We start from the raw sequence: 115,343 nt of genomic DNA, 5'->3' as shown, positions 1-115,343 counted from the left end.
ATAAGGGTTTAGATTGTATATTAAAAACGCAAATAAACGATACCGGCAAACTAACAGCCTGGTGCCAGCAGTATAACGAGGTAAAACTTACACCGGCCTGGGCCCGCAAGTTTGAGCCACCCAGCATTTGCAATGGCGAGAGCTGCGGGATAGTACTTTTTTTAATGCAACTGGATCATCCATCTAAAGCAATTATCAATGCCGTGCAAAGCGCGGTGGCCTGGTTTGAGGAATCGAAAATTTACAATACACGCGTTAAAACCATTGCCGCCCCGCGCGAGGTTACACCGTTCCGCGTTTCAACAACGGATAAGATAGTGGTAACTGATTCTGCTGCGCCGCCCATCTGGACGCGCTATTATGAGTTAAAAACACATGTGCCCCTATTTTGCAATCGCACCAGCGCACTGGTTTATAAATTAGCTGACGTTACCCGCGAACACCGCGACGGTTATGGCTGGTACACTTACAACCCGCAAAAGGTACTTAACAGTTACCACCAGTGGCAACAAAAATGGGCTCCCGATAATGATGTATTAAAGAAATAGGGCTCCGCGCTATCGCAGCCAATATTATATTTGCTGTGATGATAATACGCACAGCTACCCTGGCCGATGTGGCCGGCATTATGCAACTTGTTAATAACGTTGTGCCGGCCATGCTTGCGGCAGGCAATTTTCAGTGGGACAGCACTTACCCAAACCCTGCCGTTTTTGAAACCGACATTGAGCTTAACCAATTATGGGTTGCCCAAATTGATAATGCTATTGCAGGCGTAGCTGCCATTACCACCCAGCAAGATGCCGAATATGCACAAGTTGGGTGGGATATTAGCGAAACCGCCGTGGTAATACATCGCCTGGCGGTACACCCGCAATACCGTGGCAAAGGCATAGCCGCCGCCCTGCTTAAACAAGCCGAGCAAGTGGCCCTTAGTATTGGCACAACTATTTTACGAGTTGATACCAACAGCAACAACGCAGCTACGCAAAAACTTTTCCCTAAACTTGGCTATGTGTTTGCAGGCCACATAAGTTTAGCCTTTAGGCCCGGTTTAAATTTTTATTGTTATGAAAAAAGGCTTGTGTAATACCTGCTTGGTTACTTAATCTTTTCAGCTATCTTTAAATTACAAATGCAAACACACATGCGCAACAAAACTATCGCTATAACATTCATTGCTTTTACATTATTAACCGCTTCGTTAAAGGCGCAAAAGGCCCCGCGGCCATCAAACTTTATTGCCGACGGCAAATTGTGGAGCAGCCTTTGGCAGCAAAAAGCCGCCGAGTACAGGGCACTTTGTTTCCAGGCCTATAATATTGCCCATTTTAGGGTTGAGCAAACCCAGTTGCAAAGGTTTGATAAACCGCTGGCCATAGTAACCGATATTGACGAAACACTTTTAGATAACAGCCCCAACTCGGTACACCAGGCCCTTTTGGGGAAAGATTATGAGGCTGCCGCCTGGAAAGTATGGACAGCAATGGCCAAAGCCGATACCGTGCCCGGAGCCCCTTCATTTTTAAAATACGCGGCAACAATGGGTATTACCGTATACTATATTACCAACCGCGAAGAAAGCGAACGCGCAGCTACGCTTAAAAATTTGCAAAAGTATAACTTCCCCAATGCAGATAGCGCGCATTTGCAGATGCGACAAAACACATCAAGCAAAGAGGCACGCCGCCTTGAGGTAGCCCAAACGCATCACATTTTATTATTGCTTGGCGATAACCTGGCCGATTTTTCGAGCCTGTTTGATAAAAAAACGGTTGACGAGCGCCTTCAAAATACCAATCAACAAGCGGCTATGTTTGGCAAGCAATTTATTATTATACCTAACGCCAATTACGGCGACTGGGAAACCGCGCTATACAACTACAATTACAAACTAACGCCTGCCGAAAAAGAGGCTATCTATAAAAAGAATTTAACAAACCAGGATTAAGCTTTGCAAAGGCTTAGTTACTATAATCCATTAATTGATTATTTGCTGACAAATAATTGCCAATTCAACTGTTATTTTGTTAAAAATAAATAACACACTGTATGGAAAATAAAGTATGGTTAATAACCGGTTGTTCAACAGGTTTTGGGCGCGAATTGGCCAGTCATGTTTTACAATTAGGTTACAAAGCCGCTGTTGCTGCCCGTAATATTGCCGATGTTAAAGATATTGTTGAAGCCTATCCGGATACGGCTATTGCTGTAAAGCTGGACGTTACCAAGCCCGATGAGATTAAAGCATCGGTTGAGCAAACCGTTGCCAAATTTGGGCAAATTGACGTACTGGTTAACAATGCCGGTATTGGATATTTTGGTGCGGTTGAAGAAAGCGAAGAAGACGAAGTACGCCGCATGTTTGAGATTAACTTTTGGGGATTGGCCCACATGACTACTGCTGTATTACCCTTAATGCGCGCCAAACGCAGCGGCCACATTGTAAACATAGCATCAATAGGCGGCCTGGTTGGCTTTCCGGCTGTTGGGTTTTACAATGCTACCAAATTTGCTGTTGACGGATTATCAGAATCGTTAGCTAAAGAAACAGCGCATTTGGGTATCAAGGTAACGGTAATTGCGCCAAGTGGTTTCCGCACAGACTGGGCGGGCCGGTCGGCAAACAACAGCAAAATTATAATTGACGATTACAGCGATAGTGCCCATAAAAATAAAGCCGCCATTCGTGGTTACAGCGGCGCCCAACCCGGCGACCCGGTACGTGCCGCAAAGGCCATAGTTGCCGCCGTTGAAAGCGAAACTCCGCCACTGCGCTTGTTACTTGGTGCAGCCGCCTTAAAAGGCGCCCGCAATAAACTAACAGAGTTAAAAAGAGATTTTGATACATGGGAAGCCACAACTATTGGTGCTGATTTCCCGGCGGGAGAGTAACACCAAGCTAACGCATCTAAATGCGTAGTGTTTAAATACATTGGGCATTACAAGTGAGATAGTCACAATTTAATCTGACAGTTACAATAATTTAAAACACGTAACAGAGATTAGTATTATGACAACCCAAGCAAAGATCATTAAAAACAAGATGGGCATATTGGAGCTTGCCCAGCATTTAGGAAACGTATCGCAGGCCTGTAAAGTGATGGGCTATTCGCGAGATAGCTTTTACAGATTCAAGGAACTTTACGATCAGGGCGGCGAACTGGCCCTTCAGGAAATCAGTCGACGGAAGCCGATCTTCAAGAACCGTGTAGAAGAGCATGTAGAAAAAGCTGTTGTTGAGATGGCGATAGATCAGCCGGCCTTAGGTCAGTTGAGAGTATCTAACGAGCTTAAAAAGCAAGGTATATTGATATCTCCCGGAGGTGTAAGAAGTATTTGGTTAAGACACGATCTGCAAACTTTTAAGCTTCGTTTAAAGGCATTGGAGGCCAAGTCGGCACAGGAAGGATTGGTCTTAACCGAAGCACAGGTAGTTGCGCTGGAGAAGGCTAAGGAAGAAAAGAAAGCGCATGGCGAAATAGAAACACACCATCCCGGCTATCTGGGTGCGCAGGACACTTACTATGTCGGTAACATTAAAGGTGTTGGCCATATTTATCAGCAAACATTTATCGATACTTACGCTAAAGTGGCCTTTACTAAGCTATATGACCGAAAGAATGCATTGGTTGCAGCAGAGATGCTTAATGACAAAGTGGTGCCGTTTTATGAGCAGCATGATCTGCGCCTGCTTCGGATATTGACCGATAGAGGAACCGAATATTGCGGGTCAAGAGAGCAGCATGAGTTCCAGTTATACCTGGCCATTGAAGACATAGACCATACCAAAACAAAGGCTAAAAGTCCACAAACCAATGGAATCTGCGAGCGCTTTCACCGCACTATCCAAGATGAGTTCTATGCTATTGCTTTCCGAAAAAAGATATACCGTAGCATAGCTGAATTGCAGGCGGATCTGGACAGGTGGATGTACAATTACAACAATGAACGGACGCATAGCGGAAAATACTGCTTCGGTAAAACACCTATGCAAACACTGATCGACAGCATCCCATTGGCACAGGAAAAGTTATTGGAGAGGCTCGCCGAAGACCAGATTCTTCAGAGCCCTCACAAAAAGGGCTCAGAAGAATCTGAGTCAGTGCATTTGGAAGAGAAATGGTTACATTCACAAATCACATCTGACAACTTATAAAACAACACAACTGTCAGATCAAATTGTGGCTATTTACACGGATGTTGTTTGGCTATTTAACCTTACAACAGGGTGCTTAATTGTTTTTACCAGCACCTAAGCATCAAAGATGCCGGAGTTAACATCATCTTCGGCATCTTTAATGATGTCTCTAATCACTGTATCTAATTCTATTGCCGAAATATCCATATAACCCAATATTTCTGAAGTGCGAATAGCGTCTTCGGGCGTGGTAATAAGCAAGTTAACCAAACCCATAATACGCGTTAGCGGTGCCCTTACAATGTGCGATTGCGTCCACGATATTTTTTTGAGTTTTTTGTTTTGATTTTCTATCGCGTGTATGTAGTTGCGGCGCGCAGTAACATCCCTTTCAATGGAGATAAAATAAATAATTTTACCCTCATCGTCTTTAATAGGCGAAATAGTTTTGTCGTTCCAAAAAAGTGTTCCGTCCTTTTTATAGTTGAGGTGTTCACCTTTATAAATATCGCCCTTTCGCAAAGTTTCCATCAATTTAGCAGCCTCTTCCATATCTGATTCGGCCCCATAAAATGTTCTGACATCCATTCCAAACAGTTCATTTTTACTATAGCCAGTCATCTTAGAGAAAGCTTCATTTGCGTAAATTATCTCCGGAGTGCGGTCAACATCCAAATTAGGAATAACTATAAGCACCGCGTCGGTAGCGTTTGTAATAATCAATTCCATTAATTTCAGCCAGGCTTCGCGTTCCTTGTGCACAGTCATATCCTGCATAGACGAGATTATTCTTATTGCCTTTTTATTACTATCCCGTTGTATAAACGATCTGTATAAGATATACTTATAATTGCCATCATAACATCTCAAACGAAATTCAATTTTCATTTGCATCGTTTCACCGGCAATACTTTCACATATCGTTTTTTTAACCTGTTGCACATCGTCGGGATGTATTTTATCAAACCACCAATTTTCATCAGTCCCTACCTCTGCATTTTTATACCCAAACACCTGGTAAATGCCATCGTTATATACTCTTGTATCCTTTTCTATATCCCAATCGCAAACGGTGTCGCATGTGGCTCTGGCAACCATCTCAAACCTATCGTTACTTAATTGCATACCATTAAAAATAAGTGGCAAAAGCACCGCTATTATCGTACTTACAACAATTAGGTTTATTGAAACCGCAACCCAAGCGCCAACTGTATATTGTTGAAAAATGGAGTTTGGCACAAGATTAAAATAAATGGCAAGGCCAAAGGCAACACAAATAATTGTATTGATAACAACGCTTACGTAGGCTTTATGGTTAGAGAAGATGAGCAGGCAAAACACAGTAATAACCAGCAGATATAACAACCCCGGACCGAACGACCCCAGGTAGTATATTAAGATAGCTGCCATAACGTACAACAATGCGATGAAGAAAATTTTTCGGACATGCACCTTTAGTTTACTATTAACAGAAATAAAGAATGCCAGAAAAAGCGCGGCTATATCAATAAAACCTAAGCCCGGTATATCCATTTTAAACGACATGAAGATACCCGGCACTACCGAAACTACACTTAGCGGAGCAAAGTAAAACATGATATTGCAAAACAACTTGCTGCGCCAATAGGCCAAACCGTTAATGTTTGCATCAACAACAAGGCAGTTACTGGTAATAAGGCGTTTATACTGGTTCCAAAATCTCATAGTTTAATCAGGATTATAACTATAAGTAAGGTATACGTATGATAAAACAATTAGTTGTATTACAATATGCACTAAAACCAAAAAAGCCCCGAAAAACGGGGCCTGTATAATTAGGTTTAAAGCTGGAAAGGCTTTTTTAGTTGCCGGATAATGCTGCGGCACCGCTCACAATTTCGGTAAGCTCGGTAGTAATGGCGGCCTGGCGTGCCTGGTTGTATGATAACTTTAGGTTACGCAACAGTTCGCCGGCGTTATCGGTAGCTTTATCCATAGCCGTCATCCGGGCACCATGCTCAGATGCATGAGAGTCAAGCACGGCTTTGTATAGCTGTATTTTGATATTTTTAGGAATAAGTTGTTCTACAATCTCCTCTTTTGAGGGCTCCAATATATAATCAACATTGGCCACAGGCACAGCCGATTTTATAGATTCGGATTTTACGGGCTCCTTTTTTTCGGCCTTGGGTACCGGTAGTAACTGCTCAGATTTTAAAATTTGCATTGCTGCGTTTTTAAACTGATTGTACACCACTTCAACGCGGTCGTAATCGCCGTTTACAAAGCCCGTCATGATGGCTTCGGTAACCTTAGATACGTTTTCGAAATTTAAGGCATTAAACAATTCGTTATGGTTACCAATAACATTGTATTTACGCCTGGTATAAAATTCTTGCGCCTTTTTACCAATACCTACTATAGAAACATTGCCTGCTTTGAATTGCGCGCTATATTTTTCGGCAATTAAAATGTTAGCCGTTTTTATAGCGTTGGCATTAAAAGCACCGGCCAAACCACGGTTTGATGCAACAACAACAATTAGCACACGCACGGGCTCCCTATCTTTTAAATACGGCGACGAGCCTTCTTCAATACTTGCCGATAGGTTGGCCAGTATATCGTTAAGCTTGTTAGCATATGGGCGCAATTGTACAATAGCATCGGTTGCACGCTTTAGCTTTGCCGCCGAAACCATTTTCATGGCCTTGGTGATTTGCTGCGTTGATTTTACGGAGGCTATCCTGTTTCTTACTTCTTTTAAGTTTGCCATTCTTTTTTTGGTATCAAGTAGTTAGTATCAAGTATCAAGTACTTTGATTTTCATCTTGATACTTGATACTCGATACTCGATACTAAATAATTAATATTTTCCAGTCAAATCTTTAGCTACCGCTTCAAGTACGCTGGTTAAACTATCATCAAATTTACCGGCCTTTAGGCTTACCAATACTTCTGGGTGACGTAGTTCTAACTGGCTTAAAAAGTCGGCTTCAAATTCTCTAACTTTATTGATAGGCACGTTACGCATCAGGTTTTTAGTACCGATGTATATAATGGCTACTTGTTTTTCTACAGCTAAAGGCGAAAACTGGCCTTGTTTTAACACTTCAACGTTACGGGCACCTTTATCTAAAACGGTTTTGGTTGATGCATCCAAATCTGAACCAAATTTAGAGAAAGCCTCTAACTCGCGGTACTGAGCCTGATCTAACTTTAATGTACCGGCAACCTTTTTCATTGATTTGATTTGCGCATTACCACCCACACGTGATACCGAAATACCTACGTTAATAGCCGGGCGAACACCTGCGTTAAACAAGTTAGACTCCAGGAATATCTGCCCATCGGTAATTGAAATTACGTTGGTTGGGATGTATGCCGATACGTCGCCGGCCTGAGTTTCGATGATAGGCAATGCTGTTAAGCTGCCACCACCTTTAACAATATGTTTGATTGACTCTGGCAAATCGTTCATGTCTTGCGCAATGCTATCAACCGAAACGATTTTAGCGGCACGCTCTAACAAACGGCTGTGCAGGTAAAACACGTCGCCAGGGTAAGCCTCACGGCCCGGTGGACGGCGCAACAATAACGACACTTCGCGGTAAGCTACGGCTTGTTTTGATAAATCATCATAAACAATTAAAGCAGGCCTTCCTGTATCGCGGAAAAATTCGCCTATTGCAGCACCTGCAAACGGAGCAAAAAACTGCATCGGGGCAGGGTCTGCCGCCGAAGCTGCTACAATGATAGAGTAAGGCATGGCGCCGTTTTCTTCCAAAGTACGCAGTATGTTTGCTACTGTTGAGTTTTTTTGGCCAATGGCCACATATATACAATAAACCGGCTTGCCGGCCTCGTAAAATTCTTTTTGGTTAATAATGGTATCAATACAAACGGCGGTTTTACCGGTTTGCCTATCGCCAATAACCAACTCACGCTGGCCACGGCCAATAGGTATCATGGCATCAATAGCTTTAATACCTGTTTGTAAAGGCTCGGTAACCGGCTGGCGGTAAATTACACCGGGGGCTTTACGCTCTAAAGGCATTTCGTAAGTGGTGCCGGTAATTGGGCCCTTACCATCAATAGGCTGGCCAAGCGTGTTAACAACGCGGCCAAGCATACCTTCACCTACTTTAATAGATGCAATTTTGCTGGTACGTTTAACAGTATCGCCTTCCTTAACACCATCGCTTGCGCCAAGTAATACAACACCAACATTGTCTTCTTCCAAATTCAATACTATACCTTGCAAAGCGCCGTCAAATTCAACAAGCTCGCCAGATTGTACTTTGGTTAATCCATAAACACGGGCAATACCATCACCCACCTGGAGTACGGTACCTACTTCTTCTAATTCAGATGCTGACTTGAAGCCCGACAATTGCTGACGCAATATTGCTGAAACTTCGTCTGGTCTTACCTCTACCATTTTTTTTATTTTAGAGTTTTGTTTTTACTATATATTAAACTGCTTTCTGGGCAAATTCTGTTTTCAATTTCTTTAAGCTGCTGGCTATGCTGGTATCAACCTGCCTATCGCCAACGGTTAAAACAAAGCCGCCTATTAAATTAGGGTCAACCTTGGTTTGCAGTACAATGTTACCACCAATTTCGGCCTGTACCAAAGCCGCAATTTGTTGTTGGTTTGCTGCCGATAAAGGCGTAGCCGATGTAACTAATGCCTTAACAATGTTATTTTTGGTATTGTATTGGTTGATAAACTCTTGTGCGGTGTAATATAAAACTTCGCCGCGGCTTTTGGTTATCATTATTTTAAAAAACGCTATAGTAGCTTTGCTAACCTTAGCACCAAAAATAGCTTCAAGTATTTTTACTTTTTTATCGTGCGATATAATAGGGTTGCGCAAAACCGTGTATAACTCGTGGTTTTGTTTTACAACATCTATAAAAAGCTCCATATCGTTTTTCACCTGCTCGAGGATGTTCTCCTCCAGCGAAAGGTCGATAAGCGATTTGGCGTACCTGGCTCCTACTGTTAATTCTGACATTTTTTTCAGTCTATAGTCTTTAGTCCGCAGTCCAGAGTCTTCAAATCAAAAGTCATCGTCTACAGACTTCTGACTCCCGGCTCATGACTCATGGCCTGGTACTTAATTTAATTTCACATCCTTTAGCAAATCAGCAACTAGCTCGTCCTGTTTATCTGCTTTTTCAAATTGCTTGCGCAAAACCTTCTCGGCAATCTCGATAGATAGTTCGGCAACCAGCCCTTTAACTTCGGCCATAGCTATTGCTTTTTGGCTGTCAATTTCCATGCGTGCCTTTTCAATCATCTTGTTACCTTCTCTCAGTGCCGATTCTTTTGCTTCGCTCACTATCTGGTCTTTCAAGTGTTTGGCTTCGCGCAAAATCAAATCGCGTTCGGCGCGGGCTTGCTTCAGTAAAGTATCGTTCTCGGCGGTTAAGCGGGTCATCTCTTCTTTGGCAGCCTCTGCTTTAAGTAAAGCATCTTCTATCGAACGCTCACGTTCGTCGATGGCAGCCATAATAGGTTTCCACGCAAACTTTGCCAGGATGAAGAACAGGATAAGGAAAGCTACGCTTGTCCAAACAACAAGTCCAAGATCGGGGGTAACTAATGGATTCATATTTGTTTATTAATTATGCTCGTAATTCAATTTTTAAAAACTGTACCTGTCGCCAATCGCTTCAAGTACAGTTTTTGTTTTTTTAAGGGTTGATTATTTCAATCCCAGGAAAGACACAACCACACCGAATAATGCAGCACCCTCAATAAGAGCGGCAGCAATAATCATGGCAGTTTGAATTTTACCGGCAGCTTCTGGCTGACGAGAAATACCTTCCATGGCTTTTCCACCAACCTGACCGATACCGATACCGGCACCGATAACTGCTAAACCTGCACCTAACGCAGCAATACTTCCAAACATGTTTTTAAATTTAAAGTGAATATAGTATATATAATTAATTACAAACTTTTAGTGGTGATGCTCTTCAACAGCGGTGCCAATAAACAATGCTGTTAACAAAGTGAAGATAAAGGCCTGCAACAAGGCAACCAATAACTCCAAAACATCCATAAATACAACAAACGGAACCGATACTATTGATACAGCCGCTGCCTTGAACACAAATATCAGGGATATTAAGCTCAACACAATAATGTGGCCCGCTGTAATGTTAGCGAATAAACGTATCATTAAAGCAAACGGCCTTGAAAATATACCCAACAACTCAACAACCCACCACAAAGGCCATAACCAAATTGGTACATCGCCAGGGAAAAATATGTGTTTCCAGTAGTGTTTGTTGCCGTTAAAGTTTACTACCAATAAAGTAACAACAGATAGTACCAAAGTTACCGCAATGTTACCTGTTAAGTTAGCACCTCCGGGAAAGAAAGGAACCAAACCGATAAGATTATTGATCCAGATAAAAAAGAACACGGTTAAAAGCAATGGCATAAACCGTTGATATTTGTAGCCGATGTTAGGGATGGCAATATCGTCGCGAACGAACATGATAACCGGCTCTATGAACGATTGAAAACCACGGGGTGCCTTACCAACTGTTTTTTTGTATGCCGATGCCACGCTGAGGAAAGCGATAAGCAATACAATAATAGATAACCATAACGATACAATATTTTTAGTTATGGATAGATCGGTAAAATGGCCTTTGAAATTAAAGATTGTTTTACCCGGCGTTTTATTACCGCTATCGTCAACAACGTTAACTTTATCGTCAACTAAAGCGTAGGTATAGTACTTCCCTTTAAAGGTTTGTTTACCATGATCGAGCTTGCCTGACGAAAAACATTCTAAACCTTTATCGGTAAACAAAATAACCGGCAAAGCCATGTACGAGTCTCCACCAAAGTGAATGTAGTGCGAGTCGGCAATGTGTTCAAGGATGGTTTCGCTAGGGTTAAACTCCTTTTCGTTTTTGGTTTTTTCGGCCTCCAACCGTACTGTACTATCCTGTACTGCGGAAGCTTTTGCAGTTGAAAATGCCAAAAAAACGGCGTAAATCAGCGTTACGATGATTTTTTTTGAGTTCAAAAAGTGGCTAAAATTCATTTATAGCGAGTTTCTTACTTAAAATTTGAGTTGCGCAAGTTACTCAACAAACTATAAACTTCAAAGACAGTATTTAATAAATATAAATAAAAAAAACAGCCCAAAAAATAAACGTGGTTTACGTGGTTTTTATGCAGGTAAGCGAGGGCAAAACCAAGGCATAAAAGTATTTTAACCGTGGTACCTATTAAAAACACCTGGGCCGCCATTGCCTGGCTTTTTTGGTTGGTTATAATAACGGCAATGCAAACCATAAAAGTAAGCGCCGAGAAAAAGAAAAACATTACACCAAATTTATTAACCAGCACATTGCCGTGCCCGGTGTAGTAAACCAGGGCCGGAGCCACCGCAACCACCAACGTAAATACCAAAAACGAAATAACAAAACGGTTTACGGCACTCATTGCTTTAACGATTTTATTACTATATATAATGATACAAACACGCCTGTTAATGATAATAAAGCCGTTACCCATTGTGTTTTATGGCCGGCATACTGGTCTATTTTATAGCCTGCAAAACAAAATACTCCAATTATTACAATCATTTGTATGCCAATACCGCTATATTTAGCATAATTACTAGCGGGCCTGTTATTGTTATCCGGAGGGTTTGTTGGTGACATCCGTCAAAATTATCTAAATCAATTTGAATAATGTAAAAAATTGAGGCTAAACAATTAATATATCAAATATATTTGCTAAACATTTTGTTACTCTAACTAAACTGATATTGAGACTACCAATATATAAACCTGTAAAAAACCTTTATTTTGGACTATTGGCATTGCTGTTGGCCGGTTGCACGCTGGAGAAAGAGAGCAGGTTTAACCGTGCTATGCAAAACCTTACGGCGCATTACAACATCCTGTTTAATGCTAACGAGATACTGGCGCAAAAACAAGCCGCCTATGCGGTATCATACGTTGATGCTTACGACAGGTTTTTAAGCGTTTACCCGGATACTACGGCTAAAAGCGCAACCGCCGATAAAATGCTGGAGCAGGCCATAACCAAAGCTAACACCATTATTGCCAATAAAGAGCAAAGCCATTACATTGCCGATGCCTACATGGTTTTGGGCAAGGCCAATTACATGGAGGCCAACTTTTTTAACTCGATAGAGTTTTTAAACTATGTGATACAAACCTACCCGCGCCAAAAAAGCATGGTGCAGGATGCCCGTGTATGGAAGGCCCGCGCTTTAATGCGCATCAATCAGTTAAGCCTTGCCGATACTACTTTAGATACGGCACTGGTTAACATTTTCCCTAAGCAACAAAACATTGCCGATGTTTATGCTACCAAACTACAGTACGACCTTTATACCGAGCATTACAAAGATGCCGAGCTTATGGCAAAACAAGCCATCCGCTACAGCCATGATATTACCCACAAGCTGCGCTGGACGTTTATTTTGGCCCAATTACAGGAGCATAACCACAAGCCCGATGACGCTGTTTTAAATTATACCCGCATAGCAAACAGCAACGCGCCCTTTGAGATGGCCTTTAATGCCAGCCTTAACCGCATACGCATACAGGAAAAACAAAACGGACAAAAAATTAACCGCCTTGATGCTTTACGCCGATTATTGAAGGATGACAAGAATGTTGATTTTATAGACCAGATTTATTACCAGATAGGCGAATTGTATTTAGCACAGGGTAATATTAAGGAGGCCATTAAAAACTTTAAATTATCTATCCGCAAAAGCACAAAAAATCTCAATCAAAAAGGGTTGTCGTACCTGCGCATTGCCGATATTGATTTTAACAACCTGGCCGATTATCAGGGTTCAAAAAAGTATTATGATAGTACGCTGGTTAGCCTTTCGCCAAATTACCCCGGTTACCAGGCCATTTACAAAAAGGCCGCCAACCTGCAATTACTAACCGACAGGCTGCAAATTATTGCCCGCGAAGATACCCTGCAAATGTTGGCCAAAATGGACGAAGCTGCTCGAGGAGCTAAAATTACGGCCATGGTAAACGCGTTAATTTTGCAGCAACAAACCATAAGCAACAATACCAACAATGCCTTGAGTAACAGCGGGGCGTACACAAACCCTAACCAACTTAACGAGCCCGGAGGTTCTAAAGGTGGAGGCCCGGGTGGTTTGCCAAGTAGCAGTACCGGAGGCGGCGGCGCAGGTGGTGGCACTGTTAGCGGCAACTTTTATTTTTACAACACCAGCGCCGTTAGCCAGGGTTTTACCGATTTTAAAAGGGTTTGGGGAAACAGGCAACTGGCCGATAACTGGCGCCGGAGTGTAAAATCGGGCAGTGAAACTAATAATGTACAGTTGGCTGCAACCCTGCAAGATTTGAATTCTATGGCCTATTCAAATCAATCGCAAAAAACAAATGATAACGTTTTATCAACCCGGCTTCAGCAAGATATATTGCAAAGCGTGCCGCTTACCCCGGCTTTAATGCAGCAATCAAACACCCGCATTTTAAATGCTTATACCGATATTGCCAATTTTTACCGCGACATACTGGACGATAAAAAAGAAGCTATAGTTACTTACGAGAAGATATTGGCCCGTTTTCCGGATAACATTAATATCGCATCGGTATATTACAACTTGTACCGGCTTTACAGCGATATTGACGCGGCTAAATCCGATTATTACAAAAATTTGATCCTCACCAAATATCCCGAATCAAACTTTGCGAAGGTTATTCTGGACCCGGATTTCAATCAAAAGCTGAATGATAAAAACGCCGAATACACAGCCTTCTACAACCAGTTGTTTGACCAGGTTTACAACCGCAAATATACCGAAGCTGCCGCACGCGCCGATGAACTGCTGCAACAATACCCTGGTAACAGTTTAAGTCCACAGGTTTATTACCTGCGCATGGTTGCTTTGGGTCACTCGCAAACTATCGAACCCTTCCGTAAAGAGCTGCAGGAGATTGCCGATAAATTTCCGGACGACCGGCTAATAACGCCACTGGTAAAATTGCACCTTTTATTTATTGATGCCAACCAGGCCGATATGCAGCAACGCAACCCGGTATTAACCGATAGCGACCCTAACGAGATAGCCTTTTTGCTGAGGCCAATTCATGTTGATAATACCTATATACCAAGGCAGCAGCCTATAGCCAAAACGCAGCCTGCCGTGGCTAAACCCGTTACACCAATCGTTAAAAAACCAGTAACCCCAATAGCCGTCAAACCCGTTGCACCAACGGTAGCAACTGTTGTTACGCCGCCAGTGGTAAATGCCGCCAAACCAGCCGAGGTTGTAAAAGAGGCACCTTCTATATTTAACATGAAGGATAGTACCGAGTACTTTTTTGTTATCAACGTAAATACGGCTACTACCAGTATGGCATCGTCGCGGTTTGGTATAGGGCAGTTTAACAGGGCCAACCTGCCGCCTAATACCACCATTAAACACCAGTTAAAACCCGTTGCCGATCATCAGCTTATATACGTTGGCCGCTTTGGTAGCCTGGCTACCGCTAAAGATTACGCACGTGCCATTGCGCCCCTACTGCCCGATATTATGAAGGTAACGGCAGATAAATACAACTTTTTTATTATTACCCAGGAAAATCTGGATAAATTAGCTGACAAGAAAACTTTAGATAGCTATTTTGACTTCTACCAAAAACATTATTAACCCATGTGGATTAAAACCGAAAATAATAAATTAACACCCCAGGATATTAGGCGATACAATTGGTTTGTATGGAAATTTATAGGTGCGTGTTTTGCATTTGTTGTTATCATTATATTGCTTACCGCGTTTGAGATATTTGGCAAACTGCCGTCGTTCCGCGATCTGGAAAACCCTAAAAGTAACCAGGCTACAATTGTTTTATCGTCGGACAAGCAAGAGCTGGGCACTTACTACGTAGAAAACCGGTCGAACGTAAATTATAAGGATATATCGCCCAACGTTATTAACGCTTTGGTTGCGACTGAAGACAAGCGTTTTTACGACCATTCGGGTATAGATTTTAGCCGCATATTTACCATTTTTATTCATAACCTATTTGGAAGCAAACAAGGTGGCAGTACCATAACGCAGCAATTGGCACTTAATTTATTTTCGGAAAAAGGGCGCGAGCATAGCTTTATTAAGCGTTTACCTCAAAAATTAAAAGAATTAATAACTGCAGTTAGAATTGAGCGCCGCTACACCAAAGAAGAAATTATCACCATGTATTTAAACACGGTTGATTTTGGCGCCTACAGTACCTTCGGCATTAAATCGGCAGCACGTACTTATTTTAATACCACTCCCGATAAGCTGTCGCCAGACCAAGCTGCACTGCTTGTTGGCATACTTAACGGCACAGGCAAATATTCGCCAATACGGCATCCCGATAAAGCCCTTGCACGCCGTAACCTGGTTTTAACCCGTATGGCCGAAGCCGGGTATTTGAGCAGCGGACAGGCCGACGAATTTAAATTAAAACCCCTTAACCTTGATTTTAGACCGGTTGACCATAATGAGGGCCTCGCCACTTATTTTAGGGATTACTTAAAAAGAGACGTACAAAAGATATTTGAAGAAAAATCAATAGACAATAATGGCAAACCTTATGACCTTGACCGCGATGGACTGAAAATATATACCACCATTAACGCCACCATGCAGGAGTATGCCGAAGAAGCGCAGAAAGAGTACATGCGCATTTTGCAAAACCAGTTTAACCAACACTGGAAAGGCATAAGCCTTTGGAAAAGCATACCTACCTTTAAGGCCCTACTTGATGCCGGAATGCGCCGCAGCGACCGCTACCGGGAGTTAAGAGCGGAGGGAAAATCGGACGAGGAAATTAAGGCGGATTTTAATACACCCACCAAAATGAATATTTTTACCTGGAAGGGCGATATTGATACCACCATGAAACCCATCGACTCGATTGTGTATTGCAAAATGCTTTTGCGCAATTCGTTAATGAGCATGGACCCTACCACAGGCTACGTTAAAGCTTGGGTGGGCGGCATTAACTTTGAACATTTTAAGTACGACCAGGTAAAGCAAGGTATGCGCCAGGTTGGCTCCACAGCCAAGCCGTTTACTTATGCTGTAGCTATCGAAAACGGTTACTCGCCTTGTATGGTTATCCCTAACGTGCCCGTAACTTTCCCTGATGGTTATACTCCCGCATCCGGCGATACCCGCGCCGGCGACTTAACTTTGCGCCAGGCACTGGGATGGTCGCAAAACTGGATAACTGCTGCTTTGCTTAAAGAGGTTGGCGTACCTGCTGTTGTTGAACTCACCAAAAAAATGGGAATTACCAGCCAGATAGAGCCTTACCCATCGGTATTTTTGGGTCCGTTTGATGCTTCGGTGTTTGACATGACGGGCGCCTACTCGGCATTTGTTAACCACGGATTATGGACTGAGCCTACTTACCTTTTACGCATTGAAGACCATAACGGCAACGTACTTTACGAAAATAAACCCAAAGTGGCCCAGGTATTAAACGAGCAAACCGCCTACGTAATGACCTACATGCTTAAAGGTGTTATTGAAGACGGAACGGGCACACGTTTAAAATATCGCTACGGCTTAAACAACCCTATTGGCGGCAAAACCGGCACAACGCAAAACAACTCCGACGGCTGGTTTATTGGCATTACCCCGCAACTGGTTACCGGTGTGTGGACAGGCTGCGAAGACCGCGATATACATTTCCGCTCAACATCGTTAGGCGAAGGCGCTAACTCGGCACTGCCCATTTTTGCCATGTACATGAAACGTGTATACGCCAATACCGACCTGGGTATTAAAAAGAATGTTGATTTTGACCAGCCAAAAACGCCGTTAACTATTACTTTAGATTGCAATGCCTACCAACCTGGAACAACGGAGGCTGATAAGAAGTTGAATTTTTAGAGGGGAAGTATTCTCACCTTCTCATTGCAAGCGATAGCGTGGCAACCGCACATAAGCCAAGCCCATATTGAGGGTGAATATTATTGCCTCCGTGCGGTTGCTTCGTTCCTCGCAATGACAAGATTTTTGTAATTTCAATTACACATATCCTGCGGGATAACCTTGGTTATTTTAACTATCTTTTTTATTACGATAATGCTGTCATACTGGGCATCAAGGGCATCGGCTTTGGTGGCTTTTATTTTGTCGCCTTCAACCTCTACATACACGGGTTCGTAAGGTTTTTGGAAATTTAGTTTAGCATATTCCTGCTCAAGTCCTGCTTTATCGGTGGCCCAAAAGTCGGTTCCGGTTTCGCAGTCATTAAACGATTTTTCCTGCGGGCCAAATTTATAAACCCCTTTGTAAACAACACCGGAAGTACTTTTTTTATCGGAACTACCACAGCCTACAGCCAGCGACAGGAGTAGTAAACAAGCGGCAGATAATTTTAATTTTGATTTCATAGGCGCACAAATTTACAAATCCTGTTTGATTTCGTCTAATCCTTGTACGCTAACCCTTGCGCTAATTGCTGCCGCTATTACCGATATAACCGTTACGGTAAAAAAAACAAGCAATACGTTGCTAAATTGCAAATCTACCGGGTAAGCATCAAGCACGCTGGTTGCACTGCCCATTTTTATCAAGCCAAACTGCAATTGCGCCAGGCAAAACAGCAAGCCAACCGCAATGCCACCAAAACAACCTATCCACGAGATTAACATACCTTCGAAAAAAAAGATGCCCTGTATCAGCATCCGGCCTGCACCCAGGCTGCTTAAAATGGCAATATCTTTACGTTTATCCATCACCAGCATGGTTAGCGAGCCTACTATATTAAAAATAGCAATGATGAGTATAAACGTGAGGATGCAAAAAGTTGCCCCTTTTTCGAGGTTTAAAATACGGTATAAAGCTTCGTTTTGCTCGCGCCGGTTTTTAATGGTGAACGCGGGCCCGGCCTTTTGCCGTATTTCCTGCTGCATTTTATCAACATCGGTGCCGGGTTTAAAATTAAGTTCGAGCGACGATACTTCTACCGGTTGCTCCAGCAAAGCGCGGGTGAAGGATAGCGGCGTGATTACGATGTTATCAAAATCTTGCTGAATGGAAAATACGCCCGCCGGGTAAATGCTCTGTTGCACAAACTCATCGGCTGGATTAATTGAGTTTACTACGTTGCGCTTTGGCGAATAAACCTGCAAAGCGGTAAACTGATCGTTAATGTTTACCGACAGGGTTGATTGTATAATACTGCCTATTACTGCCGAGGGCTGGTTGTGGGCGTTGAGTTTAAACTTACCGGCTACGATTATCTTTTGCAGATCGGTGTTGTTTAAAAATTCGGTGCTAACACCTTTAACAATACAAATGGTTTTGCGGTCGCCGTAGGCTATCAGGGCCTTCTCTTCAAGCACCTCTGAAAACGAAAACAAGGCGGCATTTTTATGAAGCTCGTTAAAATAGGGTTGGTTGGGGTTAAAGGTTTTGCCCTTTACAGGCTCAATTTTTATTTGCGGACTAAAATTATTGAACAGCTCGATAATAACTTTCTCGAACCCGTTAAAGCCCGATAGTATAATAATGAGCGCCGCGCTGCCAATAAAAACACCCAGCATAGATATGCCCGATATAATATTAATGGCATGGGTACTTTTTTTTGAGAAAAGGTATCGCCGGGCTATATAAATAGATGTATTCAATTGCGGGCGGGGTTAATCAATTAAAAAAGGGTTGTTTGCCTTTTCAAAACCAATGGTGGTATCCTCGCCGTGGCCTGGATATACAATACAGTTATCGGGAAGGGGCAACAGCTTTTGCTCTATGTTAGTTATCAGTGTTTTAAAATCGCCACCGGGTAAATCTGTACGGCCTATACTGCCGCGAAAAAGCACATCTCCGGCTATTAAAAAGTTTTCGGCAGGGGCATAAAAACACAAGTGAGCAGGCGAATGGCCCGGTGCAAATATTAACTCCAGGGTGCTATTGGCTAATTTAATGGTTCCGGTTTCTTGTAAAAAGGTATCGGGCATTGGACCAAGTTCATAACGCATACCAAACTGGGCGCCGCGTGTGGGGGCATCGTTAAGTAAAGGTAACTCGCCTTTATGAAACTGTGGCTTTAGGCCGTATTGATCGAAAACAAATTTATTACCCAAAACATGGTCGATGTGGCAATGGGTTGCCAGCAGCATAACGGGCGTTAATTTGTGTTGCTTTATAAAGTTAACCACCGCGTTTTGCTCGGCAGCGGTGTACATGCCGGGGTCAATAATGGCGCAATCGCCACCATCCTCAAAAACAATATAAGTATTCTCCTGGAAAGGATTGTTAGGAAATGCCTGTACTTGTAACATGCATCAAAAGTAAACATTTACACAGGTTTGTGATGTAATGTTATTTCTGTTTAATTAATTTATATCTAAGATCGCCAAAGTTTAATAAAGTTGAATCGGCATTATAATCGATTTTAAATAGTTTTAAAGTGTCGGCATCAAACCGGTATGCAAAATCGGCAGACACATTGGTGTATAAATCAAAAATAATGTCGTCGATGTTATTTCCCGGACCGGCAACAAAATCGGTATTCACATCATATTTTGCAAAACTTAAAAAACCGGATATTTTACCATCGTCAGTAAAATTGACTGTGGATTTGTGCCCGTTAATATCAATCAACTCGTATTTGCCGGTAAATAGCTTTTTATTGGTAATATAGTCTATTCCGTAACCTGCATCAGTGCTAGATGTTGATCTAACCACCCGGGTATAAATAACACTATCTATTATTTTGTTGCGTTTATTGCAATGATACAGTATCAAACTTGTATCTGCGCCTTTCGTACTATATCCCAATTCGTAAAAATTTATTTGATTTTCGTAGTCGGGCAAATTTGTTTTGAGGGACGTTGGTTTTAGTCCCAGTTTAAAAAATACGGTAAAATCACCCCCCTCATGGTTGTTCAAACTATATCCGGCCATAATACTATCTTTTTTTAAGTTATTCAATTTAACGATTATGCTCGCAACGTCATTCAATTTTGCCTGTGATTGATACGGCGATCGCGTTTTTACAATTGAATTAATGTAAACCTTTTTAACCCAGACCCCTTCAATCATCGGCATAAACCTCTTGCGTAGATCTTCTGTCTCTTTTACTAAAGTTGCTTTACTTGCGGCAGAATCGGATTGAGTTACGGTTGAAGCGGTTCTACTTTTGCACGAAAAAAGCAAGAGCATAGCCATTGGCAAAAGGTAAATATTTTTCATTGATAAGGAATAAGGTTTGCTAAAATAGCAATTAGGGATTACACTAATGTTACTTCCACTTTAAAGTTTTTATCAAAACATCCATGTCCTTTTTGATAAAGGTGAGTACGGGTTGGATAGAATCAAGCCGTGGTTCGGTGCGGAAGTATAGTGCGCCCCGCAGGTAGTGGTGGGTACTGTCGGTTAAAAAAAATTGGGCGTTTGATGCCGTGTTACCGTCTATGGTGTAATACAAGCCATAAACCTTTCGCTCGGGGTGGGCAATATAGGCTTCATCTATAGAAGATGCTTTGGCGGTATGTTTTGATGCAAACAGGTAGGCATCTTCAACCAACTCATTAAACATTTTTTTGGAGGTAATTTCCTCGTAACTTAAATGCAGGGTGCCTTTAAATTGCGGAAACTGTACGTTTAACCAACAAGGTTTTGAGCCGCGCATACTATCAAGCTCAACAACGGCATATTTTGGATAATCGAAAGTAAAGGGGCAGCCGCCATTGTATTGCTGGTAAGCCTTAGCCGGAAACTCGATACGGAAAAAGCCGCGCGGCTTTGGCGAATAATCGCGGTTGCCGCCGCAAGCCGATAACAGCATGGCCAGTACAATTACCCAAGCAGTAAACCTCACGGATGTATGGTTTTTGAGTTCCATATTTCCCATGATTTTTCGGCCTGTAGTACCAGCATTTCGTAGCCGTTTTTTATAGTGGCGTTATGCTCAAGGCCCTTTTGCAGAAACAACGATACTTCGGGATTATAAACCACATCGTACAATAAATGCTCGTTACCTATAAATTGATAGGGTATTGGTGCGCATTCGTTTACGTTGGGCGATGTACCCAAGGGCGTTGTGTTGATGATGAGTTTATGCTCCATCATCATCTCTTCGGTTACATCGGTAAACAAAATGGTGTTTGGGGTGTGGCTGCGCACTACCGAAGTGTACTCGATATTTAACTGGTTCAATACAAATTTTACGGCCTTTGCGCCGCCGCCGTTACCCAGTATTAACGCTTTTTGATGCGCGTTGGTGAGCAATGGTTTTAACGACATTTCGAAACCATAAATATCGGTATTAAACCCTTCTAACCTAAAATCGTGACCTTTTATACCTACCTCACCGTTAAAGGCCGCCATAACCGGGCTTTCGCTGGATATGCGGATGCAGTTAACTGCGCCAACCTCTTTAGCGTCGGGATTAACCCAGTCCAGGTATTTCATCACGCTTATTTTATGCGGAATGGTTACGTTCAATCCGCACAAGTCGGGGTATTCGTGTATTAAGGGCAGCAGGCCGGATATATGTTCGAGCGGAAACAGATCGTATTGGTGGTCGGTAATTTTGCCTGCCGTAAATTTATCCTCAAAATACTTTTTTGAAAAGGAGTGTGTGAGCGGATAACCTATTAGCCCGAAGTGTTTCATATTGTTTTTTTTGATTACACCGATTGCATTTGATTCCACCGATTATTAGAATTGATTGCGCCGATGGATTGATTTAAACCAGCTTGTATATAACAACCAAAACTACACGGTTTGTTTGATTTTAAAAATCAGCAATTCGCAATAAAATTAAAATCGGTGAAATCAATCCTAATAATCGGTGAAATCAAAAACAAAAATCGGTGAAATCAATCCTAAATCGCTAAAATCACAAATTAATAAAATGATCGAAGGTATCGCTGCGGAGGCCTAAACGCAGGGTTTCTAAGGGTATCATATCAAACGGTGCAATGTTGCCCAGGTTTACATTGGCACCCAGTAGCTTAATAAACCAAACCTGCTGTGCTTTTTGCGGAGCTTCCCATATAATGGTTTCTTGCGGTATTTGGGTTAATATCTCATCAACCAAACCCTGGCGCACCTCGCCCGAATCGCGGTAGATGCCTACATTGCCACTTTCGCGAGCTTCGGCAATTACTTTCCACGAGCCGGCTTCAATTTCGGCGTTCATTAATTTAATCCATTTGTAGGGCGCAAATATTTTTTGCACATCCTTTGAGCCCACTTCGGATATTACGGTTATCTGCTCGCTTAACTTGCGGATGTATTCGCATTTTATATCGTGTTCTATGGTGATAGAACCATCAGACACTTCGCAGTACTCCATTTTATATTTTTCGAGTATGCGGCGGTAATCGTCAAACTGGTTACGAATAATAAAAGCCTCAAACAAGGTACCCCCAAAGTATACCGGCAATTTGGCATCGCGGTATATCTGTAATTTTTCTTCGAGTTTGGGCGTAACAAACGACGTAGCCCAACCTAATTTTACAATATCCGAATGCGGACCGGCTACTTCAATAAAATCTTCTACCTGGCGGCAGCTTAAGCCTTTATCCATCACCATAGTTAAACCATGCTGACGGGGTTTAACCTGGCGCTCGGGGAGGTTGTTTAAATGATAGTTCATTGTGTGTTTTTATTATTACTTATGGTTATAGACTATAACCATAAGTTTTCCAGGCAAATATCCGAAAAAAAAAAGAGCTTCTCAAAAAAAAATATGATTTGAGATTTTTACAGCAGTTTTGCGCTTATCTTAATGCTAGCCTTTAAGGCTTCCACATCAGCACCATTCAAAAATAAGCGCAATAGCAAATCGCCATTCAATCCTTCAAAATTAATCTGGGGGGGGGGATATTGTAAGATTTTATTTTGTGCTTTTCTTAATTCCAAGCTTTGTCGCTTCCATTCAATCCCTCAATCATTCAATCCTTCAAAATTAATCTGGGGGGGGATATTGTAAGAATTAAATTTGTGCTTTTCCAATTCCCAAGCTTTGCAGTTTCCACATCAGCACCATTCAAAAATAACCAATGATGCTAAATCCCTATTCAATACTTCAATCATTCAATCCTTCAAAATTGATCTGGGGGGGGGATATTGTAAGAATTAAATTTGTGCTTTTCATGTTTCCAAGCTTTGTAGCTTCCATTCAATCCCTCAATCATTCAATCCTTCAATCCTTCAAAATTAATCTGGGGGGGGGTATTGTAAGAATTAAATCTGTGATTTTCCTGTTTCAAGCTTTGCGTTTTCCACATCAGCATCATTCAAAAATAAGCATAGCACCAAATCCCCATTCAATCCCTCAATCATTCAATCCTTCAAAATTGATCTGGGGGGATATTGTAAGAATTAAATTTGCGCTTTTCCTGTTTAGAGCAGATAGCCGCTCCTTACCCCAACACCCCAACCACAACAAACTTTTCAAACACCTTTTCGGTATGCGGGGCATCCTTCAGTTCGTCGGTTAAATCCTGCCCGGCCCAGTGTTCGTAGTGTTTGCCGTTTCGCCATAGGCGGCTGTCGGTAACGTCGTATATCATGCCCAGGTAGGCAACCCATATTTGGGGCTTGTCTTGCCCGTTACGCAGGGCCAGTTGGCTTTTGGTATAGGTTGGTAGTTGCGGAGTGCCTAACATGCTTTTTAATTCAAAACCTTAATAACTTAATAACTAATTAACCGCTTTGCCTTTACGGTAATATTCAAAAAAGGCAATATTCATCAGCAATAGCGCCATTAAGTAAAAATGGTCTTCCAGCGGTATGGTGCCTACCCTGGTGCCCAGGTTTTGGGCGTTGTTATAAAGCACAATGGGCACGCCCGTTAGTATGCCGTTAACAATATAAAAAGGTATCAAAGTAACTGCATAGGCCATAAAAAAACGGTTTAGCCACTTTGCGCGCAACACAAACTGTATGTAAATAAGCAAAGGCGCCAGTGTGCCAAAGGTAACCAGGGTATAAAGTTTATGGTAGTTAAAGCAGCAGTTTAGCAAGCTATATACCACAGTGGCACTGCACATTACGCCAACAATAAAATCGGCAGGTTTCCATTTAACGTAGTAGTTAAGGCACTGGTAAATAAAAATGCAGGCAAAGGGCACGGTTAAAAAAAACAATACCTCTTCAAGCGGTAGCCCTGCAATGCTTAGCCCCAAAATGTAATTAGGGTTAAAGCTCCAAACGCCATTAAGGGTAAAAAGTATGTCCCAGGCTAAAAATATAAAGCCGGTTATGGCCATGCCGGGCCAAATAAATTTCCAGCTTTTGTAAAAAGCTACGCGCTTATCAAACGATAGCACAATAGGGAAAAACACGGTAGCAATGTTAATAAACAGGTAAGCATAATGCGTCATAAAGCGGCCAATTGTTTATAAAGCTTATCGTTTTCTACCACGGTGCAGCGTTTGCAGTCTATCAAAAATTTAATAATGCTTATGGTAAGTTCTTTATCGGCGGTGCCATAATTTTTACGGTTTAGCTGGGTTAACATCTCCTGCATATCGGCATCAAGGTTTTTGCCAAAACCCAAAAAACCCGGTACATTATGCTGTATAGAAAACCGCATAAACAATATTTCAATATTATGCGGATCTTGGCTAACAGCCTGTTGCAGTTGCTTTTCCGATAAGTTTAAGTACTTTATCTTGTTATAAGGGTTCCAGGTGTGCTTTGCCTTCAGGGCATCAAGCGCGCCAATATAGGCGGTGGTAAGCGGTGTTTTCTTTGCCGACAGGTTAAGCGCGTTGTATAACGAATCGGTAACGCGGCCGTTATCAATAGCCAACAACAATTGTTTGCGCAGCACTTTAAGGTCGGGCTGGCCATCGGCGCGGCAAACGGCGCACGTAAAGCTTAAAATAATTGCTAAAAATAAACCCCTCATATCATATTAAACCTTTGCTTTAACAGGGCCTTAACGTATAGTGCCATTTTATAACCGTCGTTAATGCGTACTCGTTTTTGCAGTATAACCTGCGGCGAAATACCTTTTATTTTTTTAAAAAGCTGTAAATAATACACATACGCCACATAAACCCCCAACCTGGCAGCTTTGGGCAGGCCGCGTATCCCGGTAATGGCATTATCAAAATCTTGCTGAATATCGGCCTCTATTAGCTGCTTATCGCGAAGGGTAAAACCGGCAAAATCCACACCGGGGAAATAGGTGCGCCCCCGCTCCTCAAAGTCCGACCGCACGTCTCTCAAAAAATTCACTTTCTGAAAAGCCGCACCAAGGCTACGCGCCCCCGGCAGTAATTTTCTGTACAGTTCATCGTCGTTACTGCAAAAAACCCGCAGGCACATCAGCCCCACAACCTCCGCGCTACCGTAAATATATTCCTGATAGCCTGTTTCTGTGTAAGCCGTTTTTTCAAGGTCCATCTCCATCGATCGTAAAAAGGCCTCAATCAAATCCTTCTCAATACGGTATTTGTTAACCACGTATTGAAACGATTGTAAAACCGGGTTAAGGCTAATGCCCTGCTCAATGGCTATAAAGGTTTCCAGCCTAAAACCGGCAATCAGTTTTGCTTTATCGTGCCCGTGAAAAGTATCCACAATTTCGTCGGCATAGCGTACAAAACCATAAATAGCATAAATAGCATCCTGGCAACCCTTATCAAAGGCTTTTATGCCCATGCCGAACGAAGTACTGTATTGATGGGTAATTACTTTACTGCACTTAAAGCAGGTTTCGGTATACAAATCCATTTGGTTGGCCATACGCTTCACAAACTTATATATAATTTATCATTCAATCAGCAGTGATAAAAAACAAACTAAAAGCGTATCCTATTCATCATTAACAAAAAAACGCTTAAAAATTGCGCACATTGCATGCTTAGTAAAACTTTCAAAACAGCTCCTGCAATTTTAGCACATATGGCAAGCTTGCGTGCTAATAACTTAAAGCCAGCTTTTTCTTTTTTTTAACCCAAAAAACAACACTTTCGGTTCAAAAACATTCGTTGTCACACCACTATCACTATATATTATAGCTTCGCTAATATCTCTAACATTTGCTTAATTTGCAGGCAAATTAAACATGAACAACCCCCAAAACATTATCGTTATAGGTGCCGGTTTCGCCGGTTTATCCGCCGCATCCGTGTTGGCAAAAGAAGGCCATAAGGTTACCATTCTCGAAAAAAACGATCAGCCCGGTGGCCGGGCACGTGTTTGGGAGAAAGACGGCTTTAAGTTTGATATGGGCCCAAGCTGGTATTGGATGCCCGACGTTTTTGAAAATTACTTTGCCCTGTTTGACAAAAAAGTAACCGACTACTATCAGCTTACCCGGTTAGACCCCGGCTATCGCATTTATTATGGCGATAACGACGAGATGGACGTACCCGCCGGTATGCAGCAACTTGAACAATTGTTTGATAGTATTGAGCCCGGCAGCAGCGCAGGCTTAAAGCAGTTTTTAATACAGGCCAAATACAAATATGAGGTTGCCATGTGCGATTATGTTTTTCGCCCCTCGCACTCCATTACCGAATTTATTGATCTGCGCCTCATCCGCGAAAGCCTGCGCATTCAAATGCTCAGTAGTATGAGCAAGCACGTGCGCAAGTATTTTACTAATCCTAAACTAATTAAACTGCTGGAGTTCCCGGTGCTGTTTTTAGGTGCCACGCCCCAAAATACCCCGGCCATGTACAGCCTCATGAACTATGCCGATTTATCACTGGGCACCTGGTACCCTATGGGCGGCATGAACGAAATTGTAAAGGCTATGGTTAGCGTTGCTACCGGCTTAGGTGTACAAATTAAGTTAAACACCGCCGCAACAAAAATAAATGTAGTTAACGGCAAAGCACAATCTGTTGATACCAACCAGGGCACATTTAACGCCGATTTTATTATTGCCGGGGCCGACTATAAATTTGTTGACCAGCAACTACTTGATAAACAATACCGCAACTATACCGAAAAGCACTGGGATGGCCGCACCATGTCGCCCTCAAGCCTGGTGTATTTTATTGGCGTTAACAAAAAGTTACCGGGCATAAAACATCACAATTTATTTTTTGATGAAGATTTTGATCTCCATGCCCACCACATCTACACCGATCCGCAATGGCCGGATAAGCCATTGTTTTATGTATCGTGTACATCACAAACCGATGATAGCGTTGCACCTCCGGGTTGCGAAAATTTATTTTTCCTGATGCCCCTGGCTCCCGATTTGCACGACGATGAAGAAACCCGAGAAAAGTATTTCAACATTATGATGGATCGCTTTGAAGCCATTACCGGCCAAACCATCCGCAACAACATTGTTGTAAAACGCAGCTACGCCCTAACCGATTTTAAAAACGATTACAACTCGTACAAAGGCAACGCTTATGGCCTGGCCAACACCCTTGCCCAAACGGCATTTTTTAAACCGAGCATGAAAGCCAAAAAGGTAAAAAACATGCTCTACACCGGCCAGCTAACCGTGCCGGGCCCTGGAGTACCGCCGGCTTTAATATCGGGCCAGGTAGCAGCTAAAGAAGCGATGAAGTTGATGACAGGGGAGTAATGGTATTATAACCCAAAATAAAAATGGCCCGCTGTTTAAAACGGGCCATCTTCTATATATATGTTGAGTTTATGTGCTAATAATTAATCTTCTTCGGCATATACGGGTTTTTTAACGCCGTTGTCATAAGCTTTTAAGTTCTTTTTTAACAGTTTACGCGCTACGTGTATGCGTGTTTTAACTGTACCGATAGGGATTTCCAAATGATCGGCTATTTCGTGGTATTTGTGCCCGTCAAAATACATCGTGAAGGGTACAAAGTAATCTTGCGGTAATTTATCTAAAGCGCGTTTAATATCGTCCATCACAAATTTTGCTTCGCCCTGGTTTTTAGTTGAGCTAAAAACTAAGTTTGGTGATGATATTTCATCGCTCTTAGTAACAAAAGTGCTCATCTTAACAAAACGACGATAATTGTTGATGAAGGTATTTTTCATGATGGTATATAACCATCCTTTTAAATTAGTGCCTTCTTTAAACTTATTGTAATAAGTTATTGCCTTTAACATTGTATCTTGAACAAGGTCGTTAGCATCATCTGCGTCATGTGTAAAGTGAAGTGCATATGACCTCAACGAACTTGCCTGACGTAGTACCATTGTGTTAAACTCAATCTTTGTCATAGTGTTAAATGTTTGTGATTAATAACTAAACAAACATAGTACCGCTTTATCTGTATCATTAAATAACAATACCAGTTACCGGCATAACATTAGCGTGAACCAATTTTAACTTTGGTATAAAAACACGCTAAACACCTGTTAGACACTTTAATGACAAACCGAATTGCTTAACAAAAATAAATTAGAATGAGATATTGAGGCTAAAAAAGGACTGTAAATGACTGTATAGTTTTCAAAACAATTTTCAAAAATTATACAATATTTACTTCACGCTCCAGCATAACGCCAAATTTACTGTACACACTGTCTATGATTTGCGACGACAAATTGTATACCTCCAGGCCGGTAGCCCCGCCATGGTTTACCAGCACCAGTGCCTGGTTTTTCCAGGTGCCTGTATTGCCAAGCACTTTACCCTTCCAGCCGCATTGCTCAATGAGCCATCCGGCGGCCAGCTTTACCAAACCGTCTCCAGCCGGAAAGTTAACCACCTCCGGAAATGCAGCTTTAATGGGTTCAAATTCGGCAGCCGGTATTACAGGGTTTTTAAAAAAGCTGCCCGCGTTGCCTATGGTTGATGGATCTGGCAGTTTAGATACCCTGATGTACGATACCACCTGCGAAACATCTTTAATAGTAGGTTGGCCTATGCCACGGTTATTGAGCTCCTGCTCAATGGCGCCGTAGCGCGTATTGATATTTGCCACAAGCGATAGCCGGAACTTAACGCCAACGATAATATACTGCCCCTTATGCTGTTTAAATATGCTATCGCGATAGCCAAAGTTACAGGCTTCCTTATCAAAAAACTTAAATTGGCCGGTAGCAATTTCAAATGCGCGGCAACTTTCAAACACATCTTTAAGCTCCACGCCGTAGGCACCAATATTTTGTATGGGCGATGCTCCTACCGAACCTGGTATCAGGCTTAAATTTTCCATTCCGGCAAATTCCCATTTCACGGCATAGTTAACCAGGTCGTTCCAAACTTCGCCGGCACCGGCTTCAATAAAAACATCGGTATGGTTAATACGGTGCTCAATACCACGTATGTTAATGCGGATAACTAAGCCCTCAAAAATTTTTGTAAGTAGTAAATTACTTCCGCCGCCAATTACCAGCCGTTCGGTAGTTAGCCATTGCGGGTCCATAAACAGTTCAACCAAATCGTTCTCGTGGTTTATCTCCACAAAATACCGCGCCGAAGCATCAATACCAAAAGTGTTAAAGTTTTTTAAAGATACGTTTTGGTGAATTTGCAGCATAGCTTATAAAGTAATCAAAAAGTAATGGTTTAGTGTTTTATAACGTTGGGTTTCCATCAAAAAAGGCAGAGATAAATTCTCGTTGGGGTAATTATTAAACTTTTGCAATACCTTAAATGGAATGCGCTGTTTTATCAAATGCGCCACCAAAGTATCTTCAACCAAAACAACTGTATTTTTGTTTTTAGTTGCAATTGCGCTATCCAAATTAATAAAGGTAAGCCTGCGCTTTGCATAAAACTCAAAAGGGTCGGGCACCTCAAAAGCCGCTATAACTAGTTTATCGGCTTTCAGGTGTGTGTTCAAATATTTTGCGGCCTGCACCTCGCCTTTATATCTCAATAATTCGGGATAAACCACAGTTATAATAAATAGGTTAATAAGTACGGCTACGCAGCAGGTATTTAAAAACACAAATTTCACACCGCCCAAAGTTTTTTTTGCATAGGCACCCGCATACAAAACCACAAGCGCAGTAGCGGCAAAAAACATAATGTTGTGCCCGCCGTAAACAAAAACTAATGCAACAATTAAAAGCACCAGTGCAAGCCATATCACTTGCTGTATTATAGTAAAAAGCTTGCTTTTACCCTCATCAAAAACCTGCTTTATATACACCGCCGTTATCATAGCAAAAAACGGAAACAATATATTGGTGTAAAACGGCAACTGAAATTGCGAAACCGAAAAAATGAGCAACATAGGCAACGCTCCCGAAAGGGCAACATATTCGGGCAGTTGAGTACCTTTTACAATTTTCCGGATATTTAAAAACAGGGCAATATAAAATAGAAACGCCCAGGGTGCAAAGGCCCAAAGCAGGGTATGCACAAAAAAGAATTTATCGCCGTCAACACGGGTAATATAGCTGGTACTGTTAAAACGCCCAAACTGGCTGTCCCACAAAAACCAGTGAATGCCCGATACGCCGGTATGGTTAAACACCACCTTTTCGGGATGCAAATCAAACTGTACATATAGGGTATATATTTCGGGCAAAATAAATATGACGGTTAAAATTACAGCAAACAGCCAGCGCCATTGAAACAGGCCCTTAAAATCTTTTTTCAATAAATAATCGCCAATAATGGCCGTACCTATGGGGATGAGTACGTAAATGCCCTTAGTCATTACGGCGCAGCCTGCAAATAGCGTAGCCAGCAATAAATGGGCGATACTAAAATTTTGCTTCACCTTATAAAAGTGGTACACGCTGCCCATCAGCAAACCCATTATATAAGGTTCGGCGCGCACATCCGTGTTAGACATAACGGTATGCTGGGCCGTTAACAAAACCAGCGCTGCAATAAGCGCGGTATCAAACCCGTAAAACTTTTTGGTGAGTTTATAGGTGTAAACTACGGCCATAAAGTAAAACAACAAAGCCGGGAGTTTATAAGCGAAGGTGGTAAAACCAAAAACATTAAAACTTAAAGCCGCCATCCAGAATGGAAAATGCGGTTTATCCAGCCAATCCTTCCCACGGTAAATTAAATCGGTATAGTTATGGGTTTGCACCATGTTTTTGGCAAGCAAACCATATAGGCCGGGGTCGTTAGTAAAAAAATCGGTAGCAATGCCCGCTATATTAATGGCTATAGCCAACAGTAAAACAACCAGCCAGGGCCGCTTATCAGCATTAAAAATAGCTTTAAAAGCTGTGTCCGCTGGGGTTACAGGTTGTGCGCCGAGTGCAAAAAGGTTTGGGTTATCCACTATCCTAATCAATCAAAAACCAAAAATAGGCAAATAACTTTTAAACCCAGTTTACAACCGCAACACTATTTACCCGAAAGGTAGTTTTTTATCTTCTTAAAAAAGTCATCCTTCCGGGGTTTGCTCTGCCCGTCGTGCGTAAGCCCGTTTTTTAAATGATGATCCAGCTTTTGGGCATATTCGCGCGTGGCGGCATCTCCGGCCAGTTTCATCTCACTAATAAATGGGTTTGCATAAGCATTCAAAGCCGCGTTTTGCGATACCGTATAATACCGGCTCGCGCCCGATGCATTAATATTATCGTTTCCAGGCAACTGCTCATTCTCGCCAAACAAATCGATATGGTAAATCTTCGGGTCCAATTTTTCCAATCGCTTGGTTCCCTTACGCTCATTGCGCCAGGGGTGTTCCTTATATTTTAACTGCGCCATCAAAAACGTTTTTTTCCAAACAGATACCTGGTGCGACATCAGGTAACCACTCTTCTCATTATCCAAAACCGCAACCGCCAATCCATTAATAAACGCGCCTGTTGCCTTGGTATGGTACACGCTATTGCTTGACAATTTGAACAAGTTAATTTGATTACCTACGGCAAAGCTGATAATTTTACCGATTGTATCGGCATCAACCAGCCCGGTAAGCCACATATCCTCCTGGAAATAGATTACGTAATCTTCCGGTATCTGTTTCAAACCATTCAGCAACCTGTCGCTCCATTCACCCTTGCCGGTTTTGATATTGGTAAAGATGTTCGATTTATAGTCATCTTCCTCAGTCAAAAAATAATAGCTAATTTTCACATCGTGGTACGGCCAATATTTTTTAAAAAAATAGTCGAAGCCAGGGTACAGTAACTTGTACCTATCGCAAGTATGAACAATGAGGGCGATGGATTGCATGTATTGCAAAGGTAAATTATTTGAACCTACATTATAAATATAGTATATTTGAGTATACCCACATCAGTAGATGTTGTTATGCTTAAAATAGCTTGTTATGATACGTACAGAAATAATAGCAACCTCCGAAGAAGTTTCCTTCAACATCCCTGAAAACTATATCGGAAAAGTTTTAGAGATCATCGCCTTTACCAAAGACGAAGGTTTAACCGATGCACCTGTGATAAAAAAAACACCAAAATTTACGGTGCTGCATACAGATGTAAAAGATTATAAATTTAATCGCGACGAGGCAAATGAGCGATAAGGTTTTCTTGGATACCAATATAGTTGTCTACTCACATTCGGACTACGACCTTGTAAAACAGACCAAAGCTCAAGCAATAATTCTTCAACAACAAACGATAATTAGTACTCAGGTAATTCAGGAAACAGCTAATACATTAAATAAAAAGTTAAAAAACACCTGGCCTGAGGTTATTAGTGCTTTATCGAGCATAACTAATAATAGTGAGGTTCACACCAATACAGATAAAACAATATTACTTGCTTGCACCATAGCCGAAAAGTACCGGTTTTCCTTTTACGATTGTTTGATAATTGCCGCCGCTCTGGAAACAGAATCCCAAATTCTCTACTCCGAAGACATGCAGCATAATCAGCTTATTGAGAATAAGCTCCGGATAGTTAACCCGTTTAGATAAACAACTTTAGCAGGTGTGAGCGATAAGCACTTAGAGTTTAAAAAAACAAAAAACATGTCTTTGCGAGGAACGAAGCAATCGCACGGAGGTAAATCACTCACCATTCTACGAACAATTCCCCCCTATCGTTCTCAAAGACAAGTTATTAATCACAAATACTTCTTCTCCGTAACCAACAACCCAAACTCCTCAGCCGGTTCCTTCTCCATCGATTTATGGTGAATTTTATGTGCCCTACGGATGCGCAGCAAATATTTATTATTGGTTTTAAAAGCCTTGAAACGGTTGTGTATAAACCAATCGTGAAAAACGAAGTAGATAATGCCGTATGTGCTAATGCCTCCACCTATCCAAAAGCGACAATCTAAACCCAAATGCCCCAGCCACATCAGCCACAAAGCAAAAGCCGAAAAGCCCAAACTAAAAACATCATTCAACTCCAGCCAGCCGTGCCGTTGCTGATGGTGCGTTTTATGAATAAACCACAGCGGCCCATGAAACAAGTACTTATGAATTGCCCACGACATTGCCTCCATCCCGGCAATGGTTATAATGAGAATCCCGATATCAATCAAAACTTCCATAGGCTTATAAAAAAGCAGCTTTATATTAAATATAAAGCTGCAGTAATTGTTTTATCAATAAATCCGAAATCGAAATTCCGAAATCCTAATTAAATATGTATCGGCCTGTTATCCGTAGCTGCCAAACAAGCTTCGCGCATAGCTTCGGTATAGGTTGGGTGCGCATGGCTCATGCGGCTAATATCCTCGGCGCTGGCGCGGTATTCCATAGCAACAACGGCTTCGGCAATCATATCGGCGGCACGCGGGCCTATTATATGTACACCTAAAATCTCGTCGGTAGTGCTATCGGCCAAAACCTTTACAAAACCGTCCATATCACCACTGGCTACGGCCCTGCCGCTGGCTTTAAACGGGAACGATCCTGTTTTGTATTTTACGCCTTTTTCTTTCAACTGCTCTTCGGTTTGGCCAACGCTGGCAACTTCGGGCCAGGTATAAACTACGCCCGGTATCAGGTTGTAGTTAATATGCGGCTTTTGGCCAGCAATAGTTTCGGCAACAAAAGTACCTTCATCTTCGGCCTTGTGGGCAAGCATAGCACCGCGCACCACATCGCCAATAGCGTAAACACCTTTAACGCTGGTTTCCATATGGTCGTTAACGGTAATTTTACGGCCACGTTCTTCAACCTTTAAACCTATATTTTCTAAACCTAAACTATCGGTATAGGCCACACGGCCAACGGCAACCAGGCAGTAATCGCCTTTAAGTTCCATTTTATCGCCTTTAGGGCTATCAAAATTAACGGTAACTTCTTTGCCCTTTACGCTTGCGCCGGTTACTTTATGGCCCAGGTAAAACTCCATACCCAGTTTGGTTAAAACCTTTTGCAGCTCTTTACCCAAACCTTTATCCATAGTTGGTACAATGCCATCCATAAACTCAATTACCGATACCTTGGCGCCCAAACGCGCATAAACCGAACCTAATTCCAGGCCAATAACACCGCCGCCAATTAACACCAAATGCTTGGGCACTTCGGTTAAGGTTAAAGCTTCGGTACTGGTAATAATGCGTTTTTTATCGATAGGCAAAAACGGCAGTTGCGATGGTTTTGAACCCGTTGCAATAATTACGTTAGTGCCGGTAATGGTTTCTTCGGTACCATCGGCCTTGGTTATTTTGATGGTGTTTTTATCAACAAACGACCCCATGCCCTGGTAAGAGGTAATCTTATTTTTTTTGAACAGAAAAGATATACCCGCTGTGTTTTTTTGCACAACCTCGTTTTTCCGTTTAATCATTTGTGGCATGTCAACCTTTAAATCCTTTAGCTTAATACCGTGCGTTGCAAAAGTATGCGCAGCATTGTGGTAATGTTCGCTCGAATCTAACAAAGCTTTTGAGGGGATACAGCCCACATTAAGGCAGGTACCGCCAAAAGTGGCGTATTTTTCAATACAGGCAGTTTTTAAACCAAGCTGGGCACAACGTATAGCGGCTACATAACCACCCGGACCCGAGCCAATAACAACAACATCATATTGCATAATATATAATTTTAAGGCGCGGCAAAGTTAAACATTATCAAACCGCTAACGAAATATTAAGCCATTACTTTAACGCCAACCTATTCAAAATTGTATCATTTTCATATAAGTTACTTGGTATAACCTGCTTTACTTAAATTAGCTTTTTAAACTGACTGTTATTATCATGAAAAAACTTTTACTCGCTTTTTGCCTCGCAGCCTGCTTTACCACAGTTTGCGCCCAGCCGGTACCCGCAACGCAGGAAACCGAAGATGCAGCATACATTAAGGCAAACTACACCAAAATGCAGCAGTACATTACCATGCGCGATGGTAAAAAACTCTTCTGCTCCATTTACCTGCCTAAAGATCAAAGCAAAAAATACCCTATCATGATGACCCGTACACCCTATGCAGTAGGGCCTTACGGCGACGATAAGTTTAAAACCACGCTTGGCCAAAACATGCTTTTTGCACACGAAGGCTACATTTTTGTTTACGAAGATGTACGTGGCCGCTGGATGAGCGAAGGCGATTTTGTTGACGTTCGCCCACAAATTGATAACAAAACCAGCAACCAGCAAATTGACGAAAGCACTGATACTTATGACACCATTGACTGGCTGGTTAAAAACCTGCCCAATAACAATGGCAGGGTAGGCATTGAGGGTATCTCCTACCCGGGTTTTTACTCAACCGCATCGTTACCAAATGCGCACCCGGCGTTAAAAGCGGTATCGCCGCAGGCACCCGTTACCGAGTGGTTTATTGGCGACGATTTTCATCACAATGGTGCCTTTTTCCAAATGGATGCCTTTTCTTTTTTAACCAGCTTTGGCGTACCGCGGGCAAAGCCATTAACGCCCGATTTGTTTAAAAACGGCGTTAAATATACCCAGCACGATAATTATAAATTTTACCTGGAATTAGGCGCACTGCCCAACTTTAAAAAGAAATACCTTGGCGATTCGGTTAAGTTTTGGGATAACATGATGAACCACCCCAATTACGATGCCTTTTGGCAGGGTATGAACATTCGCCCGCATTTAACAAACATTAAGCCTGCCACTATGGTTGTAGGCGGTTTTTTTGATGCCGAAGACTGCTTTGGCGCTTTGCATACCTATCAGGCTTTAGAAAAGCAAAACCCGCAAACGCATACAAACATGCTGGTTATGGGCCCCTGGTTTCACGGCGGCTGGGAACGCGGCGACGGCGAAACATTTGGCGATCAAAATTTCGGACAAAAAACAAGCCTTTGGTTTCGCGAAAACGTGGAGCTACCCTTTTTTAATTATTATTTAAAAGATAAAGGCGATATGCAACTCCCCGAAGCTACCATATTTGTAACCGGCAGCAACGAGTGGCATAAGTTTAATACCTGGCCACCCCAAAACACGGTAGAAAAAACTTTATATCTTCAGGCTAACGGCAAACTTTCTTTCGCGCCGGCTAAAACCAAAACGGCCTCGTTCGATGAGTATGTGAGCGACCCTGCCGCACCCGTACCCTACCAGGATGGCATACAGGAACGCCGCACCCGCGAATACATGATAGACGACCAACGCTTTGCCTCCCGCCGCCCCGATGTTAAAACCTACCAAACTGAGGTTTTAGCTGATGACATCACCTTAACCGGCCCCGTTGTGGCCAACCTGTTTGCATCAACCACCGGCACCGATGCCGATTTTGTTGTGAAACTGATAGATGTTTTCCCCGACGATTTTCCAAACCCGGTTCCTAATCCCAAAAACATAACCCTGGCAGGCTACCAAATGCTGGTTCGCGGCGAAATATTTCGTGGCCGTTACCGCAAATCGTTCACCAACCCGCAGGCTATGGTTCCGGGCCAGGTAACCAACATTAACTACAACCTGCCCGATGTTGCCCACACCTTTAAAAAAGGGCACCGCATCATGATACAGGTACAAAGCTCATGGTTCCCGCTTGTTGATCGTAATCCGCAAAAATTTGTTGATATTTATAAGGCGAAGGATTCTGATTTCCAGAAGGCTACCATTAAAATATTTCATAATGATGCGGCAGCTTCGAGCGTAAAGGTAACGGTGTTGCAATAACCATAAAACAGTTCAGTTTCGAATTTTTAATAATAAGGGACAGAATATAAGTTTCAAGCATTGGGGTGGTGCGATTCCATCCCAACGGGAGGGTGCAGGGATGGGTTTATGCGAGAACAAGGCGAATAAACCCCTCCCTGCACCTTCACAGCCTAACGCACCCCTCCCCGAGGAGGGAATAAAAAAATCGTTTATCGTATGATGGACTTACGCTCAAGATTAGAATAAAAACATATTGGTAACAAATAACGAAAAGAGCATTTTTAAACAATACATAATGAAACTACACCGCCTTTTAACAACCGTATTTATTATAGGTACATGTGCCCTAAGTGCCCTGGCCCAACGCTCCCGCCCTGCATTTACCCATGCCGATAGCTTACGCGGCAGCACTACGTCGCCGCTGCGCACCTGTTACGATATTAATTATTACCACCTTGATGTTAAAGTTGATATCGACCAAAAAGCCATCAGCGGCAGCAATCTGTTCAAATTTACCGCCACTACCGATTTTAGTAAACTACAGTTCGACCTTTTTGCAAACCTCACCATCAACAACATTTTATACCAGGGCAAGCCATTGCCTTATACCCGCGAGTTTAATGCCGTGTTTGTAACCTTCCCAAAAACCATAGCCAAGGGAAGCAAAGAGCAGTTTACCGTTTACTACAGTGGCAAGCCAACCATAGCCAGCAATGCACCCTGGGATGGAGGCTTTGTTTTCGCTGCCGATTCGTTAGGTAAACCCTGGGTATCTACCGCCTGCGAGGGCATTGGCGCAAGCTGTTGGTGGCCAAATAAAGACCAGCTTTTTGACGAAGTAGACAGCATGATGATTAGCATTAGCGTGCCAAAAGGCTTAAAGGATGTTTCAAACGGCCGTTTACGCAAAACTACCGATTTAAAGGATGGATACACCCGTTTTGATTGGTTTGTTGCCAACCCCATTAACAACTACGATGTTTCGGTCAATATTGGCGATTACCAGCACATAGCCGATACCTACGATGGTGAAAAAGGCAAACTCACCCTGGATTATTGGGTATTGCCCGAGCATTTGGCAAAAGCAAAAAAGCAATTTGATGCTAACGTAAAACCTATGCTAAAAGCATTTGAGCATTGGTTTGGCCCATACCCCTGGTACCAGGATGGCTATAAACTTGTTGAAACGCATTATTTAGGTATGGAGCACCAAAGTGCCGTAACCTATGGTAATAAATTTCAAAACGGCTATTTAGGCCGCGACTTATCGGGAACGGGCTGGGGATTAAAATGGGACTTTATTATTGTTCACGAAAGCGGCCATGAGTGGTTTGGCAACAACATTACCGATAAAGATATTGCCGATATGTGGATACACGAAGGGTTCACCAACTACTCAGAGTCGTTATTTACCGAGTACTATTACGGCAAACAAGCCGGTCAGGAATATGTGCATGGCACACGCCGCGCCATCCGGAACGACGAACCCATTATTGGCACCTACAACGTAAACAAAGAAGGATCGGGCGATATGTATTATAAGGGCGGCAACCTGCTTAATATGGTACGTACCGTTATTAACGATGATGAAAAATGGCGACAAATACTGCGCGGATTAAACAAAACTTTTTATCACCAAACGGTAACCACCCCCGATATTATAAACTACATTAATCAGCAATCGGGTATGGATTTAACAACCATTTTCGATCAATACCTTCGCCACAAAAACATCCCTGTATTAGAGTTTAGGTTTGATAACGATAAAACCTACTGCCGCTGGATAGCCGATGTTAACGGCTTTACCATGCCGGTAAAAGTAAGGGCCAAAGGCGGCCAATACATTTATATATCGCCATCAACCTATTTGCGCCCCGTGAGCATGCCGGGCATCACTAAAGAAAATTTAGAGGTTGATACTTTTAACTATTACATAGGCGTATTGGTTGATTAACCCCCAGCTCCCTAAAGGGGGAGTAAAGTGTTTTCTGCGCCGTTAGGTGCAATATGCGGGTGTTTTTTTACCTGCATATTGCACCTAACGGCGCTTTTGCGCGGCGGTAATCAAAGAGTAGGCTAACATAGGCTCTCCCCAAGGGAGTTTTTTTTTAATAGCCCCTTTCAGCAAATTCAGGCAATAATCAAAACGGTTCGGCTTAATCTATTTTACTTTTCATGTAACCAAACCTATCTCGCGCGCGTCTTAAATAAAAAAACGGATACAATTATGAAATTACTGACCAAACTTTTATTTACAGCAGCCGCGCTGCTTTTTATAAATACAGCTTTTGCTGAAACCCAAAACAGGCACTTAACAGGTTTTAATGCCATACAGCTTTCCGGTTCGTACGATGTTTATATTACCCAGGGCGCAACCGAATCGGTAAATGTTGAGGCCCCGGCCAACGTGATTGATAAAATAATAACCGAGGTACAGGGCGGTGTTTTAAAAATATACAGCCGTAACGAGAATGGTTGGGGAAACTGGTTTGGCAGCAATAAAAAAATGGCAATTTACATTAACGCCAAAGATATTAACAGCATAGGCGTTTCAGGCTCGGGCGATGTTTTTTTTAAGGATGGCATCACCACCAATAGCCTAAAAATACGCATATCGGGCTCGGGAGATGTATTGGGCAAGGTGCATGTAAAAAACTTTGAAGCAGGCGTTTCCGGCTCCGGCGATTTAAAGGTTAGCGGCAGGGCCGATTACTCTAACATTACCGTATCTGGCTCGGGCGATGTTTCTGCACACGATTTAGCAACCGGCACCTCCATAGTTCACGTAAGCGGTTCGGGCGATGCTACGGTATACGCCAGCGAAAAAATCGACGCCTCGGTTTCCGGCTCCGGCGATATCCGCTATGCAGGTTCGCCTAAACAGGTTTCAACCTCAACACACGGTTCGGGCGATATACACCGCATGTAATAAATTTCAGCATTGATATAGTAAAAGCGGGCAATTAAAAGTTACCCGCTTTTTTTATGACTTCTGTTAAGTTAATAGTACTAAATCCTAAGTCAAAAGTTAGCTCATTCTTTTTTTGACTAAAGACTTGCGGCTAAACACTATCCGTCATTACTCTACCACCAAACTAATTACGGGGCTATTTCTCGATCCCGCGAAGGGTGTTGTACGGATAGAAAACAGCAGGTCGTACTTGCCTTTAACAAGCGGCGCCGTAAGGTGGAAAACATAATTGCGCTCATGCAGTTGCGAAATAGTGATGGTGTTAAAATCGGCACCAGCTAACTGCGTTCCCTTAATATTTCCCAACTGAAAAAAGCAGGCTTCCAAATATACCTGGTGAAGTTGCTTATCGTTACTAAAATCTAAATTGTGCGTGTACGGGTTGTTGATATTAATGCGGATATCTGTTTGCTGGCCGGGTTTTAATTTCATGGTTTTTACGGGCACATCAATATTTACCTTTTGATAGGTGCGCACATCGTTAACCCAAAGCGTGTACCATTTGAGGTTATACTCGTCAACTACCGAATCGGTAGTAAAGCCGGGTTCCCAGGCATCCTGCATATAATAGGCGCGCTTGTGCTGCATACTATCTTCAATGGGCCAGCTATCGTATTGTGTTTTACGGTAATAGCGCGAATCGTAAGATATGGCTTTAGCCGAATTACTGTAATAATTGTATTTAGATGGATCCTGAAAGCCGTCGCGAATAATGAGATAGTTATTGCCTATAATGCCGTGTACCTGCTGCGTCCAGTTACGGAACCCGAAATAACTTTTAAACTGCCCCACCTGCATCACAAACGGAAACTGAAATACCAGTGCCACCCGTATAAACAATATTAAAGCGATGTTAATGATAGATAGCCTGTAAAACCACTTTTGCGGCACTACCAATTGCTTAAAACTAATTAGCACCAGCATCATAAGGGGTACAAACGCAATAAGCGTCCAGTGCATTTGCACTTCGCCTTTTAAGGTTGTGGCCATAAAAAACAAAAAGGTGCCAATACAATTAACCACCAGCGTGCGCATAAAAACATCTTTAATTTTTACCTTAAAGGCGGCATAAAATAAAAACCAACCCACCAACGGCCCGGCCATTACCAACTGCCCAAGCGGATACAGGTAAGTAAATTCGGCACTGTATTGCTCGGCAGAACGGTCAACCAAATGGTATTTAAGCGATGGGTAGTTGTGGCTTATCTGCCATAAAACGTGTGGAATGTACAGCACCGCAGCCAGTACTGCAATAAGCCAAAAGGTTTTGCGGGTAAGTAGTTTTACATTGGCACACACGGTAAAACCAATAAGCAGCACACCATGATATTTACTGTATAGTAAACATGCTACTATTAACGCCAATATAAGAGCGAGCAACCAGGTGTCTTTTTCAATATATTTTTGATAGAAATAATAAAAAAGTACCGTAAAAAATAGCAGTGGCGAATCGGGCGTGGTAGTAAACCCATACATGTGGAAAATAAACAGGCTTGCTGCCACCAATATAAACCATTTGGCATCAACGGCATACCTTTTAAGTATGAGCCAGATAACGTACAACGAAGCCGAATTGGTTAGCACAGTTAACAGGCGCAAGCCTAATTCGTTGTGTATTAAACTATCGCCTATTTTAATAAAAACGGCCACCATTGGCGGGTGGTCAAAATATCCCCAGTCTAAAAACCGGGAATACATCCAGTAGTAAGCCTCGTCGCCGTGTACCTCAAGTGTGTACGATTGGATAAGGTTAAACGCCGTCCAAAATAACAGGAAATACCAGATGGGTTTGTTGGAAGGTGATATGGTTTTTGTTTCTTGCATTTGATATAGTAACTGCGAATTTATGCAACAGATCCGATAACTTTTAAAAAGTTGCCAAATCTAAATTCGCGGTAATTGTGTAATATTGCCTATCCAAATTACAAAGCAATGCTCAAATCTCTCGAAATTATATTAAAACCCCGCCTCAAGGTATTAGAAATTTTAGAACCATTAACCATTGAACAGTTAAACCATATTCCTACAGGTTTTAAAAACAACATAATATGGAACCTTGGCCATATGGTGGCCGCCCAACAAGGTATTTGCTACAAACGTGCAGGCCAGGATACAATTATAACCGATGAGTTTTTTAACAACTACAAGCCCGGTTCGAAACCCGAAAGGTTTTTTGATATGGCCGAATTTGATGAAATAAAACACCTTTTTACCTCAACACTAACACAACTGGAAGCACACCTGCAAACCGATATGTTTGCCAACTACCCAAGCTGGACAACCCGTTACGGTGTTACCCTAAACAACGTTACCGAAGCAGTGGCCTTTTTACCCTTTCACGAAGGTTTACATATTGGCACCGCTGTGGCTATGAGTAAGATTGTTTAATCAAAAACAGGTGATTCCGAAAGATACAGAGCTTTGCCAACTTTTAAAAAGTTGGCAAAGCTAAAAGCTCATTCCATAAAAAAACCCGGATAAACCGGGTCTTCATATTTTACTACCTTTTTAGGGGTCTGTGGGACTATACACCCAACAACAACCTTGCGGGATCTTCTAATAATTGCTTTACACGTACCAGGAAACTTACCGATTCGCGGCCATCAATAATGCGGTGATCGTATGATAGTGCGAGGTACATCATGGGGCGGATAACTACTTGGCCGTTTACTGCTACGGGGCGCTCAATAATATTGTGCATACCTAATATGGCAGATTGCGGCGAATTAATGATTGGGGTAGACATCATGGAACCAAATATACCACCATTGGTAATGGTAAATGTTCCGCCTGTCATATCCTCAATAGTTAATTTACCATCGCGGGCCTTACCGGCTAAAGCAACAACGGCCTTTTCAATTTCGGCAAGGCTCATATCGCCCGCATTGCGGATGATAGGAACTACCAAACCCTTAGGTGCCGAAACGGCTATTGATATATCTGCAAATTGGCTGTAAACAATTTCGTCGCCATCTATACGGGCACCTACTGCAGGCCAATCTTTAAGGGCCTCGCAAACAGCTTTGGTAAAAAACGACATAAAGCCTAAGCCTACGCCATGTTTTTCTTTAAACTTATCTTTGTATTTGCTGCGCAGTTCCATTATTGGGGCCATATCAACCTCGTTAAAGGTAGTTAACATGGCGGTTTCCTGTTTAACGGCAACCAGGCGCTTGGCTATAGTTTTACGCAACGAAGTCATTTTTTCGCGACGCTCAACTCTTGAGCCCACAGGTGCGGCAGGTTGTGCTGCTGGTGCGGGCTTAGCGCTAACGGCTTCCGGCTTAGGGCTTGCCTTCTGGGCGTTAAGCGCGTCTTCTTTGGTAATCCGGCCATCTACACCGGTACCGTTTACGCCTTTGGCATCAATGCCTTTTTCGGCTAATATTTTACCGGCTGCCGGTGATGGCGTGCCCGATGCATAAGTATTTTTATCGGCGGCTACCACTTGTGTAGCAGGCGTGCTTGCAGCGGCTGCTGCAACAGGTGCAGGTGCCGGGGCAGAAGCACCGCCACCGCTAATGCTGCAAACTACAGCACCAATTGGCAACACATCGCCTTCTTTGGCTATGGTTTTTAAGGTTCCGGCTTGCTCGGCGGTAAGCTCGAATGTGGCCTTGTCCGATTCTAATTCGGCAATAGCCTCATCCATCGCAACAGTGTCGCCATCCTTTTTTATCCAGCGCGATAAAGTTACTTCGGTGATAGATTCGCCAACAGGCGGAACTTTTACGTCAATCGCTTTTGCTTCAGATGCTGCCGGAGCTGGTGCTGCAACAGGTGCTGTTTTTTCTTCAACGGGTGCTGCTGGTGCTGCACTTGCTGCAACAGCTTGTGTTGCTGCTGCCGGTGCGCCTGCTTCTTCAATTGAGCATACTACACCACCTACGGGTATAACATCACCTTCTTTAGCAATAGTTTTTAAAATTCCGGCTTTTTCGGCAGTTAACTCAAATGTGGCTTTATCTGATTCTAATTCGGCAATCACTTCATCCATTTCAACCGTGTCGCCATCTTTTTTTAACCATTGCGACAAAGTAACTTCGGTAATTGATTCGCCTACCGGCGGAACCTTGATTTCTAAACTCATAATATTATTTAGTGTAACGTATTAATCGGCACTTGTTGTGGCCATTTTTTCGGCGGTCTTTTTAATCGATTCTTTTACCTCTTCTCCGGCAGGGGCACTAAAAGCCTTACTCACAATATACAACTGTTGCGATGTATGTTGTTTAGCATAACCGGTGGCAGTACTGCTGCTTTCCTTGCGCGAAATAACTTCAAGTTGTAACTCGCTTTTGCGGAACTTGCGGCACATATACGGCCATGCACCCATATTCTCGGGTTCTTCCTGCACCCAGAAAAATTCGGTGGCATTTACATATTTGGTTTTCACCTTTTGCATGGCAACCATTGGCGTAGGGTACAATTGCTCAATACGTACAATGGCTACATCTTTACGTTTGTCGGTTTGCTGTTTCTCTAACAAATCGTAATATATTTTGCCCGAGCAAAACAGAACGCGTTTAACGCTCTTTTCGGTCACAAAGCTATCCTCAATCAATTCGCGAAACTTGCCTTGGGTAAACTCTTCCATCGGCGATACACATTGCGGGTTACGCAGCAAACTCTTTGGTGTAAACACAATTAATGGCTTACGAAACTCGCGGTGCAACTGGCGGCGCAACACGTGGAAAAAGTTTGCAGGTGTGCTACAGTTTACAACCTGGATATTGCTATCGGCGCAAAGCTCCATAAAACGCTCAATACGGGCCGACGAATGCTCGGGACCCTGCCCCTCGTAACCGTGTGGTAATAACATTACCAAACCATTGCCACGTTGCCATTTGGTTTCGGCACTGGCTATGTATTGGTCAACTATAATTTGGGCGCCGTTATAAAAGTCGCCAAATTGCGCTTCCCAAATGGTTAATGCATTAGGGTCTGCCAAAGCGTAGCCATATTCAAAACCTAAAACACCATACTCTGATAGCAGCGAGTTGTAAACATCAAATTTAGCTTCGGTACCCAAAGTATTTAAGGGTGTATATTCCTCTTCCGAGTCTTCGAGCGTTAAAACAGCATGCCGGTGAGAAAACGTACCACGCTTAACATCCTCGCCGCTTAGGCGCACGCGGTGGTTTTCTTTCAGTAAACTTCCATAAGCAATTAACTCGCCCATGGCCCAATCAAAAACCTTGGTTTTTTTAACCATATTGCTACGGTCTTCAAAAAGTTTCTCTATTTTTTTAAAAAAATCTTTATCCTTTGGCAAAGTGGTTAACCCTTTTCCAATAGCCATAAATTCATCTTCGGATATCGAAGTATCAGGCGATGCATTCAATTCCTTTTCGTTGGCTATGTGTAAACCCTGCCACGCACCGCTATACATGGGCTTGCTTTCGGTAAACCGGTCTTCGGCCTTACTTTCGTCAAGCATGGTTTGCAGTTGCGCTTTAAAAGCCTTTTCTATTTCGGCAGCATAAGTTGCACCAACGCTTCCGTTTGCAATCAGTTTCTGGTTGTAAATATCACGCGGGTTAGCGTGCGATTCTATAGCTTTATACAGCAGCGGCTGGGTAAACTTAGGCTCATCGGCCTCGTTGTGCCCGTAGCGGCGGTAGCATAAAATATCAATAAATACATCTTCGTGAAAAGTTTGGCGGTATTCCATCGCCAAATTTATGGCGTAAGCCAAAGCTTCGGCATCATCTCCGTTTACGTGCAATACCGGCGATAACACAGTTTTGGCAACATCGGTACAATAGGTACTTGAGCGCGCATCTTTTGTGTTGGTTGTAAAACCTATTTGGTTGTTAATAACCAAATGGATTGTACCACCCGTGCGGTAGCCATCCAGTTTCGACATTTGCAAAACCTCGTAAACAATACCCTGGCCGGCAACTGCCGCATCGCCGTGTATTAATATAGGTGCAATTTTTTTATAATCGCCCTCGTATTTAAAATCAATTTTCGATCGTACCAAACCTTCAACAATAGGGTTTACAGTTTCCAGGTGCGATGGGTTGGGGCAAAGGCTCAGGTGAACTTTTTTGCCGTTAGTAGTTTCAATATCGTTTGAGTAACCAAGGTGGTATTTTACGTCGCCACCAAATGACGAATCGGCATCGTAGCTTTTACCCTGAAACTCCGAGAAAACCTCTTTGTACGATTTTTTCATGATGTTCACCAGCACGTTTAAACGTCCGCGGTGAGCCATACCAATCACAAATTCTTCGAGGCCCAAATCGGCACCTTTTTCAATAACCGAATCAAGAGCCGGTATCAAAGCCTCCGCGCCTTCTAACGAAAAACGCTTTTGGCCTAAAAACTTAGTACCTAAAAAGTTTTCGAATACAACGGCCTGGTTTAATTTATTGAGGATACGCTTTTTTTCGTCGGTAGAAAAAGTTGGCATATTGCGCACCTTTTCCATCCTATCCTCAAACCACTTCATTTTTATCGGGTTCCTAATGTAGCGGTACTCGGCACCAATAGCCTGGCAATAGGTTTGCTCAAGCATATCGTGTATATCACGCAGTTTGGCGGCTCCTAAACCAACTTCGGTTCCGGCGTTAAACACGGTATCAAGGTCGGCATCGCTCAGGCCAAAAGTTTCAAGCTCCTTACCTGGGAAATACTTGCGGCGCTCCCTAACCGGGTTGGTTTGGGTAAACAAATGACCACGGGCACGGTAGCCGTTAATCATATTGAGCACGTTAATTTCTTTTAAAATATGGTCGGGAGTGGCAGTGGTTGTAGCCTGGGTTGCGGCCCCGCTAACAGAAGCCCCTTGCGCGTTTTGACCAAAATCAAAGCCTTCAAAAAACTTTTGCCACCCGTAATCAACAGATTCAGGGTCTTGTTTGTAAGCTTCGTGAAGTGAGTCGATATAGGCTGCGTTGTCGATATTTAGATAACTGAGACGATCCATGAAAATATAAATCAGTAAAACACTGCAAAATTAAAACATAAAAGCCACAAAAAGGAAATATCTTTAATTAAAGTGAATTGTTTTTACGCAAACGATGCCGGGGGAAAAGAATCAAGATGCGAGATGCAGAAATCAAGATGAGAATTACCTGCTTTTTGGGTAGTACGTTAACACACAAACACCTACTCAGGCTTTACTCGTGATGGAAGGTTTTGTGCAGATACGCTTTAACATGCGAAACCCCTTCGATAGCCAGGGCTATCAAACCAATAATTAAGGTATATTCTTCAAAGGAGTTCACAAGTTGGTTTGGTTATACAAATATATAACTGTTTTGCTATTTAAATATTGTTTTAAATGCCTAATATTTATAGTGTACTATTCACCAAAGCATTTCTCATAAATTTAGTAGCCCTTTTGCATTGCTTTAATTTACTTTTTTACTTTTGGGTAGTTAACTACCTGTTTAAATGAAAACAAAAATACATTTGGTTGCTGTGTGCTTTGTAATGTGCTTGTTACCCTACTTTATAACCCAAGCTCAACCAAAAAACACAGAAGCGGCTACTTCAACCCTACCCGATAGGCAATATTGGCTTAACCAGTTAGATAAAATGGTTAAACCGGTTTTAATGAGCCTTGCCCACGACAGCTTAAAAATAGTAATGCCCCAAATAGTATCTAAACATACAGATAACCGCGAAACCCGTTTAAAAGTAATGTATGTTGAAGTATTGGGCCGCGTATTAAGCGGCATAGCACCCTGGCTGCAACTGGAAGGCGGCCAGGCTAAAGAAGTGGCACTAAGGCAACAATACCGAAAATGGGCTATAGAGGGCTTAACCCATGCGCTGGACAGCAACTCGCGCGATTTTATGCGCTTTGATATTAGCGGCCAGCAACTGGTTGATGCTGCCTATATTTCGGATGCATTCATTCGCGCGCCATGGCTTTGGCAGCACCTGGGTAAAAACGAGCAGCGTTTATTAGTTAACTCTATTAAAGTAACACGGCAATTTAGGCCGCCTTTTTCTAATTGGTTATTGTTTTCGGCCATGAACGAGGCCTTTTTATGCAATTTTGGTTTTGATTACGATGTGGTACGTATTGATTATGCCATACGCCAATTAGAACAATGGTACGCCGGCGATGGCATGTACACCGATGGCGAATACTTTGCCTACGACTACTATAACAGCTACGTTATACACCCTTTTTTAACTACCGTGGTTGATGTTATAGGTAAAAAAACCAACGCTTATCAAACCATTGCCGAGAAAATTAAAAAACGTAACGAGCGGTATGCTATTATACAGGAGCGGTTAATTAATACCGATGGCACTTACCCGGCAACGGGCCGTTCTATAGTTTACCGCGGTGCGGCATTTCATCACCTTGCCGATATGGCCTGGCGTAAAGCATTGCCCCAGGCACTAAGTGCAGCACAGGTGCGCTGCGCACTCACCGCAGTAATACGTAAAACGCTGCAAAGCCCCACTACTTATTTAAACGGCTGGCTAACCATTGGCCTTTACGGCTCGCAGCCAGACCTGGCCGACTTTTACAATAACCAGGGGAGTTTATACATATGCACCAATATTTTTTTACCATTGGGATTGCCCGATAGTGATGCCTTTTGGGCAGATGCACCACAAAAATGGAGTTCGCAAAAAATATGGGGTGGCGAAAACTTTTTGAACGACCACAGCGAAGATATAAGGTAACTTGTATTTAACCGCCCAGGGGCTACAAATTTAGGTTGATACTGTGGCACCCCTGTCGTTTACAGATGGCCAAACCGGGTCGATAATTAATTGGGGATAATCAACCCCCAGCTCCAATTTATAGGCGTTTAGCTCGTTAGGGGTTAAAAAAAATGGCGTTTGCACCAATTTGGCAGGTATAAGCGCCAAGGCAGGTATCCAGGTTTTAACATACTCGCCTTTAGGGTCGTACTCGGCGGCCTGCTTAATCACATTCAGGTGGCGGTTCTCGCGCGGGTCGTTACCAACGCCGGCTACATAGGCCCAGTTGCCCCAGTTACTTGCCGGCGAGTAATCAATCAGTTTTTCTTCAAAATAAGCGGCCCCTCTTGTCCAGTTCACCTTTAAATCTTTCACCAAAAAGCTGGCCACGTTTTGGCGGCCACGGTTGCTCATAAAGCCGGTGGCATTTAATTCGCGCATGTTGGCATCAATAAAAGGTACACCGGTTTCGCCAGCTTTCCATTTTTCAAAAAGTTCATTTTGGTCGGGCGCTATTTCCGGAGCTTCACCCTTAAAGCCACCAACTTTAAAAAACTGGTTGCCGTATTTTTTAAACATAAACCTAAAATAATCGCGCCAAAGCAATTCAAAAACAAGCCAGTAGGTCGAGTCGTTTGCACCCCTGTCGTGCTCATAACGCTTAACTTCCCAGTAAACCTGCCGCACACTAAGGCAGCCTACCGATAGCCAGGGCGAAAATTTTGACGAATACCCCGCCCCCAGCAAACCATTTCGGGTTTGTTTGTAAGTTTTAAGTCTGTCGGTATCCCAAAAGTATTGTTGCAGGTGTTTTAACGCTTCGGTTTCGCCGCCTTTAAAACGCATAACGGCCCGGCAATCGTCAACAGGTTCTTCAAAACCCAATTGTTGCAGTGTTGGCAGTTCGCCAGCATCATCAATTGCGGGTATGCTTATGGCACCGGGTGTTTCAAAGCTGTTACGTATATTACTGTCGCGCTCCACCTTTTTACGAAACGTGGTAAAAACATCCGGAATATCCTTTATCGGGAACGGCAAATCTTCTTTGTGGTAAAAAGTATGGCCTATAAAATGTTTAAGGTTAAGTTTGTTTTTCCAGAGGGCGGCTTCAACTTTTGATGATATGTTGGTTTCTTCAAAAGCAACTTCGCGGTGGTGGTAAACTTCGGTTACCTGGTATTGCCCGGCAAGCTGGGTTATTATATCTACCGGGTTGCCGGTGCGTATAATTAACTCGGCCCCATGCTCGCGCAGGGTTTGGCGCAAATCGGCAACAGCCTCCAGTAAAAAACGGGCCCTAAAATTGCCGGTTTTTAGTGTGCCGTAATGCGTGGCTTTAAAATAAAACGGATCAAAACAATACACCGGCAAAATTTTATCGGCCTTGCGTATAGCCTCCAATAAGATTTCGTTATCGTGTATGCGAAGATCGTTCCTAAACCAAACCAGTATTATTTTTTCGCTCATGCTTAAATTACAACCGAAGATACCCTTAAAAAAGGGTCGCACGTAAAATTGCGAATTTTTTATTTTTTATGCACACTGCTTTGCATTATTTGACATCCTTTAAACATTTCGCCCTGTTTTTGCGAGTATTAGTGCCCAACATTGTTTTATAACACCCGGCTGACAAAATTAAGCGCCCCAACTAGCATAAAGCTTTAAGGTTAACGTTATACTTGCAAACTGTTTCTCAGCAGCTTACCGCCAACCATTAATCATTAAAATAACATGAGCACCAAAAACACAAAAAAAATGGTTACTAAACAAAGCATCCAAAACGCCTATATCGACTATGTTTTAACCGAGGGCGAACAACCCAAATCTGTTTACATATTTGCCCGTAACAATGAAATGGAAGAACAGGAGTTTTACCAGTTTTTTGGATCGTTTGATAGCATTGAGCAAAGCGTGTGGACAGATATGGGCGCTAAAACCATTGCCGAAATTAAAACACAGGAAGTTTGGGCGCAATATTCATCGCGCGAAAAGGCTTTATCGTTTTTTTACAGCTTTTTTGAACTTGCTAAAAGCACCCGCAGTTTTGCCAATTACAGTGCAAAAAAAATAAGTAAAGGTTTTTCAACCCCAAAAGTATGGCAGGGCCTTAAAAATGAGTTTGAAGCTTTTGCCGCAGCAATTTTACAGGATGGCATTGAAAGTGGCGAACTAACCGATCGTAAATTTTTTGCCGATAAGTATAAAGATGCCCTTTGGCTTCAATTTGTATTTGTGCTTAACTTTTGGCTCAACGATATATCGGCCGGGTTTGAAAAAACCGACGAAGCCATAGAGAAAGGCGTAAATGTAACGTTCGATCTTTTCCAACGCTCCCCAATTGATAATTTGCTTGATTATGGCAAGTTTCTAGCTAAAAACGGGGTTAAAATGTAGTTAAGAGGTTGTTATTGGGGTATTGAGTTAATAAGTTTATTGAAGGTGATACTTCATCATAACTTATCGGCCTATTAACTAATTGCTTTTTAGCGATTAGTTAATAGCATTTTCCCTAATAACTATTAACTCAATAACACAACAACTATACACACTCAAATGAAAGAACAAAACAGCATACCAACCACCAAAGTACAGCGTTCGGCAAAGTTTGTTAGTACCGGGTTTAAAATTGGTGGTAACTATATTAAACACTATTCAAAAAAGCTGTTTAATCCCGAAATGAATAACGACGAGCTTAACCTGGATAACGCTTCGGATATTTACGAATCGTTAAGCGAGTTAAAAGGCAGTGCCTTAAAGGTTGCCCAGATGTTGAGCATGGATAAAAACCTGTTGCCTAAAGCTTATACCGATAAATTTTCGCTTTCGCAATACAACGCGCCGCCGCTTTCGGGGCCGCTTATTGTGCAAACCTTCAGGAAAATGTTTGGCAAAACGCCCGAACAGATTTACGATAAATTTGAATTACGATCAACCAACGCGGCCTCTATAGGCCAGGTACACCGTGCCGAACTGAATGGCAAAAAACTGGCGGTAAAAATTCAATACCCCGGCGTAGGCGATTCCATATCGAGCGATTTAAAGTTGGTTAAACCCTTTGCATTCCGCCTTTTGGGCATGAGCGAGCGCGAACTTGATGTTTACATGAACGAGGTTGAAGAACGCCTTGTTGAAGAAACCGATTACGAACTGGAAGTACGCCGCTCTATCGAGTTCTCCGAGGCTTGCGCGGGTTTAAACAATTTGGTTTTCCCGGAGTATTTTCCCCAATTATCCGGCAAACGGGTAATTACCATGAGTTGGATTGATGGCATGCACTTAAAAGAATTTTTGGCAACCAACCCATCGCAACAATTGCGCAACCAGATAGGCCAGGCCATGTGGGATTTTTACAACTTTCAACAACACGAATTACGCGCCGTACACGCCGACCCGCACCCCGGCAATTTTTTAATAACTCCCGAGGGCAAACTGGGCATTATTGATTTTGGCTGCATTAAAGAACTTCCGGATGACTTTTATTACCCCTTCTTCTCCACCACCTCAACCGACTTGCTGGAAAACAAAGAAGAAACCCTAAAAGCCTTCCGCCAGTTGGAAATGATAAACGCTAAAGATACGCCCCAGCAAATTGAGTTTTATTACACTCAGTATAAAGAGATGATAAGCCTGTTTGCCCAACCCTACATGACAGGCTCGTTCGACTTTGGCGAAAATGCCTTTTTTGATAACCTATACAGCTTTGGCGAAAAAATAGCCCGCATGCCCGAGTTTAAACAAGCCCGCGGCGTTAAACATTTTATATACGTTAACCGCACCAACTTTGGCCTCTACAATATTTTGCACGAACTAAAAGCTGAAGTAAAAACCGATACCTTTAAACCGCATGTGCTGTTGGAGTATTAATTTTTATTCTGTTAATGTTATACACTTGTGTATAGCATTAACAGAATAAAATAATTTAGATTCTGCCGCTCAAAAAAAGTAAAACAAGGTTATTAATGTTTTATGATGACGTTGTTTTTTGCCTAGGTTTAATACATCACAAACATATTTAAAACACCTTACACAATTCCGATGTTGCATTATATATGAAGGTGTTGATTACAGGTGCTAACGGATACATAGGCACGCGTTTGCTGCCGGTTTTGCTTGAAAAAGGTTATGATGTGGTATGCCTTGTGCGCGATAAGCGCCGGTTTAAAGAAAAAAGCGATTTTGGCGATAAAGTAACTATTATTACCGGCGACTTGCTTAAAGAAACCAGCATACAAGCCTTCCCTACAGATATTGATGCCGTTTATTACCTCGTTCACTCCATGACGGGGAATGCCGAGTTCTCGCAGCTCGAAGCACTTTCGGCACACAACTTTGTGCATGCGCTTGATAAAACCAACTGTAAACAAATTATTTTTTTAGGCGGTATTGCCAACGACGATAACCTATCCAAACACCTCCAGTCGCGCCAGCACGTTGAAGACATTTTGAGCGAAGCCAAAGCACCGCTCACTGTTTTAAGGGCCGCTATAGTTATCGGCTCGGGCAGTGCATCTTTCGAAATTATCCGCGATCTGGCCGAGAAACTCCCCGTGATGACGGCCCCGCGCTGGGTAAAAACCCGTTGCCAGCCCATAGCTATCCGCGATGTGCTAGGCTACCTTGAAGGCGTTTTGCTTAACCCAAAAACCTTTAACCAAACCTTTGATATTGGCGGGCCCAATATATTGAGCTTTAAAGAGATGCTGCTCACTTATGCCCGTGTGCGCAAACTCAAGCGCAAAATTATTATCCTACCCTTTTTATCTACCAAAATATCATCATACTGGCTATACTTTGTAACATCCACCAGTTATTCGCTGGCGCAAAGCCTGGTTGATAGCATGAAAAACGAAACCATTGTAAAAGACAACCGCATAAAAGATATTATCCCACGCAAGTGCCTAACTTATGAGGAAGCACTTAACCTGGCCTTTGTTAAAATAGAGCAAAACTCCATTGTATCCAGTTGGAAGGATGCCTTAAACCTGGGCTACCTGCAAACCGATTTTATGGACCAGATTAAGGTACCGCAAAATGGCACCGTGGAGTTTAAAGTTGATATTCCGTTTACCGAAAACAGCGATACCGTACTCAACAACATTTGGAGCATTGGCGGCAACCGCGGCTGGTATTATTGGGACTGGATATGGAACCTGCGCGGTTTTATTGATAAAATAGCGGGCGGCGTGGGCTCAAGGCGCGGGCGCACCAGCAACACCAATATTGCCCCCGGCGATGTGCTTGATTTTTGGCGCGTACTACTGGCTGATAAAAAAAACAAGCGCCTGCTGCTTTACGCCGAAATGAAACTGCCCGGCGAAGCCTGGCTTGAATTTAAAATTTGCGAACGAAACGGCCAAAACTATTTAAACGAAGTAGCAACATTTAGGCCCAATGGCTTATGGGGGCGGGCTTACTGGTATTTAATGTGGCCCTTTCACTTGTTTATTTTTAAGGGTATGGCAAACCAGCTCATTAATTTTACCGAAAAAGGCAAATTATCCTGATTATTTATTTGTGTTGTTAATAAAAAGAACCCTATCTTTAGCTAACCAACCAAAACATCTAAATTTAACGGAACAACCTGTGTGCAAATACAGAAAACTGTGATTTAATAATCACATAGGTTTTTCTTTTTTTTACGTTTTAATAATTTATTACGATGAAGAAGATCAGGAACATTCTCGAAAACAAAGGCCACCAGGTTTACTCCGTTACTCCCGAAACTTCGGTTTATGATGCCTTACAGATCATGATGGAAAAAAACATCAGTTCGCTGCTCATCATGGAAAATGAAATATTAGAAGGTATTTTTACCGAACGTGATTATGCCCGCAAATTGGTGTTAATGGGCCGGTCGTCAAAAGAAACCCGCATTGCCGATATTATGACGGCTAACCTGCTCACCATAACACCATCCGAAACCATAGATCATTGCATGGAAGTAATGAGTACTTATAAAATACGCCATTTACCGGTTATTGATAACAACAGGGTAACGGGCATGGTATCAATAGGCGATGTAGTTAAATTTATTATCGAAGATCAAAAACGAACCATCCAGCAATTAGAAAGTTACATAGCAAGCTAATTTGATTTTAAAGGCTGTTTAAAAACCGTTAAACGGGTGCCATTACCAGGTGTATTGATGTTTTTATTGTTCATCATTATTAGTGAATGAAATTTAAACAGGCTTTTAGGTTAATTAAGTAATTATTTGTGCGTGAGATTTTTGGGTTTATACCTGGCATAACACCGCCAAAGGTGCTATATTTAAAAAGCCGATATTTAAAACACGTTAAAAATGGATTAAACCCCATTTACCTGATATATTATTATTGATTAACCCTAAACATGAACCACATCTTGATAACCGGTGGTAGCGGCCTGCTGGGCCAAAAGCTAACCACCGAACTTTTAAACAGGGGCTACAGCGTTAGCCACCTCAGTAGGCACACGGGTACCCATCCCAATGTAAAAACCTTTTTGTGGGATGTAAAAAACAACATTATTGATGTAAACTGCATCCGGGGGGTAGATGTGATTATACACCTTGCCGGCGAAGGTATTGCTGATGGAAAATGGACCCATCAGCGAAAAAAAGATATTATCAACAGTCGTACAAAATCAATAGCACTGGTGTATAGTTTACTTAAAACTAAGCCGCACAAGGTTAAAAGTGTAATATCGGCATCGGGTGTGGGTTATTATGGCGATAGCGGCGATATTTTGGTAACCGAAGATAGCCAGCCCAGCAAAAGCTTTTTAGGCGAATGCTGCGTAAAATGGGAAAAAGCGGTTGACAAAGGCACCGAATTTGAATTGCGCATCGTAAAATTTCGTACCGGCGTTGTTTTAACTACTCAAGGTGGCGCACTGGCTAAAATGGCAGCACCCGTTAAATATGGGTTTGGAGCCGTTTTAGGCAGCGGCAAACAATGGGTACCGTGGATACATATTGAGGACGCCGTTAATATGTATATTTTGGCGGTAGAAAACGAAATGATTAAAGGCGTTTACAACATGGTTGCCCCGCTGCCGGTTACCAATTACCAGTTAACCCTGGCAATAGCCAAACAACTTGAAAGGCCGCTTTGGCTGCCCCACGTACCAGCTTTTGCGCTCAACCTGTTTTTAGGCGAAATGGCAGTACTTGTTTTAGGCAGTAACAAGGTAGCTGCTAATAAAATTGAAAAAGCAGGATTTACCTTTAAATATTTAACCGTAGAGGATGCCCTGGAAGAAATATATGGATAACCCGCAAAGCCAATGGATGCGTAAATAACACTCATCTCCAAAAAGGAAAGGGGTTGGCAAAAAAAATGCCAACCCCTTTTGTTTAAATTAAAACCCCCTTACTTGCTGTAAATTAAAGACGGATTTCTGTAATCTGCTGCTGTGTTGCTATACCAGTCAATGTAATTTACACCGCCGGATGTTGCCCATTCGGCAAAATGAGTAAATGCTTTACTAATGTCCGTTCCTTCTATAGGGTAGTTAAATGTTGTAGGTACACTAATGGCGTAAGGCAAACCTGTTTTGGTAACATAATACCTGCCTGCGGCTATATTGGTATTATCATCTAATGTTCCAAATACAGTTTGGTCGGCCAAAATGGTGGGTGTTTTACCAGCCAAATGCACTTCGCGGCGCGATGTACCAACCATGTTAACTATAAAGGGATTATAGTCTGTTCCAAAAGCACTTAAAGTTGGGCCGTTGGCAACATTAAAAGTTATATTATAGGTTTTTGAAGCACCTTGCGTTGCGCCGGGTACAGTATTCCAGGCCGACGTTTCCGACCGCATATTGGTGAACAATACCACAACGGCTTTATCCTGCCCGGCTTCTAATGTACCGCCTGTTAAGCCACTAACACTTGCAGTTGGTATCGGGAACTGAACGCTAAAGCCATTGCCATAGTTGCCACCCGTAGCCAGCAAAGTATAATAGCCAATAACCTGTACAACAACATTTTTTGCATTAGTTATTACATTATATTTTTGAAGCACTACCACATCATTCATATCAAAATCGCCTTTAGCGGGCCATTGATCTTCAAACGCAACGGTTGCCCCTGCGCCTTTTGTTGAGTAATTGTTAAATGCCTTGGTTGCATCGTTAGGGTAATCGTCAAGGTTATCGGCAACGCCATCGCCGTCGGCGTCTACAATTTGTGGGGCACCGGTTAAATCGCCGCCTTCAACAATATTGCTGTCCATGGTTACGGCAGCGGTAAGTGCAAAAAGCTTACCGGTAGTTGTTGCGCCGGTAGTCATGGTAATACTTGCAAGGGCCAGTATGTTACCGGTAAAATTGGTATAAGTACCAATAGTTGCCGATGAGCCTATTTGCCAAAACACATTTTTACCCTTACCACCGCTTTTCATTACTACCTTGGCGTAGCTTGCAGTTGTTAGTGTTGATCCTATCTGGAAGATGAATACCGCGTTAGGGTTGCTGCTATCATCTAAAGTAAGGGTAGCATTTAATTGTGCCGACGAGCTAAAAGTATAAATACCTGGCGATAGTGTAATCGCACCGGCTGTTTCGCCTAAAACTTTACCAGTAAGGTTGGTTGTAGTAAGGCTGGTTTGTGCTTTTAAATTTAAATATACATCGGTTGCGCTGGCTTGTGCCGGGCCCGCTATTGATGGTGCGCCCGAGTATTTAAGCCCGCTAAGTGTACCCGGTAAAAAACCGGTAATTGCTGTACCTGCGCTAACACCCATGTTACCTGTAACTATGGTGCCGCCTGTATTGGTAATTGTTGAACTACCCAATACTGCAAAACTTTGGGCAGCCGCAAACGATGGTGCTGTTTGGGCCATAGCTGTGCTAAAATTCACCGCACAAAAAAGCACGGCTATAAATAGTGATTTTGTTTTCATAAATAAATATTAAAAAATGCGAAAGTTTAAAAATTGCATGCAAACTTGCAGCAACCTAATAGTTAAAAAATAACAACTTCGCTTCCGCGATGCGCGGCTTTATAATCTGAAGGAGCTTGGATGATAACACGCAATGTGCTACCTAATGCAGAGGGAAAAGCTAAAAAAAAACGTGACCGGAAAATTTAAATACCAATTGAGGCAGTTACATTAGTAGTGCCAATTTGTACTTTTTGGATAATGTTTGTATTGTCGGGAGAGGTTTTAACAATATATACAGCCAAAATTTGATTGGATATATACAATTTACTGTTAAATGGTGATGTGGTAGTAGCAGCGCCTTTTGCAAGCAGGTTGCCACCATTGTTTGGGTCGGCGTCGTAAATAGAAACCAACGATGCTGTTGCCGGGAAACGGGTATCGGTAATATTGATGGTGAAACTGATGTTTCTGGAGCTTTCCCAGGTAAAACCGGTTGGCGCTTTAATTTCACTTGTAGACGTTACGGAGGCCGCAGGTGTGGCCCCTTCCGTTCCCTTTTTACAGGAAACCATAGCCAATGCCGAAAGCATTGCAATTGTTACTAAAATTTTTTTCATTTAAAAGAACGTCAATTGTGTTTAGGACAATTATACGTGAATGCATTAACAATAGTTGTACCTTAAATACAACTAATTACAAAACAGCACTTTAAAATAAAATAATTTTAAAACAAATCCCCTATTGAGGTGTATTGTGCCCGATAACGGCAAATTCCCGAAAGGGGATAGTGTAAATACCTTCATATTTAATCTAATTTTAAGCTTTACTGCACTTTCTTAAAATCGTAAGGTGTTATTTCAACCTCATCATCAACTTTAACCCGTACACCGGTTACGCGCCCGTTAGAGAAAGTAAAGGGGAACACTGCCTTGCCAAATACCGGATCGGAAAAGGTAACGTAAAAGCGGTTGCCGCCCAGGGCCTGCAAATGTGCATACATTTTGGGGTGATGCTCAAACCGCATTTGCAGGTCGTTGTTTTCGCCACCTTGCTCAATGGTCATGTAGCCATAAAGGTCGTTAAAATATTTACCTGTATAGGCAGATAGCGGTAACGAGGGGTGCAGATTAAGTGCTACCGAATCGCGGAGCTTTTTATCTTTAGCCTGCTCGGCGGCGGCATTATTTTTAAACCTGGTTAAGTAAACCTCGCTGTAATTACGGTAAGGCATTTTAAAATAGGCATCCATAATTTCCCAGCGTAAGGCATCAAAAAATAGGTTTTGGTCGGTATTGGTTAGTATAATAATGCCCAGGTGCTGGTCGGGCACCAGGGTAACCGATGTTACATAACCGTTAACGCCACCATCGTGCATTACAATGCGGTGCCCGGCATAATCCTGTAAAAAAAAGCCGAGGCCATACAGCTCTACACTTGTAGTGCCATTTAAATGCTGCACATCGCCCACAATATCCTGCGGCTGCCGGGTTGCAGCAATAGCTTCGGCGGCAATAACCTGCCTTGGGCCAACTTTGCCGTTGTTTAACTGCACCATTACCCACTTGCTTAAATCGGTAACAGACGAGCATATAGAAGCTGCCGGGGCCAAATTATCTAATTGGGCAAAGGGTATGGTAACCAGGCGGCCATCAACAAGGGTATGCGCAGCAGCCTTGTTGATTTGCATACCAAAATCTTTGGTAAGTGCCAAAGTACTGCCCATACCCAAAGGCGCAAAAATATTATCCTTAATGTATGCCTCCCACGATCGTTCGGTTACCCGGGTTATCACCTCCCCTGCGGTTAAAAAAGCCGCATTGGTATAACCCCATTTAGCGCGGAAAGGATATACAGCCTTAACATGTGCCATTTTTTCAATTACCTGCTCGCGGGTGAGGTTGCTGGTCCAATAAGTAAAATCGCCCTGAAAGGTTTGAAAACCCAGGCGGTGGCAAAGCAAATCGCGCAGGCGGGCATCGTCTCCGGCCAGTTTATTATCCAGTTTAAACGATGGTATGTATTTGGTTACCTTATCATCCAGCAAAAGCTTATGCTGTGCCTGTAACATAGTTAAGGCGGTAGCAGTAAAGGCCTTGGTGTTGCTGCCTATCATAAACAGGGTACCTTCGTCAACCTTGTTGTTAAGGCCAAGTTCTTTAACGCCGTAGCCTTTCATTAACACTATGCGGTCGTCTTTAATAATGCAAACGGCAGCGCCTGGTATGCGCCAGTTAGTTAAGGCGCGGTTAATATAAACATCAATACTATCTTTAATAAACCCGTTTCGGTTAATGTTTTGGGCAAAAATGTTACCTGTAGATAAAAATAAACTTATAATAGATAAAATTTTTGCAGCATTTTTCATTTTAGATGGGTATTTTTATACTCTGTATAACGTTAAAAACCGATATAGGTGTGCGCTTATATCATACACAAAGTAATAAATCAAATTAAATAATTTAACTGTATGACCAATAAATTTTACCAACTCAAAATTACATTATTAGTAGCTGTATTACTGTTATTTAAGTATAACGCAATATTGGCGCAGGGCAACGCCACACATTGGGCTGCCGATGGCTACCAGTATTTCGTAGCGCGCGGCGGCGAAATTATTGAGTTAGATACACGCGACGACGCAAAAAAAACTGTAATTGTGAGTGCCGGTATGCTTAAACCCGCCGGTAAACCGGCCATTGGGGTAAAACGCTTTGCCTTTAGCACCGACGGGAAAGAGGTGTTAATAAACACCAACACTAAACGGGTTTGGCGCTATGATACACGGGGCGATTACTGGGTTTACAACCTCGAAACTAAAACATTAACCCAATTGGGTAAAGCCAGGCCGGCTTCATCATTAATGTTTGCCAAACTATCGCCCGATGGTACCAGGGCTGCCTATGTAAGCGAGCACAATATTTATGTTGAAACTTTGAGCACCGGCGCTGTTAAACAGGTTACTACCGATGGTACAACAAAACTGATAAATGGCACTTTTGATTGGGTGTACGAAGAAGAATTTGATTGCCGGGATGGTTTTAGATGGTCGCCGGATAGTAAGGCTATAGCTTACTGGCAGATAGATGCCCGCAAAATTAAAAATTATTTGATGCTGAACACTACCGATTCTATCTATCCTTATGTAGTGCCGGTTGAATACCCGGTGGCAGGCCAGGACCCAAGCAGTTGCAAATTAGGCGTAGTTAGTGCTGATGGTGGCAATACAAGCTGGCTAAATGTTCCGGGCGATGCGGTGCAACATTACATCCCGAGGATGGAATGGGCAGCAAACTCCGACGCTGTTATTTTACAGCAATTGAACCGCGCACAAACCGAAAGTATTTTATATGTATGCAACTATAAAACAGGAGCGGCAACACCTATATTTAGTGAAAAAGACAACGCCTGGATAGATGTTAAGGAAGAGCCCATTGGCTGGAACTGGATAGAAAAAGGTAAAGCTTTTATTTGGGCCAGCGAGCAGGATGGCTGGCGACACTTATATAAGATAGCGTTAGACGGTAAAAAAACGCTGCTAACACAAGGCAACTACGATGTAATAAGCGTTAGCCTGATAGACGAAGCCGGAGGTTTAATTTACTTTATAGCCTCGCCGGATAACGCTACCCAAAAGTATTTGTATAAAGTTAAGCTAAGTGGTGGCATTCCGCAGCGTGTTACACCGATGGACGAACCGGGTACGCACGATTACGAAATATCAACCAACGGCAAAATAGCTATCCATAATTTTTCAAACAGTTATACTTCTCCTCTGGAAGAAAAGGTGAGCCTGCCCGACCACAAACATTTAAGCGGAGATGTAATTAAGGTTGATGCAGCCAACAAACCCAAAGGCTCGCCAGAGTTTTTCCGTGTAAAAACGGTTGATGGCATTGATATTGACGGCTGGATGGTAAAACCAACCAATTTTGACCCTGCAAAAAAATATCCCGTTGTGTTTTACACTTACGGCGAACCGGCATCGCAGGTAGTTACCGATACTTATGGCATAGGCAAAAACGGCATGTACCGTGGAGATATGGCCGCCGATGGCTATATTTATATGGCTGTTGATAACCGTGGCGCACCTTGCCCGCGTGGCCGCGAATGGCGCAAGGCTATTTACAAAAACATTGGTACGCTCAACATCCGCGACCAGGCAATGGCCGCCAAAGAGATATTGAAATGGCCTTTTATTGATAGCAGCCGCGTTGCCGTTTGGGGATGGAGCGGTGGAGGCTCGTCAACCCTAAACCTGATGTTCCAATACCCCGAAATTTACAAAACCGGTATTGCAGTAGCAGCAGTAGGCTGGCAATTATCATATGATAACATTTATCAGGAACGCTACATGGGTGTACCTACCGATGATGCCGGTCGCTCCTTTTTTATAAAAGGCTCGCCTGTAACCTACGCTAAAAACCTTAAAGGTAATTTGCTATACATACATGGCACCGGCGATGACAATGTGCATTACCAAAATGCCGAATTGTTAATTAACGAACTGATAAAGTACAACCGCCAGTTTCAACTCATGTCGTACCCTAACCGCTCGCACGGTATTTTTGAGGGAGCGGGCACCAGGCTGCATTTAGCAACCCTTTACACCCAATACCTGCGCGATCATTGCGCTCCCGGAGCCAAATAACAATGCATTAAGCACGGCCAATAAAAAAGCCTCCCGATTTTTTTAAATCAGGAGGCTTTTTTATTGGATTTAAAACTGGTTATACTTCAATAAGGCAAATTTTCGGCACCACCCATATGGTCTGGCTCAGATCGGGAATCGTCGTCCTCAAAATCTGTTTTGCGGCCCAGCAAGGTAAAATTCTCGGCCACAACTTCGGTAGTATATTTCTTTACCCCTTCCTTATCCTCGAAAGATCGGGTTCGTAACTTACCTTCAATGTACACCAGTTTACCTTTTTGTAAAAATTTAGCAGCAACATCTGCCAGCCCGCGCCACATTACAATATTGTGCCATTCAGTTTGCTCAACCTTTCGCCCATCTTTGTTAAACGTTTCCGACGTTGCCAACGGGAAACTCGCCACCGATACGCCGCCTTCAAGATAACGGATATCAGGGTTTTTACCTAAATGACCAACCAATATCACTTTGTTTATTCCAGACATATTTAATTAGGTGTAAATTTTATTTTAGAATTTAAAAAATTATTTAAAAATATAAAAATCATTTTGGGAAGCGCTAATTTATGTAAAATTTCTGCCTTTTTAAAAAACATTGTTGACTTCAAACTAATTTTATTTTCTTTTAAGTAAATAAAATAAAAACGGGCATAGATATGCTGATGGGTTAAAATATGTTTCTGAAGCGGAGATATGCTAATTATTTCCGGGATAATACCAAAGGTTGAAATAATATCGGCTGACGAAAACAATTGCTCCGCAGAGTATAATTCGGGCGTCTCAATCAAAGGCAAGTCGTACATATTTGCCCAAATATCATTATCCCCGCGTTTGTTTAACAAAACGGTGTCGCCCTCGGTTATTAAAAAATAATTAAAATATCGGTTTCTAATTTTAACTGTTTTTAGTTTTACGGGTAAACTACCAACTTTGTTGTGGTTAAAAGCAAAACAGGTTTCTAACAGGGGGCATATACCGCAATTTGGGCTTTTAGGTTTGCATTGCAATGCGCCAAACTCCATCATGGCCTGGTTATGAGTACCGGGTTGTTGCTTATTAAGCAACTCATCTGCCAGTTGCTGAAATAACTTTTTACCTGCTGTGCTGTTTATAGGTTCGGTAATGCCCATATAGCGGGCAATAACCCGGCTAACATTCCCATCAACAACCGCTTTAGCCTGGTTTGCCGCAAATGATGATATTGCTGCAGCGGTATACTGGCCAATGCCCTTTAACGCAATAAGCTCGTCATACCTATCCGGAAAAATGCCGTTATACTTTAGTTGCACCAATTGTGCCGTTTTAAGCATGTTGCGCCCACGCGAGTAATAGCCCAGGCCCTGCCATAGCTTTAATATCTCGTCTTCGGTAGCATTGGCAAAATGGGTAACGGTGGGGTATGCTTCTAAAAAGCGATAAAAATAAGGCATCCCCTGCTCAACCCTGGTTTGTTGTAAAATAATCTCCGACAGCCATATAACATACGGATCGGCTGTGTTTCTCCAGGGCAAATCGCGCCGGTTTTTATGGTACCATTGCACCACATTATCAGTAAAATTCATCTGATGCAAAAGTACATGCTTTTGCCTTATAGTGCTTTATAAAGTTTAATTGCCATAAAATCAAAAATAATCATCTTTTATTTTTGTGTTTCATTTTAAACCAATACTTTTGCAACCCCAAAACAGTTAAGTATTTACAAAAATTAATAAAGAAAAAAAGGCATGACTAAGGCAGAAATAATAGCTGAAATCTCATCTAAGACAGGTATTGAGAAAATTGATGTTCAGGAAACTGTTGAGGCGTTTTTTAAAGTAGTAAAAACCTCAATGGTAAGTGGCGAGAATGTGTATGTTAGAGGTTTCGGTAGCTTTGTTGTGAAAAAGAGGGCTAAAAAAACAGCTCGTAATATATCAAAAAACACGGCTATCATTATTCCGGAGCACTTTGTACCAAGCTTTAAACCCGCAAAAACTTTTGTTGAAAAAGTTAGAAGCGGCAACAAAACCAAAGTAGTTAAATAAATAAAACACCGATGCAAAAAAAACAAATAGTTGTTATTGTTATAGTACTTGCTATAGTTTGCTATTTGTATAAATTGCCGGTTAAGGGTTTAATTAAACCCAAAGAGGCCCGCACAAGTAGCGGTGCAAAAATAACCGAAACAAGGGCCGTTAGTAATAACATTGATGTTAACTACGTATCGGCCCCGGCAAAAACAGCAATCGGGACGGCTATTGCCCTTGAGATTACTGCGCTGGAAAACAGTTTGAAAAATGCCGGCAGTACTGTCGATAAAATCAAATTTGAAACCCAGCTTGCCAAAAAGTGGGACGATGTAAACCAACCTGCCCCTGCTGCCTTTTATTACCAGGCTATTGCCCGCGAACAAAATGGCTATCAGGATTGGTTAAATGCCGGCGACAGGTTTAACGATGCATTTAAATTTACCCAGGATACCCTGGCACAACCTGCCTTTGTACAAAACTCGGTAGAAGCATTTAAAAATGCATTAAAAATTAAGCCCGAAAGCTTAGACGCCCAAACGGGTTTAGGTATTGCCGATGTTAACGGCGGTGCCCCAAGCCCAATGGAAGGTATAGGCCTATTGCTGGGCGTTGTTGGCAAAGAACCTAATAACCGCAAGGCACTCCTTAATTTAGGAACCTTTGCCATGAAATCCGGTCAGTACCAAAAGGCTGTGGAGCGCTTTAAAACGCTTATAGCACAAAAAGACGAACTGGAACCAAATTTTTACCTTGCCGAAAGCTACAAGCAATTAGGTATGAAACAAGAGGCTATTGCTGCTTACCAAAAATGTAAAAGCATGATGCCCGATCCGGCGTTTGGAGCACGGATTGACGAGTACATTAAAGAATTAAAGAATTAACTAACATAAATTTTAAAACATTACAATTATGCCAAGCGGTAAAAAAAGAAAAAGACATAAAATGGCAACCCATAAACGTAAAAAACGTTTAAGAAAAAACAGGCATAAAAAGAAGTAAGCTTTTTTTAGTCGAAAGTCTTGAGTCTTTAGTCGTGAGTTTGAAAAGAATAAAAAATTTCAGACTAAGGACTGAAAACTCAAGACTAAGGACTAAAATACCTTATTTTACAGAACGCCCGCAATGCGCGGGCGTTCTATTATTGTTTATACCTTCATGTTATTAATTACGGCCTTATGACGTTAAAAGAAATGGAGTAGCCATTGATAAAAGAATTAATTATCGATGCGACCCCCGGTGGGGCAACTATTGCCTTATTACAGGATAAACAACTTGTAGAACTTCATAAAGAGCAAATCAGCAATAATTATGCTGTTGGCGACATTTATCTCGGTAAAATCAAAAAGATTATGCCCGGTTTAAATGCGGCTTTTGTTGATGTTGGCTATGAGAAGGATGCTTTTTTGCATTATCTTGACCTCGGGCCGCAAGTACTAAGCTTATTAAAGCTGGCCAAACAGGTGCGTGGCGGAAGCTACCAATCAAAGCTATTGGACAATTTTAAGCTGGAAGAAGAGATAAACAAGGGTGGTAAAATATCCGATGTTTTAACCAAAAACCAACTTATACCTGTACAAATAGCCAAAGAGCCCATCTCAACCAAGGGCCCCCGCTTAAGTTCTGATCTTTCCATCGCCGGGAGGTATGCAATTTTGGTGCCTTTTTCCGAAACGATTTCAATTTCGAAAAAGATCAAAAGTAATACCGAACGTAACCGCTTGCGAAAGATTATTGAAAGCATTAAGCCGCCAAATTTTGGTGTTATCATCCGTACCGTATCCGAAGGAAAAGGTGTTGCCGAATTACAACAGGATTTGCTCGATTTAATATCCAAGTGGGAAGCTTTTATTACCCGCCTGCCATCAACCGAGCCTGCTAAAAAGATTTTGGGCGAGATAGACCGTACATCAACCATACTGCGCGATTTGCTTAACCCCGATTTTCAAAGCATCCACGTTAACGATAGCAGTATATTTGAAGAGATACGCACCTACGTACATCAAATATCGCCCGATTTACAAAGCATCGTTAAAATGCACAAGCACAAGGAGCCCATTTTTGAGCATTTTGGTATTGATAAGCAAATTAAAGGCGCATTTGGTAAAACGGTAAACCTTGCAGGCGGTGCCTACCTGGTTATTGAGCACACCGAGGCTTTGCACGTTATTGATGTGAACAGCGGTAACCGCACAGCTAATAAAGAAAACCAGGAAACAAATGCATTCCAGGTAAATAAAGAAGCTGCAAAAGAAATTGCCCGCCAGTTGCGCCTGCGCGATATGGGTGGTATTGTGGTTATCGACTTTATTGACATGCATAAACCAAACAACCGCAAGGATTTGTTTGACTACCTGAAAGACGAAATGGCCCTCGACCGTGCCAAGCATACTATTTTACCGCCAAGTAAATTTGGACTGGTACAAATTACCCGCCAGCGCGTTCGCCCAGAGATGAACATTGTTACCAGCGAAGTTTGCCCTACCTGCAACGGTACCGGCACCATTCGCCCAACTATTTTGCTGCTTGATGATATTGAAAACAATTTCAACTTTATCCTCACCGAGCAAAACGAAAAAAACATTACCCTTTGTGTACACCCGTACATTGAGGCCTACATTAAAAAGGGAATATTTAATCGCCAAATGAAATGGTACTTTAAATATAACCAATGGATAAAAGTAATTAGTAATCCGGCTTACCAAATTACCGAGTTCCATTTCCTATCGTCAAAAGGCGAAGAGATTAAACTCTGACAATGTGCATATTTTTGGATGTGCAGATGTGCAAATGTTTTAAAAGGCATTTGCACATTTTTTGTTTTAACACGTTGTATCTTGTAAGATATTTTAACCTATGAGATATTTATTAACACTCCTTTCTATCACAGTGATATTGTCCTGCTCACATTCGCGTAATGAAATTACTAAAATTGAATTTGCCAGAAGTGGTGCATGGCAGGATTGGGGAGCAGCCGTTAGTATAGATAGTACATTAACTTACCAATACTATGGCGGAAAACAGCAAGATCGCCATTATTATATCGGAAAGGTTAGCTCTGAATTTTGGGATACATTAAATAGAAAATTAGCAAAGATCGATCTTAATAACGCACGATCAGAAGATAAGCAAAGTGTAGTGGATGTACATTACTATGAATTGATAACATATTGGCATGGGAATAGAAAAAGATTTGTAAGAAGCAGTTTTATAGTTACCGATTCGTTGTCCCACTTTGCTGCCTGGATCAATAATAGCAATAAAAGGGTCAATTTAAATATCATATCAAAGCCTATAAATTTTGAAACTACGTTTCAAAATACTCCCTTATTACCTAATATTAAAAATATAAAATTTCCGCCTCCCATCAAATTATAAAATCCTAATATTTTTAGCATTTTTTAATTATAATCCCCACATTTGCACATCCGCATATTTGCACATCCAAAATAATGGCTAAAGTCCGTACTTCCTATTTCTGTCAAAGCTGTGGCTATGAGTCGGCCAAGTGGTTGGGTAAATGCCCGAGTTGCAACCAGTGGAATACTTTTGTTGAAGAAATTATGGAGAAGCCAAATGCGGCGGTTCCTAACTGGAAGGCAAGTACTACGGCTTCAACATCTATGCAACGGTCAAACAAGCCGCTGCTGGTTTCGGAAGTGGTCTACCAGGAAGAGCACCGCCTGTTAACTCCCGACAAGGAGTTTAACCGTGTTTTAGGCGGGGGCATTGTTGCGGGTTCATTGGTGCTTATTGGCGGCGAACCGGGCATAGGCAAATCAACCCTGATGCTGCAACTGGCCATGAATATGCCTGCGCTGAAGGTGCTATACATATCAGGCGAGGAAAGCGAGATGCAGATTAAAATGCGGGCGGAGCGGTTGGCACCAAACGCGGGTAAATCGGGCGGGGGCTGCTATATCTTAACCGAAACATCAACTCAAAACATATTTAAACAGATAGAGCAGTTACAGCCCGATTTGGTGATAGTTGATTCTATCCAAACCTTGCATTCGGCACATATCGAATCTACACCGGGCAGTGTTTCGCAGGTGCGCGAGTGTACTGCCGAATTGTTACGTTTTGCCAAAGAAACCTCGACGCCGGTATTTTTGATAGGCCACATCACTAAAGATGGTATGATAGCCGGGCCAAAAATACTGGAGCACATGGTTGATACCGTTTTACAGTTTGAGGGCGATAGGCACCATGTTTACCGCATACTGCGCGCCATTAAAAACAGGTTTGGCTCGGCTTCCGAACTGGGTATTTACGAGATGCTTGGCGAAGGCTTGCGCGAGGTTTCAAACCCGTCGGAAATTTTGCTATCGCAGCGCGATGAGCCTTTAAGCGGCATCACCATTTCGGCCACTTTAGAGGGCTTGAGGCCGATGCTGATAGAAACACAAGCATTGGTTAGTATATCGCCATACGGAACGCCACAGCGGTCGGCCACGGGCTTTGATACCAAACGAATGAACATGCTGCTTGCCGTGTTAGAGAAGCGTTGCGGTTTTAAACTTGGCGCTAAAGATGTTTTTTTGAATATTACAGGCGGCATCCGGGTTGAAGACCCGGCCATCGATCTCGGTTTGGCGGCTGCCATCGTATCCTCGCACGAGGATATTCCGGTTCCGTTTAAAACCTGCTTTGCTGCCGAGCTTGGTCTCTCGGGAGAGATACGGGCCGTTAACCGCATTGAGCAACGAATTGCCGAAGCCCAGAAACTGGGTTTCGAACAAATTTTTATATCTAAGTATAATATGCCAACGGGCGGTAAGGGCAAAAAAATAGACTTCTCCCGTTACAGCATCGAGGTTAAACCCGTTGGCCGTATAGAAGAAGCCTTTAATTTATTATTTGGATAACGCGCGTTTTACGGCGTAGTAGTAATTGCTATTTTGCGTATTACGTTGTTATACATATCGGTTACGTAAACATTGCCTGCAGCATCCGTTGTTACGCCTTGCGGGCTGTTAAACAACACGCTTGCATTGGTACCGTCGGTAAAACCAACACCATTTAGGCTGCCGGCCAATTGTATTAAAACATTTGCTGCTGTTATTTCAAACACACGGCCAGTAGGGTCGGATATAAAGAAATCGCCTTTGGTATCCATACACACACCAGATGGTGCAAACACACCCGTTTTTAATACATAGTTACCTACCACGGTTGTAACTACACCAGTAGAAGTAACCACTTTACGGATAGAATAATTATTAGAATCAGTAACGTATAAATTGCCTTGAGCATCAATATATAAACTGGTAGGGGTGTTAAAATAAGCTGCGGTACCGGTTTGGTCCAGTTGTCCGGGAGAGCCATATCCGGCCAGTGTAGTAACAACACCTGCCGAAGTAACCTTGCGGATAACATGGTTATCTCTATCGGCCACGTAAACATTACCTTGCGCATCAACCGCTACACCTGTAGGCGAGTGAAAAGCTGCTGCCGTACCGGTTGCGTTTACATAACCTACTGTGTAACGCCCCGCTAAGGTGCTAACCACGCCTGCCGCAGTAATTTTACGGATCATGTTATTACCCAAATCGGCAACGTAAACATTGCCTTGCGCATCAACAGCAACACCTCTGGGCGAATAAAACTGTGCAGTAGCGGCAGGTCCGTCAAGGTAGCCGGATGTACCCGTTCCGGCAAAGGTAGTAACCACGCCTGCCGAAGTAATTTTACGGATAACGCTGTTAAACGAATCGGCAACGTACATATTACCCTGGGCATCGGTACAAATACCTACCGGGTTGTTAAATTGTGCTGCTGTACCTGTACCGTTAACCAAACCACCCGTTGCCGATGTAGAACCTGCAAACGTACTTACTGTTGCAGTGGTAGCATAAGTTGTGGTAGGTGTTTTAAAGGTAATTACGTTACCGTAACCGGTACCGCCATTATCGGTAATATAGCCTCTTAAATAATAAGTGGTATTTGGTTTTAAGCCGGTAAGGATGCTTACGTATGATACGCTATCGAGCGAGTTGGCTTTTTTTGTATCGGATATGGTTGGTGTTTGGTTTGTGGTGCTATAGCAAACCCCAACTTCGGTGATTGAAGCGTTACCGTTACCACTTACCACGGTATAAAACTGAGCGGTAGTTGACGTTAGCGGGCCAATTGGGCTGTAAGTGAGCGCGGAGCCCAACACGCCATTGTCGTCGCTGTTAGATTTATTACAGCCTGCGCTGATTACGATAACTGAAAACAAAAAAGCAAATACTATTTTGGTAAAATGTTGTTTCATGGCTTTAAAAGTCGTACAAAAAAATGAAAATCAAATGAATGAGGGGCAAATTTAACCCTTTTTAACTAAAACCTATTACTTTAAATAATTGTTATTGTATATAACATGAGAAACTTGAACGCCATATTTTTTGTTTTATTTTGTATACCCGGTGGTTTATGGGCGCAAAAAACAGTGCCCCTGCCGCACGGCAGCACATTTGGCAAACGGGTTGATACTACCCAACACATGCCTGCCACCAAAATAGAAGCCTTTATGGGTAATAAAACCCGCATATCAACAATGCTCACGGGCAAGGTTTTAAAAGTTGAGCATAGCAAGGGCGGCTGGTTTGATTTAGATGCCGGGGCAGGCAAAATTATTAAAGTGCATTTTAAAAACTACGGCATCAATATACCCGTAAACCTAAAAGGCCGCCAAATAATAATAGAAGGCACGGCACAAAAACAATTTATTGCCGACGATATGCAACACTACGCCGGCGATACAGTTAGCGGCAAAAAGCAGCACCAGGTAAAAACTAACCCAAACAAAGGCTATCTTTTGAAGCTACAGGGTTAACGGTACTTTAGGGATGTTGTTTTACATGTTTTGTAAGCCACTTTTTAATTTCATCAAAACGATAGTCACCTTTGCTTACGGCAATAACCATTGCATATTTTTCGTGTTCATCAGCTATAATATCCAAGCCAGCTTCAAGCAATATTAATCTCATCAACACATAACCAGTACGTTTATTACCATCAATAAAAGGATGATTAATCAAAATGCTTTCCAATATCGCTGATGCCTTGTCTATTGTGGTTGGATATAAATCGGTTTCAACAAATGTAGCAAATGGGCGAGCAAGGGCAGACTGCAATAAGTTAATATCACGAATACCATTACCACCGCCAAACTGTTGTATTAATATCTCATGAATATTTTTTACTTCGTTTAAGCCAATCATTGCGCTAATTTTTCAAGCAATCCCCTGTCTTCTAAAAGGATCTTTCTTAAATTGGTGGTTAGCCTTATGTCGTCGGGCGATTGATTTTGAAGCTGTTTTAAATAGTTTAAAACATCCAACAAAGCACCTTCGGGTACATTATCAATTGCCTGTAGTATTTCTGTTTTAATTTCTTCGGCGCTCATATTCAAATATCAGAACAAAATATTAAAAACAGAATTAAAGATTTTAACCAACAAAAAAGGAGCAAAAAATCTTTATTCTTTGCTCCTTTATCTTTAATCAAAAATTATCTATTTACTTAAAAACATCGATTTGATGCTGTACAAATGCCTAAAGTAAGGGTCGCTCAAATCGGGTATAAAGCGGATGGCTTCTCCGGTTGATTTCATTTCGGGGCCAAGCTCTTTTGCTACTTCCGGAAATTTATCGAACGAGAATACAGGCTCTTTTATGGCGTAACCTTTTAGTTTACGCTCAATGGTAAAGTCTTTAAGTTTGTTTACACCCAGCATTACTTTGGCAGCAATGTTAATGTAAGGCACATCATAAGCCTTGGCGATAAACGGCACCGTGCGCGATGCACGCGGATTGGCCTCTATCACATAAACCATTTCGTTTTTTACAGCAAACTGAATGTTTAATAAACCACGCACGTTTAATGCCTTGGCTATTTTTACAGTATGGTCTTCCATCTGTTTAAGCACATCGGCAGACAGGTTAAACGGAGGCAATACGGCGTTAGAATCTCCGGAGTGGATACCCGCAGGCTCAATATGCTCCATCATACCAATAATATGCACATCTTCGCCATCGCTTATCGAATCGCTTTCGGCTTCTTCGGCGCGGTCTAAAAAGTGATCTATCAGCACGCGGTTTCCCGGAAGGTTTTTCAGCAAATTAACTACTGCTTTTTCCAGGTCCTCATCATTAATAACAATGCTCATACCCTGGCCGCCTAACACGTAGCTTGGGCGCACCAATACCGGGTAACCTACTTTGTGGGCAACCTCAATAGCTTCTTCGGCGCTTTCGGCAACACCATATTTAGGGTACGGAATGCCCAGGTCTTTCAGCATATCGCTAAACCGGCCACGGTCTTCGGCAATATCCATGTTATCGTAAGATGTACCAATAATTGGTATACCGTGCTCATGCAGCTTTTCGGCCATTTTTAAAGCGGTTTGGCCGCCCAATTGCACTATTACGCCAACTGGTTTTTCCAGTTCTATAATTTCGCGCACATGCTCCCAAAACACCGGCTCAAAGTATAGCTTATCGGCCATATTAAAATCGGTTGATACCGTTTCGGGGTTGCAGTTAACCATAATGGCTTCAAAGCCGGTTTCTTTTGCGGCAAGCAAACCATGCACGCAACTGTAATCAAACTCAATACCTTGGCCAATGCGGTTGGGCCCCGAGCCTAAAACAATTACTTTTTTCTTGTCAGATACTATCGATTCGTTTTCGCCCTCGTAGGTTGAGTAAAAATATGGCGTTTTAGCTTCAAATTCGGCAGCGCAGGTATCAACCATTTTGTAAACGCGTTTTATACCTAAGGCCTGGCGGCGCTGGTAAACGTCTTCTTCGGTTACGTTGTAACCTAAAATGGTTGCTATTTGTATATCGCTAAAGCCTTTTTGCTTTAGGGTGAATAAAAAATCGGTAGGGATGTTGTTTAGCGAATAGCGGCGTAGTTCGGTTTCTAAACTTACCAGCTCCTGTATCTGTATTAAAAACCACTTATCTATTTTGGTAGCTTTGCGGATAGATTCTAAAGGCACGCCTAAACTCAAAGCATCATAAATGTGGAATAACCTGTCCCAGCTTGGTTTTTCCAAGCTCAGCATAATTTCGTCCAGGTTGCGGCTTTGTTTGCCATCGGCACCAATACCGGCGCGGCCAATTTCTAAACTTTGGCAAGCTTTCTGCAAAGCCTCAATAAAGCTGCGGCCAATACCCATTACTTCGCCTACCGATTTCATTTGTAAGCCAAGCTCGCGGTTAGCGCCCTTAAATTTATCAAAGTTCCAGCGGGGTATTTTAACGATAACATAATCAAGCGTAGGCTCAAAATAAGCCGATGTTGTTTTAGTTATCTGGTTCTCTATCTCGTCAAGGTTGTAGCCAATGGCCAGTTTGGCAGCAATTTTAGCAATAGGGTAACCTGTTGCCTTAGATGCCAGTGCCGACGAGCGCGAAACACGCGGGTTAATTTCGATAGCAATAATTTCGTCGTTAGCGGGGTTAACCGAGAACTGCACATTACAGCCGCCTGCAAAATTACCAATGGCGCGCATCATTTTAATGGCCTGGTTACGCATGTCCTGGTAACAACGGTCGCTCAGGGTCATGGCCGGGGCCACGGTTATCGAGTCGCCGGTGTGGATACCCATCGGGTCAAAATTCTCTATCGAGCAAATAATAATTACGTTATCATTACTATCGCGCAGCAGCTCAAGCTCAAACTCTTTCCAGCCTAAAACGGCTTGCTCCACCAATACCTCGTGCGTTGGCGATGCCTGTAAGCCACGGCTTAGGGCAGCATCAAAATCTTCTTTTTTATGCACAAAACCCGCGCCTTTACCACCAAGCGTGTAGCTTGGGCGGATAACCAGCGGATAGCCTATTTGCTGCGCCGCTTCTTTACCTTCTAAAAACGAATTGGCTATTTTTGATGTGGCTACACCTACACCAATATCAACCATTAACTGGCGAAAAGCCTCGCGGTTTTCGGTTTTTTCAATTGCAGCTAAATCAACACCTATAATTTTAACACCGTATTTTTCCCAAATGCCCCGTTCGGCTACGGCAATACAAAGGTTAAGGGCTGTTTGGCCGCCCATGGTAGGTAATACGGCATCAATTTGTTGTTCCTGTAAAATTTTCTCAATACTTTCAGGCTCAAGCGGCAACAGGTATACATGGTCGGCAATAACCTTATCCGTCATGATGGTTGCGGGGTTACTATTGATGATGGATACCGAGATGCCTTCGTCTTTTAAAGATAAGGCAGCTTGTGAGCCGGCATAATCAAATTCGCAGGCCTGGCCAATAATAATTGGGCCTGAACCGATAATCAGTACTGATTTAATGGAGGTGTCTTTGGGCATAGGGCTTTTTTATAAAAAAGTCTAATTCTAAGTCAAAAGCAGAGGACTTATGCTATGCGCTGAAGCGGAAATTACCCGCCCTTTGCGTTCGGGATGCAAAGATAGGTTTTTGAGTGTTACGGGTTAAAGTTTTTTGTAAATTTAATATGGGATTAAAGTGAATGCAAAATTTGTTGTAGTTAGTATAAAACATAACAAATTTGCATTATGATGTTGCCCTTACGGCGAAAAGTTATCTGCAATTTGAATTTTGGTAATTACACCTTATGTACATCTTTAAACTTTAACATATCGGTTAGCTTCAATTCCCTTTGCGTATCAAAACCGCACCTTGTAGTAAATTTTGCGGGATTGCTATAGGTGCCAAATAACATGTCCCACCAAACAATATCGCCATAATTATTGGTGTGTTTTTCGTACTCGTGATGTATGCGGTGCATTTCGGGGCGTTGAAATATATAGCCTACCCATTTTGGTGTAGTTATGTTTGTATGATAGAAAAACTCGCCGAGCGCGGTACAAAGGGTATAAATTGCACCGGCTTCAGGGCTTAAACCTAACAGGCTGTAAACCAATAAAGCACCAATAATTGAATTTACAAGCATTTCAACCGGATGTTTGTAAAAAGAAGTTATTACTTCGATGCGTTGCGGGCTATGATGTATTTGATGAAAGTGTCGCCATAAAAAATCACTTTCGTGCCTCCATCGGTGCCACCAATAAAAAATAAATGTAGCTACAAAATAAGCCAATACCCCACCTGCCCAATTAGGCATCAAGTTTGAAATGTGAAATAGAGAAGACTTTGATAGCCACTTTTCCCAACTATAACCAGCAATGGTTACAATTAGTAATTGGGCAAAGTTAATGGCCAATACGCGGATGGTCCAGGTAGGCACTTTGGGGAGTTTCCATCCGGGGATTACTTTTTCGATAATAAAGCAGATGGCAAAGCAGGTTAGAATGATGATTAACATAATGTTGATTTTTGTGTGGATCAAATGTCCCGGTTAAATGCTTGGGTTCTTTTGACTTAAATCAAAAAATCACTTTGCCGCTCTAATTCTGCTTAAAGTTTCTTGCTTGATATTTAAAAATGATGCTATCTGCCCTAAAGATGCTTTTTGGAGTATGCCAGGATAACTATTGAGTAAGTTTTGATAGCGTTGCGTAGCGGAAAGCGTTTGTAACTGAATGTTTTTTTCCTCACTACGTATATAGTAATGTTCGGTAATTAGCCTGCCTGTTTTATTAAATTCCGGAAAGTGGTTATACAAAGCTTGTAATTGGTCCCAATTGATGGATTGTAAAATACAATCCTCTAAAACTTCAATGCTTTCAAACGATGGCTTGCGTGTAAAGAAACTATAAACTGAAATGATGAACTCGCCATCGCCCATAAACCAGTTAGTGAATTGATTTTCGTTTTGATGGAAATAGGAGCGCACCAGTCCTTTTTTTACAAAATATATGCGATGTGCAACCTGCCCGGCTTTTAGTAAAAGAGTTTTTTTTGCAAACTCTTCTTCAATAATGTAGGCTCGTATCTTATCCTGAAGCTGTGGAGATAAGATACTAATGTTATTTAAAGTGCCAATTAGTTGATCGGTGTTTATCAAGTGTTTATTCTACTAAGCTAAAATTAATAGGCACTGTATATTGCACACGTACAGGCCTTCCGTACATTGTACCCGGCATCCATAGTGGCGATTGCTTCAACACCCGAAGTGCTTCACTTGCCAGACCATCACCAGGGTTTCTCAATACTTCAAAGGCGGTCAACGATCCACCTTTTTCAACAACAAAGCTTAAAAAAACCGTGCCTGTTACATTATTTTCCCGCGCCTTTTTAGGATATTTTATATTGTCTCTTAAAAATCGACCGAAGGATTCATCGCCTCCGTCAAAATATGGCATGGTTCCACGCTCAGTGTATTTATAATTTTTTCCTTTGGCATCATTTGACAACCCTTGCAGTAACTTCCCTTTATCATAGCTTTCGGTAAACGTTATTTTATAGCTTTTGCTGCCGTAACCTCCCTTCCACCCACCGTTTCTTAGGCCGGCTTTTATATTACCCTCTTCTTCAATAGCTGTAAAATCATCATTGTAACCAATATAATAACCATTGCCATCAACAACAAAAGGTTTTCCGGTCGAATCGTTACAGGTTATTAATGTAAAATTAAAATTGAAAATTGTTTTCGGCGCGGCTTTATCAGCAGGATATTGCTTGTAGGTATACAGCTTGCCGTTAGGATAATAATTATACATATCGCCAACTATCTTATCATTTTTATAATTAGCAATCTCCTTTTCTTTACCCGTAGGATAATAGCTTGTACATTTCCCCTCAAATACTCTACCATCAACCCGAGAACTTTGCCCGGTAAATTTTTTATTCCCGTTCGCGTAATGTTCGGTTACAGTAAACAATACCGAACCTGAATCAGGCCCGGTTACCACCCAAAATCAGCCTTATTGATGCTCTCAACCTCTTTGCCGTTGTTTTTTAAATAATATACGTTTTGCTTTTGGCCAAAAGCATGTAAACCACTAAACAACACAAGTAGTACCCAAATGGATAAAATGTATTTCCGCATAAAAAAATTATTGTCCTCTTAAACTAAAGTTGATGGGTACCGTAAATTCTAACCTTACGGGATGCCCGTACCATAAGCTTGGCGACCAATTTGGCGACATGTTTAATACCCTTAACGATTCGGCGGAAAATGATTCGCCTGGCGACCGCAGTACTTTGAAACCGGTAAGCTTACCATCTTTTTCTACCACAAAGCTTACAAATACCTTACCCTGAATATTGTTTTCTCTATCCCTTTTTGGGTAACGTATGTTGTCTCTCAAAAACTGGCTAAAGGCCCTTTCGCCACCTGTAAATATCGGAATTACGTTTCTGGCGGTGTAATAATGTTCCGTCCCATCGTCGTCGGTGCTTTTACCACTGTTTAGCTTACCATCTTCGTAGCTTTCGTTAAACCCGAACTTCAAATGCTGCTTTTCATTATTTATTTGGCCTTGCCATTGCCCAACCTTTAAGCCGTTTTTAATATAACCCTGTTCGGCTATGGTTTTAAAATCGGCGCCGTAGCCCATATACTCCCCGTTGCCGTTGGTTGCGAGGGGTGCTCCCGTAGAGTCGTTACAGGTTATTATTAAAGGCATTTTTTCAACAAACGAATTAGGCGTTGGTCTTTGTACCTCGTACTTTACCACCCGGTACAATTTACCGTTAGGATAATAATCGTAAGTGGTGCCATTCATCATACCCAAAGTATAATTGGCAATTTGCTCCATATTTCCCGACGGATAATACCTAACACAGCGGCCCTCTAAAACGTTGCCTTTAAGTTGCGATGTTTTACCGGTTAACCTTATTTTGCCGTCGTTATAATAATCGGTAAAGTTAAACATGGTGGTTTGCGCAACGGTATCTGATAGGGTGAGCACCCTTTTATATGCAGCACTATCAGGCCCGGCTACCTGTTTGCCATGTGCATTGTAGTAAAACGTTTGGCTTTGCGCAAATACCCTGGCGCAAAACAATAAGGCAATAATAAACAGATAAAGGTTTTTAGTAAGCATGCAATAATTAATTACGCTGCCTAAATTATAAAAAAAGCTTACTAATAACAGTTATTATTGGCTTATGGGTAAAATTTCATCTCAATTTAACATCACATTATCAATTAGCCGTATGTTGCCAATTTTGGCGGCAACAAGCGCAACCAGGTTTTGCGAAGCATCGAGCGCAGGCAATAGGGTTTCGGCATCGGCTATCTCAAAATAATCCAGCTGTATGTTTTGGTTTTGGTTTATTTGGTTTGCTGCAAGTTGCCTTAAATCATCAAGAGGCCGCCCCGCATCAAACTGCTGCTTAACAAGCGTTAACGTTTGCGAGAGAATAAGCGAATGGTCCCTGGCCTGCGCACTCAAATGTACATTGCGCGAGCTCATGGCCAGCCCACCGGGTTCGCGCACTATGGGGCACATTACCAGTTTAACGGGCATATTTAAAAGTTGCACCATGCGCGTAATTACCTTAACCTGCTGATAGTCTTTTTGCCCAAAAAAGGCGTATTGTGGCTTTATCATATCAAAAAGCTTAAACACAACCTGCGTTACGCCCTGGTAGTGGCCGGGGCGGTACTTGCCTTCAAGCAGGTTTTCGATGGGGCCAATATCCAGGTGCCAGGTTTCGCCGGGGCTATACATTTCGTTAACTGCGGGGTTAAACAAAACATCGCAGCCGGCGGCGGTAAGCATATCAATATCGCGCTCAATAGGGCGCGGATATTTTTCCAGGTCCTTCGGGTCGGTAAATTGGGTGGGGTTAACAAATATGCTGCAAACCACCTCGTCGCAATAAATACGTGCCTCGGCCAGTAACGACAGGTGCCCGTTATGCAGGGCACCCATGGTAGGTACAAGCCCAACTTTTTTACCCGGGGCGTGCATTTGCGACAAGTAATTTTGCAGGCTATTTTTGGTGTTAAAAATTTTCACGACTAAATTTATAAAAGGTGGCAAAGATTAACAATTGATTAAATATTACCAAAACAACTTGCATAATTCGTTGATATATCATAAGATAATGCTTATATTTGCAAACTCAAATTTTTTGACTTCTTTACATAAAATTAATACTGATTAAGTGATGGGTAAATCTAAGCTATTGTTCATAACTCATGAAATGTCTCCTTTCTTAGAACTCACTAAAATTTCTGAAATAACAAGGCAACTTCCACAAGCAATGCAGGATAAGGGGTTTGAAATCCGTATCCTGATGCCACGTTTCGGAAATATCAATGAGCGCAGGAACCGGTTACACGAAGTGATCCGTTTATCGGGTATGAACATTATAATCAACGATAATGATAATCCGTTAATCATTAAAGTTGCTTCTATACCTGCTGCACGTATGCAGGTATACTTTTTGGATAATGAGGAGTATTTTCAACGCAAACAGGTGTTTGGAGATAAGGATGGTAAATTTTATGCCGATAATGATGAAAGGATGATTTTCTTTTGTAAAGGTGCCCTCGAAACGGTTAAAAAATTAGGCTGGGCCCCGGATATTGTTCATTGCCATGGATGGATGAGCGCTTTGGTACCTGCTTACTTAAAAACAACTTATAAAGACGACCCTACGTTTAAGCACTCAAAAATAGTTTACTCTATTTACGATAATGACTTTACCGATCAATTAGATGCCGGTTTTGCCCGCAAGGCAGTAATGGCCGATATGACCGAAAAAAACACGGAAGTTTACAAACCGGGAACAAACTCGGCTTTGTATGCAGGTGCAATTCAATACTCCGACGGAATAGTGTTAGGAAGCGCTAATATTGACCAAGAAGTGTTAAATAATGTTAAAAGCAGCAATAAATTGGTTTTAGACTACGAATCCACTTCAGATTTCGAAAATTATTACAATTTTTACGACGAAATTACCAATGATGAATTGGTGCATGTTGCATAAGACAAAACTATATATGAAATTTTTCAGAATAGACTTATTGACCTTGTTAATAAGTCTTTTTATTTTAGGCAGTTGTAAAAATCCAGACAGTGTTGGATTACCTGTTGACTCGTCACAAACGTTGCAAACTAACTTAATTGATACTGCAACCATTTTAACAAAAACCATTGACGACGACAGCGTAGCAACATCAAGCGTTACCAAGGCGCCACTGGCTTATTTTAAGGACCCTATTTTCGGTACAACCGAAGCTAACATAGCTGCCACCTTAAACTTGCCCTCGCAATCGGCATACTCCGTACCTGCGGGAACCATAACGGTAGACTCGGCCATATTGGTTATGAGATATGCCGACGGCTTTTACGGCGACTCGTTAACAACCAGCTACAAGGTAAACGTTTATCAGCTAAACGAGCCTATTATAAGCGGCAAATCCTATTACAATACCAAAGCATGGACTTATTTACCCGCAGTGCTGGGTACAAAAACATTTTTGGCAAAACCCAAAACCGGCTTTTACATTAACAGCATTGTAACCGGCGCTGCCGATACCCCAATACATGTTAACCCACAACTGCGTATTAAAATAGACCCAACTTTTGTTACCACACACTTTTTTGGAGCCACTACCAGCCAGTTAAACACCAATTCGGTTTTCCAGAATTATATTAAAGGGCTATACTTAACGCTTGATAAAACCAGACCTGGCGTTGGCGGTAACCTGTTTTTCAACATGTCGACAGATTCATGCCGCCTTGATGTTTACTACCGTGCCAATAACTCGGGCACAATTGATACCGCAAAGGTTGCATTGCGCTTGGGCAGCCCGCATGCCGTACAAATTAAGCACGATCACACCGTAGCAGGTGGCGCAGACCCTAACCTGGTATCGCAATTGAACAGCAGTGCCACAGCAAAAACATTTAATACTTTATACCTGCAAGGCTTGGGTGGTTTAAGGGCTAAAATAAGTTTCCCATATCTCACTAAAATTTTAGCAGCGCAGCAGGCCGCCGGTAACGATATTGTATTAAACCGTGCCGAACTGGTTGTTACCCCTGTAGCAGGTACAGGTATACCTTATTTACCTACACCAAGGTTAACCATGTACCGCAATGATATTGCTCTGCAACGGTCGATAATACCTGATGCTTACTCGGGCGATTTGCACTTTATCTCTGTTGGTTCATTTGGCGGCTTTTACGACTCTTACCACCAGGTTTACCACTACATTATTACCGGTTATATTGAAAACCTGATGCGTGGTAAAATGACAGATTACGGTACCTTTATTGCACCAACAGATACCGTGGGTGCTTATAGCGGCAACGCAACGGTAAGTATAAGCAACGGTACAGATGTTGGCGCACGTGCTGTTGTGGGCGGCGATAAAACATCGGCTTATAGAATGAAACTTAACATTATTTATAACAAAGTTACCAAGTAGATAAATTTACCCGGCGCGGTATTTTATCCATCTTAATTATGATATTAGCATCACTTTTGTTAAAAACAAAAGTGATGCTTTTTTTATTTTTATTAAAAATGATTTTATGTGTGGAATTGTTGGTTATATAGGTTACAGGGACGCTTATCCCATTATTATAAAAGGATTGCACAGGTTAGAGTATCGTGGATACGATAGCGCCGGTGTGGCATTGTTTGATAAAGAACTAAAGGTTTACAAAAAAGCCGGCAAAGTTTCCGATCTGGAAAACTTTGTTAAAGATATTGACCTTGCCGGAAATATTGGTATGGGCCATACCCGTTGGGCAACGCACGGCGCGCCAAGCGACCGTAACTCGCACCCCCACTCATCGGGCAACCGTAAGCTAACCATTATACATAACGGCATCATTGAAAATTATGGCGTTATTAAAGAGGCCCTAACAGCCAGCGGCCACGTATTTAAAAGCGATACCGATACCGAAGTTTTAATACACCTGATAGAGAACATACAACTTGAAACCGGCTTAGACCTGCGCGAAGCGGTACGCGTTGCCTTAAACAAGGTAGTGGGTGCCTATGCCATTGTAATTATGAGCAGCGACGACCCCGACGAGCTAATTGCGGCCCGTAAAGGCAGCCCGCTGGTTATTGGTGTTGGCAAGGGCGAGTACTTTGTAGCATCAGACGCTACACCTATTGTGGAGTACACCCGCAACGTAATTTATTTAAACGATAACGAAATTGCCTACATCCGCAAAGATGACCTACTGGTTAAAAATATAGATAATACCATACAAATACCCTACGTACAAGAACTTGAGCTTAAACTTGAGATGCTTGAAAAAGGCGGCTACGACCACTTTATGATGAAGGAGATATATGAGCAACCCCGCTCCATTCGCGATTGTATGCGTGGCCGTATATACCCTAAAACAGGAAAGGTGCAACTGGGAGGCATTAAGGAGTATACTGAGAAGCTTAAAAACATTGATCGTATCATCATAGTAGCCTGCGGCACATCATGGCACGCCGGTTTGGTTGGCGAGTATTTAATTGAAGAGTACGCCCGTATACCGGTTGAGGTTGAATATGCTTCGGAGTTTAGGTACCGCAACCCTATTATAACCGAAAAGGATTTGGTAATAGCCATTTCCCAATCGGGCGAAACTGCCGATACCATGGCGGCAATTGAACTGGCTAAAGAAAAAGGTGCTACTATTTTTGGTGTTTGTAACGTGGTTGGCGCCTCAATACCCCGCGTATCGCATGCCGGCGTTTATACCCATGCCGGACCCGAAATTGGTGTAGCTTCAACCAAAGCCTTTACTGCGCAGGTTACCGCCCTTACACTTATTGCCTTTTACGCGGCGCAGCAACGGGGCGCTATTACGCAAAGCAAACTGATTGAATACCTTACCGAGTTAAACGAAATACCCGATTTGGTTGAACGCGCCTTGCTTTGCAACGACCACGTTAAGGAAATAGCAGCTGCCATTAAAGATACCAACAACTGCCTCTTCCTGGGCCGTGGAAGCTCGTTCCCGGTTGCGTTGGAAGGTGCATTGAAACTGAAAGAAATATCGTACATACACGCCGAAGGCTACCCTGCCGCCGAAATGAAACACGGCCCAATTGCTTTGATTGACGAAGAGATGCCGGTTGTATTTATTGCAACCAAAAACTCGTCGTACGAAAAGGTGGTGAGTAACATACAGGAGGTTAAGGCACGTAAAGGGAAAGTAATAGCCATCGTATCAGAAGGTGATGTGGACGTTAAAAACATGGCCGACTATGTGATAGAGATTCCGCAAACTAACGAAGCTTTTGTGCCGCTTATTGCAACTATCCCTTTGCAACTACTGGCCTACCATATTGCAGTTATGCGCGGTTGCAATGTTGACCAGCCCCGCAATCTTGCCAAATCGGTAACGGTGGAATAGGTGCTACGGGTATATTTAGCCCTGTGATTTGGGCTTAGGCGATTGCGCCCGGTGTTATTGCTTTATTGGTTAGAGGAATAACAAATTCATAATAAAACGGTTGTCATTGCGAGCGATAGCGTGGCAACCGCACGTAAGCCGGTCAGCGATACAGAGCGAACATGCGTCGGTGCGATTGCTTCGTACCTCGCAAAGACAAAGTGAGCTATTTTAGTGAAATAAAGTTTTGGCACATTCCGTTTTCACCGCGCATAAAATCGATATACCATCAAACAGTACAACAAAACACGTATTGCACCAACGCCCAGTGGCTTTTTGCATTTGGGCAATGTGCTTTCGTTTGTTATTACTGCTGCTTTAGCCCGTAAACATGGTGCCAAAATTTTGCTCCGGATTGATGATATAGACCAGGCCCGCGCCAATGAAGCCTATATTCAGGATATTTTTGATACCCTTAACTTTTTAGAAATACCCTGGCATGAAGGCCCGCGCAACACCGAACAATTTGCCGGCACTTATTCGCAATTGCACCGTATAGATACCTACCAGGCCGCATTAACAACACTTGCCAATAAGGAGCAGGTATTTGCCTGTACCTGTTCGCGCAAGCAAATTTTGGTAAATAGTGTTTGTGGATGCATTAGCAAAAAACTACCCCTAACTACGCCCAATACAAGCTGGCGCTTAATTACCTCACCAGATGCCGAGCTGACCGTAAAAAACTGCAACGGTCAAATTACAACCGAAAAGTTACCGTTGGAGATGCAAAACTTTGTGGTTAAAAAAAAAGATGGTTTCCCGGCGTACCAGCTAACATCGGTTATTGATGATGTATTTTTTGGTGTTGATATAATAATACGCGGCGAGGATTTATGGCCCTCAACTTTAGCGCAGCAACAACTGGCATTAGCCTTGGGGCTACAACAAATAACTGATGCTGCGTTTTATCACCATCGGTTAATATTGGGTTTTGATGGTGCAAAGCTTTCCAAATCGGCAGGGGCAACATCTGTGCGTTACCTTCGCCAACAAGGTAAAACACCGGCAGATATTTATACCATAATTGCCCGCATGCTGGGTATCAATAAAACAATACCCCATTGGCAGCAACTTGCCGAAATAGCAGTATTTGAGGATATATAAACCAAAAATGCCCAGCGTTAAGCCAGGCATTTTTGGTTTCAATTAAAATTTAAGCCTGTTGTGGCATATGCTTCATGGTTTCTTGCAGGTTTAAGTTTAGGCCCTGGGCTATTGCCATGCCTAAATTAATATCGGCCCTAAACCAGTGGCAAAGCTGGCGGTTCACAATAATTTCCTTTTTAGGCCCATCAATGCCACTCATCGAATTAACGATGTTTTTAATTAAATCGGCTTTGGCATCGGCAGTCATTATGCGGTACAAATTGCCGGGCTGGGTATAGTGGTCGTTCTCGCCTTCGGCATTACGGTCGTACCAATCGGCAACGTGGCTGTTTAAATCCCAGGCCGGTTCTTTGTAAGCCTCATCGGCCACAATATCATCAAAACTATTTGGGAAATAGTTGGGGTTTGAACCCTGATTGCCATCAACACGCATTTGCCCGTCGCGTTCGTAATTGTTTACGGCAAAGGGGCACCTGTTTACCGGTATCTGCTCGTAGTTGCCGCCCAACCTATAACGGTGCGCATCCGGGTATGATAGTAAGCGCCCCTGTAACATTTTATCGGGCGAATAGCTAACCCCATCAACAACGTGTGCCGGGGCAAAAGCCGATTGCTCTACGTGGGCAAAATAATTATCCGGGTTTTTATTCAGTTCTAAAATACCTACGTCGATAAGCGGAAAATCGCCGTGAGGCCAAACTTTGGTTAAGTCAAAAGGGTTCCATTTGTAAGTTCGGGCTTCCTCTTCGGTCATAATCTGTATCTTCATTGCCCATTTAGGGAACTCGCCTTTATCAATATGGGTTAATAAATCGTGCTGGGCAAAATCCGGATTTTTACCGCGCATCTCTCCTGCCTCTTCATCAGTAAAATTTTTGATGCCCTGCAAGGTTTTAAAATGAAACTTAACCCAATGGCGCTCGCCCTTAGCGTTAATAAGCGAAAAGGTGTGGCTGCCAAAGCCATCCATGTGGCGGTAACCGTAAGGCGTGCCGCGGTCGCTCATTAAAATGGTAACCTGGTGCAGGCTTTCGGGGTTTAACGACCAAAAATCCCACATCATGGTTGCGCTTTTGCAATTGGTGTATGGGTCGCGCTTTTGGGTATGTATAAAATCGCCAAACTTTTTAGGGTCCTTTACAAAAAATACGGGGGTGTTATTGCCAACTAAATCCCAGTTACCTTCTTCGGTATAAAACTTTAGTGCAAAACCGCGCGGATCGCGCTCGGTATCTGCCGAACCTTTTTCGCCGCCCACGGTAGAAAACCTTAAAAACGTTTTGGTTTGCTTGCCTATGGTGTTAAAAATTTTAGCGCGTGTATATTTACTTATATCGTGGGTAACCGTAAATGTACCGTAGGCACCAGATCCCTTGGCATGTACAACACGCTCGGGAATACGCTCACGGTTAAAATGCGCCATCTTTTCGTGCAAAATAAAATCCTGGAGCAAAATAGGTCCGCGTGGGCCAACGGTCATTGAGTTTTCATTCTCCGCATAGGGAATGCCCGACGCTGTAGTCAGTTTTTTCTTTTGTTCTTCCATAATGTTATGTTTTTCTTATATCAAAGCTGAGGAAAATTATGCTATAGAAAAAATCAATAATTATTATATTTGAATAGATTTTATCTATATCACGTTATGACATTAGTGCAACTGGAATATATTGTAGCCTTAGATAGCTACCGCAGCTTTGTAACCGCCGCCGAAAAATGCTTTGTAACCCAGCCCACCCTAAGTATGCAGGTGCAAAAACTGGAAGATAACCTGGGTGTTAAAATATTCGACAGGAGTAAACAGCCCGTTGTGCCTACCGAGATAGGTATTGAAATTATTGAACAGGCCCGTATTTTACTGGGCGAAAGCCTCAAAATAAAAGAGATTATTAGCGACAGGCAAAAGGATTTATCGGGCGAGCTAAAAATTGGCATCATCCCCACCATATCGCCGTATTTGCTTCCGCGGATAATTAACCGCTTTATTGAAAAGTACCCGCAGGTTAAATTAATTGTTTGGGAACAAACTACCGAGCAAATTATACAGCAGGTAAAGCTGGGCATGATTGACTGCGGCCTGCTATCAACCCCGCTGCACGAATCGACCTTGTTGGAGATACCTGTTTTTTACGAAAACTTTGTTGCCTATGCATCTAAAAGCAGCCACCTGTTTAAAAAGAAAACCATTAGCCCTGATGATATTGATATGGAAGAAATTTGGGTATTGAACGAGGGCCATTGCATGCGCGAGCAGGTGCTTAACATTTGCCAGCGCAGACGCGCAACCAAGGGCTTCCAACACTTTGAATATAATACCGGCAGCGTTGAAACCCTAAAACGCATGGTTGACCAAAACAGCGGCGCAACCATTTTGCCGGAACTGGCCCTATCAGACCTGAGCGATAAACAACTGGACAAGGTGCGGCACTTTAAATCGCCGGAGCCGGTGCGCGAGGTAAGCATAGTGATACAAAAAAACTATTTAAAGCGCCGCATGATAGAGGCCCTTAAAGCCGAAATACTGGAGTTTGTACCCAAGCGGATGCGTAGCCGCAAAAAAAAGGAAGTTATGGAAATTCAATAACTACGTCATCACTTACGGGGTGGCCTGTGCAGGTGAGTATCCAGCCTTTGCTTAAATCGGCATCGGTTAATACATCGTTAACGGGCATTTCAACCTTGCCGCTTTTACAAATAGCTGTGCAGGTTGAGCAAATACCGGCCCGGCAACTGTAGGGCAAATTAATTTTATTTTGCAGCGCAGCCTGTAATATCGATTGGTTTTCGCCAACCATTAAATTGTATGTGATGTTATTAAAATGGAGCTTTATTTGTTTTGGCGCAAAGCGAAGGGGCGTTGCTGATACCGGCACTGTTTCGAGTACAAAGTTTTCTTTACGTATTTGCGCGGGCTCAAAACCCATGTAGGTTAAGGTTAGCCTAACCATGCGCATGTACACAAAGGGGCCGCATATTAAAAACTCGGCATCGGTAGGGGGATGCTTTAGGTTGGCGTTAACCAGTTGCGTTACCAACTCGTTATTGAGCCGCTTGCGTGGCGAACTGTTTTCGCTCACGCTGAACAGATAAATCACCTTTAGCCTATCCGGAAACTCATCGGCAAGTTTATTCAACTCGTGATAAAACAGAGCCGTTTTTGCCTGGTGGCTGCTATACACCAATGTAATATTACTTTTTACGGGGTGCGCTAAAATATACTTAATGTGCGCGTATACCGGGGTAATGCCACTGCCTGCGGCAAAGTAAAAAATATCTTTAGCGGTGGTATAATTGGCTACGGTAAACTTTCCGGCTGGGGCAAGCGCGTTCCAAACATCGCCTAACTGTGTTTTGGTGAGCAGGAAACGGGATATTTCGCCATTTTCCATCCGTTTAACGGTGATGGAAAGATACGCCTCATGCGGCGACGAACTTAGCGAGTACGACCGCCGTATTTCGTTTTGATGGTGCGAAAAAATGAGTGTAATAAACTGCCCTGCCTTGTAAATTATTTTTTCGCCACTTACCGGGGTTAAAAAAAATGTTGCTGTATCGTTTGTTTCCCATTTAATGGCTTCAACCCTTAACTGCAACATATTTACCCAACCTTTAAAACAATTTTACCAAACTGGTTTGATTTTTCCATTTTAGCAATGGCAGCGGCAGCCTGCTCCAGAGGGAACACCTCGTCAACAACGGGTACTATCTGGTGCTTATCAATAAGGGTAAGCATGGCGTCAAACTCATCGGTAGTACCCATCATAGAACCTAATAATTGTAACTGCTTGTAAAAAAATCTGCGGGCGTTAAACGCCGGGAAATCTCCGGCGGTGCCGCCAAAGGTAACAATGCGCGCGCCGGGGTTGCATATATCGGGCAGTTTAGCAAAGCCTTCGCCTAAAGCACTATCAATAACCACATCAAAGCCCCCGGCTAACTGCTGCAATTGCTTATCCCAATCGGCATCTTTATAGTTAACGCCATCGATTGCGCCCAGGCTTTTAGCCAACTCTATTTTATCAGCCGAGCCTGATGTTACGTATACCGTGGCACCCGCAGCAATGGCCCATTGTATAGCAAAACTACCTGTACCGCTACCTGCGCCTACTATAAGCACCTTATCTGCGGCCTTTAATTTGCCTTTGGTAAATAAAGCCCTATAAGCAGTTAACCCCGCCAACGGAATAGCCGCGGCCTGTTCCCAGGTTAAGTGAGCCGGTTTGGGATGCAGGTATTGGGCTGGAGTTTTTACATATTCGGCAAAGGTACCGTCTTCGGGCAGGCCCAGTATTTTAAAATCTTTACCCTGAAAGTCGTTGCTATCGCCATAATCATGGCTTGGGTTAATAATAACCTCTTTACCTATCCAGGCAGCATCCGTTCCCTCGCCAACGGCTGTAACAATGCCTGCACCGTCTGATCCTAAAATGGATGGGTATTTAATGCCGGCGTATTTGCCCACGGTTATCCAATAATCGCGGCGGTTTAATGCAGCGGCTTTTAACTGTACCAATACTTCGCCGGGGGCAAGTGTTGGTATTTCAACTTCTTTGTAAACTATCGGATTTTCGGCGGATTCGAGAACTATGGCTTTCATATCTAATTTTTAGATCAATACGGATTGGCCACTAATGTAGATAGTTTAACAAAAGTTAAAATACGATGTTTGATATTATGACAATATGGAGATAAGCAGATTAGGCAAACCAACAGCTACAGCAATGCCATAAAGTGCATCAAGCCAAAAAAAGCGGCCCAATGTACCCGCATATATAAGCCCTACAATAGGGTATCCAAATATTTTTGCTGCTATGGAAGTATCCTCGTCTTTTAAGCCATCCCATATTGATTTGGCATCGCCCGTGCTTGGAAAAGCATGCATGGCAATGGAAACGCCCATGTATATCAACACAAAATCAATAGGGGTGGCGTTGTTCAGTTTAAATATGGGCAGCGCAGCCGGGAAAGCAATGATAGCCCCCAAAACGGTATTCACGATAAAGGGCCCAATGCTTATCATGATGTGCTGAAATTTGTTTGATACCTTTTCGTGCAAAACATAACCTGCGGGGTTGCCGGTTTTAAAATAAACCACTTTAAACACAGGTACGTTAAACAACCAGCAAAAAAACTGATGTGCCAATTCGTGCACAATAACGCCGGGGAATGTAGCTAAACTAATGAGTACACCTGGTATAAAAAACATAGCTAATTATTTATTAAAATGTAACTTTTCCGCTGATAACATCCTTGGTGTATTGCATATACCCTAAGTCGGATGAATCTCTATCCGTTTTGGCAATTAACGCATCACGCTCGGTTGTATTTCCGTTTAAGTGGTAAGCAAGTGCAAGCGTGGCTATGGTGTAGCCGTCCTTATAGTTTAAACCATAGCTGCTTTTTGCCATTTTTAAACCTTCGGCTTTTTTGCCCTGTTTTAATATGGTGCGCGCCTTTGTAGAAAGAGCCAAAGGTAACTCATGGTTAATGGCTACCATTTTATCGCAATAATAAAGCGACGAATCCAATTGCTTTATCTCTCTTTTAACAGATGTTTTGAGTTGCAGGGCAAATATATATTCGGGATCTATAGCCAGGATCCGATCCGTCAGGCTATCGCATTTTTTTTTATCGGTATCAAAAAACTTTGCAGCATAATTGTACCGCGCAAACAGGTCGGCAGGATTTTTATCAATATATTGCTTGTAAACAGACTCGGGAATGGCGTCAAATTTAGCATTGTATGGTTTTGCAACCACCATGAACGAGTCAGTTGGGAAATAATTATTGGCCTTGCTTTCCAAGTAATTAATTTGGTGAACCAGTGCGGTATCTTCAAACGTTTTGCCGGTAAGCTTGCGTGCCATTTGACCTAAGGTTTTATAATCCAGATTATAAAATGCGGCTATTAGTAGATGGCCCGGAATTTCGATAGCATCGGGAGCCTTATCAATAATTTTTTCAAGCTCGCGCTGGGAGGTTAAATATTTGCCTTCTTTTTCGGCTTTCTCGGCTTTGGCAAGCGAAAGCGCCGTCGAAAAATTTGTAGGGATTTCAAATATGGCAACCACAAACAATAGCAGCACAAACGCTCCAAATAATTTTACCCATAATGGGATGGAAAGTTTGTTAAACCCATCGCGACAGGGTTTACATAAGGCATTAGCATAGCCCTCAACTATTTGCGGGTTGCCGCAATTCACACAGCCGCTTTTGGCTTCCGCAACGGCGTTATTTGTGGTCGTTAGGTCTTCCATATAATACTTTAAATATAAATATTATATGGACATTTATAATAACAATTTAATAAAAAAGCGGCGAAAATTTTATATCTCCGCCGCTTAAATATTTACGTTATTTACTTACGCTATCGCTTTTTTGTACAAATCGGCAACGTGGTTCCAGTTAACTACATTGAAGAATGCAGCCAGATATTCCGGACGACGGTTTTGGTATTTTAAGTAGTAAGCGTGTTCCCAAACATCAATACCTAAAATTGGGGTGCCTTTTACTTCGGCAATATCCATTAAGGTGTTATCCTGGTTTGGGGTTGATGTAACAGCCAGTTTTTTATCAGGGGTAACAATTAACCATGCCCAGCCCGAGCCAAAACGGGTTGCACCGGCATCTGACAGCTTGGTTTTAAACTCGCCGAACGACCCGAATGTGCTTTTGATAGCTTCGGCTAAATCGCCGGTTGGCTCGCCGCCACCGTTAGGTGTTAAAATTGTCCAGAAAAAAGTGTGGTTAAAATGGCCGCCGCCATTGTTACGTACAGGAGCTGGAAATTTAGAAATATTGTGGATGATATCTTCAATGCTGCTTGTAGCCTCCGGTTTACCTTCAAGTGCTTTGTTTAAATTGGTAACATAAGCCTGGTGGTGTTTACCGTGGTGAATTTCCATTGTAAGTTTATCAATGTGCGGTTCTAATGCGTCGGTAGCGTATGGTAACGCTGGTAATTCAAATGCCATGTGATTTTATTTTTAAAAGGTTAAATAATGTCTGTGACAAAGTGTCGATACAAATATAAAGGCAAAGGGAGCATAATTGTTCAGTCGAATGTTAAGTTTTAAGTCTTTTATTTCTAAAAAACTCCCTAACTAGCTCTGCGCATTCATTTTCCATAATTCCGCCAGTAATTAAGGTTTTAGGGTGTGTTATTTTTTGATTGAGACGCCCAAAACCGCGTTGGGTATCATAAGCCCCAAAAACAATTTTACCAACCTGAAACCAGTATGATGCACCTGCACACATTACGCACGGCTCCATAGTAACGTACAAAGTACAATCGGGCAAATACTTGCCTCCCGTGTGGTTGGTGGCGGCGGTAAGGGCCTGCATTTCGGCATGGGCCGATACATCGTTAAGCCGCTCGGTTAAATTATGGCCGCGGCCAATAATTTGCCCCTTGCAAACTACTATGGCACCAATAGGTATCTCATCTTCGGCCAGGGCAAGGCGCGCTTCCCGCAAGGCTTCCTTCATAAAAAAATCATCGGGAGATATTGGGGGTGCTTCGTCGCTAAAATTATAAAATCGCATTCGGTTTAATTATTAAACTTCTTTTCCAGATGGGTTTCGGTTTTAACCAGCATCATAACAGCTATGCTTATCCCCGAAAACATGGCGGTTATGGGCAAAACTAATTCGTATTTAAGGGGCAATACATCGGCCAGCAACAACCCAAGTATAATTGCGCCACTGCCGTATTTAAGCATTAAATTGGCCGAATAGGCCTGAGCATAATCCCAATTTTGTTGGCTTTTTTTCGCAATATCTGTGCGGTAACCATACCAGTTGTTGATGCGTTTTGGCGGGAAATATTTTTGGATAAGCCCCACAATTAATATAATTAAACCAACCAATTGCGGGCCAACCAGCCAATGTGTTAAAACCATATTACATTAATTTATGTCCGTTTGGCACGGGCTTGTCAATAGTTGATAAAACAATATCGCCATTTTCGTCGGCAAAACCGGTAACCAAAAATTCGGACATAAAGGTAGCTATTTGTTTTTTTGGGAAATTAACAACACCTATAATTTGTTTGCCTACCAACTCCTCTTTGCCATAGTGTTTGGTTATTTGTGCGCTGCTCCATTTAATGCCCAATTCTCCAAAATCAACCTGTAATTTATAGGCTGGCTTACGCGCTTCGGGAAAATCAAGCACCTGTAATACCGTGCCAGCGCGTAGTTCAACTTTTTCAAAATCGTGCCAGGTTATGGTTTCCATGCTTCAAATATAAAGCTCATAGTTGATAGATCATGGTTGATAGCTAAAAAGAAACCGCAAAGTGCATGTTCATAGTGGAAAAAACTATCATACCAACCCCACATCACGAACTATCAACCATGATCTATGAACCATCAACTATTCTCCACTAACCATTCACTAAATAATTACCTTTGCACCCATCATGATCGACGTTATATTAAAAAAGGGTAAAGAAAAAGCAGTTCAGCACAGGCACCCCTGGGTGTTTTCGGGTGCGATAGAAAAGGTTAAGGGCAAACCCGAAAATGGCGAAATTGTTAAATTACTTAATGCCAAAGGCGAATTTATGGCCTATGGCTTTTATAACGATCAATCGCGCGTGGCCTTGCGTTTACTCGAGTGGGACGAAGCCGTAGCCGTTGACGAAGCCTGGTGGCGTGCCAAGGTTGGAGTAGCAGTTGCAGCACGCAGCTATATTTTAGAAGATGGCTTTACTGATACCTGCCGGTTAATTTTCAGCGAAAGCGATTACCTTCCGGGTTTAATAGTTGATAAGTATGCCGATCATCTTTCGTTGCAAATACTAACATCGGGCATGGAAAATATTAAGCCGGTTATTATTGATGAGCTGCAAAAGTTATTAAAACCGGCAAGTATATTTGATAAAAGTGATGCATCATCGCGCGAGCACGAGGGTATGCAGCCATCATTTGGTATACTGGCCGGAGCACAACCGCCCGAACTGGTTGAGGTTGTGGAAAACGGCATTAAATACGGAATTAACATTGCCGAAGGTCAGAAATCGGGCTTTTACTGCGACCAGCGTGATAACCGCCGCGTTTTTGCCGGCTATGTTAAAGATAAGGCTGTGCTTGATTGCTTTTGCTATACCGGCGGCTTTACCCTGAATGCCTTTAAACAAGGCGCCAAAACGGTAACCAGTGTTGATAGCTCGGCATTGGCTATTGAAACTTTGAAAAGCAATTTAACTTTAAACGGTTTTGATGAGCGCGAACACCGCGCCATACAATCGGACGTGAACAAGCAATTGCGCAAGTTTAAGGAAGATGGCGAGATGTTTGATGTGATTGTGCTGGACCCGCCAAAATACGCGCCATCCCGATCGGCACTTGACCGCGCTGCCCGCGCTTATAAGGACCTGAACCGTCCGGCTATGCTGATACTAAACCCCGGTGGCTTACTGGCTACATACTCCTGTTCGGGCGCTATGGACATGACCACCTTTAAACAAATACTGGCATGGGCCGCCCTTGATGCCGGTAAACAGGTGCAATTTATTCACCAGTTTTGCCAACCCGGCGATCACCCGGTAAGTGCCACCTTCCCCGAAGGCGAATATTTAAAGGGGTTGCTTTGCAGGGTGTTGTAGACAGGCATCAATATGATCTCCATTAAGCTGCGGAAAATAGTCCATGATTTGCTGGTGCGACATGCCTGATGCCAACCTGTTACTCCTAACGGAGTATTTTATTTTAAAAAGATATGCTTTTAAGTGGCTCCCTCAGAGAAATTATTCAAGGTTTAAAAAATGTTAAACCATTTGAAAATTTTGAGTATACGACCTGCATGAGCCTACCCGTCGTGGCATCAAAAACCAACATCCATCTGTCGGTTCCTTTTTTTGAGGCAGGGATAAAAATTGAGGTGTATAAATCAACGTCTGTGCCTGTGGTAGCTTCTTTGTAATCAAATACTTTTTCAACAGCTTCAATCCGGGTTAACCCATCTAACCGTAGTTTAGGGGTTTGCAGATAAACACCGGGTTGCTTTTTGAAATTAATGCTTGGTTGAACAAACTTTTGGCTGCCATTAATAAGCACACTGTTTTTATCAAGATACCGTGCCTTAAACTGTACTTTATTTTGGAAGAGAAGAGCAATAATCAAAGCATATTTCATTGTATGGTATAATTGATTAGTTGATCTATAATCAACCAACAAGCTTCATAAGGCGTTAACCCGTTCAAAATATCCGCCGCTTTCATTTTCGGCTATGAATAAGGGTAGAAATACAAAGGCTGTATATCCCCAGTTGGAAGTGTTGAAACTCAAATTGTTTTGGTTATCGATACCCAATTGACATTTATAGTAAACCCACGTCCACAGAATTACATATTCAGGGTTAATACGGGTAGTTCTTTTTACAAGTGTACTTTCGTTTTGCTTTATCCTTCCCTTGTATAAAATAGTCTTTAAAGGTTTATCTCCCGATAACAAACTTATTGATGCGGTGTGTTTATCTATTACGTCTATCCTAACGTAACACGCTGCACAAGTATCAATTATCAGGTTTTCTCTATTATTAAGAATGCTCCACAAATACAGATTATTAGTTGTGCTCTTGTTTTTATATACACCATTTAATTTCTGAGCGATTTTACTTTGACGGGACAAGGTTTTGCCTTGATTATTAACTGCACATGAGGATGATAAAACAATTATTAACGACGCTACCGAAACACTTTTCATTACTATGGAATTAATAAAATTTTGTCGTTTCAAATTAGTTAAAAAACTATTTCCCCATCGCCATATAATCAATAGCCAAATTACACAGCGCTTTTACGCCCAGGGTAAAACCACTTTCGTCGATAAAGAAATCGGGGGTGTGGTGGGCGGGTGCTTTAACCGGGTCGCCGCCTTTGGGCAGCCCGCCCAGGTGTATAAATATACCGGGTACCTTTTCTTCGTAAAAGCTAAAGTCTTCGGCACCGGTTTCGGCCTGGCGTAGTATTACGTTATTTGCCCCGGCGGTAGCCTGTAGTGTGGGTAACATTTTGGCCACCAGGTCGGGGTTATTGTAGGTTACGGGGTAATGGGCACTGTAGGGTATTTTTACTTCGGCGGTGGCGTTGTTGGCTTCGGCGGTTTTGGTCACAATTTGCTTTACGCGCTCAATTATCATTTTCTCGTCGTCGGCACTAAAGGTGCGCACGGTGCCCAGCATGGTTACCGTTTCGGGGATAATGTTTTGCCGGTTTCCGCCATTAATGGCACCAATGGTTACCACGGCAGGGTTTGCGGTGATGTGCAGGTTGCGGCTCACTATGGTTTGTAGGCTGTTAATAATTTCGGCAGAGGTAACAATAGGATCAACACCCGACCATGGGTAGGCACCGTGCGACGACCGCCCTTTTACCACAATTTGCATATCGTTTACGGCAGCCATATCGCCACCGGGGCGATAGCTGATTGTACCCACCGGTTGGTAGGATTGGATGTGCAAACCAAACACAGCATCAACTTTCGGGTTTTCCAATACCCCCTCTTTTACCATTTGCTCGGCACCGCCTTTTTCGCCGGGAGGCAAGCCCTCTTCGGCGGGTTGAAATATAAATTTTACGGTGCCGTGCAGGTTGGCTTTCATCGACGATAATACTTCGGCCACGCCCATCAGTATCGCCATGTGCGAATCGTGTCCGCAGGCATGCATTACGCCAACCTGGTTACCCATATAAGTAGTAGATACCTTTGATGCAAACGGAACCGGGGTACGCTCGGTAACGGGCAAAGCATCCATATCCGCGCGAAGCGCAACAACCGGGCCGGGCTTGCCGCCCTTTAAAATGCCTACTACACCTGTGGTGGCTACACCGCGCTTAACCTCGATGCCTAAACTTTCCAGGTGCTTTGCAATAATTTCGGACGAGCGAAACTCATGGTTGCCCAATTCGGGATGCTCATGAAAATCTTCTCGCCAGGCTATTATTTTTTTCTCAATAGCATCGGCACGTTTGGCAACTTCGGCCTTTGAGGTGGGTTGCGCCAACGATGCCAGCGTAGCAAAGCTGCATAAGGCAAGGAGTACGGGTTTTTTCATGAGATAAATATAACTAAGCTATTTTAAAAGTGTTGTTTGCTCACCTACAATATGTTCTGAGCTTTATTTGAGGTAATAACGGTCTGTTAAACCTCCATGTCTTTAGCTTTCTCGTCGGGCATGAGTTCTTTACGGTATAACTCAACAAAATCATTAAACCAACGTTCAAATAACTCCAATGATGCTTTATTGCCGCTTGAATAGAGGCGCACTAACCTAACCCAGTCGTAATCGGTTTTTTTGGATTTAAAATCGTCGGCATGGTTTTTATTGACGTAAATTTTAAAGCTGTGGTTAAAATCGCTTGCTATATTGGCCAAACTACCCGAGGCAAACATGATACCCATAATTACCAGGGATAAATCGTTCACGCTTTCAACACCAAACATCTGGGGCCGTTTTAGTATTGCAGCTACCCAATCGTAAAAGCGGTTAAAGGCTTCGGCCCTATCGTTTAATAAATTACCCCGAACGGTTTGTGCACAAATAAGTACTTCGTGCAAGTCTTCGGCGGGCAAAGCATCTATTATTTGTTTTAATTCTTCCTCTATTTCAGCCTTATTCATCTTTATTTATAACCTTAAATGCCATTTTTACGAGCATTAATAAAATTTAGTGGTATAATCTCGCTATAAAACCTAACACAAACGTAACCCAACCTAAAATAAATATCCATTTACCATGTGCCCTATCTGTAGCGGTATAGCTATATACGCGTTCGCCATTGGGCAAGGTTTTTTTAAATTTCCACAATATCCACCCAATACATATGCCTAAAACGCCTCCTAACAATACACACATATAACCTATAACTATCCAAAGGGTTTCCGTTTTCTCGGGCTTCCTTAAAACGGTTAAGCGTTGTTGCCTAATTAATTCTATTTCCGGGGCATTTATTGCTATCCCGCGGTCATTTAATATTTTACGAGCGAGGGCAAAATCAAAGGCGCTCCATTCATCCTGATTTATAATAATGTCGCGTAGTTCGTTATCGGCAAAAGCAAACAAATAGTAGTCGGGTTCAACATTATCAATATTCTGTTCTTCTTCGGCAACTAAAAGCTCATTTACAGTATCAAAATCTTGTTTGCGCAGTTTAATACAATACTCTTTTGCCAACTCATCATTAGCCACAAACGAGGGGTTAAAAACCAGCGAATTATCTTCAACTTCGTAAGCAAAACCTTTTTCGTCGAGCAGTGCGGTTAGCCTTTTTGCAAGGGCAGGTTCGTTAAAGCGCCTAAAGGTTAAAAATTCGGGGTCCATATTGTGCTGGTTTTGTTTTATAGGTTTAGCAGTAAGTTGATTTAATAATGGTAAATATCTTATTCAAACCCTTCTTCGGCGGCTTGCTCTAAAATTGTGCCTTCCTGCTCAAAGTTGCTTTTTACAAAGTGACACCAATCGCACTCTTTTTTACCGCAACCTGTGCTAAACTCGTGGTTCAATATTTTTTGGTACACGGTTTTTATTTGCCCGGTTACTTCAATAACATCCTGCGGGGTTATCATCACCTTTTCTTTATGATATTCGCCTTCGCTAATGGGTTCAACAAATTCAAACTGAGTGCTTATTACATCCCAATCGCTGGTAGGGTCGTGGTCTATTAATATCTTGTAAAATACGGCCTGGCGCCAGTAGTCGCCGCCGTTAGGGTCGTCAACGTTGGGGCGGTCAAATTTGCCTTTGGCATTTTTTAATTTGCCGGTTTTGTAGTCAACCACGTTTACCTGCTTGCCGTTAAATTCAATTTTATCCAGATTACCTTTAATGGGCACACCTTCAATTTCAACATTTTTAATGGCTTTTTCGGTAATGGCGTTTTTGTTCCATACCTCTATATTTTGCTCATAGTAAACGGGTAAAATGCGTTCGCCATACTCCAGGCGCAATTTGTAATCTTCTTTAGTGAACGAATCGCGGTTGCGGCGCATGTACCAGCGATACTGATCCATAAATTCCTGCGTAAGCGGAAACTCGTCGTTATTATCTTTAAGTGCCCTAAAGGCCCGGTTTAAGGCCCAGTGTACCGCCTGCCCAAAGGTAGCGGCGGGGCTTTTGCCCGATGGCACCCTGATGAGGTTTTGAAAATAAAACCGCAAAGGACAATCTAAATAATTACTGAGGTGCGTAACCGAGAGCGTGTAATTTTGCAGTAGTTGATTGATGTAGTTTTTATCAATCAGCTCAACCTTTGGCTTAACCGTTTCGCTAAACTGGGTGGCATAAAACTCAAGCATGGCGGCTTCGCTAACTTGAGGCTTTTGTACCTGCAAATGCGTTTCGGCCAATATCTCGCCAATAAACTGCGACGATTCCTGTTCTTTACCATTTTTATCTTTACCGGCGTATGATATGATGAGGCATTGCTTGGCCCGTGTTAAGGCCACGTAAAACAAGCGGCGGCTCTCTTCCTTCTGCGCAATATCATCGGCGGCGGCCTGCGTTAAGGTATCTGGGTAGCTAAAGCCCATGTTGCGGCCCTTGCTGTCCCATATTTTTTTGGTGCAGCCAATTAAAAACACATGCTCAAACTCAAGGCCTTTTGAGCCGTGGGCCGTCATGAAGTTAACGCCGTTTTCGGTGAATATAACCTGGTTAAGTTCGAGGCTTATTTTGTTGCGCTTCATGAGGTCGATAACGGCAATAAACTCGGCAACACTAATGTCGGGCTTTTTGCGGCTTTCATCTTTAAGTACGTTAAAAATACTGGTGAGTATTTGCATGTACCAGCCCTTGTTGGGCTGCTGCATTACATATTTAAGGATACCCGTTTTTGCTATAACCTGCTGAAAAAACTGCTGCAGGGTTAAGCTTACCGCCGCTTTCAACAGGTAGTCAATATTGCTTACCAGGTATTTCATTTCCTGGTTTTGCGGCGCAGCATCAAACAAGCTAACCTGCTTAACCAGTTTCATTTCGCTGATGTAGCGACGGATGGAAGTGATCTCGGCATTTGAGCGGTATGAGTTGATGTTATGCTCGGACACGGCAACGCTTACCTTGGCTATCTCGATAGGCGCAATATTAAAAAAATCATAATGCATAATCTCAAACAGCAACTCATCGCCGCTGTACGGCGAATCCAGCTCCATTGCCAGGTAGCGTAATATGTTGATGATCTTTTCGCCGAAGGGTTCTTCAATGATATTGATCTTCCGTTTGGTGCTTACCGCGATGTGCTTTTGATCCAGAAAGTAAACCAAATCTTCAACCTGACTGTGGTTGCGGTAAATTACCGCTATTTCGCCAGGCTCAACGCCACTGTTTACCAGTTTTTCTATCCGTTGGGCCACATCAACCACTTCCTGATCGGGGTTAGCATATTCGCGGATGCTGGGTTCAACCACCAGATCGTCAAAGCGGGGATGCGCGGCCTGTAAGTTTTTATCGAGGGTTAATTGTTTGGTGAGCCGCTCGTTGTTGTTGCCGATAAGCACGCGCGAAATATCCAGAATGTGCTGGTTTGACCGGTAGTTATGCTTTAACACCACGGTGTTTAGGGTGGACACATAATCGTTGGCAAAATCCAAAATGTTTTTCATGTTGGCACCCTGAAACTTAAATATCGATTGATCGTCGTCGCCAACCACAAATACGTTGGGGGTTTCCCAGTAGGATAGTATAAACTTCAGCAATTCGTTTTGCGAGCCGCTGGTATCCTGAAACTCATCAACCAAAATGTACTGGTAACGTTCCTGGTACCTGCGCAAAATCTCTTCGTTTTCGCGGAAAGCCTTCAATACCCATATAATCATGTCGTCATAATCATACCGGCCATCACGTTTCATTTTGGCTTCGTAATTTTTGTATTCGCTTACGGCTGCCAGCAGGCTGTTCATTTTTTCGGTTATGGCATCAATGTCTTTTTGCTTGGGGTCGCCAATTTTGATGCCTGCCTTTACGTTGGCGCGCTTGTAAACAAACTCGTCGCGAAAGGGAATATCGGCTAAATATTCGTCGACAGCCTTCTTAATCAAATCAATTCCCCAGCCTTCGCGCTTCATGGTTGAGAAAAGGTTTTTTAAACGCGGAACATCGTAGTAAACATCGCCGGTAAAGCGTTTGAGCGGGTGGTCGTTACCGAGATCATCAACCAGTTCGCGGAAAAGCAATGCCGCATCCAGATCCGACAGGGGTTCGAGGTTCATTTTGCCAAAGTAATCGAGGTTTTCCTGTATCACCTCGTTACAAAACGCATGGAAGGTGTATATGTTAACGCGGTAAGCATCGGGGCCAATAAAATCGAACAGGCGTTTGCGCATGGCTACTGCGCCTGCATCGGTATAGGTGAGGCACAAAATTTCGTGCGGAAGGGCGTCTGTTTCGGTTAATATTTTGCCTATGCGCGCGGCCAATATCTGCGTTTTACCCGTACCCGGCCCGGCAATAACCAACACTGGGCCGTCCATTTGGTTAACGGCGGCCAGTTGCTGCGGGTTAAGGTTTGATAAGGCTTCCTGAAATTTAGCGTTGTATTTATGGTAGGCAGATTGCATACGTAAAAATACGAAGATTTGCCGGGAGTGGGAAGGTGGGTTTGGATGATAAATCTCTGTGCTTACTTTGTTCGAAACCTTTGTGGTTGATTTTTTACCACAAAGAGCACAGAGAGAAAGTGACAAAGAGGTTCACAGAGTTGTGAGATGGAATTAATCCACAGCGTAATTCGAGGCACGAAGCAATGACGCGCGTTTAGATGTCTTTAAATATACAAAATCAACTCCAAATCACTTCATTACCACACCCGTTCCATTAGCAAAAAACGCATTAATACTTACGGGCAATTTGCCTGTGGGTTTGGCCTGTCGGGTTATTACTTTTGCTGCCGAGTGCTGCATCTCATCGCTCATTTGGTAGCCAACTAAAAGGGTTTGGCATTTTTCTATGCCGGGCAGCCCGGCTATGGTGTAAGGGTTAGCAAACACGCTGATCGCGGTGTTTTTTTGAGCGGCAAGTTCGGCAATAAAAAACTTAACGTCGGTTGTGTAATCCAGCTTGCTTGCCGGGCGCAGGCGGGCATCGTGCACGCCAACCAATACGTAGTTGTATGTTTTTAAGGTATCGAGCATACGGTTTAACTCGGGCACACCCGCATTTTTTGCTATGTTAAACAGTTTTGCATTGGGGTATTGCAAGCTCAATTGTTGTTGAAAAACCGTTGTTTTAGGTGTACCGATACTTAATATCGCAATTTTCGATTTGGCATCTACAGCGAAAATAGTATCGCTTTTTAACATCGTAATTGCCGAATCGCAAAGTTGCTGCACCAGGGCTTTGGCTTCGGGGCGGTTTAAATCCTGATACAAATTTTCGGTGGGTATGGGTTGCAGGTGGCTAAGGCCCGCCCAATATTTGGCTATAAGGATTTTTTTAACTCTTTCATTCAGTTCTTCCTTTTGTATCTGCTTTTTGCGGATGGCTTTTTTTATCATTTTAACGGCCCGTTTGGTATCGCCCGAAAGTTCGAGGATGTCCATACCGGCCATAAACCCTTTTACATCGGCTTCGCCATTGGGGAAGTATTTTACAACACCCTTCATCTCCATCGCATCCGAAACGATTAAGCCCTTAAAGCCCAACGAATCTTTTAAAATACCGGTGATGATGGGTTTAGACAGGGTTGACGGCAAATGCAGGGTAGAATCCAGAGCGGGGATATTCATGTGTGCTACCATAATGCCGCTAATACCAGCGGCAATGGCTTGCTTAAAGGGATATTCTTCTAACGAATCTAACCGTTGGCGGTTGAAGGGTAATTTGGGTAAATCAAAATGCGAATCTACGTCGGTATCGCCATGGCCGGGGAAGTGTTTGGCTGTGGTTAATACGCCGTTATGCTGCATGCCCTGCATGTAGGCTATGCCTTTTTTAGCCACGTTGTATTTGTTATCGCCAAAAGAGCGGTAGCCTATTACGGGGTTGTTGGGGTTGTTGTTTACATCCATATCGGGCGCAAAATTCATTTGCATGCCCAGCCGCTTAAAATCGTTAGCTACCTCCTGCCCCATTTTGTAAATAAGGGTGTTATCCTGTATGGCGCCAAGCGTCATCTGGTAAGGGTACGCTATGGTTGAATCAAGCCGCATACCAAGGCCCCACTCGCCATCCATAGCTACCAGCAGCGGTACTTTGGCCAGTTTTTGATACTTGTTTAGCAGCACTGCCTGCCGCTCGGGCCCGCCCTGAAAAAACACAAGGCCGCCAATCTTTTCCTTTTTGATAACTCTTCCTATCGAATCCTGAAATGCCTCGCCCCTGTTGGTATGTGCCCTTACCATAAATAACTGGGCTATTTTTTGCTTTTTACTCAGCTTATTAAAAACAGAATCGACCCAATGGTTTTGTTGATTTAACGATGGTATAAAGCCCTCCTTTTGCTGGCAAAAGGCCGCATTTGTTGAAACAGCAAGAATGATGATAAGCAGCTTTTTATATAGGCGTGTGTGTAGCATAACCAAAACTATTAATTATACCCTTCAATTTGAAATATAGCGGCGTTTTTAATGCTTTTACAGTGATATTGTACTGTAAAATATACAATTTTAAACATCGCCGACCATTTAATTATTGGTTAATATCAAACCATAAAAGTAAGCAAACCACAAAAAAGGCACAACCTGTAGTTAAATACAGGTTTTTAAGTTGGCAATTTTTGCCATTGGCACATTTATTTCATGCGGTGTTGTAGTTAACTTATATATCACATGAAAAAATCTATATTAATAGCTGCCGCATTGCTGGTTGCAGGCGCAGTAAACGCACAGGTTAAAATAGGTGCCACAGGCGGCCTTGATGTATCAAATATTATAAAAACTAACGACAATAATTTTGATACCAAATACACCACAGGGTTTAACGCGGGTATTACGCTGGAGATACCTATAGTTGGTCCGCTTGGTATTGAGCCCGAAGTACTTTATGCACAAAAGGGTTATAAAGCCAACATCCCATCCGGCGATTTTACGCAAACCCGCAATTTTGTTGATGTGCCCTTGCTGGCCAGAATTAAACTGGCCGATGGCTTTGCCGTTTTGGTTGGCCCGCAGTTTTCGTTTGCTACATCAACCAGAAATGTTTACAGCAACGGTATATCAACCACTACACAAACACAGTATAATAACGACAGGGATAACCTGCGCAAAAACATTGTTGGCGGCGTTGCCGGTTTTAGTATCGATTTGAGCAAATCGGTTGATTTTCGTGCCCGCTATGCCCTCGATCTGCAAAAGAACAATGGTGATGGCACATCTCAAACGCCCGAATACCGCAACCAGGTATTCCAATTTGGGTTAGCCTTTAAAGTATATTAATTGATTGTTTAGTTTTTTTGAGTGAGGCCTTCTTCCTGCCCTGGAAGAGGGCTTTTTTATTTGAGAGCCCTTGCTTCTGCCAAACCACCTCATGCTAAAACAAAAAAGCCCGACAATTGCCAGGCTCATTATTATATGTGTCTAAAATTATTCCATCATATCCACAAAATCATCAAACAGGTAGCGCGAATCGTGCGGGCCGGGTGATGATTCGGGGTGGTATTGTACCGAGAACGCTTTTTTACCCTTAACGCGGATGCCTTCTATCGATTGATCGTTAAGGTTTACGTGGGTTATTTCCACCTTGTCCGACGCTCTTACAGCTTCCTGCACAACGCCGAAGCCGTGGTTTTGCGATGTTACTTCGCAATGGTTTTTGATGATGTTTTTTACCGGGTGGTTTAAACCGCGGTGGCCGTTAAACATTTTTTTGGTCGGTATGTCGTTTGCTAAAGCCAGCAACTGGTGGCCCAGGCAAATGCCGAACATTGGTTTTTCGGCGGCAAGTATTTCTTTTACGGTATCAATGGCGTAAGGCATTGCCGACGGATCACCGGGGCCGTTTGATATAAAATAGCCATCGGGAGCAAATTCTTCCATCTCGGCAAAAGTGGTTTTAGCCGGGAAAACCTTACCATACACATCTCTGTGCGAAAAATTACGCAGAATATTCTTTTTAACGCCCAAATCTAAAACAGCAATGCGTTTGCCTGCACCTTCGGTACCAAAATGGTAAGGCTCGGTGGTTGATACCTGCGACGATAGCTCTAAGCCATCCATCGACGGCACCTGGTCTAAGCGTTTTTTAAGCTCATCAATATCCATAATTTCCGAAGAGATGATGGCATTCATAGCTCCCTTTTCGCGGATGTAACGCACCAGTTGGCGGGTATCAATATCAGATATGGAAACAATATTTTGCTCCTGGAAATAATCCTGGATAGATTCGTCGGCTTGTTTACGGCTGTAGGCTATGTTGTAATTTTTGCAAACCAAACCGGCTATCTGTATCTGTTCCGATTCTACTTCTTCTTTACGGATACCATAATTACCAATGTGAGCGTTGGTAGTAACCATAATTTGGCCGAAGTACGATGGATCGGTAAAAATTTCCTGGTAGCCTGTCATTCCGGTGTTGAAGCATATTTCGCCGGTTGTGGTGCCTATTTTTCCGGCAGCTTTACCGTGGAAAACGGTACCGTCGGCTAATAATAATATGGCAGGTAATTTAGTTAGGTAGCTCATTTGTAATGAAATTTAAAAATGAAAAACGAAAGCTTAGGCAGTGTAAAGTTCCGCAGAATAGGATAGAAAATATGGAAGTATAGCACCTCTTTATTCACGAGCGCAAAGGTATGGGTTTATTTCGGATTTCGGAATTGGTATTTTAGATTTATTTTGGATGTCGGAAGTTCGATTTCGGATTTGGAACTGCCGAGTACGAAGCAATATCAGTGATGTATAGTGGCCTGGCTTACGTGCGGTTGCTTCGTGCCTCGCAATGACAGCGGGGGGTATTATAGGACAAATAAATCCGAAATCGAACTTCCGAAATCCGAAATATCTTCAATTACCCAAAATCGAACATCCTACATCCAAAATCTAAAATAATCCTACCTTTGGCAATTTAGAACCAATTACTATGTCGGTACACAAAGAGGTTAAAAGGATTACCACCCACATTTTACAGGAAATGAAGCAGCGCGGCGAAAAAATAGCGATGCTTACTGCTTACGATTACTCGATGGCTACCATAGTTGATGATGCCGGTATTGATGTAATATTGGTTGGCGATTCGGCGTCCAATGTAATGGCGGGGCACGAAACTACGCTGCCTATCACGCTAGACCAGATGATATACCATGCATCATCGGTAGTGCGTGCCATTAACCGCGCGCTGGTAGTTGTTGATCTGCCCTTTGGTTCGTACCAGGGTAACTCAAAGGAAGCCCTTAATTCGGCCATCCGCATCATGAAGGAATCGGGCGCTCATGCCGTAAAGTTAGAAGGCGGTTTGGAGATTGCCGAATCGGTTAGCCGCATACTGGCTGCGGGCATCCCGGTTATGGGGCATTTAGGTTTAACGCCGCAATCTATTTATAAATTCGGCACCTATACCGTTCGTGCTAAAGAGGAAGCCGAAGCATTCAAACTACGCGAAGATGCTGCCAAATTGCAGGATTTAGGTTGCTTTTCGGTTGTGTTAGAAAAAATACCGGCAAAACTGGCTAAAGAGGTGAGCGAAAACTTAACCATACCCACCATTGGTATTGGCGCAGGCCAGCATTGCGACGGGCAGGTTTTAGTTATACACGATATGCTGGGTATTAACAAGGGCTTTAGGCCTCGTTTTTTGCGCCAGTATGCCAGTTTGTACGATGTAATGAACGGTGCCATCCAAAATTATATTAAGGATGTAAAGGCTAACGATTTCCCGAGTGAAAAGGAACAGTATTAGTTAGATTTGAGTATTGAGATATGAGTATTGAGACAGAAGCAAACCGGAGATTGAACATCTTAAATCAGAAATTCACCAATGGGTAAAATTCAATTTCAGGCTGCGCCCTACAACATAACCGACAAGGATGTTTTATATGAGGACAACCACCTTATAGCCATAAACAAGCGTGCGGGAGATATTGTACAGGTTGATGATACGGGCGATGAATCGTTAGATGAAAAGGTTAAACGCTACATTGCACAAAAATACAATAAACCCAATGGCGCGTTTTTAGGCGTGGTACACCGGCTTGACAGGCCCGTTAGCGGCGTTATTATGTTTGCCAAAACCAGCAAGGCGCTTGAGCGGATGAACGCCTTGTTTAAGGGCCGCGAAATACACAAAACCTATTTGGCCGTAGTGCGCAACAGGCCCGTGCCCGAAAGCGGAAACCTGGTACACTGGCTGATAAAAAACCCGCAAAAAAACGTTACCAAAGCCCACGACCATGAAGTGACAGGCAGCCTGCGCTCCGAATTAAACTACAAGCTAATTGGCGAACTAAACGGCTATTACTTAATTGAGGTTGACCCGATAACGGGCCGCCCGCACCAAATACGGGTGCAATTATCAACCCTTAACTGCCCTATTGTGGGCGATAATAAATATGGCTACCCACGCGGCAGCTTAAAAAAGAGCATTTGTTTACATGCCAGGCGCATACAATTTATACACCCCATAAAAAAAGAACCTGTTGATATTTATGCCAAACTACCCAGCGATGGTTTTTGGGATAAGTTTGAGACTCTTGCGGGAGGATTTGGATCATAGTTCATGGTTCATGGATCATAGAAGATAGTTCATGGTTGATGGTTCATGGAGTTGAGGTAGTTCATGGGGCTGGAAGGATAGAGAGCAGTTGGGTATTGGCTACCTTATCACCCTTACTATGATCCATGAACTATCATCTATGATCCATGAACTACCTCAACTATCAACTCTCCGCTTCCTCAGCAATGAACCATTATCCATCAACTATCAACCATCAACTACCCTCCCGGTGCCCAGTAATTTCCTGATAAAATAATCATGTTGAGCATTTTGATACTGTTGTCGTAGTAGTCAAATCCGTCGAGGTCAAATTTTATAATGTAGTCCCAAACCTGGTTAAGCCATGTTTGGTTTTTTTGGTCAACCATAGCAGAAACCGCGAAGGGTGCAATAAAACTCAGGGCCTCAAAATACCGGCTTTTTAAATCGTTGCCTTGCAGGCTATACCCCGCCGAAATGTTATCGGGGTTACCTTTGGTGGTTTGGCGTATCCAGGTGTTTATTTTATCAACCATCGTTTTCGATCGCCTATCACCATACAAAATATAATCGGTTGCTATCCGCCAGGGTACACGGCAGGCATTGTAATTGTAGGCCCCATCGTAAACCGATTCCAGATATTTTGCCTTTGCCGGGATAGGCTTTTTATTAACATGCTGTATAAAATCGGGTATTAAACCGGCATCGGGGCTGTATTTGTTTTGCATTAATTTAAATAGCGCGTAATTACGGTCAATCACTTTATCCCAATTGGCATCGTCACTCAGTTTTTTAAACTCCTTAAAATGCGCCGGCATAAAGTCCGACGATCGGGTATCAAAATAATCCCCACTATCATACTCAACCGAGTTACTTAATATCACCGAAAAGGTTTTAGCGTTTATCTCCTGCTTCATAATTGCGGCTATCATGGTTCTGGCTTCGCTGCGGTAATTTATATCGCCTTTGCTGCCCCATTGCTTGTCGGCCAGTAACAGCGAGTAAGCAATATCCATATCGCCGTCGGTAGCACTGCTTCCGCCAAGGTCTTTACAATTGGCATTTTGCGCCCATGCCATCAAGGCAGGGCTGCGGGTGCTGGGGTGCGCCTTGTAGTATTTGTATAAACCGTTGTAAGTACTTTGCGCCTTTTTATCGTACCCGGCCATCAGGGCAACAATCATCATGCCGTAGCCCTGCCCTTCGGATACACATTGCTTGCCGGGCTTTTCAAACCAAACATAGTATTGCCCGTTGTTGCAATTGGTATTAATGTAACGCTCTTTCCAAAGTATGTAAAACGATTTTACGCTATTATCCAACTGCTTTTGCGGCACCAGGTTGGGGATGATGGTGCCGGCAGTATATTTTACATGCTGCGGAAAAGGGCGCGATGCCTTTTGCGCATGTACAAAACCAACCACTGCCCATAGTGTAATTGTAATTAATAGCTTTTTACTAAAACCCATTTTATAAACCGTTATACATTATAATTAAGTAAAATACATTGTAGCAAACGTTTTGTTTGCTACAATGCCAACACCTTGTTCCATATACCTTCATCAACCGGGATGCCTTCTTTAATGTTTTGGGCACGGGTACGCAACGTATTTTCGCCGGGATATGATATGGTTCCGCCTTCTTTTTCGGGGCGGCTGCTTTTGGCGTAGTCAAGTATCTGTTCTATTAACTGGCGGGTTAATTCGGTATCGGGCTGATGTATGGCGATGAACACCTGCGATACACCTGCTTCCTTCCCGGTTTCGGTAATAGCTTTTGTGGACCGGCCCTGGCTCAGTATGGTAACCAGCAGATCAAGCATCAGCGATAAGCCCGAACCTTTCCAGAAACCAATAGGCAATATCCTTTTAGATGCTATAATGTCGGTAGCATTGGTACTCAGCTTACCATCGTTATCATAACCTCCCGGCAGGGGCAACTCCTGGTTATTGCTTTGGTACTGCATTAATTTGCCGAAAGAGTATTGCGATACGGCCATATCTAAAACCACATGTCCGTTTTGCCTTGGCACGGCAATAATTAAAGGGTTATTGCCCAGGCGCGGGTCAATACCGCCCCAGGGTGGTACATTGGCAATAGTGTTGGTAAAACAAATACCTATGCAGCCCTGGTTAGCAGCCTGCCAGCCATAAGTGCCGCCGCGCATCCAATGGTTGGTATTGCGTATAGCCACACAACCCAGTCCGTTTTGTTTGGCCATATCAACGGCCCTTTGCATACAGTGGGTGGCATTAAGCATACCCGCCGCATAGTTGCCGTTCCATTGCTCTATTATGCCGAGGTGGTTTTCAAGCACAGGTTCGGCATTCATATCAACCAGGCCTTCCTTTATCAATTCCACAAAAGTGGGGAAACGGTTTAGTCCATGGGTATAAACGCCGTCGCGGCTGTTTTCGGCAAATATGGTTGCACATTGTTGGGCTTTCGCCGGATCCATATTGAGCTTTAACAAAACTCTTAGAAATTCTGACTGGAGGGTATCAAATGGTATTTTCATGGTATCATGTAAAAAACAGGGTTCTCTAAATTAACAAACAATATATTGACAGATAAAGTATATTTTTGCTTTATGCTGGAAGGTAAAAAAATTGTGCTGGGCGTTTGCGGGAGTATTGCCGCTTATAAAACCGCTTTCCTGGTGCGCTTGCTGGTTAAAGCCGGGGCCGATGTACAGGTGATAATGACACCCGGCGCTACCAATTTTATTACGCCGCTAACTTTATCAACCCTATCAAAAAAACCGGTATTTGTTGAATACTTTGAACCGCAAACCGGCGAGTGGAACAACCATGTTGACCTTGGCCTTTGGGCCGATTTACTTATTATAGCCCCTGCAACAGCCAATACAATGGCTAAAATGGCTAACGGCTTGGTTGATAACCTGCTTACTGCCGTTTACCTATCGGCCAAGTGCCCGGTTTATTTTGCCCCCGCTATGGACCTCGATATGTGGAAACACGAATCGACCCTGCATAATGTGGCGCAGCTAAAGGCATTCGGTAATATTTTTATCCCGCCCGGTTACGGCGAACTGGCAAGTGGCCTGGTAGGCGAAGGCCGCATGGCCGAACCCGAAGACATGGTTGATTTTATAACCGCCGAGCTAAAAAAAGGCCTCCCGTTACTTAATCAAAAAGCGTTAGTAAGCGCCGGCCCAACTTACGAGGCTATTGATCCGGTGCGTTTTATAGGTAACCACTCCTCGGGCAAAATGGGTTTCGCTATTGCGGATACTTTGGCCAAACTGGGTGCCGACGTTACTTTGATAGCCGGGCCATCGGCACAACAAACCCACAGCAAGCTAATTAAACGCATTAATGTAACATCGGCAGCCGAGATGCTTGATGCCTGCACCACTCATTTTAATGATGCCACAATTTGTGTGATGAGCGCCGCCGTGGCGGACTATACGCCGGTAACGGTATCAAACATCAAGATAAAAAAACAGGCAGATAGCTTTAGCATCGAACTCAAAAAAACAACCGATATTTTAAAAACCCTGGGTGCCCTAAAACGCCCCGGCCAAATACTGGTTGGCTTTGCCCTGGAAACTAACAATGAGGAAAGCAACGCCATTGAAAAACTGCACAAAAAAAACCTCGATTTTATTGTTTTAAATTCGTTGAACGATGCTGGCGCAGGTTTTAAAACAAACACCAACAAAATAACTATTATTGACCGTAATTTACAGAAAACCGTTTTTGACCTTAAAACCAAAGATGAAGTTGCTGCCGATATTTGCCATAAAATTACCGAACTCATAAACTCATGAAAAAACTTGCTGCCTGTATTATTACCCTGCTTTGCCTAACCAACCTGGTTAACGGCCAAGATTTGAATGCGCATGTGCAGGTGCTTACGCCAAAAATACAAACCAGCAATAAGCGTGTTTTCCAGGTGCTTGAAAACGCCATGAAGGATTTTATGAACAACCGCAAATGGTGTGCCGACCAGGTTTTACCGCAAGAACGTATTGAATGCAACCTTGTGCTGAACATAACCGCCTGGGATGGCAGCAGCAAGTTTAGTGGCGAGTTGCAGGTACAATCAACCAGGCCAATTTTTGGTTCAACCTATACCAGTGCTTTGTTGAGCATTAACGATAAGGACTTCGATTTTGTATACACCGAGGGCCAACAGCTCGATTTTAACGAGCAAAACTTTCAAAGCAACTTAACATCGGTACTGGGTTTTTATGCCAACATAATTGTGGGTATGGATTACGATTCGTTTTCTAAATTTGGCGGTTCCCTTTATTTCGCCAAAGCCCAAACCATAGTAACGGCGGCTCAAAGTGCATCATACAAAGGTTGGAACGCCTTTGATAACAACCGTAACCGCTATTGGCTGGCCGAAAACCTGAACAACAAACGTTACACCATTTTGCGCGAATTTAATTACAACTACCACCGTTTGGGCTTAGATACTATGGCCGATAATGCCATAAACGCGCGCAAAACCATTGCCGATTTGCTGTCCGATCTTGAGCAGCTCGACCGCCAGGGTTTAGGTGCCATGCTTCCGCTGATATTTTTTAGTACCAAAAGCGACGAATTTGTATCCATACTTAGTGCCGCCGACCCGCAAACCCGCATCCGCGCCTACAACATCCTCAACCAGGCCGACCCAAGTAACGGCAATAAGTACGCCGCCTTGCAGAAGAATTAATTGGGCTAAGTAACCAGCGATACAGCTCCGCTACCTCTGTATTTCTCTCTCTGTGTACTCTGTGGTAAAAATCTACGGTTAATAAGTACCGCAAATAAGCTCCTTTAAATTACTTCCTAATTTGTAATTTCGTACCCTCATAACGGGGATACTTTTTTATGCTTCAACAGCTCAAAATAAACAATTATGCTTTAATTGATAACCTGGAAATCAGTTTCGGTGCCGGGTTAAATATTTTAACAGGCGAAACAGGTGCCGGTAAATCAATCATTTTGGGTGCGCTATCGCTCATATTGGGCCAGCGCGCCGAAAGCCGCTACTTTTTTAACCAGCAAAAAAAGTGCATTATTGAGGGCACCTTCCAGATAGGCGAATTTCATATCAAAACCTTTTTTGAAGATAACGACCTCGATTACGCTCCCGAAACCGTACTTCGCCGTGAAATATCTGCCGATGGCAAATCGCGCGCATTTGTTAACGATACGCCGGTTAACCTTACCATTTTAAAACAACTGGGCGAAAAGTTGATTGATATACACTCGCAACACGCTACGCTCGAAATTAACGACCCGGCTTTCCAGCTCTTAGTTATCGATTCGGTAGCCAAACATCCCGATCTGCTTAACCAGTACCACGTTACTTACCGCGGCTATAAATCGGTAACAGTCAAACTAAAACAGTTGCTTGATGAAAGCGAAAGGGCAAAAGCCGAACTGGATTATCACCAGTTTCAGTTTGACGAACTGGAAAAAGCATCTCTTAGCCCCGATGAGCAGGAAAAATTAGAGCAGGAACTTTTTGCCCTAAACAATGCCGGCGATATTAAACGAAACCTATCGGGAGCTCATTATTTAATGGACGAGGGCGAAACCCCGGCCTTACTGCAACTGCGCGAAGCCAGCCACCAATTAACAACCTTAGAGAAATTTGACCCGCTGATTGCCGAAATAAACCAGCGCCTAAAAAGCTCAATTATTGAACTGAAAGACATTGCATCCGAAATTGAGACCATTGAGCAGCGCACCTTTATTAACGAGGAACGCGCCCTTGAACTTAACGCGCGCTTAACGCTCATTTATAACCTGCAAAAAAAGCACCGCGTAAGCACCAACGCCGAACTGCTGCAGATACAACAAGACCTATCTAACAAAATACAACAGGTACTATTTGGCGACGAAGAAATAGAGGCCCTGCAACAACAGATAGCCCTCAAAAAAGACCTTTTGCAAAGCCTGGCTTCCGGGTTATCTGCCAATCGCACTGTGGCAATACCCCTTATCGAAAAGCAGGTACAGGAGAGCCTGAGCGAAATGGGGATGGGCAACGCCACCCTTAAAATTGAAAACGCAGTTTCGGCAACCCAGGCGTTCGATCAAAACGGTATCGATCATATCCGCTTCCTGTTTTCGGCCAATAAAGGGTATGCCCTTTCGGAGATGAGTAAGGTAGCATCCGGCGGCGAGTTATCGCGCTTAATGCTCAGTATCAAATCGCTCATAGCCAGCAACACCGCCCTGCCAACCATTATTTTTGATGAAATTGATACCGGAGTATCCGGCGAGGTAGCCAACAAAGTGGGCCAGGTAATGGAACGCCTGTCGCAAAACCTGCAGGTAATCACCATAACCCACCTGCCCCAAATAGCCAGCAAAGGGCCAAACCATTACTTTATTTATAAAGATGATACCGCCGCAACCACCTACACCCGCATTAAACCACTAACAAACAAAGAACGTGTAGTAGAGATAGCCAAAATGCTAAGTGGCGATAATCCCGGCGATAGCGCCCTGCAAAACGCAAGGGAGTTGTTAAAGGGGTAAACATGGTGTCATTCTGCGAAGCAACCGTACCTAAATTGGGCCGATATGCAGAGCGACGAATGCCCGCGTGCGATTGCTTCGTTCCTCGCAATGACATGATCGGTAAATAAAAAAGCTGTCATTGCGAGCGATAGCGTGGCAACCGCACGTAGAACAGCGAACTATGCAAGGCAAATATGCCTCGTGCAGTTGCTTTGCAATACCAAATCATTTCCCCTACTCTTTCCCCAACTGCCCGTTCAATTCTTCCAGCCTTGCAATCACTTCGTTATTTGCTTTTTTACGCTTTTTAACCTTTCGCGGCAGCCAGTAAAACCAGCAAAAGGCTATCCAGGCAAAAGTTAGCGTGTAGTAGGTTATCCTAAAAACCATTCCGCCCATCAAAGCATACTCAATCATATATAAAGCCAGCCCGGTTGATAATAGGGTGAAGTACACCCTCGTCATGGTGCTGCTTATAAAGTCCTGCTTTTGCCTGATCTTAATCATCTGCGTTAAAAACTGCCGGCTATCCGTCTCCGCGTTACCATCCGTTAACAGCGGACACAATTGGTTTGTGGCTATCAAAAAAGCTATTATGGCTATTACTATCATAACAATGCCTATTTTGGTAGTTATCATTTGTGGCTGGTAATACCACCAAATCCAAATTATAAATATAGCCGTTAAGGGCAGCACAACGTTTTCGCGCCAAAGCTTCCGCCTAATATTACGGTTTAGTTTATTGGCCTTTGCAAATATCTCCTGTATATCGGGTAAGCGGCTACCTTCGTTGTTCCACAAAGCTTTAAAATCAGTGCTCATATTTTTCAAATTTTTTGGTCAATTTTTCCTTTATCCTAAAAACCTTTACCCTAACGTTGGTTTCCGATAGCCCCACAATACTGGCAATCTCGGCCTGCTTCACATTCTCTAATTCTAACGATATAATAATCCTGTCCGTTTCGGGCAGTTCGGCTATGCATTTGTACAAAAACTGCGTTTGACTTTCCTTATCCGGGTCGGCTTTATATTCAATCTGTTCGGGCATTTCGGCGCGCGGCATTTTGTTGTTACGTTCAATTTGCCGCAAACAGTTGTTTGATGCTATCCTGAATATCCATGTACCAATCGCAGCCTCGTTCCTAAAGTTGGGCAACTGCTTCCAAATGGCAATAAAGGTATCCTGCGCAATATCCCTGGCCCAGTCATGGTCGTTAACGTAACCCATGCAAATCCTAAAAACCTTGTTCCAGTAATCACGATAAATCTCTTCAAAAACCATATTCATCTGTTTACAACACTGCCAATTATACCATTAACAACCACACGGCCGTCGTTTGCTTTTTGATGGTTAGATACACTCATTTACAAAATGCTACGCCCCGAACAAAATATATCCTTAACAGCCTAATCAACAACTCACCTATCAACCATTGCGCAATAAACCCTAACCCACCCAATTTGCCCCTCACTCAAGCAACTAAATAAACTATTCTCATAACCAATAAATAATTTTAATTTTACACCGTAAATCAAAATAATCAAATGGCATACAACTTATTAAAAGGTAAAAAAGGAATCATCTTTGGCGCATTAGACGAAAACTCTATCGCCTGGAAAACCGCACAGGCATGTTACGCCGAGGGTGCCCAAATTGTACTAACCAATGCCCCTA

107 protein-coding genes (2 of these 107 cut by a window edge) are annotated in these 115,343 nt (G+C 42.8%); 40 read left to right on the top strand and 67 right to left on the bottom strand.

What is annotated here, in order from left to right; translation table 11 throughout:
- From pelA to BDD43_RS08940, 5 genes are all read left to right on the top strand, one after another.
- Positions 1-548, top strand: partial view of a pectate lyase gene (gene pelA / locus BDD43_RS08960; RefSeq protein WP_246001503.1) — the end only. 643 nt of this gene lie to the left of the window's left edge; 548 of the gene's 1,191 nt are visible here — the last part of the coding sequence; its start codon lies off the left edge, out of view; its stop codon occupies positions 546-548.
- 38 nt (positions 549-586) lie between these two features.
- Complete coding sequence (locus BDD43_RS08955) at positions 587-1,090, top strand: GNAT family N-acetyltransferase (protein ID WP_121197360.1); 504 nt, start codon at positions 587-589, stop codon at positions 1,088-1,090.
- Positions 1,091-1,135: 45 nt separating this feature from the next.
- Positions 1,136-1,951, top strand: coding sequence for a 5'-nucleotidase, lipoprotein e(P4) family (locus tag BDD43_RS08950; protein WP_246001502.1), 816 nt, complete (start codon positions 1,136-1,138; stop codon positions 1,949-1,951).
- A 101-nt stretch (positions 1,952-2,052) separates the two neighbouring features.
- Positions 2,053-2,895 carry an oxidoreductase gene (locus BDD43_RS08945; RefSeq protein ID WP_121197358.1) on the top strand — a complete coding sequence of 281 codons (843 nt, stop codon included), beginning with the start codon at positions 2,053-2,055 and terminating at the stop codon, positions 2,893-2,895.
- Between the two features lie 118 nt (positions 2,896-3,013).
- Positions 3,014-4,159 (top strand): IS481 family transposase, encoded by a 1,146-nt coding sequence (locus BDD43_RS08940; RefSeq protein WP_121197357.1) that lies wholly within the window; start codon positions 3,014-3,016, stop codon positions 4,157-4,159.
- 96 nt (positions 4,160-4,255) lie between these two features.
- Here the strand turns inward: BDD43_RS08940 and BDD43_RS08935 are convergent, their stop codons facing one another.
- The 9 genes from BDD43_RS08935 to BDD43_RS08895 form a co-directional block, all read right to left on the bottom strand.
- Positions 4,256-5,845 (bottom strand): PAS domain-containing protein, encoded by a 1,590-nt coding sequence (locus tag BDD43_RS08935; protein ID WP_121197356.1) that lies wholly within the window; start codon positions 5,843-5,845, stop codon positions 4,256-4,258.
- Between the two features lie 136 nt (positions 5,846-5,981).
- Positions 5,982-6,893: an ATP synthase F1 subunit gamma gene (atpG, locus tag BDD43_RS08930; RefSeq protein WP_121197355.1), complete on the bottom strand. Its 912-nt coding sequence runs from the start codon at positions 6,891-6,893 to the stop codon at positions 5,982-5,984.
- Between the two features lie 90 nt (positions 6,894-6,983).
- Positions 6,984-8,558, bottom strand: a complete 1,575-nt coding sequence (gene atpA / locus BDD43_RS08925; protein ID WP_121197354.1) for a F0F1 ATP synthase subunit alpha — start codon at positions 8,556-8,558, stop codon at positions 6,984-6,986.
- A gap of 34 nt (positions 8,559-8,592) precedes the next feature.
- Positions 8,593-9,138, bottom strand: coding sequence for an ATP synthase F1 subunit delta (gene atpH, locus BDD43_RS08920; protein ID WP_121197353.1), 546 nt, complete (start codon positions 9,136-9,138; stop codon positions 8,593-8,595).
- A gap of 102 nt (positions 9,139-9,240) precedes the next feature.
- A complete protein-coding gene (atpF, locus tag BDD43_RS08915) occupies positions 9,241-9,738 on the bottom strand; it encodes a F0F1 ATP synthase subunit B (protein ID WP_121197352.1) in 498 nt (165 codons plus the stop codon).
- A gap of 93 nt (positions 9,739-9,831) precedes the next feature.
- Positions 9,832-10,041 (bottom strand): ATP synthase F0 subunit C, encoded by a 210-nt coding sequence (gene atpE / locus BDD43_RS08910; RefSeq protein WP_121197351.1) that lies wholly within the window; start codon positions 10,039-10,041, stop codon positions 9,832-9,834.
- A gap of 48 nt (positions 10,042-10,089) precedes the next feature.
- The gene (gene atpB / locus BDD43_RS08905) at positions 10,090-11,190 is read right to left on the bottom strand and encodes a F0F1 ATP synthase subunit A (protein WP_121197350.1); all 1,101 of its coding nucleotides are present in this window, start codon (positions 11,188-11,190) and stop codon (positions 10,090-10,092) included.
- A 14-nt stretch (positions 11,191-11,204) separates the two neighbouring features.
- Entirely contained in the window at positions 11,205-11,594 is a 390-nt protein-coding gene (locus tag BDD43_RS08900) for a hypothetical protein (RefSeq protein WP_121197349.1), read from the bottom strand.
- On the bottom strand, positions 11,591-11,815 hold the full coding sequence (locus BDD43_RS08895) for an AtpZ/AtpI family protein (RefSeq protein WP_121197348.1): 225 nt from the start codon (positions 11,813-11,815) through the stop codon (positions 11,591-11,593). Before BDD43_RS08895 ends, BDD43_RS08900 begins: the two co-directional genes overlap by 4 nt.
- A gap of 107 nt (positions 11,816-11,922) precedes the next feature.
- On the opposite strand from BDD43_RS08895, the gene porW reads away from it, so the two are divergent.
- Together porW and BDD43_RS08885 are read left to right on the top strand one after the other, a co-directional pair.
- Positions 11,923-14,829, top strand: a complete 2,907-nt coding sequence (gene porW, locus BDD43_RS08890) for a type IX secretion system periplasmic lipoprotein PorW/SprE (RefSeq protein WP_121197347.1) — start codon at positions 11,923-11,925, stop codon at positions 14,827-14,829.
- Positions 14,830-14,832: 3 nt separating this feature from the next.
- Entirely contained in the window at positions 14,833-17,064 is a 2,232-nt protein-coding gene (locus BDD43_RS08885) for a transglycosylase domain-containing protein (protein ID WP_121197346.1), read from the top strand.
- A 134-nt stretch (positions 17,065-17,198) separates the two neighbouring features.
- Here the strand turns inward: BDD43_RS08885 and BDD43_RS08880 are convergent, their stop codons facing one another.
- From BDD43_RS08880 to BDD43_RS08830, 12 genes are all read right to left on the bottom strand, one after another.
- Positions 17,199-17,570 carry a hypothetical protein gene (locus BDD43_RS08880; protein ID WP_121197345.1) on the bottom strand — a complete coding sequence of 124 codons (372 nt, stop codon included), beginning with the start codon at positions 17,568-17,570 and terminating at the stop codon, positions 17,199-17,201.
- 12 nt (positions 17,571-17,582) lie between these two features.
- Complete coding sequence (locus tag BDD43_RS08875; protein WP_121197344.1) at positions 17,583-18,809, bottom strand: ABC transporter permease; 1,227 nt, start codon at positions 18,807-18,809, stop codon at positions 17,583-17,585.
- A 12-nt stretch (positions 18,810-18,821) separates the two neighbouring features.
- Positions 18,822-19,463, bottom strand: coding sequence for an MBL fold metallo-hydrolase (locus BDD43_RS08870; protein WP_121197343.1), 642 nt, complete (start codon positions 19,461-19,463; stop codon positions 18,822-18,824).
- A gap of 40 nt (positions 19,464-19,503) precedes the next feature.
- A complete protein-coding gene (locus BDD43_RS08865) occupies positions 19,504-20,376 on the bottom strand; it encodes an META domain-containing protein (protein ID WP_121197342.1) in 873 nt (290 codons plus the stop codon).
- A gap of 49 nt (positions 20,377-20,425) precedes the next feature.
- A complete protein-coding gene (gldD, locus tag BDD43_RS08860; protein WP_121197341.1) occupies positions 20,426-21,028 on the bottom strand; it encodes a gliding motility lipoprotein GldD in 603 nt (200 codons plus the stop codon).
- Positions 21,001-21,801: a shikimate dehydrogenase family protein gene (locus tag BDD43_RS08855; protein WP_121201936.1), complete on the bottom strand. Its 801-nt coding sequence runs from the start codon at positions 21,799-21,801 to the stop codon at positions 21,001-21,003. The genes gldD and BDD43_RS08855 overlap by 28 nt, the downstream gene beginning before the upstream one ends.
- A gap of 226 nt (positions 21,802-22,027) precedes the next feature.
- The gene (locus BDD43_RS08850; RefSeq protein WP_121197340.1) at positions 22,028-22,789 is read right to left on the bottom strand and encodes a phosphosulfolactate synthase; all 762 of its coding nucleotides are present in this window, start codon (positions 22,787-22,789) and stop codon (positions 22,028-22,030) included.
- A gap of 107 nt (positions 22,790-22,896) precedes the next feature.
- Positions 22,897-23,055, bottom strand: coding sequence for a hypothetical protein (locus BDD43_RS29955; RefSeq protein WP_162847008.1), 159 nt, complete (start codon positions 23,053-23,055; stop codon positions 22,897-22,899).
- 503 nt (positions 23,056-23,558) lie between these two features.
- Positions 23,559-23,804 carry a cytochrome b5 domain-containing protein gene (locus BDD43_RS08845; RefSeq protein WP_121197339.1) on the bottom strand — a complete coding sequence of 82 codons (246 nt, stop codon included), beginning with the start codon at positions 23,802-23,804 and terminating at the stop codon, positions 23,559-23,561.
- Between the two features lie 33 nt (positions 23,805-23,837).
- A complete protein-coding gene (locus BDD43_RS08840) occupies positions 23,838-24,521 on the bottom strand; it encodes a lycopene cyclase domain-containing protein (protein WP_121197338.1) in 684 nt (227 codons plus the stop codon).
- A complete protein-coding gene (locus tag BDD43_RS08835; protein WP_121197337.1) occupies positions 24,518-25,051 on the bottom strand; it encodes a hypothetical protein in 534 nt (177 codons plus the stop codon). Before BDD43_RS08835 ends, BDD43_RS08840 begins: the two co-directional genes overlap by 4 nt.
- Positions 25,048-25,893, bottom strand: coding sequence for a phytoene/squalene synthase family protein (locus tag BDD43_RS08830; RefSeq protein ID WP_246001501.1), 846 nt, complete (start codon positions 25,891-25,893; stop codon positions 25,048-25,050). The genes BDD43_RS08835 and BDD43_RS08830 overlap by 4 nt, the downstream gene beginning before the upstream one ends.
- Before the next feature lie 322 nt (positions 25,894-26,215).
- Here BDD43_RS08830 and BDD43_RS08825 point away from each other — a divergent pair, with 322 nt between their 5' ends.
- Positions 26,216-27,700, top strand: coding sequence for a phytoene desaturase family protein (locus BDD43_RS08825; protein WP_121197336.1), 1,485 nt, complete (start codon positions 26,216-26,218; stop codon positions 27,698-27,700).
- Positions 27,701-27,783: 83 nt separating this feature from the next.
- On the opposite strand, the gene BDD43_RS08820 is transcribed toward BDD43_RS08825, so the two are convergent.
- The 4 genes from BDD43_RS08820 to BDD43_RS08805 all read right to left on the bottom strand — a co-directional run bounded on the left by BDD43_RS08820 (position 27,784) and on the right by BDD43_RS08805 (position 32,206).
- Complete coding sequence (locus BDD43_RS08820; RefSeq protein ID WP_121197335.1) at positions 27,784-28,323, bottom strand: RNA polymerase sigma factor; 540 nt, start codon at positions 28,321-28,323, stop codon at positions 27,784-27,786.
- A gap of 251 nt (positions 28,324-28,574) precedes the next feature.
- Positions 28,575-29,588, bottom strand: coding sequence for a UDP-N-acetylmuramate dehydrogenase (gene murB / locus BDD43_RS08815; protein WP_121197334.1), 1,014 nt, complete (start codon positions 29,586-29,588; stop codon positions 28,575-28,577).
- Between the two features lie 3 nt (positions 29,589-29,591).
- Positions 29,592-31,304, bottom strand: a complete 1,713-nt coding sequence (locus BDD43_RS08810; RefSeq protein WP_121197333.1) for an ArnT family glycosyltransferase — start codon at positions 31,302-31,304, stop codon at positions 29,592-29,594.
- A 65-nt stretch (positions 31,305-31,369) separates the two neighbouring features.
- A complete protein-coding gene (locus BDD43_RS08805) occupies positions 31,370-32,206 on the bottom strand; it encodes a hypothetical protein (protein WP_121197332.1) in 837 nt (278 codons plus the stop codon).
- Positions 32,207-32,303: 97 nt separating this feature from the next.
- On the opposite strand from BDD43_RS08805, the gene BDD43_RS08800 reads away from it, so the two are divergent.
- Positions 32,304-32,513 (top strand): hypothetical protein, encoded by a 210-nt coding sequence (locus BDD43_RS08800; protein WP_121197331.1) that lies wholly within the window; start codon positions 32,304-32,306, stop codon positions 32,511-32,513.
- Complete coding sequence (locus tag BDD43_RS08795) at positions 32,503-32,910, top strand: PIN domain-containing protein (RefSeq protein WP_121197330.1); 408 nt, start codon at positions 32,503-32,505, stop codon at positions 32,908-32,910. The genes BDD43_RS08800 and BDD43_RS08795 overlap by 11 nt, the downstream gene beginning before the upstream one ends.
- A gap of 149 nt (positions 32,911-33,059) precedes the next feature.
- On the opposite strand, the gene BDD43_RS08790 is transcribed toward BDD43_RS08795, so the two are convergent.
- Together BDD43_RS08790 and lpdA are read right to left on the bottom strand one after the other, a co-directional pair.
- On the bottom strand, positions 33,060-33,494 hold the full coding sequence (locus BDD43_RS08790; RefSeq protein ID WP_121197329.1) for a sterol desaturase family protein: 435 nt from the start codon (positions 33,492-33,494) through the stop codon (positions 33,060-33,062).
- An 89-nt stretch (positions 33,495-33,583) separates the two neighbouring features.
- The gene (gene lpdA / locus BDD43_RS08785; RefSeq protein WP_121197328.1) at positions 33,584-34,987 is read right to left on the bottom strand and encodes a dihydrolipoyl dehydrogenase; all 1,404 of its coding nucleotides are present in this window, start codon (positions 34,985-34,987) and stop codon (positions 33,584-33,586) included.
- A gap of 166 nt (positions 34,988-35,153) precedes the next feature.
- Here lpdA and BDD43_RS08780 point away from each other — a divergent pair, with 166 nt between their 5' ends.
- From BDD43_RS08780 to BDD43_RS08770, 3 genes are all read left to right on the top strand, one after another.
- Positions 35,154-37,046, top strand: a complete 1,893-nt coding sequence (locus BDD43_RS08780; RefSeq protein ID WP_121197327.1) for a CocE/NonD family hydrolase — start codon at positions 35,154-35,156, stop codon at positions 37,044-37,046.
- 277 nt (positions 37,047-37,323) lie between these two features.
- Entirely contained in the window at positions 37,324-38,982 is a 1,659-nt protein-coding gene (locus BDD43_RS08775; protein WP_121197326.1) for a M1 family metallopeptidase, read from the top strand.
- A gap of 273 nt (positions 38,983-39,255) precedes the next feature.
- Positions 39,256-39,957: a head GIN domain-containing protein gene (locus tag BDD43_RS08770; protein WP_121197325.1), complete on the top strand. Its 702-nt coding sequence runs from the start codon at positions 39,256-39,258 to the stop codon at positions 39,955-39,957.
- Between the two features lie 150 nt (positions 39,958-40,107).
- Here BDD43_RS08770 and BDD43_RS08765 read toward each other — a convergent pair whose 3' ends face one another.
- The gene (locus tag BDD43_RS08765; RefSeq protein ID WP_121197324.1) at positions 40,108-41,823 is read right to left on the bottom strand and encodes an ArnT family glycosyltransferase; all 1,716 of its coding nucleotides are present in this window, start codon (positions 41,821-41,823) and stop codon (positions 40,108-40,110) included.
- 108 nt (positions 41,824-41,931) lie between these two features.
- On the opposite strand from BDD43_RS08765, the gene BDD43_RS08760 reads away from it, so the two are divergent.
- A complete protein-coding gene (locus tag BDD43_RS08760) occupies positions 41,932-42,387 on the top strand; it encodes a DinB family protein (protein WP_121197323.1) in 456 nt (151 codons plus the stop codon).
- A gap of 136 nt (positions 42,388-42,523) precedes the next feature.
- Here BDD43_RS08760 and odhB read toward each other — a convergent pair whose 3' ends face one another.
- A complete protein-coding gene (odhB, locus tag BDD43_RS08755; RefSeq protein WP_121197322.1) occupies positions 42,524-44,089 on the bottom strand; it encodes a 2-oxoglutarate dehydrogenase complex dihydrolipoyllysine-residue succinyltransferase in 1,566 nt (521 codons plus the stop codon).
- A 21-nt stretch (positions 44,090-44,110) separates the two neighbouring features.
- Complete coding sequence (locus tag BDD43_RS08750) at positions 44,111-46,933, bottom strand: 2-oxoglutarate dehydrogenase E1 component (protein ID WP_121197321.1); 2,823 nt, start codon at positions 46,931-46,933, stop codon at positions 44,111-44,113.
- A gap of 470 nt (positions 46,934-47,403) precedes the next feature.
- On the opposite strand from BDD43_RS08750, the gene BDD43_RS08745 reads away from it, so the two are divergent.
- Positions 47,404-48,657, top strand: a complete 1,254-nt coding sequence (locus BDD43_RS08745) for a DUF2264 domain-containing protein (RefSeq protein WP_121197320.1) — start codon at positions 47,404-47,406, stop codon at positions 48,655-48,657.
- Between the two features lie 30 nt (positions 48,658-48,687).
- Here BDD43_RS08745 and BDD43_RS08740 read toward each other — a convergent pair whose 3' ends face one another.
- Positions 48,688-50,145: a DASH family cryptochrome gene (locus tag BDD43_RS08740; RefSeq protein ID WP_121197319.1), complete on the bottom strand. Its 1,458-nt coding sequence runs from the start codon at positions 50,143-50,145 to the stop codon at positions 48,688-48,690.
- A 264-nt stretch (positions 50,146-50,409) separates the two neighbouring features.
- Here BDD43_RS08740 and BDD43_RS08735 point away from each other — a divergent pair, with 264 nt between their 5' ends.
- From BDD43_RS08735 to BDD43_RS08715, 5 genes are all read left to right on the top strand, one after another.
- Positions 50,410-51,072, top strand: a complete 663-nt coding sequence (locus tag BDD43_RS08735) for a TetR family transcriptional regulator C-terminal domain-containing protein (protein WP_317128757.1) — start codon at positions 50,410-50,412, stop codon at positions 51,070-51,072.
- Between the two features lie 159 nt (positions 51,073-51,231).
- A complete protein-coding gene (locus BDD43_RS08730; protein ID WP_121197318.1) occupies positions 51,232-52,542 on the top strand; it encodes an ABC1 kinase family protein in 1,311 nt (436 codons plus the stop codon).
- A gap of 185 nt (positions 52,543-52,727) precedes the next feature.
- Positions 52,728-54,182 carry an SDR family oxidoreductase gene (locus BDD43_RS08725; RefSeq protein WP_121197317.1) on the top strand — a complete coding sequence of 485 codons (1,455 nt, stop codon included), beginning with the start codon at positions 52,728-52,730 and terminating at the stop codon, positions 54,180-54,182.
- A gap of 155 nt (positions 54,183-54,337) precedes the next feature.
- On the top strand, positions 54,338-54,766 hold the full coding sequence (locus BDD43_RS08720; protein WP_121197316.1) for a CBS domain-containing protein: 429 nt from the start codon (positions 54,338-54,340) through the stop codon (positions 54,764-54,766).
- A 263-nt stretch (positions 54,767-55,029) separates the two neighbouring features.
- Positions 55,030-55,932 (top strand): TIGR01777 family oxidoreductase, encoded by a 903-nt coding sequence (locus tag BDD43_RS08715; RefSeq protein ID WP_121197315.1) that lies wholly within the window; start codon positions 55,030-55,032, stop codon positions 55,930-55,932.
- Between the two features lie 98 nt (positions 55,933-56,030).
- On the opposite strand, the gene BDD43_RS08710 is transcribed toward BDD43_RS08715, so the two are convergent.
- From BDD43_RS08710 to BDD43_RS08700, 3 genes are all read right to left on the bottom strand, one after another.
- Positions 56,031-57,566, bottom strand: coding sequence for an LruC domain-containing protein (locus BDD43_RS08710; RefSeq protein WP_121197314.1), 1,536 nt, complete (start codon positions 57,564-57,566; stop codon positions 56,031-56,033).
- A gap of 185 nt (positions 57,567-57,751) precedes the next feature.
- Complete coding sequence (locus BDD43_RS08705) at positions 57,752-58,165, bottom strand: hypothetical protein (protein ID WP_121197313.1); 414 nt, start codon at positions 58,163-58,165, stop codon at positions 57,752-57,754.
- Positions 58,166-58,371: 206 nt separating this feature from the next.
- Positions 58,372-59,913: a serine hydrolase gene (locus tag BDD43_RS08700; RefSeq protein WP_121197312.1), complete on the bottom strand. Its 1,542-nt coding sequence runs from the start codon at positions 59,911-59,913 to the stop codon at positions 58,372-58,374.
- Positions 59,914-60,015: 102 nt separating this feature from the next.
- Here BDD43_RS08700 and BDD43_RS08695 point away from each other — a divergent pair, with 102 nt between their 5' ends.
- On the top strand, positions 60,016-62,196 hold the full coding sequence (locus tag BDD43_RS08695; RefSeq protein WP_121197311.1) for a S9 family peptidase: 2,181 nt from the start codon (positions 60,016-60,018) through the stop codon (positions 62,194-62,196).
- Positions 62,197-62,282: 86 nt separating this feature from the next.
- On the opposite strand, the gene BDD43_RS08690 is transcribed toward BDD43_RS08695, so the two are convergent.
- Together BDD43_RS08690 and mutY are read right to left on the bottom strand one after the other, a co-directional pair.
- Positions 62,283-62,681, bottom strand: coding sequence for a single-stranded DNA-binding protein (locus tag BDD43_RS08690; RefSeq protein WP_121197310.1), 399 nt, complete (start codon positions 62,679-62,681; stop codon positions 62,283-62,285).
- Between the two features lie 2 nt (positions 62,682-62,683).
- Positions 62,684-63,757: an A/G-specific adenine glycosylase gene (gene mutY / locus BDD43_RS08685; RefSeq protein ID WP_121197309.1), complete on the bottom strand. Its 1,074-nt coding sequence runs from the start codon at positions 63,755-63,757 to the stop codon at positions 62,684-62,686.
- Positions 63,758-63,919: 162 nt separating this feature from the next.
- Between mutY and BDD43_RS08680 the strand changes: the two genes are divergently transcribed.
- From BDD43_RS08680 to radA, 5 genes are all read left to right on the top strand, one after another.
- A complete protein-coding gene (locus tag BDD43_RS08680) occupies positions 63,920-64,219 on the top strand; it encodes an HU family DNA-binding protein (RefSeq protein WP_121197308.1) in 300 nt (99 codons plus the stop codon).
- Positions 64,220-64,230: 11 nt separating this feature from the next.
- Positions 64,231-65,085, top strand: coding sequence for a tetratricopeptide repeat protein (locus tag BDD43_RS08675; RefSeq protein WP_121197307.1), 855 nt, complete (start codon positions 64,231-64,233; stop codon positions 65,083-65,085).
- A gap of 321 nt (positions 65,086-65,406) precedes the next feature.
- Positions 65,407-66,957 (top strand): Rne/Rng family ribonuclease, encoded by a 1,551-nt coding sequence (locus BDD43_RS08670; RefSeq protein ID WP_121197306.1) that lies wholly within the window; start codon positions 65,407-65,409, stop codon positions 66,955-66,957.
- A gap of 100 nt (positions 66,958-67,057) precedes the next feature.
- Positions 67,058-67,579: a hypothetical protein gene (locus BDD43_RS08665; protein ID WP_121197305.1), complete on the top strand. Its 522-nt coding sequence runs from the start codon at positions 67,058-67,060 to the stop codon at positions 67,577-67,579.
- Positions 67,580-67,653: 74 nt separating this feature from the next.
- Entirely contained in the window at positions 67,654-69,069 is a 1,416-nt protein-coding gene (gene radA, locus BDD43_RS08660; protein ID WP_121197304.1) for a DNA repair protein RadA, read from the top strand.
- Between the two features lie 8 nt (positions 69,070-69,077).
- Here radA and BDD43_RS08655 read toward each other — a convergent pair whose 3' ends face one another.
- Positions 69,078-70,460, bottom strand: a complete 1,383-nt coding sequence (locus BDD43_RS08655; RefSeq protein ID WP_121197303.1) for an NHL repeat-containing protein — start codon at positions 70,458-70,460, stop codon at positions 69,078-69,080.
- 105 nt (positions 70,461-70,565) lie between these two features.
- On the opposite strand from BDD43_RS08655, the gene BDD43_RS08650 reads away from it, so the two are divergent.
- A complete protein-coding gene (locus BDD43_RS08650; protein ID WP_121197302.1) occupies positions 70,566-71,021 on the top strand; it encodes a DUF4920 domain-containing protein in 456 nt (151 codons plus the stop codon).
- A gap of 7 nt (positions 71,022-71,028) precedes the next feature.
- Here BDD43_RS08650 and BDD43_RS08645 read toward each other — a convergent pair whose 3' ends face one another.
- From BDD43_RS08645 to panC, 8 genes are all read right to left on the bottom strand, one after another.
- On the bottom strand, positions 71,029-71,409 hold the full coding sequence (locus BDD43_RS08645) for a type II toxin-antitoxin system death-on-curing family toxin (RefSeq protein ID WP_121197301.1): 381 nt from the start codon (positions 71,407-71,409) through the stop codon (positions 71,029-71,031).
- Entirely contained in the window at positions 71,406-71,594 is a 189-nt protein-coding gene (locus BDD43_RS08640) for a hypothetical protein (RefSeq protein ID WP_121197300.1), read from the bottom strand. Before BDD43_RS08640 ends, BDD43_RS08645 begins: the two co-directional genes overlap by 4 nt.
- A 108-nt stretch (positions 71,595-71,702) precedes the next feature.
- Entirely contained in the window at positions 71,703-74,522 is a 2,820-nt protein-coding gene (gene carB / locus BDD43_RS08635; protein WP_121197299.1) for a carbamoyl-phosphate synthase large subunit, read from the bottom strand.
- 257 nt (positions 74,523-74,779) lie between these two features.
- Positions 74,780-75,499, bottom strand: coding sequence for a sterol desaturase family protein (locus BDD43_RS08630; protein WP_121197298.1), 720 nt, complete (start codon positions 75,497-75,499; stop codon positions 74,780-74,782).
- Between the two features lie 69 nt (positions 75,500-75,568).
- Complete coding sequence (locus BDD43_RS08625; protein ID WP_246001500.1) at positions 75,569-76,141, bottom strand: Crp/Fnr family transcriptional regulator; 573 nt, start codon at positions 76,139-76,141, stop codon at positions 75,569-75,571.
- Between the two features lie 4 nt (positions 76,142-76,145).
- Positions 76,146-76,988, bottom strand: coding sequence for an energy transducer TonB (locus BDD43_RS08620; protein WP_246001499.1), 843 nt, complete (start codon positions 76,986-76,988; stop codon positions 76,146-76,148).
- 144 nt (positions 76,989-77,132) lie between these two features.
- On the bottom strand, positions 77,133-78,125 hold the full coding sequence (locus BDD43_RS08615) for an energy transducer TonB (protein ID WP_121197297.1): 993 nt from the start codon (positions 78,123-78,125) through the stop codon (positions 77,133-77,135).
- Positions 78,126-78,206: 81 nt separating this feature from the next.
- The gene (panC, locus tag BDD43_RS08610; RefSeq protein WP_121197296.1) at positions 78,207-79,046 is read right to left on the bottom strand and encodes a pantoate--beta-alanine ligase; all 840 of its coding nucleotides are present in this window, start codon (positions 79,044-79,046) and stop codon (positions 78,207-78,209) included.
- 151 nt (positions 79,047-79,197) lie between these two features.
- On the opposite strand from panC, the gene BDD43_RS08605 reads away from it, so the two are divergent.
- The 4 genes from BDD43_RS08605 (at position 79,198) to BDD43_RS08590 (ending at position 84,554) form a co-directional block, all read left to right on the top strand.
- The gene (locus BDD43_RS08605; protein WP_121197295.1) at positions 79,198-80,022 is read left to right on the top strand and encodes a glycogen/starch synthase; all 825 of its coding nucleotides are present in this window, start codon (positions 79,198-79,200) and stop codon (positions 80,020-80,022) included.
- Positions 80,023-80,035: 13 nt separating this feature from the next.
- Complete coding sequence (locus BDD43_RS08600; RefSeq protein ID WP_162847007.1) at positions 80,036-81,469, top strand: DUF4270 family protein; 1,434 nt, start codon at positions 80,036-80,038, stop codon at positions 81,467-81,469.
- 106 nt (positions 81,470-81,575) lie between these two features.
- Entirely contained in the window at positions 81,576-83,411 is a 1,836-nt protein-coding gene (glmS, locus tag BDD43_RS08595; RefSeq protein WP_121197293.1) for a glutamine--fructose-6-phosphate transaminase (isomerizing), read from the top strand.
- 267 nt (positions 83,412-83,678) lie between these two features.
- Positions 83,679-84,554, top strand: a complete 876-nt coding sequence (locus tag BDD43_RS08590; protein WP_317128822.1) for a glutamate--tRNA ligase family protein — start codon at positions 83,679-83,681, stop codon at positions 84,552-84,554.
- Positions 84,555-84,603: 49 nt separating this feature from the next.
- On the opposite strand, the gene BDD43_RS08585 is transcribed toward BDD43_RS08590, so the two are convergent.
- Positions 84,604-86,103 carry a catalase gene (locus BDD43_RS08585; RefSeq protein ID WP_121197291.1) on the bottom strand — a complete coding sequence of 500 codons (1,500 nt, stop codon included), beginning with the start codon at positions 86,101-86,103 and terminating at the stop codon, positions 84,604-84,606.
- 96 nt (positions 86,104-86,199) lie between these two features.
- Here BDD43_RS08585 and BDD43_RS08580 point away from each other — a divergent pair, with 96 nt between their 5' ends.
- The gene (locus tag BDD43_RS08580) at positions 86,200-87,138 is read left to right on the top strand and encodes a hydrogen peroxide-inducible genes activator (protein ID WP_121197290.1); all 939 of its coding nucleotides are present in this window, start codon (positions 86,200-86,202) and stop codon (positions 87,136-87,138) included.
- Here BDD43_RS08580 and BDD43_RS08575 read toward each other — a convergent pair.
- From BDD43_RS08575 to BDD43_RS08540, 8 genes are all read right to left on the bottom strand, one after another.
- Positions 87,122-88,150 carry a ferredoxin--NADP reductase gene (locus BDD43_RS08575; RefSeq protein WP_121197289.1) on the bottom strand — a complete coding sequence of 343 codons (1,029 nt, stop codon included), beginning with the start codon at positions 88,148-88,150 and terminating at the stop codon, positions 87,122-87,124. The genes BDD43_RS08580 and BDD43_RS08575 overlap by 17 nt on opposite strands.
- A 2-nt stretch (positions 88,151-88,152) precedes the next feature.
- Complete coding sequence (locus BDD43_RS08570; RefSeq protein ID WP_121197288.1) at positions 88,153-89,151, bottom strand: quinone oxidoreductase family protein; 999 nt, start codon at positions 89,149-89,151, stop codon at positions 88,153-88,155.
- A 75-nt stretch (positions 89,152-89,226) separates the two neighbouring features.
- Positions 89,227-89,760 (bottom strand): DUF3267 domain-containing protein, encoded by a 534-nt coding sequence (locus tag BDD43_RS08565; RefSeq protein ID WP_121197287.1) that lies wholly within the window; start codon positions 89,758-89,760, stop codon positions 89,227-89,229.
- A gap of 13 nt (positions 89,761-89,773) precedes the next feature.
- Entirely contained in the window at positions 89,774-90,811 is a 1,038-nt protein-coding gene (locus BDD43_RS08560) for a hypothetical protein (protein WP_121197286.1), read from the bottom strand.
- 105 nt (positions 90,812-90,916) lie between these two features.
- Positions 90,917-91,528: a superoxide dismutase gene (locus BDD43_RS08555; protein ID WP_121197285.1), complete on the bottom strand. Its 612-nt coding sequence runs from the start codon at positions 91,526-91,528 to the stop codon at positions 90,917-90,919.
- A 91-nt stretch (positions 91,529-91,619) separates the two neighbouring features.
- Positions 91,620-92,099: a nucleoside deaminase gene (locus BDD43_RS08550; RefSeq protein WP_121197284.1), complete on the bottom strand. Its 480-nt coding sequence runs from the start codon at positions 92,097-92,099 to the stop codon at positions 91,620-91,622.
- 5 nt (positions 92,100-92,104) lie between these two features.
- Positions 92,105-92,455, bottom strand: coding sequence for an SdpI family protein (locus tag BDD43_RS08545; RefSeq protein ID WP_121197283.1), 351 nt, complete (start codon positions 92,453-92,455; stop codon positions 92,105-92,107).
- 1 nt (position 92,456) lies between these two features.
- A complete protein-coding gene (locus tag BDD43_RS08540; protein WP_121197282.1) occupies positions 92,457-92,792 on the bottom strand; it encodes a tRNA-binding protein in 336 nt (111 codons plus the stop codon).
- A gap of 184 nt (positions 92,793-92,976) precedes the next feature.
- Between BDD43_RS08540 and BDD43_RS08535 the strand changes: the two genes are divergently transcribed.
- Positions 92,977-94,164 (top strand): class I SAM-dependent rRNA methyltransferase, encoded by a 1,188-nt coding sequence (locus BDD43_RS08535; protein ID WP_121197281.1) that lies wholly within the window; start codon positions 92,977-92,979, stop codon positions 94,162-94,164.
- On the opposite strand, the gene BDD43_RS31045 is transcribed toward BDD43_RS08535, so the two are convergent.
- The 8 genes from BDD43_RS31045 to BDD43_RS08495 form a co-directional block, all read right to left on the bottom strand.
- Positions 94,135-94,209 (bottom strand): hypothetical protein, encoded by a 75-nt coding sequence (locus tag BDD43_RS31045; protein WP_394339630.1) that lies wholly within the window; start codon positions 94,207-94,209, stop codon positions 94,135-94,137. The two genes, BDD43_RS08535 and BDD43_RS31045, sit on opposite strands and share 30 nt — an antisense overlap.
- Positions 94,210-94,309: 100 nt before the next feature.
- Positions 94,310-94,693 carry a hypothetical protein gene (locus tag BDD43_RS08525; RefSeq protein ID WP_121197279.1) on the bottom strand — a complete coding sequence of 128 codons (384 nt, stop codon included), beginning with the start codon at positions 94,691-94,693 and terminating at the stop codon, positions 94,310-94,312.
- A gap of 45 nt (positions 94,694-94,738) precedes the next feature.
- Positions 94,739-95,263, bottom strand: a complete 525-nt coding sequence (locus BDD43_RS08520) for a hypothetical protein (RefSeq protein WP_121197278.1) — start codon at positions 95,261-95,263, stop codon at positions 94,739-94,741.
- Between the two features lie 46 nt (positions 95,264-95,309).
- Positions 95,310-96,614 carry an amidohydrolase gene (locus BDD43_RS08515; RefSeq protein ID WP_121197277.1) on the bottom strand — a complete coding sequence of 435 codons (1,305 nt, stop codon included), beginning with the start codon at positions 96,612-96,614 and terminating at the stop codon, positions 95,310-95,312.
- 86 nt (positions 96,615-96,700) lie between these two features.
- On the bottom strand, positions 96,701-97,180 hold the full coding sequence (locus BDD43_RS08510; RefSeq protein WP_121197276.1) for a hypothetical protein: 480 nt from the start codon (positions 97,178-97,180) through the stop codon (positions 96,701-96,703).
- A 46-nt stretch (positions 97,181-97,226) separates the two neighbouring features.
- Positions 97,227-97,880 (bottom strand): hypothetical protein, encoded by a 654-nt coding sequence (locus BDD43_RS08505; RefSeq protein ID WP_121197275.1) that lies wholly within the window; start codon positions 97,878-97,880, stop codon positions 97,227-97,229.
- A gap of 59 nt (positions 97,881-97,939) precedes the next feature.
- Positions 97,940-101,113: an ATP-dependent helicase gene (locus BDD43_RS08500; protein ID WP_121197274.1), complete on the bottom strand. Its 3,174-nt coding sequence runs from the start codon at positions 101,111-101,113 to the stop codon at positions 97,940-97,942.
- Positions 101,114-101,344: 231 nt separating this feature from the next.
- Positions 101,345-103,069 (bottom strand): glycoside hydrolase family 3 protein, encoded by a 1,725-nt coding sequence (locus BDD43_RS08495; protein ID WP_121197273.1) that lies wholly within the window; start codon positions 103,067-103,069, stop codon positions 101,345-101,347.
- 252 nt (positions 103,070-103,321) lie between these two features.
- Between BDD43_RS08495 and BDD43_RS08485 the strand changes: the two genes are divergently transcribed.
- On the top strand, positions 103,322-103,927 hold the full coding sequence (locus BDD43_RS08485) for a porin family protein (RefSeq protein WP_121197271.1): 606 nt from the start codon (positions 103,322-103,324) through the stop codon (positions 103,925-103,927).
- A gap of 147 nt (positions 103,928-104,074) precedes the next feature.
- Here BDD43_RS08485 and carA read toward each other — a convergent pair whose 3' ends face one another.
- A complete protein-coding gene (carA, locus tag BDD43_RS08480) occupies positions 104,075-105,172 on the bottom strand; it encodes a glutamine-hydrolyzing carbamoyl-phosphate synthase small subunit (protein WP_121197270.1) in 1,098 nt (365 codons plus the stop codon).
- Positions 105,173-105,569: 397 nt separating this feature from the next.
- On the opposite strand from carA, the gene panB reads away from it, so the two are divergent.
- Positions 105,570-106,385 carry a 3-methyl-2-oxobutanoate hydroxymethyltransferase gene (panB, locus tag BDD43_RS08475; protein WP_121197269.1) on the top strand — a complete coding sequence of 272 codons (816 nt, stop codon included), beginning with the start codon at positions 105,570-105,572 and terminating at the stop codon, positions 106,383-106,385.
- Between the two features lie 78 nt (positions 106,386-106,463).
- Positions 106,464-107,198, top strand: a complete 735-nt coding sequence (locus BDD43_RS08470; protein ID WP_121197268.1) for an RluA family pseudouridine synthase — start codon at positions 106,464-106,466, stop codon at positions 107,196-107,198.
- Between the two features lie 218 nt (positions 107,199-107,416).
- On the opposite strand, the gene BDD43_RS08465 is transcribed toward BDD43_RS08470, so the two are convergent.
- Both BDD43_RS08465 and yiaK read right to left on the bottom strand, forming a co-directional pair.
- Positions 107,417-108,646, bottom strand: coding sequence for a glycosyl hydrolase family 8 (locus tag BDD43_RS08465; RefSeq protein WP_121197267.1), 1,230 nt, complete (start codon positions 108,644-108,646; stop codon positions 107,417-107,419).
- A gap of 59 nt (positions 108,647-108,705) precedes the next feature.
- Entirely contained in the window at positions 108,706-109,695 is a 990-nt protein-coding gene (gene yiaK / locus BDD43_RS08460; protein ID WP_121197266.1) for a 3-dehydro-L-gulonate 2-dehydrogenase, read from the bottom strand.
- A gap of 72 nt (positions 109,696-109,767) precedes the next feature.
- On the opposite strand from yiaK, the gene coaBC reads away from it, so the two are divergent.
- The 3 genes from coaBC (at position 109,768) to recN (ending at position 113,686) form a co-directional block, all read left to right on the top strand.
- Positions 109,768-110,970 carry a bifunctional phosphopantothenoylcysteine decarboxylase/phosphopantothenate--cysteine ligase CoaBC gene (gene coaBC / locus BDD43_RS08455; RefSeq protein ID WP_121197265.1) on the top strand — a complete coding sequence of 401 codons (1,203 nt, stop codon included), beginning with the start codon at positions 109,768-109,770 and terminating at the stop codon, positions 110,968-110,970.
- Complete coding sequence (gene porD, locus BDD43_RS08450) at positions 110,967-111,866, top strand: type IX secretion system protein PorD (protein ID WP_121197264.1); 900 nt, start codon at positions 110,967-110,969, stop codon at positions 111,864-111,866. The genes coaBC and porD overlap by 4 nt, the downstream gene beginning before the upstream one ends.
- Before the next feature lie 158 nt (positions 111,867-112,024).
- A complete protein-coding gene (gene recN / locus BDD43_RS08445) occupies positions 112,025-113,686 on the top strand; it encodes a DNA repair protein RecN (RefSeq protein WP_121197263.1) in 1,662 nt (553 codons plus the stop codon).
- A 216-nt stretch (positions 113,687-113,902) separates the two neighbouring features.
- Here recN and BDD43_RS08440 read toward each other — a convergent pair whose 3' ends face one another.
- Both BDD43_RS08440 and BDD43_RS08435 read right to left on the bottom strand, forming a co-directional pair.
- A complete protein-coding gene (locus tag BDD43_RS08440; protein WP_121197262.1) occupies positions 113,903-114,490 on the bottom strand; it encodes a hypothetical protein in 588 nt (195 codons plus the stop codon).
- Positions 114,480-114,956, bottom strand: coding sequence for an RNA polymerase sigma factor (locus BDD43_RS08435; protein ID WP_246001498.1), 477 nt, complete (start codon positions 114,954-114,956; stop codon positions 114,480-114,482). Before BDD43_RS08435 ends, BDD43_RS08440 begins: the two co-directional genes overlap by 11 nt.
- Before the next feature lie 257 nt (positions 114,957-115,213).
- Between BDD43_RS08435 and BDD43_RS08430 the strand changes: the two genes are divergently transcribed.
- A protein-coding gene (locus tag BDD43_RS08430; protein ID WP_121197261.1) for an enoyl-ACP reductase FabI crosses the window boundary here: on the top strand, positions 115,214-115,343 show its beginning. Its footprint extends 683 nt past the window's final position; only the first 130 of its 813 coding nucleotides appear in the window; its start codon is at positions 115,214-115,216; the stop codon falls past the right edge of the window.

The organism is Mucilaginibacter gracilis (assembly GCF_003633615.1).
In the GTDB taxonomy this organism is placed as follows: Bacteria; Bacteroidota; Bacteroidia; order Sphingobacteriales; family Sphingobacteriaceae; genus Mucilaginibacter; species Mucilaginibacter gracilis.
This window is presented reverse-complemented; position numbering and strand designations above follow the sequence as displayed.

Excerpts from the sequence above, each read along its gene's own strand:
- BDD43_RS08955 (WP_121197360.1), top strand. The coding sequence starts at position 587 with ATGATAATACGCACAGCTACCCTGGCCGATGTGGCCGGCATTATGCAA.
- BDD43_RS08950 (WP_246001502.1), top strand. The coding sequence starts at position 1,136 with ATGCAAACACACATGCGCAACAAAACTATCGCTATAACATTCATTGCT.
- BDD43_RS08945 (WP_121197358.1), top strand. The coding sequence starts at position 2,053 with ATGGAAAATAAAGTATGGTTAATAACCGGTTGTTCAACAGGTTTTGGG.
- BDD43_RS08940 (WP_121197357.1), top strand. The coding sequence starts at position 3,014 with ATGACAACCCAAGCAAAGATCATTAAAAACAAGATGGGCATATTGGAG.
- BDD43_RS08935 (WP_121197356.1), bottom strand. The coding sequence starts at position 5,845 with ATGAGATTTTGGAACCAGTATAAACGCCTTATTACCAGTAACTGCCTT.
- atpG (WP_121197355.1), bottom strand. The coding sequence starts at position 6,893 with ATGGCAAACTTAAAAGAAGTAAGAAACAGGATAGCCTCCGTAAAATCA.
- atpA (WP_121197354.1), bottom strand. The coding sequence starts at position 8,558 with ATGGTAGAGGTAAGACCAGACGAAGTTTCAGCAATATTGCGTCAGCAA.
- atpH (WP_121197353.1), bottom strand. The coding sequence starts at position 9,138 with ATGTCAGAATTAACAGTAGGAGCCAGGTACGCCAAATCGCTTATCGAC.
- atpF (WP_121197352.1), bottom strand. The coding sequence starts at position 9,738 with ATGAATCCATTAGTTACCCCCGATCTTGGACTTGTTGTTTGGACAAGC.
- atpE (WP_121197351.1), bottom strand. The coding sequence starts at position 10,041 with ATGTTTGGAAGTATTGCTGCGTTAGGTGCAGGTTTAGCAGTTATCGGT.
- atpB (WP_121197350.1), bottom strand. The coding sequence starts at position 11,190 with ATGAATTTTAGCCACTTTTTGAACTCAAAAAAAATCATCGTAACGCTG.
- BDD43_RS08900 (WP_121197349.1), bottom strand. The coding sequence starts at position 11,594 with ATGAGTGCCGTAAACCGTTTTGTTATTTCGTTTTTGGTATTTACGTTG.
- BDD43_RS08895 (WP_121197348.1), bottom strand. The coding sequence starts at position 11,815 with ATGTCACCAACAAACCCTCCGGATAACAATAACAGGCCCGCTAGTAAT.
- BDD43_RS08885 (WP_121197346.1), top strand. The coding sequence starts at position 14,833 with ATGTGGATTAAAACCGAAAATAATAAATTAACACCCCAGGATATTAGG.
- BDD43_RS08880 (WP_121197345.1), bottom strand. The coding sequence starts at position 17,570 with ATGAAATCAAAATTAAAATTATCTGCCGCTTGTTTACTACTCCTGTCG.
- BDD43_RS08870 (WP_121197343.1), bottom strand. The coding sequence starts at position 19,463 with ATGTTACAAGTACAGGCATTTCCTAACAATCCTTTCCAGGAGAATACT.
- BDD43_RS08865 (WP_121197342.1), bottom strand. The coding sequence starts at position 20,376 with ATGAAAAATATTTACCTTTTGCCAATGGCTATGCTCTTGCTTTTTTCG.
- gldD (WP_121197341.1), bottom strand. The coding sequence starts at position 21,028 with ATGGAACTCAAAAACCATACATCCGTGAGGTTTACTGCTTGGGTAATT.
- BDD43_RS08855 (WP_121201936.1), bottom strand. The coding sequence starts at position 21,801 with ATGAAACACTTCGGGCTAATAGGTTATCCGCTCACACACTCCTTTTCA.
- BDD43_RS08850 (WP_121197340.1), bottom strand. The coding sequence starts at position 22,789 with ATGAACTATCATTTAAACAACCTCCCCGAGCGCCAGGTTAAACCCCGT.
- BDD43_RS08845 (WP_121197339.1), bottom strand. The coding sequence starts at position 23,804 with ATGTTAGGCACTCCGCAACTACCAACCTATACCAAAAGCCAACTGGCC.
- BDD43_RS08840 (WP_121197338.1), bottom strand. The coding sequence starts at position 24,521 with ATGACGCATTATGCTTACCTGTTTATTAACATTGCTACCGTGTTTTTC.
- BDD43_RS08835 (WP_121197337.1), bottom strand. The coding sequence starts at position 25,051 with ATGAGGGGTTTATTTTTAGCAATTATTTTAAGCTTTACGTGCGCCGTT.
- BDD43_RS08830 (WP_246001501.1), bottom strand. The coding sequence starts at position 25,893 with ATGGCCAACCAAATGGATTTGTATACCGAAACCTGCTTTAAGTGCAGT.
- BDD43_RS08825 (WP_121197336.1), top strand. The coding sequence starts at position 26,216 with ATGAACAACCCCCAAAACATTATCGTTATAGGTGCCGGTTTCGCCGGT.
- BDD43_RS08820 (WP_121197335.1), bottom strand. The coding sequence starts at position 28,323 with ATGACAAAGATTGAGTTTAACACAATGGTACTACGTCAGGCAAGTTCG.
- murB (WP_121197334.1), bottom strand. The coding sequence starts at position 29,588 with ATGCTGCAAATTCACCAAAACGTATCTTTAAAAAACTTTAACACTTTT.
- BDD43_RS08805 (WP_121197332.1), bottom strand. The coding sequence starts at position 32,206 with ATGCAATCCATCGCCCTCATTGTTCATACTTGCGATAGGTACAAGTTA.
- BDD43_RS08800 (WP_121197331.1), top strand. The coding sequence starts at position 32,304 with ATGATACGTACAGAAATAATAGCAACCTCCGAAGAAGTTTCCTTCAAC.
- BDD43_RS08795 (WP_121197330.1), top strand. The coding sequence starts at position 32,503 with ATGAGCGATAAGGTTTTCTTGGATACCAATATAGTTGTCTACTCACAT.
- BDD43_RS08790 (WP_121197329.1), bottom strand. The coding sequence starts at position 33,494 with ATGGAAGTTTTGATTGATATCGGGATTCTCATTATAACCATTGCCGGG.
- lpdA (WP_121197328.1), bottom strand. The coding sequence starts at position 34,987 with ATGCAATATGATGTTGTTGTTATTGGCTCGGGTCCGGGTGGTTATGTA.
- BDD43_RS08780 (WP_121197327.1), top strand. The coding sequence starts at position 35,154 with ATGAAAAAACTTTTACTCGCTTTTTGCCTCGCAGCCTGCTTTACCACA.
- BDD43_RS08775 (WP_121197326.1), top strand. The coding sequence starts at position 37,324 with ATGAAACTACACCGCCTTTTAACAACCGTATTTATTATAGGTACATGT.
- BDD43_RS08770 (WP_121197325.1), top strand. The coding sequence starts at position 39,256 with ATGAAATTACTGACCAAACTTTTATTTACAGCAGCCGCGCTGCTTTTT.
- BDD43_RS08765 (WP_121197324.1), bottom strand. The coding sequence starts at position 41,823 with ATGCAAGAAACAAAAACCATATCACCTTCCAACAAACCCATCTGGTAT.
- BDD43_RS08760 (WP_121197323.1), top strand. The coding sequence starts at position 41,932 with ATGCTCAAATCTCTCGAAATTATATTAAAACCCCGCCTCAAGGTATTA.
- odhB (WP_121197322.1), bottom strand. The coding sequence starts at position 44,089 with ATGAGTTTAGAAATCAAGGTTCCGCCGGTAGGCGAATCAATTACCGAA.
- BDD43_RS08750 (WP_121197321.1), bottom strand. The coding sequence starts at position 46,933 with ATGGATCGTCTCAGTTATCTAAATATCGACAACGCAGCCTATATCGAC.
- BDD43_RS08745 (WP_121197320.1), top strand. The coding sequence starts at position 47,404 with ATGAAAACAAAAATACATTTGGTTGCTGTGTGCTTTGTAATGTGCTTG.
- BDD43_RS08740 (WP_121197319.1), bottom strand. The coding sequence starts at position 50,145 with ATGAGCGAAAAAATAATACTGGTTTGGTTTAGGAACGATCTTCGCATA.
- BDD43_RS08735 (WP_317128757.1), top strand. The coding sequence starts at position 50,410 with ATGAGCACCAAAAACACAAAAAAAATGGTTACTAAACAAAGCATCCAA.
- BDD43_RS08730 (WP_121197318.1), top strand. The coding sequence starts at position 51,232 with ATGAAAGAACAAAACAGCATACCAACCACCAAAGTACAGCGTTCGGCA.
- BDD43_RS08725 (WP_121197317.1), top strand. The coding sequence starts at position 52,728 with ATGAAGGTGTTGATTACAGGTGCTAACGGATACATAGGCACGCGTTTG.
- BDD43_RS08720 (WP_121197316.1), top strand. The coding sequence starts at position 54,338 with ATGAAGAAGATCAGGAACATTCTCGAAAACAAAGGCCACCAGGTTTAC.
- BDD43_RS08715 (WP_121197315.1), top strand. The coding sequence starts at position 55,030 with ATGAACCACATCTTGATAACCGGTGGTAGCGGCCTGCTGGGCCAAAAG.
- BDD43_RS08710 (WP_121197314.1), bottom strand. The coding sequence starts at position 57,566 with ATGAAAACAAAATCACTATTTATAGCCGTGCTTTTTTGTGCGGTGAAT.
- BDD43_RS08705 (WP_121197313.1), bottom strand. The coding sequence starts at position 58,165 with ATGAAAAAAATTTTAGTAACAATTGCAATGCTTTCGGCATTGGCTATG.
- BDD43_RS08700 (WP_121197312.1), bottom strand. The coding sequence starts at position 59,913 with ATGAAAAATGCTGCAAAAATTTTATCTATTATAAGTTTATTTTTATCT.
- BDD43_RS08695 (WP_121197311.1), top strand. The coding sequence starts at position 60,016 with ATGACCAATAAATTTTACCAACTCAAAATTACATTATTAGTAGCTGTA.
- BDD43_RS08690 (WP_121197310.1), bottom strand. The coding sequence starts at position 62,681 with ATGTCTGGAATAAACAAAGTGATATTGGTTGGTCATTTAGGTAAAAAC.
- mutY (WP_121197309.1), bottom strand. The coding sequence starts at position 63,757 with ATGAATTTTACTGATAATGTGGTGCAATGGTACCATAAAAACCGGCGC.
- BDD43_RS08680 (WP_121197308.1), top strand. The coding sequence starts at position 63,920 with ATGACTAAGGCAGAAATAATAGCTGAAATCTCATCTAAGACAGGTATT.
- BDD43_RS08675 (WP_121197307.1), top strand. The coding sequence starts at position 64,231 with ATGCAAAAAAAACAAATAGTTGTTATTGTTATAGTACTTGCTATAGTT.
- BDD43_RS08665 (WP_121197305.1), top strand. The coding sequence starts at position 67,058 with ATGAGATATTTATTAACACTCCTTTCTATCACAGTGATATTGTCCTGC.
- radA (WP_121197304.1), top strand. The coding sequence starts at position 67,654 with ATGGCTAAAGTCCGTACTTCCTATTTCTGTCAAAGCTGTGGCTATGAG.
- BDD43_RS08655 (WP_121197303.1), bottom strand. The coding sequence starts at position 70,460 with ATGAAACAACATTTTACCAAAATAGTATTTGCTTTTTTGTTTTCAGTT.
- BDD43_RS08650 (WP_121197302.1), top strand. The coding sequence starts at position 70,566 with ATGAGAAACTTGAACGCCATATTTTTTGTTTTATTTTGTATACCCGGT.
- BDD43_RS08645 (WP_121197301.1), bottom strand. The coding sequence starts at position 71,409 with ATGATTGGCTTAAACGAAGTAAAAAATATTCATGAGATATTAATACAA.
- BDD43_RS08640 (WP_121197300.1), bottom strand. The coding sequence starts at position 71,594 with ATGAGCGCCGAAGAAATTAAAACAGAAATACTACAGGCAATTGATAAT.
- carB (WP_121197299.1), bottom strand. The coding sequence starts at position 74,522 with ATGCCCAAAGACACCTCCATTAAATCAGTACTGATTATCGGTTCAGGC.
- BDD43_RS08630 (WP_121197298.1), bottom strand. The coding sequence starts at position 75,499 with ATGTTAATCATCATTCTAACCTGCTTTGCCATCTGCTTTATTATCGAA.
- BDD43_RS08615 (WP_121197297.1), bottom strand. The coding sequence starts at position 78,125 with ATGCTTACTAAAAACCTTTATCTGTTTATTATTGCCTTATTGTTTTGC.
- BDD43_RS08605 (WP_121197295.1), top strand. The coding sequence starts at position 79,198 with ATGGGTAAATCTAAGCTATTGTTCATAACTCATGAAATGTCTCCTTTC.
- BDD43_RS08600 (WP_162847007.1), top strand. The coding sequence starts at position 80,036 with ATGAAATTTTTCAGAATAGACTTATTGACCTTGTTAATAAGTCTTTTT.
- glmS (WP_121197293.1), top strand. The coding sequence starts at position 81,576 with ATGTGTGGAATTGTTGGTTATATAGGTTACAGGGACGCTTATCCCATT.
- BDD43_RS08585 (WP_121197291.1), bottom strand. The coding sequence starts at position 86,103 with ATGGAAGAACAAAAGAAAAAACTGACTACAGCGTCGGGCATTCCCTAT.
- BDD43_RS08580 (WP_121197290.1), top strand. The coding sequence starts at position 86,200 with ATGACATTAGTGCAACTGGAATATATTGTAGCCTTAGATAGCTACCGC.
- BDD43_RS08575 (WP_121197289.1), bottom strand. The coding sequence starts at position 88,150 with ATGTTGCAGTTAAGGGTTGAAGCCATTAAATGGGAAACAAACGATACA.
- BDD43_RS08570 (WP_121197288.1), bottom strand. The coding sequence starts at position 89,151 with ATGAAAGCCATAGTTCTCGAATCCGCCGAAAATCCGATAGTTTACAAA.
- BDD43_RS08565 (WP_121197287.1), bottom strand. The coding sequence starts at position 89,760 with ATGTTTTTTATACCAGGTGTACTCATTAGTTTAGCTACATTCCCCGGC.
- BDD43_RS08560 (WP_121197286.1), bottom strand. The coding sequence starts at position 90,811 with ATGGAAGACCTAACGACCACAAATAACGCCGTTGCGGAAGCCAAAAGC.
- BDD43_RS08555 (WP_121197285.1), bottom strand. The coding sequence starts at position 91,528 with ATGGCATTTGAATTACCAGCGTTACCATACGCTACCGACGCATTAGAA.
- BDD43_RS08550 (WP_121197284.1), bottom strand. The coding sequence starts at position 92,099 with ATGCGATTTTATAATTTTAGCGACGAAGCACCCCCAATATCTCCCGAT.
- BDD43_RS08545 (WP_121197283.1), bottom strand. The coding sequence starts at position 92,455 with ATGGTTTTAACACATTGGCTGGTTGGCCCGCAATTGGTTGGTTTAATT.
- BDD43_RS08540 (WP_121197282.1), bottom strand. The coding sequence starts at position 92,792 with ATGGAAACCATAACCTGGCACGATTTTGAAAAAGTTGAACTACGCGCT.
- BDD43_RS08535 (WP_121197281.1), top strand. The coding sequence starts at position 92,977 with ATGATCGACGTTATATTAAAAAAGGGTAAAGAAAAAGCAGTTCAGCAC.
- BDD43_RS08525 (WP_121197279.1), bottom strand. The coding sequence starts at position 94,693 with ATGAAATATGCTTTGATTATTGCTCTTCTCTTCCAAAATAAAGTACAG.
- BDD43_RS08520 (WP_121197278.1), bottom strand. The coding sequence starts at position 95,263 with ATGAAAAGTGTTTCGGTAGCGTCGTTAATAATTGTTTTATCATCCTCA.
- BDD43_RS08515 (WP_121197277.1), bottom strand. The coding sequence starts at position 96,614 with ATGAAAAAACCCGTACTCCTTGCCTTATGCAGCTTTGCTACGCTGGCA.
- BDD43_RS08510 (WP_121197276.1), bottom strand. The coding sequence starts at position 97,180 with ATGAATAAGGCTGAAATAGAGGAAGAATTAAAACAAATAATAGATGCT.
- BDD43_RS08505 (WP_121197275.1), bottom strand. The coding sequence starts at position 97,880 with ATGGACCCCGAATTTTTAACCTTTAGGCGCTTTAACGAACCTGCCCTT.
- BDD43_RS08500 (WP_121197274.1), bottom strand. The coding sequence starts at position 101,113 with ATGCAATCTGCCTACCATAAATACAACGCTAAATTTCAGGAAGCCTTA.
- BDD43_RS08495 (WP_121197273.1), bottom strand. The coding sequence starts at position 103,069 with ATGCTACACACACGCCTATATAAAAAGCTGCTTATCATCATTCTTGCT.
- BDD43_RS08485 (WP_121197271.1), top strand. The coding sequence starts at position 103,322 with ATGAAAAAATCTATATTAATAGCTGCCGCATTGCTGGTTGCAGGCGCA.
- carA (WP_121197270.1), bottom strand. The coding sequence starts at position 105,172 with ATGAGCTACCTAACTAAATTACCTGCCATATTATTATTAGCCGACGGT.
- panB (WP_121197269.1), top strand. The coding sequence starts at position 105,570 with ATGTCGGTACACAAAGAGGTTAAAAGGATTACCACCCACATTTTACAG.
- BDD43_RS08470 (WP_121197268.1), top strand. The coding sequence starts at position 106,464 with ATGGGTAAAATTCAATTTCAGGCTGCGCCCTACAACATAACCGACAAG.
- BDD43_RS08465 (WP_121197267.1), bottom strand. The coding sequence starts at position 108,646 with ATGGGTTTTAGTAAAAAGCTATTAATTACAATTACACTATGGGCAGTG.
- yiaK (WP_121197266.1), bottom strand. The coding sequence starts at position 109,695 with ATGAAAATACCATTTGATACCCTCCAGTCAGAATTTCTAAGAGTTTTG.
- coaBC (WP_121197265.1), top strand. The coding sequence starts at position 109,768 with ATGCTGGAAGGTAAAAAAATTGTGCTGGGCGTTTGCGGGAGTATTGCC.
- porD (WP_121197264.1), top strand. The coding sequence starts at position 110,967 with ATGAAAAAACTTGCTGCCTGTATTATTACCCTGCTTTGCCTAACCAAC.
- recN (WP_121197263.1), top strand. The coding sequence starts at position 112,025 with ATGCTTCAACAGCTCAAAATAAACAATTATGCTTTAATTGATAACCTG.
- BDD43_RS08440 (WP_121197262.1), bottom strand. The coding sequence starts at position 114,490 with ATGAGCACTGATTTTAAAGCTTTGTGGAACAACGAAGGTAGCCGCTTA.
- BDD43_RS08435 (WP_246001498.1), bottom strand. The coding sequence starts at position 114,956 with ATGAATATGGTTTTTGAAGAGATTTATCGTGATTACTGGAACAAGGTT.